Origin of the sequence: Natronomonas salina (genome assembly GCF_013391105.1) — an archaeon.
GTDB lineage: Archaea > Halobacteriota > Halobacteria > Halobacteriales > Haloarculaceae > Natronomonas > Natronomonas salina.
In genome coordinates this window covers 2811386-2921490 of the sequence record NZ_CP058335.1, presented here as the reverse complement: position 1 = coordinate 2921490, position 110105 = coordinate 2811386, and the positions used below count along the sequence as shown (strand labels likewise).

The following is a 110105-nucleotide window of genomic DNA, read 5'->3' as shown; positions in this document are numbered from 1 at the left end:
CCGGCCGCCGGAGGTCGTAGGCGTCGGCGAACCGGCCCAGGGAGAGGTCGCGGGCGACCTCGGCGACGGCCGTCCTCGCGCGCTCGACGTCGTCGCCGGCGGCCTCGACGTCGCCCTCCAGGTCGGCGCGCACCGCCGCGGCCCGCTCGTCGACCGCCTCGTCGAGCGACCGCCGGAGCGTCCGCAGCGTCTCGTCGACGAACCCGGTCGCGTCGACGGCCTCCGTAGCCATCGCCTCGCGGATGCGTGCCGAGTCGATCGCCGTCTCGCTGCGGAGGTGCTCGACGAGCGCCTCCTGGAACGCCGCGGTGTCGCGGACGCCGTTCGAGCGGAACTCCTCGACCAGCGAGGACGCGTTCGCCGACATCGTGTCCACGGTCTCGCGAGCCTCCCGCAGCCGTTCGAGTTCCTCGTCCGCGCCGGATCCCACGTGACCGCCGCCGAGGGCCCGGAGCGCGACGGCTGCGTCCTCGAGTGCTTCGCCGTCGAGTTCGAGGATGGGCTCGAAGGCCGGCCCCGAGGCGCCCGTCTCCTGGATCGCGACGGCGGTCTCGACGGCGGCGAGTTCCCCGCCGCCGACGTCGTCGTACGCCTCGAACGCTTCGAGAACTGCTTCCCGGGTCCCGTCGTCCAGTCCGGCCCACGTCTCGCGTGCGCGCTCGACCGAGTCCTGTCGCTCGGCGATGCGGTCCAGGTCGGTCAGCGGCGTCAGCGTCCGGATGCGTCCCGCGGCCTCCCGGTTGACGGCGTGCTCGGCGGCCAGCTCGATGATGTCGCGGTAGACCGAGCGGGCGTCCCGCGTCGCCAGCATGTCCATCCCCTCCGCGCTCTGGGCGCGCCGCAGGACCTGCGTCGCCCGGCTCGGCTCCAGGCCCGCGTCGACCAGCGTCCGGACGTCGCCGGACTCGATGGCCGCGATGGCGGCCTCGGTGCCGATGGACCCCTCCAGCGTGGCCCGCGTCTTCGGGCCGACTCCCCAGTACTCCTCCAGTTCCATGCCGGGCACATCGGCGACTGGCCGGATTAGTCTCGCGGTTGCCCGCGACGCTCGACCGCTGTGGCGCGCGTGAACTTCGCCCGTGGTGACCGACGCTCGCGGCTTCGGTCGTGCGGAGTCGAGAATTCGAAGGACAGCGACCGGTCAGCGTCTCGAAGTCACTGACAGCTGTCACTTCTCGGCAGTAGAGATTCCGCCCTTTATCTGAAGGAAGGGCTCTGACGCCTGGATAGGGTCAGAAGTGGCGTTTGCGGCAATATCAGCTATTTCGGGCCGCGATACGGCCGGAATCCTTACCTACACGATTGATATACATGTCTTAAATCTTAAGGTAGTTTTATTTACTGATGCGTCCAAGCGGTGATGTCATGTCAGCAAACGACAGCTCGGTCAAGGCCCTGCTCGCAGAACACCCGAAGATGACTGGCGTCCTGTTCACGATGCTGCTGCTGCTCTCGCAGACCGGCGTGGCGGCAGCTAACGGTGCCTGCTACATGGGCCCGTAAGAACGATCGTACTGCGTCAAGCTGTTCGGCCTATTTTGAACCTAGGAGAGACGCCTCATCACCGAGGAACCACTCGTAGCACTTGCAAACCAGCGTAGTGCTACAGAAGACTGAACGGTTTTCTCCCTTGAGATATCGTATCAGTTGTAGGAGCGAAGTTGTTCGCGTAGATCTTCTGCGGTAATCTCGTCTGACCAGTAGAGATTACCACAGCCGATAATTGGGAACGTTGAGATGTTGAGGAACTCGTCTAGTGCCGGGTCCCCGACTCGCCAGGTGTCGAGCTCCCCAGGTACGACGTAGTGGCAGTCACACCGGTCAAGGTACGGACGGTACATCGAGCCAGTATCGTAGTTCCAACTGGCGAAAGTCTCGACCGTGACGTCGAACTTGCCATCCTTTCTTAGTTCTACGCGGACGACGTTCGGGATGGCAACGTTGGACTGAGCCAATGCAGCGTTCGAGTCGCCTACGACTACGTAGTTCGAGCCCGTGAATATCGTCTCTTGGATCAGTGAGGTGGCGCTTCCGATGGGGAATCCGAAGTTCAGCAGCCTCGCTACGGTCTTCCCCACCTTCGTCGCCAACGAGTTGATAACGTCCTCCAGCGTAACCACCCCGGCTATCGCGCCGTTGTCGACCAAGAGTTGACCCTGTTCGTACGACGCGCAAGCGTTTAATACGAAGGTGTCAGCACAGACGGTCTCGAGCTGATCGGCGTGGAGATATCCGTCGTGACAGTCGAAACCTTCCGGGTCGACGTGCCCGATGTAATGGATGAAATCGGTCTCACTCTCGAACACGTCGGCGAGGTCGTCTGTAGAGAGGTCGTGATGGAGGTCGATGTCGAATTCCAGGTGGTCGCGAGTCCCGTATATCTCCGACACCGTTGCCTCGTCGGCCATCTCGGCGTCGTTCACGACGACGTCGATGTTTATTCCCGATGCATCCTCAGCGTGTTGTTCGAGCCGCTGGAGGTACGACTGCGTGCTCGCCTTCGCGGCACCGATAGCGAATCCGTCCCCGATCCATGCCTGGGACATACTATCGGTCTCCGGGAGTCCGATTATACGCTCGCCGGCCCGAGACGACTGTGACGAATTCGACGTGAAGGAGGATCTGTATGCTACCTCCGCCCCTGTATTGGCGACCGACCCCACGTCCGGTGAGGGTGATCTGGCAAAGACGTCCTCCATCCCTTCGGTCACCGTCTCGCTCGTCTGATCGAGCTTCGACGACGTCGGACAGCGGACGACCGCCAGATCACGGGCCAAGAACGGCAGCGACGTGGCGCGGTTCGGATCGGGCTGTACGTCTGCAGTGAGCCGCCAATCGGGTCGGCCGATTCGGCCTGCCATCTCCTCGAAGGAGATATCCAATTCGAGATACGTCCGAAGCCTACCTGCGATCGGCATTTCGTATAATCTCTCGAAGTCAAGCGGGAGACCGACGGCTTCGACACGCCGTCGAGCATCTAGTTCGGCATCGTAGAATCCCTCTGTTCTGGCTGCACAGTCCAGTATGAAACTGAATTGGAGTACGTCCTGGAGGTGCTTTTCAAAGGCCTCTCGCTCTGTCTCTCCCGCATAGCCCGCTCCGTCACCCAGGACATACGTTTTTCCATCGACCTGTAATTCAGGGTCGCCTGGTCTGATAGTCGCACCAAGCCAGTAGGCCAGCGGTGCGACTGGATAGACCCACGCGTGCTTCGGTGGGACCGAAATCTCGATAGCAGTCTCCGGCGGAGTGAGGCCGTCCGGAATATCGGGTTCGGTGTCAAGTTCGATAAGGGGAGGGTGCCCCCGGAGGGATGGCCACGTTCGTTCAGGCGACCAGGTCTTCATCGCGTTCCCGAACAGCGAGACGGCCTCCATCAGGTCCTCGGGTTTGCTCGTGGTCTTGAGTGTCCGGGCGGGCTGGAAGTGTGTCGATCGTGCCCCAATCTTCAGAGCCGTTTCTTGGTTGAACTGGATATCTATCCCGTCCTCCCCTGGTTCGATGTGGAAACCGCATCCGTCTACCTTGGCGTACATCTTCATCCCCATACCCGCGAACTCGATCAGATAGTCAGCGTCGCGGACGTCCGTGCCAGGATTCTCGGGGCTAATTTTTTCGATGATGTCCCCTTCCCTGTTACGCACCAGTATATCGATGAGGAACGGTGTTCGAATTCTGGACACATAGAAGCGAGTAGCGCTGTCGACGGGGTAGACGAATCCATCAGGAGAAGCAGGTTCCGGATCGACCTGCCGGTCGGTGAACAGCATCGCCTGAACATCCTCAACCGGGTCGTGGACGTGGACTCCCGATCGCCCGACCAGCGACTCGAACCGGGGAACGACTGATTTCGAGGAGTTATCATCCGTCATCGCCGCATCATCTCCTTCAATCTGGTAAGATGATTCGAGTTGGCCTGTCGGAGCCCTGTAGCCCCAATACGGGCCCAGAGAACTCTGGTGAATCCGCAGATTGGGGCCGACAGGCCTGTCATGGTTTCTGAGTAATCTACTGCTCCGACCAAAAACCTTCGCCGAATTACAGGGAAGATGAGGCTCGCAAGCGGCCAAATACATCACACAATCTCAACCGATAATTTATATCACCAGAGAGTAGGACTGATAGTATGGGCCAGGGGAACTGCATCAACTGCGGGGAGGGAGACGCGAAGTCGTACGACTTGCAGGTCAGAAACACGAACCACACTAGCGTGTCCCTGTGTGGGACCTGCCGCGCTGCTATCGAACGCGAACTCGACGGTCCAGGAGGTCAGTAGGGATTCCGAGAACGCGACCGGTACCGGTGAAGCCCAGCTTACGGCTCCCTTAGCAATTCGATAACGATAGCAGAGCATAGTGTACCGGGGACCGATGGATAGACGAAGCTTTCTCGCCGCAGGCGTCGGGGTCGCCGCAGCCAGCGCTGTGGGTACCGCGGCGGGATGGGCAGCCGTCCGTCCGGTGGAGCGGTCGGCGCCCGAGCCGGGCGAGGCGATGAGCGCGACGACCACGGCGATCATGGAGGGGACCGACCGCGAGACGACGGTCTACGAGCTCGACTCCGGCACCGAGGGGCCGACGGTGATGGTCGTCGGCGGGATGCACGGCAACGAGGTCAGCGGCTACCGCGCTGCCGAGGAGATCGCCGGCTGGACGATCGACCGGGGGACGCTGGTCGTCGTCCCGTGGGCCAACGTCCTCGCGATCGACGACCACCAGCGCAGCGGTCCCGAGGGCGACCTGAACCGCAAGTTCCCGACGGGCCAGGAGCCGACGACGGACCTCGCGCGAGCGCTCTGGGAGACGGTGACGGAGCACGACCCGGACGTCGTCTTCGACCTCCATCGCTCCCGCGGCATCCTCGGGACGCACGCCGAGTGGGTCGGCCAGGCGGTGTTCCCCACCGCACAGGCCGAGGAGCACGCTCGGGCGGTCATCGAGGCGGTCAACGACGAGGTCGTGCCGACGACGATGCCGTACCACGAGTTCGCCGTCTCCGGCCCGCTGTCGGGCGGCGCCCCCCTGCTGATGCACAAGGTCGCCGGCGAGCTCCAGCGGCCGGGGTACATCATCGAGACCACCGGCGTCCTGGTCTCCCTCGGGACGCAGATCGACTGGACGCTGGAGATCGTAGAGCGACTGCTCGAGCGCCACGGCGTCGAGCGGGTGGAGTCATGACGGTGTTCCGCAACCTGCCGCTGGCCCGCCCCGTGACGGCGGCCGTCTTCGGGTTGCTGGTCCTGCCGGTCATCGCCGGTACCGTCGACGGCCGGCTGTGGACGCCCCTGGCCGCCCCGGGGTACTTCCTCATGATGTTCATGACCATCGTCGGCAGCGTGGTCGCCCAGAACTACGAGTTCTGGGTGTACTGGCCGCCGTTCGTCGTCGTCAGCTACGTCATCGCGGTCGCCGTCGCGACCGTCTACTACGGGCTCCGCGGGAACTGAACTCGAACCGGTTGTCCGCCGGTCGGCAGGTTCGCGGACGGTTCTCTCGTCGCTTCCCTGCCGGTTGCTGAACCCTTTAGGGCGTCTCGGTCGTGGCCTCGTGTAGCATGACCGACCTGGAAGACGTCGACCTGGAGTTCGTCCAGTTGGGGGAGACGGGCCTGCAGACCAGCGAACTCCAGTTCGGCACCTGGCGGTTCGGCAAGGAGACCGAGGCGGGGAACGTCGAGATCGACGAGGAGCGCGGCCACGAGCTGCTGGACGCCTACGAGGCCGCGGGCGGCCGCTTCATCGACACCGCCGACGTCTACGGGAACGGCAAGGCCGAACGCTGGATCGGCGACTGGCTCGCCGACCGCGACCGCGAGCGGTACACGATCGCCTCGAAGGTCTACTGGCAGATCCGCGAGGACGACCCCAACAGCCGCGGGACGAATCGCAAGAACGTCCGCCACCGCGTCGAGCGCATCCTCGACCGGCTGGACACCGACTACCTCGACCTGCTGTACATCCACCGCTGGGACGACCAGACCTCGGCCAGAGAGCTGATGAAGACACTGAATGGGCTCGTCGAGTCAGGGAAGGTCCACTACCTCGGCGCGTCGACGCTGCGGCCGAACGCCTGGAAGGTCGCGAAGGCCAACGAGATCGCCCGCAGCGAGGGCTGGGAGCCGTTCTCGGTCGTCCAGCCGCGGTACAACCTCGTCGACCGCGAGATCGAGGGCGACTACCTCGAGATGGCCCGCCACTACGGACTCGCGGTCTGCCCGTGGAGCCCGCTCGGCCAGGGCTTCCTGACCGGGAAGTACGACCGCGAGGACGGGCTGACGGGGCAGTCCCGCGCCGCCGAGTCCAGCCGCTTCGAGGAGGCGTACCTCACCGAGGAGAACTTCGACCTCCACGACGAGCTCGACGCGGTCGCCGACGAGGTGGACGCCACGCCGGCTCAGACCGCCCTCGCGTGGCTGGTGCACCGGGACGGCGTCACCGCGCCGATCGTCGGCGCCCGCACCGTCGACCAGCTCGAGGAGAACCTGGCCGCCGCGACGATCGACCTCTCGGACGACCAGGTCGACCGGCTCACCGAGGCCAAGCAGGGCCCCTACCCCGGGCTCTGAGACCGAGAGCTCCGAACCGGGGCTTACTGCCGCGACTCGTTCGCGCCGACCGCCTGTGCGACGTGGGTGGTCGCGACCAGGCCGATGCCTCCGACGAGGTTCCCGGCCGTGACGAAGAGCGCGACGCCGGCCAGGCTGGCGAGACCGATCGGCGCGCCGGCGAGGACGCCGAAGGAGAGGTGCAGCAGCGTGACGATGACGTGGTCGAACGGGCCGAGCGCGAGCAGGAACCCCACGACGTAGGCCATCCCAGCCCGGCTACCGACACTGTCGACGGCGACGAGGAGGAACGACAGCAGCGAGACGAGCGTCCCGCCCGCGATGCCGCTGGCGAACCTGGCCACGGGGCTGCGGTGGGCCACCTCCTGGGCGGTCGTCCGGAGCGCCTCGCCGGTGCCGTGCGGCAGCACCCCTGGAACGGAGAGTACGGCCACGAGGATGACCCCGCCGAGGAGGTTGAAGAGGAACGTCAGCGCCCACAACCGGAGTATCGAGGGGAGAACGTCGCCGACGCTGCGGTCGGTCACCACCGCGGCCGGGTCGAAGAAGTTCTCGTTGAACAGTTCCGCGCGGCCGACGATGAGGAACACCATCCCGACGCCGAACGCGAGCGCGCCGAAGACCCGCGCGACCGAGCCGAACTCCGGTGCGAAGCTGGCGTGGACGATGACCTGCCCGACGATGCCGAAGACGATGGTGAATCCGGCGATGAAGCTCGTCGAGACGAGCTCCAGGAGCGACTGGTCGAGGCGTCGTTCGCCCTCGTCGACCGCCCGGTCGAATATCTCGCCCAGATTCGGCGCGGTGGACATACCGTTTACTGCATCTGTCGCGGCAAAAACGCTGGTTGTCGGTTGGCTTGAGCGGCGGCGGGTACTTACTCGGCCGGGTCGGCCTCCTCGCCGAGGGGGGACCGACGGTCAGGCCACGCCCCACCGCGTCGGCGCACGCTCGACGGCGAGGGCGCCGACGTCCCGCTCGAGCCGGTCGGCGTACCGGAGGCGAAGCGCCCGCGATCGCGACCGGGACAGGTGAACGACGTCGTCGAGTTCCGCCGAGATGGGAGCGTAGCTGGCAGGGTCGAACCCCATCGACGCCAGGTACCGCCCGACCGGGGCCGATTCGAGCCCGTGATCCATGGCCGTATCGACCTGCTGCTGTAGCCAGTCGAAGGCCGGCAGCGACACGCTGGACGACGTGATTCCGGCGCGCCCCCCGATCTCCACGCGCCGGTCCTCGACGAGTGCCAGGACGTCCCGGACGTCCTCGACGAGTCGCAGGATCTGTCCCGGCAGTGCGGTGTCTGGCGCGCGCCACTCGACCGTGCCGTACTTCTCGCGCAACCGGACGGGCGCCCAGATCGAGTCCTCGGGAGCGAAGTGCTCGTCGAACGCCTCCGGGTCGACGCCGCTGGACAGCGCCTGCCGACGGAAGCGATCGAACGTCTCGTCGATCCGTTCCTCCCACTCGTCGACGTCCTCGACATAGGGCCACAGCCGGCCGAGTCGGGGGTGGTCCGCGTAACACGTCCGCCGGTAGACGTGGCTACGCGCGCAGGCAGCCACGGGGTGCCCCCGGTGAAACGGGGAACTCGCGACGAGCGCGAACGCCGGATCGAGCGCGGTCAACAGGTTCAACTGGTCGGCCTCGGCGCCGTCGATCTGATCGACGTGCAGGTGCGTCCCGGCACAGCGGGTCGCGTAGTCGAACGTCTCGCCGAGGACCCGACGCTGGATCTCCGTCCGCGGGCCGTCGTTCGTGGCGATCGGCCCGGCGTTGAGCGGCGTACCGAGCGGGACGATCCGACGTCCCTCCTCGCGAGCGACTTCGAGGACCTCCCGGAGTCTGGCGGCCACTTCCGCCCGGAGTTCGGGTACGTCGGCACAGGGATCGGTGACGACCTCGAGCATGGGGTCGGCACTCTCGGCGTGTAGCGTATCGACGCGGTCGAGCACCGGCTTTGCGGATGCCAGCGCACCCGTATCGTCCACCGTCCAGTATTCGAGTTCGAGACTGAGTTGCATGGTAGGGTTGGGTGTTTTCCACCTTGGTTTCGCATCACCGCGGAGCGACGCGGGAGCCGTCCCGAAAATCGTCGTTGTACCGTACCCTACCGGAGTCGGTTGAAGGGGAAAACCCGACCTCCAACGTGCTTAGGTCCGGCGTCGTCGCCCCGTGGTGCGGTTCGGCCGTCTAGTCCGGCGTCGAGCCGCGTGCTGTAGCCTCGGACGGATCCCGGTGAGGTGTGGTCCGTTCAGTCGTCGCCCAGCTGCTCGCCGCAGTGGGGACACCGGTCGTAGCGGAGTTCGGCGCTGGCCTCGCGGACCTCCTGCATCGCGGTCCGGACGCGCTCCTCGGTGGTGAGTTCGTCCTCCAGGGAGACGTCCGCGCCCTCGACCTCCAGGAGGAACTTGGCGGTCTCGACGGCCTCGTACATCAGGTCGTCCAGTTCGTCGGCGGTGACGAACTCGGAGTAAGCGCCGTAGAGGAACGTCGCGCCGGCGATCCGGACCTTCTCCTCGAAGTCCCGTCTGGCCTGGTAGACGGCCTGGCGGCTGTAGGGCTCCGACATGAAGGGGACGAGCTCCGGCAGGTGCTCGCCGATCTTCGTCATCTCGACGCCGGTGCCGGTCCGGAAGTCCGCACAGAGCCGGGCGATGGCCCACTCGCGGGGCGTGAAGGAGACGCGATTGTTCAGGAACTCGTCGACGCGGTCGTAGTCGGCGCTCTCGACGGCGAGTTCCGCGAAACGGTCGTACTCGTGACTCTCGGGAGTCGCGTGCGTGTTCTCGGGCATGGTGGGTTTGCTGCGGTTGCCCGCGTCGGAACGCGGCACTGGAGGGGGATAACCCTGTTGCCGCGCCCGGATTCGCCGCCGCCCGGACCGCCGCCCCCGTGCCGGATGCAGGCAAGAACCTGCACAATCGACAACGCTTAACACGGCGCACTGGATACGGAGGCCATGGACGATATCTTCGTCGCCCGACTCATGTCGTCGGGGATCTACACCGTGAGTCCCGATACGCTCGTCGAGGACGCCGCGCACGTGATGCTGGACAACGAGATCGGGTCCGTGGTCGTCGTCGACGAGACGAACGCCCTCCAGGGCATCCTCACGTCGACGGACTTCGTGAAGATCGTCGCCGAACAGAAGCCGAAGGACCAGACGTCCGTCTCGAAGTACATGTCGACCGACGTGGAGACGGCGACGGCCCAGGAACCCATCCAGGACGCGGCCGACCGGATGATCGAGTGCGGCTTCCACCACCTCCCAGTCGTCGACGAGACGGAGGGCGTCATCGGCATGATCTCGACGACGGACCTGACGGCGTACGTCTCGAAGGTCGAGTCGCCGACCCCGGCGTAGGGTCCGGCCGCGTCCGCGACCCCGGTCCAGCGTCGGTTTTTCGGTCCGTCGGTCCCACGCTCCGCGCATGGACCTGACCGAGTTCGTCGACGATATCGTCCACGAACCGACCCAGACCGATGGCCGGGGCCTCGACCTCACCGTCGCCGGTATCTCGCGCGTCGCCGAACCCGGACGGGTCGACTTCGGCGGCGGCGAACTGACGGCCGCAGAACTCGAGGCGGTCGAGACCGAACGGCGGAACCCGGACGACGACTACGGCTGGTGGAACCTCGAGAGCGGCCGATACCTCATCGAGTACAACGAGTCGCTCACGGTTCCGAGCGACGAGCGCTTCCTCCTGCAGACCCGGGACGAACTCCTGGCGCGGGGGGCCTTCCACCCGACGCTGCACGTCGAGTCGCTGGACCGGGTCCCGCTGGTCGTCGGCGGGGCCGGGCTCCGTCTGAAGGAGAACGCGCGGGTGTCGACGCTGCTGTCGGAGTGAGCCGCGGTTACCCCTCGATAACCTCGTGTCGACACCACCGGCAGGCCCGCCCGCTCCGTTCGCTCCCGTCCTCCCGGACCTCCAGCAAGCGGTCCTCGAGCGCGTCCGCCGGAAGCGGGAGGAGGCGGTCCACCTCGTGGCTGCATCGCGGACACTTGACCATGGTACCTATTGGCACGGAGCCGGAAGAGAGTGTCGGAGGGCGCTCCGAGCCCTGATGGACGGCCAGCGCTTACGACCCGGGCCCGGCGACAACGATATGGCGTCGAACGCGTAGCCTGCAGTATGGCGACGAGCTACACCTGCGACGGGTGCGGGGCGACGCTGGGCTCCGGCGACGAGCTGATACGGGAGTCGCGACACACGGGGCGGTCGTGGTACTGCCAGTACTGCCGGACGCCGGTGCCGGCCGCCATCGCCGAGCGGCTGAGCCACCGCGAGGACGGCTCGCCGACCGACCGGCGGCCCTGACCCGACGGACCGCTGCGCCGTCGCCGGCTCAGACGGCCGTCACGACGAGTAACTGGACCCAGCCGGCGACGAACCCCAGTGCCGCACCAACAGCGATGAGCAACCACTCGTCCTCCTTGAACGCTGCCCGGAGCATCGTCGCGAAGTCCGCGGCCGGCATCTCCTTCATCCGGCGGGCCATCAGCTCCCGGATCGCCCCGCTGCGCCGCTCGTTGATCGTCCGGTCCTGCATCGGCTCGACGGCGTAGTCGACGCCGCGGTCCGCGATCTCCTGGCGGATGGACTCGTACTGCGAGGCCCCGGCGGTCATGCGGACGATGGGGCCCGCGAGGCCGGCCGACCGGTCGATGGCCTCCGCGAGTTCCTCCTTGATCATCCGGCGCGTCCGGTCGGCGTTCGGCCCGGACAGCAGGTTCTCGGCGATGTTCTCGAGGGTGAGGATCTCCTCGGAGACGATCTCCGCGTACGTCTCGGCGGCCTCGTCCTGCCGGCTCAGGAAGATGCCCTGGAACGTGAAGGGGCCGACGTCGATGGGGTGCATCGGCCGGAAGATCATCTTCAGCGCCAGCCAGTTGGTCGCGTACCCGACGAAGACGCCCGCGACCGGCAGCACCCACCACCGGTCGATGAAGACGAAGAGGGGGACTGAGATGCAGCCGAGCAGCGTGCCGAAGTAGAAGCCCGACCGGACGAGGAACGTGAACTCCCGGTCCCCGGTCTCAAGGAAGATGCGGTTGAGCAGCTCGGGGTTCTCGCCGAGGTCCTCGATGACCATCATCTTGATGTCCAGGAGGTCGTCGACGTTCTCGCCGATCCGGTGGGTGATACGCCGGGTGACCGAGGGGAGCTGGTCGCTGATGCGGGCGTGCATCAGCTGCCGGACGAGCGTCGACGAGTTCACCCACAGCTCGGGGTTCTGCTCGCGGACGATCTCCTCGACGAGGTCGTGGATCGCCTCCTCGGAGGTCGAGACGATGTGCTCGGCGATGATCTCGGGGTCGAACGTCTCGTAGAACTCCCGCTGGCTGGCGATGCGGGTGATGCCGGTGTCGACGGAGATGCTGCCCATCTTCCGGGCTCGCGAGGGGATGATCCCCTGCCAGCCGAGTTTTCCCTCCATCATCCCCGGGATCTGCCGGATCCGGTAGGGGAGGTTGGCCGTGAGCTGCTCCATCCCCGGCACGTCGACCCCCCGGAATCCGAGGGGGTAGAACAGCATCCGGATGGCGACCCAGTTGGTGAGGTAGCCGATGATGCCGGTGATCGGCGGGATCAACAGCAGCCGCCACTCGAACCAGGGGACGTAGTCGGTGACGATCGACGAGAGCCGGACCCCCCACTCGCCGGCGAACGCGAGTCCCGTCGCGAGGACGAACAGTGGGGTCATGCTGTGTTGGGGCGCGCCAGTGAGCCGCCGCAGCCCGGCCGTCGACCGGCGGTCACCGAAGTGGTATCTGTTGTTTCCCGAGAGAACTGATTTAACTTTTTACAGACAGGCGAGATTCTCCCGCCGTCGAGCCCGCTGGCGGATTTCCGGGGTGGTCGCCGGTCGACCGGAGAGCTGCGATCGCCGAACGGAGCACCCCGGTAGCCGGGGTCGACGAACCGGGGACCGACGACGACGACGATGGGCAGAGAAAGTGAGGCGTGGTGACGCTGAGAGTCGATGGCCGGTCACCCTCCGGCATCGCAGCGGTGAGCGGGACTCAGACCGCGTTGACGACGAGCAGCTGGATCCAGCCGGCGACGAACCCGAGGGCCGCTCCCATCGCGATGAGCAGCCACTCGTCCTCCTTGAACGCCGACCGCAGCATCACCGTGTACTGGGCGGGGGGGAGCTCCTTCATCCGACCGGCGAGGAGGTTCTGGATGGCCCCGCGTCGCTCCTCGTGGATCTCGTCGTCCTGCATCGGCTCGACGGCGTACTCGACGCTGTCCTCGGCGATCCGGTCGCGGATGTCCTCGTACTCCTCGGTGCCGCCCATCATCCGGACGACGGGCGAGCCGGGGCCGAACATGTCGTCGATGGAGTCCTTGAGGTCCTCCTTGATCATCTTCTTCGTCCGGTCCGACTTGGGACCGTTCATCAGGTTGTCGGCGATGTTCTCGAGGGTCAGGACGCGGTTGGCGACGATACGCGCGTACGTCTCGGCGGCCTTGTCCTGCCGTCGCAGGAAGATCCCGTGGAGCGTAAATGGCCCGATCTCGCGGCGCTGCTTCGGCCGGAAGATCATCTTCAGCGCCAGCCAGTTGGTCGCGTAGCCGACGAAGACACCGAAGATAGGGAGGACCCACCACGTACCGATGAAGACGTACATCGGGATGGCGAAGATGCCCAGGAGCGTCCCGACGTAGAATCCGGAGTTGATGATGAAGTCGAACTCCTTGTCGCCGGTCTCCAGGAAGATCGCGTTCATGTCGCCGGGGTTCTCCTCGAAGTGGTCGATGACCATCATCTTGATGTCGAGGAGTTCGTCGACGTTCTCGCCGATTCGCTGGGTGATGTGCCGGATGATCTCCGGGAGCTGGTCGTCGACGCGCTGTCGGATCACCTCGCGGGCCTGCTCGGGGGCGTTGTCCCACAGCTCGGGGTTCTGCTCGCGGATCGTCTCGATGACCATCCCCCGGATCTCCTCGCCGGAGTTCTCGTGGATGTACTCGGCGAGGCGGTCGGGGTCGAACTCCTCGTAGACCTCCTCCTGGGTGGCGAGCTGTGAGAGCGCGCTGTCGACGTTGATGCTGCCCATCTTGCGGGCCTTCGAGGGGATGATCCCCTGCCAGCCGGCCCGGCCCTGCAGCATCCCGGGGATCTGCCGGATGCGGTACGGCGAGTTCGCCGTAATGTGCTCCATCCCCGGCACGTCGACGCCCTTGAAGCGCAGCGGGTGGAACAGCATGTAGATGGCGGCGTAGTTGGTGATGTACCCGATGATGCCGGTGATCGGCGGGATCAACAGCAGACTCCACTCCCACCAGCTCAGGAGGCCACCGGTGGCAGCGACGGTTTCGGGGAGCGACTCGACGACGTGGGTCAACGAGGCGACGATGACGAACGCGGAATTCATCTGAACATGAGGGTGTTCTGGGGGTCGGTTCGGGACGCGGAACGGCCCGGGACGACACGACGGGTCCTGTGTACACGTATCACATAATCCGATTTAACTTTTTACAGCCATCCAGGAGTTATACGGCGCCTAGGCACTTGCATTTGCAAGCTCCATCGGCTAGCGTCGAGGTGACGCGACGCCGCGGGTCACACCGTGGTCACGACGAGCAACTGGATCCAGCCGGCGACGAACCCCAGCGCGGCCCCGCAGGCGATGAGCAGCCACTCGTCCTCCTTGAACGCCGACCGCAGCATGTGCGCGAACTCGTCCGGCGGGAGCTCCTTCATCCGACTGGCGAGCAACCGCTCGATGGCGCTCCGCCGCGCCTCGTTTATCTCGGGCTCCTGGAGCGGCGAGACCGCGTACTCGACGCCGTTCTCCGCGACTTCGTCCCGGACGGCCTCGTACTCCTCGGTGCCGCCGAGGACCCGGACGACCGGCGAGTCCGCCCCGAACATGTCGTCGATTGACTCGCGGAGGTCCTCCCTGATCAGCTGTCGGGTGCGGTCGGAATTCGGCCCGTACATGAGGTTGTCGGCGATGTTCTCGAGGGTGATGATCTCCCGGGCGACGATCTCGGCGTACGTCTCGCTGGCGACGTCCTGCCGTCGCAGGAAGATGCCCTGCAGCGTGAACGGCCCGATATCGTGACGCTGCAGCGGCCGGAAGATCATCTTCAGCGCCAGCCAGTTGGTCGTATAGCCGACGAAGACGCCGAACAGCGGCAGGACCCACCAGGAACCGATGATGACGTACGCGGGGATGGAGAAGATGCCGAGCAGCGTGCCGAAGTAGAACCCAGAGTTGACGATGAAGTCGAACTCCTTGTCGCCGGTCTCCAGGAAGATCTCGTTGACGTGTTCGGGGTGCTCGTCGAGGTGCTCGATGACCATCATCTTCGTGTCGAACAGCTCGTCGACGTGCTCGCCGATGTGCTCGGTGATGTGCTGGATGATCTCCGGGAGCTGGTCGTCCACCTGCGAGCGGACCGCGTCGTGGACCTGCTCGGGGGCGTCGTCCCACAGCTCGGGGTTCTGCTCGCGGATCGTCTCGACGACCATCTCCTTGATGTCGTCGCCCGCGGACTCGTAGATGTGGTCGGCCAGGAGGTCGGGGTCGAGTTCCTGGAAGATCTCGGTCTGCGTGGTGATCTTCCCGATCGCCGTGTCGACGTTGATGCTGCCCATCTTACGGGCCTTCGAGGGGATGATACCCTGCCAGCCGACGCGGCCCTCCAGCATTCCCGGTATCTGCCGGATGCGGTACGGCGAGTTCACGGTCAGCTTCTCCATGCCGGGGACGTCGAACCCCTTGAACCGCAGCGGGTGGAACAGCATGTAGATGGCGACGTAGTTGGTGATGTACCCGATGATGCCGGTGATCGGCGGGATCAACAGCAGTCGCCACTCCCACCAGCCGAAGAGGTCGCCGCCGATGGCCGCGACCGCGGGGAGTGCTCGAAGCGTCGACGCGACGCCGATCGCTGCGGCCGTCTCGACGAGCAGGGCGAAAGCGATGTTCATCTCGTGTGGAGGTGCGGGGAGTTCGGTCGGAGACGATACGCCGTGGGTCGTGCAAACACATCACTCGGTTCAGGTTTAACTTTTTGCAGCTTACCGGCCACAGATCGACGGTAGCCGACGCGAAACCCTCAGAATAGAGGCTCGGTGGCGGAGCGCCGCGGTCCGTCCATCCCCTGGACTGAAACCTTCGCCCGCCGAAACGACCCCGCATGGAGCGGTTCGCCGAACTGATCACCGCCGGCGGCCTCGCCCTGGTCGCGGGGCTGTGGCTGACGGCGCTGGTCGCGACCGGGTCGCTACCCTGGCTGGCCGGCGCCGCCCTCGCACTGGCCGGAGCGGTCGGTCTCGGCGCCGGCATCTGGACCGAACTCGACGTCGACGTCCGGGAGGCCTGACGGAAGGACCGGGCTGACGGCTGTCCGCACGCCGACGGCGGCGTCCCCCACTGATTTGGGGGTCCGGGGAGTTACCCGCGGACATGGAGCTACCCTGGGCCGAGAGCTACTGGCTCGCCCGCTTCGCCTTCCAGCGGGGGCTCGCGCTCATCTACCTCCTGGGGTTCCTCGTCGCGGCGACGCAGTTCCGCCCGCTGGCCGGCGAGGACGGGCTGCTGCCGATCGAGAACTACCGCGAGCGGTGGGACTTCCGGGAGCGACCCAGCCTCTTCCACCTCGTCCCCGACGACCGCGCGGTCGCCGTCACCGCCTGGACCGGCGTCGGCCTCTCGGCGCTGGCCGTCCTCGCGGTCCCCTACTGGTTGCCCGACGCGCTCGCCGTCCCCGCCTCGATGGCCCTGTGGGCGCTGCTGTGGCTGCTCTACCTCTCGTTCGTCAACGCCGGCCAGACGTTCTACGGCTACGGCTGGGAGTCGATGCTGCTGGAGACCGGCTTCCTCGCGGTGTTCCTCGGCGCCGGCGACGCCGGCCCGCCGTTCGTCGTGATCCTCCTGTTGAAGTGGGTGCTGTTCCGCAACATGTTCGGCGCGGGGCTCATCAAGCTCCGCGGCGACGACTGCTGGCGCGAGCTGACGTGCATGGACTACCACTACGAGACCCAGCCGATCCCGAACCCGCTGTCGTGGCACGCCCACCACCTCCCCGACCGGTTCCACCGCGTCGAGACGCTGGGCAACCACGTCGTCGAGCTGGCGGTGCCGTTCCTCTACTTCGCGCCGCAGCCCTGGGCCGCCGCGGCGGGGCTCGCGACGGTCGGCTTCCAGCTGTGGCTGATGCTCACCGGGAACTTCTCGTGGCTGAACGCGCTGACGCTCGTCCTCGCCATTCCGACGTTCGGCGACGGCGTGGTCCAGTCGGTGCTCCCGGCGACGACGCCCGCGGTCGCGCCGACGCCGACGTACCTCCAGGCGCTCGCGCTGCTGGTCGCTGCCGTTGTCGTCTACAAGAGTGTCGAGCCCACCCGCAACATGCTCTCGACCTCGCAGGTGATGAACACCTCCTTCGACCCGCTGCACCTCGTCAACAGCTACGGCGCCTTCGGCCGCGTCACCCGCGAGCGCTACGAGGTCGTGATCCAGGGCACCCGCGACGACCCCGAGGACGACCCCGAGTGGGAGACCTACACCTTCCCGGGGAAGCCGACCGACCCCGGGCGCCGGCCGCCGCAGCTGGCGCCGTACCACCTCCGGCTGGACTGGCAGCTGTGGTTCGCCGCCATGTCCTCGACGCCGCACCGCCACCCGTGGTTCTCGCGGCTGCTCGAGAAGCTGCTGGAAGGTGACGAGGCGGTGCGGTCGCTGCTGAAGGACGACCCGTTCCCCGAGGAGCCCCCGACGCACGTCCGGGCGGTGCGGTACCGCTACCGGTACACGACGCCCGAGGAGCGACGCGAGACTGGGCGGTGGTGGCACCGCGAGCGGTCCGGGCCGTACGTCCGGCCGGTCTCCCTCGAGGAGCTCCGGTCGGGGTCGACGGCGCGGCGCCGCCGGTTCTGACCCCGGTCGCCGATTGCGGCGCCCGAACGGGGACCGACCCGGACGGAGTTCAGAGGTCGGGTTGCTCCTGGCCGACGACCGCGTTCGTGTCCTCGGTGTCCGGGATGGGCACGAAGGACTCGCCGTCCTCGGCGATGGCCTCCGCGGGCCCGAAGCCGTACTGGCCGGTCTCCGAGGGGGCCTCGACGATGTAGCCGAAGGTCGTCTCGCCCTCGCCATGGTAGTCGACGTCGAAGTAGACGTACTTGGCGTCGAACACCTCGACGACCTCCGCGTGGTCCCCGGCGACCACCTCCCAGCTCGCCGGGATCGCGTCGCGGACCCGCGAGAGCCGGTGGGTGGCGTCGGTGAGCGTGAACTCGACGTGGTTCACCTGGCCGGCCGTGAAGACGGAGCCGTCGTCGGCCCGGTTGCCCTGCACGTCGGGGACGGCGACGCCGCGACCGTGGTCGCAGAGGTCGACGGCGTTCCACAGCTGGGGGTGGTCGGACTTCGTCTCGTCGTCACCCCGGGAACCGGCCCGTCGGCCGAGTTCCCGGGCGCGTTCGACGGCGGCCGCCGCGTCGACGAAGCCGGCGCCCATGTTCGCCTCGGTGTGGCCGGCCAGTTCCTCGCCGGTGCCGCCCTCGGCCGTCGCCTCGACGATGTTGAGGACGTCGATTGGTTTCGGGAAGTGCCCCGCCTCGCGGCGGTACGCCGCGTTCACGAGCGTACAGATGCCCGACGTCACGGGACACGACATCGAGGTGCCGGACAGCGAGCCGTACCAGGGGTCGGTGCCGTCGTCGCCCCCGTAGGTCGGACCGGTGTACTTCAGGACGTCCGTGTGGGTCTCCGTGGACATGACGGCGTTTCCGGGAGCGCCGACGCCGACCCGGTAGATGCCGAACGGTCCCTCCGGCGCCGACGGCTCCGTCTCGAGGGCCGTCAGCTCCATCGTGAACTGCGACTGGACGTTGTACTCACCGACGACCTCGAAGACGTAGGTCCGGTCGCCGTCGATGGGGGCATCGAAGGTGAACTCACCGTCGTTGACGAGTTCGCTGCCGGTGGCGATCACCGTGCCCTCCTCGCTATCCCTGTGGACCTTCACCTGGATGGCCTGGCCCTGCGGCTGCCACGTGACCGTCGCCTCCAGGTAGCCGGCGCCGGGCGGCGACTGCCACTCGAAGTAGTTGGGGTCCTGGATCGGGTCCTCGTAGGCGGGGTCGACGCCGTAGCTGACGGTCCCGCTGATGGAGGTCTCGTAGTCGGCATCGACCTCCGCGACGTCGCCCTGCCCGGAGCGGTGGAACCGCCGGACGTTGCGCAGCGCCCGCCGCCGGTCGTAGTGGGCGCCCTCGTTGTCGTCGTAAGCGGTCTCGTAGTCGGCGGCGTAGCCCGCGCCCCGCTCGTCGGCCGGCGGGCGACCGCGCGAGGAGAAGTCGGTCGGCCGCTTCGCGGGGCCGAAGTCGCCGTCGAAGGTGGCGGCGACGCCGAGGACGTACGGCGCCTTCGCCGCGTAGTTGAGCGTCCCGTGGTCGGGGCCGGAGTTGCTGGCCGAGAACACCGGGAGGATGCCCGAGGCGAAGGCCTCCCACATCGCGAGGTTGCTGGCGCTGACCGGGTTGAAGTCGTGGTCGTTGTCGAGCCCGTAGGAGTTCGAGACGACCTGGACGTCCAACTCGCCGTTCCGCTTGCGCGCGATCATGTCGTCGACCGCACCCGCGATCTTCAGGATGTAGACGGTCAGCCCGGCCGAGTAGACCGTGAGATCGGCGTCGGGGGCCATCCCGGCGTACTGGCCGTCGGACTGCTGGCCGATGCCGGCGACCGACCCCGAGCAGTGCGTCCCGTGGCCGATGTCGTCGGAGTCGCCGGCGCCGACGTCGACCCACATCGTGTCCTCGGCGTCCGACAGCGGGTTGACGTACCGGAAGTTGTTCCGGAGGTTCGGCTGCAGGTCGGGGTGGTAGCCGTCGACGCCGGAGTCGATGACGACCGTGTGGGCGCCCGCGCCGGTCTCGACGAGGTCCTCCTGGGCCGCCGCGGCGCCTGTCAGCTCCCGGGCGTCGTCGTTGTGGTACTCCAGTTCGCGGTTCTTCTCGACGTACCGGACCGAGTCCAGCGCGGCGATGCGCTCGATCTGGTCGCCGGTCGCCCTGGTGTAGCCGAAGGGCAGCACCTGGAACCGGTAGTAGCCGTCGGCGAGGTCGAACCGTTCGAGGACGTCGACATCGTCGTTGTCCTCGAAGACGACGATGACCTCCTGGAGTCCTCCGTCGGTGTCGATGCCGTCGTCGATGAGCCCCGCGGCCGTCCCGGGCGTCAGCGCCGCCCCGGCGGCCACGCCCGCACCCTTCACGAACGTTCGTCGGTCGAGTCGCATGGGTCGGCGGAAGCACGCCCCCGAAATACCGGTTCTGACAAAACCGTCCAACAGTCGCGCGACGGCCCGGACCGCGCGTCCCCGTGGATAAACCGTCGGGAGGCGGCCGCGACTGCCGGGCGACCGCTCTTTTTGTGGCTCCTGACCCTATCAGTAGGTATGACGTCAGCACTGTTCGTCGTCAGCGAGGAGGGGTACTGGGCCGAGGAGTGTATCGAGCCGCTCACGACGCTCGAGAGCGAGGGCGTCGACGTGACGGTGGCGACGCCGAGCGGCGGCGAGCCGGTCGTCGACGAGCGCTCGCTGGACCCCGACGACGTCGGCGAGGAGACCGTCGAGGAGTTCCGCGAGACCATCGAGTCGCACCCGGAACTCAACGACCCGATCCCGGTGGCCGAGGCCGACGCGGACGACCACGACGCCGTCGTCTTCCCGGGCGGCCACGGCACCGAGTGGGACGTCAATCAGGACCGCCACGCCCGACAGCTACTCGGTCAGTCGGTCGCCGGCGACGACGGCGTCGCGCTCGTCGTCTGCCACGCCGTCGGCATCCTCGCGTTCACCCGCGAGGCCGACGGGTCGGCGCTCGTCGACGGCCGCGACGTCACCGGCTTCCCGAACGAGTGGGAGGAGGGCATCGTCGACGAGGCCGACCGGATGCCGGACGGCCGGAAGCTCCCCTACTACGTCGAGGACGAGGTCTCGGCGGTGGGCGGCAACTGGGACGCCGAACTCGACGCCGACGAGAGCGTCACGGTCGACGGCGACCTGATCACGGCGCGGGGCCCGGAGTCCTCCAGCGCCGCCGCGACGACGCTCCTCGAGGAGCTCGGGGAGTAATCCGGCCCCTGGTGGCCGTGTGGGTTGGGGCCGGTCGGGTCCCGTCAGTCGGCGGCGCCACTAAGGAGTATTATTTTCGTAGCGGTGGTACCCTATCATCCGCTTCCAACCGGGCACAGTTTTCGTTTTTCTCAATCATCTGGTTGTAGTAGTCAGTCTTCGCCATCTGATAGCGCGAGCGTTGCAAAAAACACATCATAGATGGCCGCTACGGGACGCGCATGGAACTGGACGATACGGACAAGGGGGTCCTCTATCTGCTCCAGCAGGACGCGCGTGGAATCACCACCCAGGAGATGGCCGAACGGGTGGGCGTCTCGGCCAGCACGGTGCGAAACCGCATCGAGCGCCTCGAGGACGTGGGCGTCATCCGGGGCTACCACCCGGACATCGACTACGACGAGGCGGGGCTGCAGCTGCACGTCGAGATCATCTGTTCGGCGCCGAACCCGGACCGCGCGACGTTCGCCGAGGCCGCCCAATCGGTCGACGGCGTCGTCGCCATCCGCGAGGTGCTCAACGGCAAGGAGAACGTCCAGATCGACGCCGTCGGCACCGACTCCGACGACGTCGCCCGCATCACCGACGAGATCAGCGACATCGGGCTGGACGTCGTCAACACGAAGATCATCAAGGACACCCACGTCCAGCCGTTCAACCACTTCGGCCAGCACCTGGTGGAGGGGGAGTGAGATGACCGCCGAACCGTCGGACGACGAAGACGTCACGGTCTCCCGGGATCCGGAGACGGACACCTACCGGGCTACCTTCGACAGCGCGACCGTCGAGCCGACCGTCGCCGTCGTCCGGGCGATGGCCGCCGCCGAGGCGGCGGACCCCTCCGACCTCGACCCCCTCCACGAGGCCGTCGACCCGGATAGCCTCGACCGGATCTGCAGCGAGGACGCTCCGCCGCGGCGCGACGGCAACCGCACCGTCGAGTTCACCTACCAGGGCCGCCGGGTGACCGTCGAGAGCCTCGGCTTCGTCGAGATCCACCCCCTCGACGACGAGACCTGAGCGGCGCCGTCGCCGACAACTCACCGGCCTGTCGCTCCGTCACGACCGCCTTCTTCCGTCTTCGGCCCCCAGGTGGAACTACGATGACCGGCCCACACCAGGAGCAGGAGCTGCACACCGCAGGGACGCCGCTGGCCGACGCGACTGCCGCCGTCGTCGCCGTCCACGGCCGAGGCGCGACCGCCAGTAGCATCGCTCAGATGGCCGGAGAGGTCCACAGGGAGGGTATCGCCATCCTCGCGCCGCAGGCCGCGCGCAACACGTGGTATCCGAACTCATTCCTCGCGCCCGTCGAGCAGAACGAACCCGGGCGGTCGTCCGGCCTGCGAGCGGTCGGCGACGCCGTCGAGAGGGCGACGGACGCCGGCGTCGCGACCGAGAAGGTACTCGTGATGGGTTTCTCGCAGGGCGCCTGTCTGGCCAGCGAGTACGTCGCCCGGAACCCCCGGAGATACGGCGGCCTGGCCGTCCTGAGCGGCGGCCTCATCGGCGAGTCGATCGACCGCGACGACTACGAGGGGAGCCTCGATGGGACGCCGGCGTTCCTGGGTTGCAGCGACGTCGACCCGCACATCCCCGAGGAGCGCGTCCACGCCACCGCCGAGGTCTTCGAGCGCCTGGACGCCGACGTCACAACGCGCATCTACGAGGGGATGGCCCACGGCGTCAACGAGGACGAACTCGAGTTCGTCGACGGGATGGCCGGTCGACTGCTGGAGTGAGCCGGCGACGTTCGGCGCCCGATTCTTGTCCCGGGGGCGCCTAGCGACGGTATGAGCGACTGGGACGAACGCTTCCGCGCGGGCGAGTACCCGCGGGCGCCGGAGCCCTCGGCGGTCCTCGAACGGTACGTCGACGCGCTGCCGGAGGGGCGGGCCCTCGACGTCGCGACCGGCACCGGCCGCAACGCCGTCTTCCTCGCCGAGGCCGGCCACGAGGTCGACGCCATCGACCAGTCGCGGGAGGGACTGCGGATCGCCCGGGAACGGGCCGCGGAGCGCGGCGTCGCCGACCGGCTGCATCCCATCCAGGCCGACGTGCCGAGCTACGCGTTCCCGACGGGTTGCTACGACCTGATAACGGTCAGCTTCTACCGCGCGGTCGACCGGTTCCCCGACGTCAAGGAGGCGCTGCGGCCGGGCGGCGTGCTGTTCGTCCAGCACCACCTCCGGACGACGGACGACGTCGACCTCGGGCCGGGCGGCGACCGCTACCGGTTCGCGGCCAACGAGCTACTGCACGCGTGTCTGGATCTGACGGTGCTGCACTACGAGGAAGGACTGGAGACGCGAGCGGACGGCGAACGCGGCGCGACGGCGCAGGTGGTGGCCCGGAACTCCGCGGGTCCGAGGCAGTCGTACCGACCCGACGTCCTCACCGACCGGTGAGTTGCTCGACGACCTCGACGGTGCTGCCCGCGGGGGCCGGCTCGACGACCGCCGTCGCGGCGTCGTACTCGAGGAGGCCCACGGCGTCGAGCTTCGGCAGGTGGACGTGGTGGAGGTCGACGCGGAGCTCCTCGGCCCGCCGGGACAGCGGCGCGGCCGCGGCGCGGGCGAGGTCGTCCCGCGAGATGGGCTCGGCGCGGTCGTCGAGCACCTCGAGGACGGCGCGCCGGCACTCGTCGGCGAGACAGTCGACGAGGTCCTCGAGTTCGGCGTCGGACTCGAGGAACCGCCGGAAGTCGGCGTCGTCGTAGAGGGGGTGGTCGCTCGTGGCGACCGTCCCGGCGGCCCGGTCGCGCTCGAGGAGGCCGACCGACTCGAGGATCGGAACGTGGACGTGGTAGAGGTCGGCGGCGACCCGGTCGACCGCGTCGGGGTCCGGCGTCGGGGTGTCGGCGTCGGCAGCGGCGAGTCGCTCGGCCAGCGTCGGCACGCGAACGGGGCCGTCGTCGAGGAGGCGGGCGAGGATCGCGCGGCGACGATCCGTAAGCCGCTCCAGAACCGGAGTAAGCGGAGGGTTCGCGGCGAGGTCGTCGGGGATGGCCACCCCCTGGTACAGGTCGCTTGAACTCATGCAGGCGGTTCTTCGGGGCCAGCGGGGAAGTGGGCACTCCCAAAATGCTTTGGAACCGGCCTGCGGCGCCTCCGACCGGTAACGTCCTCTTACGTGGTCTGGAGCCCCGGTCGACCCGATAGGCGTCCGTCACCCCCTGGCAGTAACCACCGGCCGGCCACGGCGAAAGCTAAACCAACCCCATCGCAATCTGCGAGTACCCTTTTCGATGGCGAACGGTTGTACTCCCACGAATGGCCGGACACGCCGGACCGACGGGATCGTTCCCCCTCGATACCGTCGGCGACACGTCCGCTCCCGAACGGTACCGGGCCCTGCTCGAGTCGACCCAGGACGGGCTCTACCAACTCGACGCGGGCGGCCGTATCGCGGCCGTCAGCGACGGGTTCGCCGAACTGGCGGGCTACGAACGCGAGGAACTGCTCGGAGCGCACGTCGAGACGCTGCTCGAGGCCGACGACGTCTCGACGGCCGAATCGACGATCCGGGCGATGCTGGCGAACGACCTCGAGACCGCGACCCTGGAGGTGGCGCTGCGCAGGTCGGACGGCACGGTGCTGCCCTGTCGCGTCCGGCTGACGCCGATCTTCGACGATGGCGAGTTCCGGGGGACCGTCGGCGTCGTCCGCGACCGCTCGGCCGGGCGGCCCGCAACCGACGACGCGGCGTCGACGGATCGTGCGCTCGAACGGGAACTCGAGGAGGTGTTCGAGCGGGTCGACGACGCCTTCTACGCCCTCGACGAGGAGTTCCGGTTCACCTACGTCAACGAACGGGCCGAGGAACTGCTGGAGACCGCCGAGGCCGACCTGCTCGGCGAGCGCCTCGATGAGCAGTTCCCGGCGGCGACCGAGACGGCGGCCTGGGCGGCGTTCCACGAGGCCCTCGAGACCCAGGAGCAGGTCGACCTGGAGTTCTACTTCGACCCGCTCGAACTCCACGTCGACGCGAGCGTCTACCCCTCCGAGAGCGGGCTGTCGGTGTACTTCCGCGACAGCTCGGAGCGCAAGGAGCGCGAGCGCGCCCTCGAGGAGTCCGAGCAGCGCTACCGGACGCTCGCCGAGCAGTTCCCCAACGGTGCGGTCACCATGTTCGACGAGGACTACCGGTACACGCTCGCCGCCGGGCGAGGGTTCGAGCAGATCGACGTCGTCCCGGAGGAGCTGCAGGGCCAGCGGTTCGACGACGTCTGGGACGAGGAGACGGCAGCCGCACTCGAGCCGGTCTACCGCGCAGCGCTCGACGGCCGGACGGCCTCGACGGAGCTCGCCTACGGGGGCCGGGAGTGGGTCGTCCACGGCGTCCCGATCACGGACGACGACGGCGAGGTGTTCGCCGGCCTGGCGATGACCCAGGAGATCACCGACCGCAAGCGGCTCCAGGAACAACTCCAGGGGCACAACCGGGCGCTGCAGCGGCTCTACGAGATCAGCGCCAGCGGCGACCGGTCCTTCGACGAGCGGGTCCGCGAGGTCCTCGAGGTCGGCCGGGAGTACCTCGACCTCGAGACCGGCTTCCTCGCGGCCATCGACCGGCCGGACGGCCGGTTCGAGGTCCGGTACGCCGCCGGCGACGACGACCGGTTCCAATCGGGGATCGAGTCGGCGCTGTCGGAGACGTACTGCCGGCGGACGATCGGCTCCGAGGGGTTGCTCTGCGTGAAGGACGCGCCCGAGGAGGGCTGGTCGCAGGACCCGGCGTACGACCGGTGGGCCCTCGACGCCTACGTCGGCGGGACGGTGACCGTCGACGGCGAACCCTACGGGACGCTCTGCTTCGCCGACTCGGGGCCGCGACCGGCGTTCACCGACGCCGAGAAGCGGTTCGTCGAGCTGGCGACACAGTGGGTGAGCCACGAACTGGAGCGGCAGCGTCGCGAGCGGGAGCTCAGCGAGTACCGCGAGTACACCGACGACATCCTCGACGCCATCGACGACGTCTTCTACACGCTCGACGAGGCCGGCGACGTCCAGCGGTGGAACGAGACCCTCCTGGCGGTGACGGGCTACGACGACGAGACCATGGCGTCGATGAACGCGCTGGATCTCTTCGCGCCGTCCGACCGCGAAGCCGTCAGCAGGGCCATCCAGAATGCCTTCGAGACCGGGAGCGCGCGGCTCGAGCTGCCGTTCCTGACGAAGGAGAGCGAGCAGATCCCCCACGAGTTCGTCGCCTCGCGGGTGACGGCGCCGGATGGCTCGTCGCGGGTGGCCGGCATCGGCCGGAACATCACCGAGCGCCTCGAACACGAGGCCGAACTCCAGCGGCACCAGCGCCAGCAGCAGGTCGTCGCCGAACTCGGACAGCTCGCCCTCGAGACCGACGACCTCGACGAGCTGATGTGCGAGGCGACGACGCTGGTCGCCGAGACGCTCGGGACGGACTACGCCGCGCTCCTCGAGCTCGATACCTCCGGCGACGAACTCGAACTCAGGGAGGTCGCCGGCACGGACGCCGACCTCGTCGGGCGGCGCGTCGGCGCCGATGGGAACTCCCAGTCCGGCTACACGCTGGGGCGGGAGGAACCGGTCGTCGTCGAGGACCTCGAGACTGAGACGCGGTTCGACCCGCCGGAGCTGCTCGAACGCGGGGACGTCACCAGCGGTCTCAGCACGGTCGTCGGCTCCGTGGCGGCGCCGTGGGGCGTCCTGACGGCCCACGACACCGACCGGCGGGAGTTCACGGACGAGGACGTCAGCTTCGTCCAGAGCGTCGCGAACGTGCTGGCGACGGCCATCGACCGGCTGGCCCACGAGCGACAGCTCGCCCAGCAGCGCGAGCGCCTCGAGGCGCTCAACAGCCTCCACGAGGTCATCCAGGGGATCACCGACGCCGTGATCGAGCACTCGACGCGCGAGGAGATCGAGCAGGCCGTCTGCGACCGTCTGGCCGCCTCCGACTCCTACCGGTTCGCGTGGATCGGCGAGGTCGACACGCGGAACCAGTCGGTGCTCCCGCAGGCCAGCGCCGCCACCGACGGCTACCTCGAGGAGATCGAGATCTCCATCGATCCCGACGACCCCCGGAGCAACGGCCCCGCGGGGCAGGCGTACCTCACCGGCGAGGTCCAGACGAGCCAGAACGTCCAGACCGACGCCCGGTTCGACCCCTGGCGGGAGCACGCCGAGCACTACGGCTTCCAGTCGTCGGCGTCGATCCCCATCGTCCACGAGGACACCGTCTTCGGCGTGCTGAACGTCTACGCCGAGCGGCCCTACGCCTTCGCCGAGGAGGAGCGGGCGATAATCGAGCAGGTCGGCGAGATCGTCGGCCACGCCATCGCCGCCGTCGAGCGGAAACGGGCGCTGATGAGCGACGAGGTCCTCGAGGTCGAGTTCCGCATTCCGTCGGTCTTCGAGGCCCTCGACGTCCCGCCCACCGACGGGTGGATCGCCATCGACCGCGCCGTCCCCGTCGGCGACGGCGAGTTCATCCTCTACGGCCGGGTGAGCGCGGGCGCCCACGACAGCCTCCGGGCCATCGCCGACCGCCACCACAACTGGGAGTCGATGGAGATCCGCGGCGACGCCGACACCGAGAGCCGCTTCGAGATCCGCGCCTCCCACTCGCCGCTCATCGAGATGATCGCCGAGAGCGGCGGCGTCGTCGAGAGCGCGGTCTTCGAGAACGGCGACCTCAACGGGACGGTCCACCTGCCGCAGGGGACCGACGTCCGGCAGGTCGTCGACCGGGTGGAGTCGGAGTACCCCAGCGTGGAGCTGCTGGCGCGCCGGCAGGTCGAGCGCCCGTCGGGCTCCGCCCGCGAGACGACGCTAGCGCTGACCGCCGAACTCACCGACCGCCAGCAGACCGCCCTGGAGACGGCCTTCCACGGCGGGTTTTTCGAGTGGCCCCGCGACAGCACCGGCGAGGAGATCGCCGAACAGCTCGACATCGCGCCGGCGACGTTCACCCAACACCTCCGGACCGCCGAGCGGAAGCTGCTGGAGGCCATGTTCGAGGAGCTCCCCGCAACCGGGTGACCGGAGGCCGTCGGTGGCATCGCGGACCGACGCGCCCGCCGCGTTTATCCGGGCCGCCTCGGAAGGGAGACCATGTCGGAGTTCGACATCACTGCGGACCAGCGTGTCGACAGCAACCTCTTCATCACGGTCTCGGGGCCGTCGGGCGCCGGCCTCACGACGCTCTGCGAGGGGCTCTCGGAGGCCCTCGACTGCGGGCACGTCTCCGGCGGCGAGGTGTTCCGCGACATCGCCGAGGAGCGCGACGAGACCATCACGCAGCTCGTCGCGGCAGCCAGCGAGTCCGGCGATATCGACCGCGAGATCGACCGCCGGCTCAAGACCATCGCCGAGAAGTGGGGCGCCGCGAACAAGGCGTTCGTCCTCGAGTCCCGGCTGGCCGGCTGGCTCGCCGGTAACCGCGCCGACCTCCGCATCTGGGTGGACGCCCCCGAGGAGGTCCGGGTCGCCCGCACCGCCGACCGCGAGGAGATGGGCGCCGAGATGCGCGTCCGTGACGTCATCGACGTCAAGCGGTTCGAGGGCTACTACGACGTCGACCTCTCGGACCGGTCCATCTACGACCTCGTTCTCAACACCGCCCGCTGGAGCCCCGAGCGGACCCTGGGTATCGTCCTCGACGCCATCCGGGCGTACGACCCCGAGACCGACGAGGGGGCCGTCGACGTCCCGGAACTCGACATCTGAGCCGGAGTTCGACATCGGTGCTCCCGAGACCGGTACCTATCCGCTCCGCGAGCCTCGATTCTCGCTACGGCCGGGCGTTTGCTGGCTGTGAGAATCCGCGAGCGATTTATGGGGGTCTCCGTCTTCAGGGGTGGCAGGGATGGGGCAAGTCGCGTTCGAGGCGCTCGAGGGACCGCCTCGGTTACACGTCGCGGATACGGTCGGGAACGAACAGTACACGCTCTACACGGGCGAGCCGGTGTCGCCGGAGCCGGTCTCGACCGACGGGTTCGAATACCCGGTGAGCGACGCGGTTCGGGTCGAGACGTCGGGATTTCAACTAGGCACTCTCGTCACGATGCACCTCTGGAGCGACGAGGGTGAATTGCTCCACATTACTGACCGAGATACCGACCTAAACGTGTCGTCTGGTGACTACTACCTCGAGATCTGCCACCCGGTGAAGACGTATATTCGTTTCAGTGGATCGGTGGCTGTCACCTCGGTCGACGAACGGCTGCAGATTCAGTTCGATGGGTCGACAGCTATTTCGATCGGCGCGAGATCACCACGGAAGCAACCAGCAGGCACCATCACCACGACGAACAACCCGGCTGACATCATGAGCGCCTTTTCGTATCTCGGCGAGGGGCTGATGACGACGAAGCCCTTGAGGTCTTATCCCAACCTCCGGGGATATCCTCCAGAGGTACGGTTGGGGGACGAACTCGATGTCCCTAGCGACCTGAAGACCGGAGAGCAACCCGTGACGATGGCCCTGCCCGAGGAAGTGTCGTTTCTCTATGAAGCTGCACCGCTCATCTACTATCTCAGCGCGGACGTTCGACCGAATTCGGAACCCGAATTACGTGTCGATGGCGACTCCGTCTACCAGTTCGACTCCGGCTCATTCGGGTCGGGCGTATCCGAGCTATTGCAGCACACCTTCGGTCTCGACTGTGCCGTCCGGACCGCAGGGTCGTACCCGGTAGAAACAGTCGAAACGAACCGTCTCTCTGACGTCATCCCGTTCGACCTCCTCGAACTGTACGAGGCCGATCAGGAGACCAGACTCAGAAAGTACCTCGACGTGCCGTTCCAGCCCGTTCGTGCCCAGGTTCCCGATTGGCCGGCCACGGCATACGTCGAACCGTTTGCCACGAATATCGAAGCGATTCCACATCTCGTCGCGCAGCTCGTACCGGTGCGGGCGGTGTCACCGGCCCGAATCTCGGGGATCGAAGCGCGGCGTTCAGCGCTCCGCGCCTTCACCACCGGTGGCTCGACGCGTGCCGCGTCGGAAGTGTTCAACGGCGAAGCGTCGTTCGTCGAGATAGAATCGAGCGAGAACAGCCACGATATCTGGGTCGGGGACGACATCCCGATCTCGACGAACAAGCTCGTCGTAGAAGGGTTCCGAAACAGGTTCAAACGAGGTTCGTCCGAAAGGAATTCGATCGATGTCACGATCGTCTGTAACGAATCGTGGATGAACGCAGAGGCGACTACGGTCCGAGACTATTACGCTGACGCCAGGGAGTTACCGTTCAACGTGACGATCCACGAGAACCTCGATCGGGCGTCACTCGTGAGCTTGCTCGAACAGAAGACGGACTTCCTTCACTACATCGGTCACGCTACGGCTGACGGGCTCCAGTGTAACGACGGCTACCTCGATATCGCTTCGGTCGAATCGGTCGGGGTCGAGGCGTTCTTCCTCAACGCCTGCCAATCCTACAGGCAGGCGATCAAGCTCGTCGAGGGGGGCGCGATCGGCGGCATCGCGACACTCAGCGACGTCACCGACGATCAGGCGACCATCGTCGGCCGGACGGCCACACGGCTACTGAACATCGGATACCCGTTGCGAATGGCACTCGAAATCGCTCGTTCCCGATCGATCATCGGCGGTCAGTATCTGGCTGTTGGCGACGACAGTGCCACTCTCGTATCCACGCAAGGAATCCCGAACAGATGCACCGTAGAATCCACGGACGACGGATACGAATTAACTATCTCCACCTATCAAACGTTCCGCCTAGGCGCTGGAGGGATCTACCAGCCCTGGCTGAGCTCCGAAGAGGGAAGTTTCCTTGCAGGAAGATCTATCGGGCCGTTCGAGCTTCGAGCGACGGAACTCAGTGAATTCCTCGAGTTCACGAACGTCCCCGTCCAGTTCGACGGCGAGTTCCGCTGGGCGTTCGACCTCGCCGAGGAGCTCGACTAGTCGGGGAGGACGCTCCGCGCGGCGCTGGTCAGTTCGAGCGCGTCCATCTCCTCGAGTTCGTCGCCGAGGACGAGCCGCTGTCGCGGCCGGCCGACGTCGGTCGGGACCTTCTCGGTGTCGATGAGGCCGTGCTCCTCGAGGGCCTGCTTCTCACGGGAGAACTTCGCTCGACTGGCGACGCCCTCGGATTCGCCCCAGAGGCCGAGTTCGTAGAACTGGACCCGGTTCTTCGCGCCCATCAGCAGGCTGAGCCGGACCGGCTTGATCGCCCGGGCGTCACCCCGGACGGCCGTGGCCTCCTCGAAGACCTGTTCGACGTCCGCCCGCATCGACTCGCCCAGCCGGTCGTCGAGGGTATCGAGCATCACGGAGTAGGCCGGCGTCCGGGCGACGAACTGCTCGGCGTCGGCCCAGACGTCGTCGAACTCCTCCCGGATGGCTCCGACCGCCGCGTCGTCGGAGTCCGATCGCAGTTCCGTGACCGCCGAGCCGGCGATCGAGGCGATGCACCGAACGTCGTCGCTCCCGGCCAACAGGGTGGAGAACGGCGTCTCGGGGGACGCGATGCGGACCTCGAGGATACCTTCGTCGACCAGGTCGACGACACGCGACGACAGGAGGAACGAGTCCCTGACGATCTTCGCGGTCGGTTCGTCGACGAGGAGGCGCACCTCGTCGTCGGTGTTCGATTCGAGCGCGGTCACGAGACCGGCGACGTCGTCGGAGGTCGACGTCGTCACCAGCACGGTTCCGGATAGCTCCTCCAGCAGGCTCTCGAAGCGATCCTGGCGAACCCCTTCGACCGTTTCGTTAGCCATATGCAATTTTCACCCACACTAAGAATAAAGCCATCGAATACCTCGGAATAAACCGGATAATGAAGTCATCTCTAGGTCGTGTATAATTTTACACTAGGTAACTAGAATATTACATGCCGTTGGTAAGTTCGGCTGTGCCGGGACCTGCTCTCTAGGTGGTGATTATCGAGGGGAAACGAGTCCGTACGCGGCGCTGAGCGACCGGGGCGACCCGCGCCGCCTCCGGCGCTCGACTCGGGGCATCGTTCCGGACCTCCTTTCGCCTGCCGATACAGGTACTAAAGATATATGCGTGGTGGTGAAATCGTCCTCGTAGAGTACCAATGCCGACCCACTTCTCCGATACGGTTCCGGGGGGTACCGTCTCGGGTACAAGGGCTGTCGAACGGCAGGGAGAGGGCCTGGTCGTCGAGTACGCCCTCGAGTCCACCGGCGACGAGTCGGTCACGGTGCGTCTCGTCGACGGACTGCCGACCGCGAACCTCGCCGAGTACGGCTTCCACGAGGAGTACGAACCGTCGGACTGGCGGGTCGTCGACGGCGAACTCCACGCGGAGGTGACCCTCGACCCTGGGGTCGAGCAGACCTACGTGCTGGGGATGGTCGCGTCGAAAGGCGGAGAGCTGGCGTTTGGCTCCGCCGAGCCCGAACTGCAGGTCGCCAGTGAGAACCGTACAGACGTGTCGGCGAGCGGCGACGAAGTCGTTCCCGATCAGGGAACCAGCGCCGACGACAGCGCCGACCAGAAGCGGGTCGACGCCGACGGCGGTGTCGTGAACCCCGAAACGGAACCCGGTAGCGTCGCGTCGGCGCTGATCGCCGAACTGGAGTCGGGGACCGTCCCGGAGTCCCAGCGGGCGAAGCTCAGAGACCACCTCGGCGTCGAGAACTCGGAGTCCGAGGCGGTGCGGCTGGAGTACGTCCAGAAGCGCCTCGCCGACTTCGACGCCTCCGTCGACGCGCTGGAGGATCTGCTGTCCGTCCACGGCGAGGGCGACGACGCCATCACGGAGTTCGACGAACGGCTCGACCGACTCGAGGAGTTCGTCGACGACGTCGAGACGGTCCGGCAGCGCCAGGACGAGCTGGCCGAGCGGCTGGACGAACTCTCCGCCGGACTCGACGCGCAGGCGGAGACCATCGAGTCACTCCAGGTCGCCCACCAGGAGGACGTCGACGACGTCCGGACGGAGATCCGCCGCCGCGCGGAGGTGATGTGCGAGGAGTTCAACGACCTCGAGCAGTCCATCTCCGAGGACGTCGCGGCGCTCGAGGCTGAGGTCGAGGCCTTCGAGTCCATCCGGCGGACGCTCGTCGACGGCCTGCAGCGACCGGACGACACGCCTCCGGGCACGACCGTCGAGGGAGCGGACCTCGACGCCGTCGACGACACCGAGGCGGTCACCGTCGTCGACTCGTCCGACGACGAGCCCTCTGCCGGTGAGGATACCTCCGACGCAGGCGAGGTCTCCGTCGACGAAGGAGATGCAAACGATGCCGACGACGTTGACGACGGAACCTCCGAATCCGACGACGGCACCTCAGAGGAAGGCCCGACGACCGACGTCTATCTCCAGGATAGCCTCGAAACCGCGGAGGCGACGCACTTCTCGGTGTCGTCCGGTTCGGAGCAGACCGACTCGAACGGGGCCGACGCCGACGGGGCGACGGAACTGGAACACGCGGACGACGCGTTCGTCTCCCCGGATTCGGTGCCGACGGCCGACGAAGCGGACGAGGAGCCCGACCCGGAGGATGGGCCCGATTCCGTCAGCCTCGCCTTCGAATCCAGCAGTACGGACCTCGACGACGGACCGGGCCTCGACGACGACTCCGAGATGGCCGACGGACCCGCCGATGGAACAGGGATAGACGGAGACGTGGAACCGGTCGACGGAACAGGCCACGACCCCGACGAAGGGCGCGACGAGGTCGACGACGGTGCCGATCACGAAGCCGAAGAGGAGGACGACGAAGAGGCCGACGAGTCTCCGAAGCGGGCGAGCTCCATCTTCGAGATCGGCGACGTCGACACCAAGAAGTCCGGCGACGACGAGATGCCGACGATCGACTTCGAGGATTCGTAACCGAACGGTCCGGACTGTTTTCCGGTGCCGCCCCGCTCAGAACCGCAGGTGCGACGACGAGCCCGGTGTGTCGTCCTCGTCGCTGCCGCCCTCGTGGCTGAACTCCAGGTCGTCGTCCGTGAGGTACACCTGTCCGTGGCGGACGGTGACGTCGACCTCCTCCAGCGTGGAGCCGGCGGCCGGGCCGTTGCCGCAGTAGCCCGATCCGACGTCGAACGCCGAGCCGTGCTTCGGGCAGATGATCTGGTCGTCGCGGCGCGCCACGCCCTCGCCGAGGTCGAGCCGCTGGTCGGTCTCGTGCTGGCAGAAGTTCTTCCACGCCGAGACGCCGTCCTCGAGCCGGACCAGGATGACCTCCTCCGTCTCGCCGTCGGCGGCCTCGACGGTGAACAGGTACGACCCGTCCTCGGGGATGTCGTCGACCGACGTGACGAGCGTCGCCATCGGTTGCGCTTGCGCTGGCGGTCGGTTAATTCTCACGCTCGATGGTCGGACACCGGCGACGACGCAGCGGGGGATGGACGACCGTCCAGGTCTGGAGGGCGATCAGAGGAGGCTATCGTCGCCGTCTTCGTCGCCGTCCAGCGTGTCGGAGATGCCGTCCGTGAGCGAGCCGTCGTCCGGGGTCGCGGTCGCCGTCGGTTCGGGCGTCGCCGTCGGTTCCGCGGTCGGCGTGGGAGACGGCGTCGGCGTCTCGGTGGCCGTCGGCGTCGCCGTTGGAGTCGGCGTCGGTTCGGCCGTCGGGGTCGGCGTCGCCGTGGGCTCCGGCGTGGACGTTGCAGTGGCGGTCGCTCCCTGATCGCCGTCTGCGTCCGCCGCTGCGGCAGCGTCCGGCGTGGGTGTCGTCGTCTCTGGCACGTCGGCACCGCCGTTTCCGGGGCCGTCGGTACCGATCGGAAGCGGCATCGCCGCCGCGAGGAAGCTCAACAGCACCAGCATGACGACCACGCCGACGACGGTCGCCGTCGTCCGCTGGTAGAGCGCGTACTTCACCGGACGGTCGCCCGGTTCGTTCGACGGCCCCGGCTCCGATGCACCTACATCCGTACTGGTTTCACTGACGTCTTTTCCGACCGACCGCCCGCTGTCTGTCGGGGTGTCGTGTACCTCGCTCGCATCGGCTTCGTCGTCCCCGCCTGACGTTTCGACGGTCGACGCGGGCTCGTCATCTGTAGCGTCGGCCGCTACTCCCGCGTCGTCCAGGCCCGACTCTCGCGGGTCGACGAGGTCGATCTCCTCGACCGCCTCGTCGGCCTCCTCGGTGTCGACGGATTCGGACGGCTCCGCCGCCGGTTCCCTTCCCGTCTCGGGTTCTGTGGGGTCGCCGTCCGTCGCTTCCTGATCGGAGTCCGGATCCTCGGCGACGTACTCGAACGGATCGTCGGCGTCCCCGCCTGACTCGGCGCCCGCTCCGCCCGAGCGGTCGGGTCCAGTCGTCGCTTCGCTCGCCGATGTCGATTCCTCGACCTGCGAGCCGTACCCCAGGTCGGCGGCGCCGACGCGGCTGTCGAATAGCGAGGACAGCACGTTCAGCACCTGCGGCTCGTGGGCGCCGGGCGTGATGTGGAAGTGCGCGAGCGCCTCGGCCCGCTCGAACTTCGAGGTGATCTCGTTACAGAACTGGAAGACGCGGTTGGCGTCGACGTACTGCAGCAGTGCGGTCAGCGACTCGACGCAGACGACGGTCCGGTTGCCGGTGTCACGCCAGGCGGAGAGGAACTCCGAGATGGCGATGCCGACGCCGGTGAGGTCGCTCGGGTCGGAGATGCGCCGCACCGCGGGCCCGTCCTCGCCGCCGGCCCGTGCGGTGCCGCCGGAGCCGCCGACCTGGACGCTCACGACGCCGACGTTGGCCGGCGGCGCGTCCGCGTGCCGCTTCAGGGCGTCCAGCCGTTCGCGCGCCGACTTCGTGACGGTCACGAAGAGGACGTCCGCCGCCGCGGGGTCCTCGACGCCGAGGAGGTCCATACAGGCCGACTCGTCGCAGTCGTCGTGGTCGCCCGTCTGCAGGAGGACGTTCTCCGGCGCGGCGGGGCGGCTGGGTGGTGTTCCGGTCATGGAAGATCGCTCGTGGGGACGCCGCTGGTATGTTCGTCCACCGGCGGCTCCTCCTTCCAGAGCGATTGGGACACCGTGACGTAGTAGGTCAGAGGATTTTCGGCCGCGGTAACCGACCGAACATTGATAACCGGTAACAAAAACCGGGGCGAGCGGTCGCCGTTACGACCCCTCTGGAATGGGGTCGTCGACGCCGCCGAAGTACCGGTCGGCGACCGCCTCGGCCGTCCGCAGCGCCAGCGCCTGCCCGGTGTGCGTCGGGTTCGCGCCGCCGACGCCGTTGGCCAGCGCCGAGTGGTCGGCGACGAACAGCCGGTCGACGTCGTAGGCCTCGCAGCCCTCGTCGACGACCTTCCCCATGGCCATCGAGGACTGCAGGTGCAGCAGGATGGGGGCGGCGTCGGCGCGGTGGACGTGGTCGGCGCCGGCCTCCCGCAGCACCTCGGTCGCGCGACGCGCCAGTTCGTCCCGGCGGGCGTCGTCCTCCGGATGCGGTTCCCACTCGACGAGCGCGACGGGGCCGTGCTCGTCCTCCGTCGCGGGGTCGACCGAGACGCCGTTCTCCTGGCGCGGCCGGTCGTCGGTGTGGCAGATGAGCGTCAGCGTCCGGCGGTAGTCGGCCATCTGCTCCTTCAGGTCACGGCCGGCGAGGCGGCCCGCGGAGTCCCACGGCTCGCCGGCCGTGTCGCGGTCGAAGTGGAAGTCCCCCTGGCCGGCGGCATACATCGCCATCGCGGTGATGCCGGGCGCGAACGTGTTCACGGCGATGCCGCCGGTCCCGGGGACGTCCAGCCGGGAGCCCGCCGCCTGCCCCTGGTGGGGCTCGACGGCCGGCTGGCCGATGCGGTCCTCCAGGGTCTCGGGGTCGAAGGTGCCGGCGACGAAGTCGAACCAGTGGGTGGTGAGCCCCCGGCCGACCCAGCCGTTGTCCGGCAGTCCGGAGTTGAGCCACAGCCGCGGCGTCTCGACGCAGCCCGCCGCCAGCACGACGGTATCGGCGTAGACGCGCTCGGTCGTCCCGGCCCAGGTGTCGCGGAACTCGACGCCGGTCGCCTCGACGGAGCCGGGGCCGCCTTCCGTGAGCACCTCGGTCGCGAAGGCGTTCGGCCGGATCTCGACGTTGCCGGTGTCCAGCGCCCGCGGGACCAGGGAGACGTTCGAGGCGCGCTTGGCCCGCTCGCGGACGGGCGCGCCGCGGGGCTGCGGGCCGCCCTGGTGTTCGTGCATCGCGAGCGTGTCGCCCTCGAAGTCGGGGTAGCGGTACTGCTCGTTCACTCGACCGCCCGTGGCGGGGTCGGACCCGTCGGGGTCGGTCGTGCCCCCGTCCTGCGCGACGGGCTCGTCTTCTTCGGTCTCCTCGGCGTCGCGCCGCAGGCGCTCGTCCGGCTGGGTGATGGCGTTCGGGAACGGGCGATAGCCAGCGTCGGTCACGTTGTAGCCGTCGTTCAGGTCGTAGCCCGCACGACGAGCGCCCTCGAAGAACGCCTCGCCCTTCGGCGTCGTCGGCGCCGGCTCAATGGGGTGGGCGTCCTCCAGGTGCTGGTAGTAGGGGACGAGGTCGGCGTAGTCGATGGGCCAGTGCGGCTGCTCGTCGATCGAGGGGACGAACGCCCGCGGGTGGTTCGCGTAGTAGTGCTGGGTCGTCCCGCCGACGCCCGACAGCTGCGAGATGAGCGCCTGCTGGGGAACGGTGCGCTGCCAGGGCGGCCGGTCGGAGTCGGCCGGCCCCCACCGGAGCTTCCCGGAGACGGGGTCGTTCATGTCGCCCTCCCGCGAGGTGAACTGCTCGTCGAGCAACTCGCCGGAGAGGTCCGAGGGATCCGTCGTGGACTCGCCGCCAGGGGCGTCGTTCGGCGCCTCCCACCGCTCGTTGCCGTAGAACGGGCCGGCCTCCAGGACCGTCACGTCGACGCCGAGTTGGCCGAGCCGCCACGCCAGCGCCGGCCCGTCGCCGCCCGCGCCGACCACGACGACGTCGGTGGTACGTTCGCGCATGTCAGTAGTCGTTCTCCTCGAATTCCTCGACCTCGTAGCCGAGCATCACCGGATAGCCGTCCGACGGGCCGGGGTAGTCGGCCTGCCGCCAGCCGAGGGACCGGGCGGTCGGCGGAGCCGACCGCCTCTCGTCGTGGCGGCCGTCGGCCGCCACGCGCTCCCCCTCTCCGGCACAGATCTCCGAGTAGTAGACGAACTCGACGAGGATGGGCATCGCGCCGGCGAGGAACTGTACGGCGCCGAGGCTCGCGGCGTCGAAGCGATCCGCCAGTCGGGCGATCACCCCCTCCTCCTCGAGCAGTCTGAGCGCCCGGAGGCGGTCCTCCCTGGACAGCCGCGAGAACGTGCCCCGGGAGAACTGCTCGTCGGGCGACTGCAGCCCCGATTCTGCGCGGCGGCGGACGAGCAACTCGACGGCGGCGACGTCGAGCAGCGTCGCGACGGCCGGCGCCAGCGGTACCGCATCGGTCACCTGCGAAGCCAGCCCGCGCGTCTCCAGGAAGTTGTTCACGCGCGTGACGACGGCGTCGACCAGCCCAGCCTGCAGGCCGCCGGGGACGTGTTCCTCGCCTCGGGCTTCGAGTTCGGGCGTCTCGGGAATGAGCGCGTCGACGAGCGCCGCGAAGGTGCCCCGCGTGTGGCTCACGGTCGGAACACCCCCTCCGTGCGTGTGACTGCCATACAGGCGGGTACGGAGGCAGCCACCTCAACGTTCCCCCGGCTATGCCGGGAACAACGACCCCCCGGTCGGCGGCTGAAGATGGTCGAGGGCAGGGTCGCTTCGCTCCCTGTTCGCCGTTCGGCATCACGGCGATTCTCGTTCGCTTCGCTCACTCCGAATCGCCCTACTTCCCTTCGAACTCCGGCTCCCGGTCCTGCATGAAGGCGGTGATGCCCTCCATGAGGTCCTCGGTGCCGAGCAGGTACCCGAAGGCGTGGGACTCCAGTTCGAGGCCGGCGTCGAGGTTCTCGTAGCCCTCCCGCATCGCGCGCTTGGTGTACCGCTGGGCGATCGGCGGGCCGCGGGCGATCCCGTCGGCGAACTCGACGACCCGGTCGTCGAACGCCTCGTCGTCGTAGACCTCGGTCAGGTAGCCGAACTCGTACATCCGGTCGGCGTCGAACCGGTCGGCGGTGAAGACGATCTGCTTGGCGGCGCTCTGCCCGATGAGCTGCTGGAGGCGCTGGGTGCCGCCCCAGCCCGGCAGCAGCCCGCGGTTGTGCTCGGGCAGGCCGAACTCCGCGGCGTCGCTGGCCACCCGGAGGTCGGCGCACATCGAGAGTTCGAAGCCGCCGCCCAGGCAGTAGCCGTCGATGCCGGCGACGACCGGCAGGTCGAGTTCGCGGAACCGCCCGAAGACCGTCTTCCCGCGGCGGGAGTGCTCGACGGCCTCGCGGGGGTCCATCGCCCCGCCGCCGAGGTCCGCGCCCGCCGAGAACGCCTTCTCGCCGGCGCCGGTGAGCAGGACCGCGCGGGCCTCGTCGACGTCGGCGTCCTCGAGGTCGTCGACGAGGTCGTCGAGGTCGTCGAGCATCCCGTCGCTGACCGTGTTGAGGTCGTCGGGCCGGTTGAGGACGACGTGGGCGAGGTGGTCGGTCGGCGATTCGACGCGGATCGTCTCGTACTCGGCCTCGTAGAGGCTCATGGCAGGGTGGCCGCCCGCCAGCCTAAAAGCCGTTGCACGCCGGTTATGAGGGGGTTTAACAAGGCACGTCGGCGAGGGGCTTCGCTTCGGGCGTTCGGTCAGTCCAGTTCCGACATCGCCGCCCCGGCGCCGGCGGCGACGAGCGCGCCGACCGCGACGAACAGCAGGCCCGGCGTGAACGAGCCGGTGGCGTCCCGCAGCGCGCCGATGACGACCGGCCCGAGGAAGCCGCCGATCTCGCCGACGGCGAAGATCATCCCCACCGCCGTTCCGGTGAGGCCGGGGCCGATCCCGTCCAGTTCGACCGGGATGGCCCGGATGAGCGGCGAGAGGCCGCCCATCCCGAACCCGACGAGCACGACGGGGACGACTAGCAGCAAGACCACCGCGGGCTCGGCGAGCAGCCCGACCGCGCCGAGGCTCGAGAGCACGCCGCAGACGACGAGCGACTCGCGCTTGCGGTCGAGCCGCTCGGCGACGACCGGGACCGCCAGGACGCCGGCGGTCTGGCCGACGACGAGCAGGCTGGTGACCGAGCCCGCGAGGCCGGGGTCGACGCCCCGCCGCTCGAGGATCGTGACGAGCCAGCCCTGGGTCCCGTGGAGGACGAACAGGTACATCGTCCCCAGGAGGACGAGCAGCCGGAGGTCGCGGTGCCCGAGGACCGCCCGGAGGTCGTCGGTCAGCGAGGCCAGCGAGAAGGTCCCCTGGTCGTCCGTCTCGTGGCTCCCGGGCGGGACGTGCCACGCGGCGGCGGCCCAGACGGCGGCGACCCCGAGCGTCCCGAGGCCGCTCGCGAGGAAGAGGGGCCGCCAGCCGCCAAGCGCCGGCACGAGGATCGACCGCCCGGTCGCGAAGACGCTCGCGCTGCCGGCGTAGGAACCGATCAGGTAGACCGACGCCGCTCGCCCGACCCGGTCGGAGGGGTACAGTTCGGAGGCGAGCTTCGGCATCCCGAATGTGATGCCCGTCGCGCCGACGCCCAGTACCAGCGTGAGCGCGAGCATCGAGGCGAACCCGGGGGCGTAGGCGCGGCCGACCTGTGCGACGCCCGCGAGCGCGACGCCCGCGCCGACGCCGACCCGCGCGCCGAGGCGGTCGACGACCAGGCCGCTGGCCAGGCCGATGGGGATGTACGTCAGCGGGACCGCGCCGGCCAGGATGCCGGCCTGCGTCCCCGTCAGCCCGAGTTCGTCGATGATGGGCTGGAGCGACGCGGGCAGCGCGAACCAGACGAACAGCAGCGCTCCGTATCCCAGCCCGCCGAGCGAGAGGAGGGCGGCGTTCTCGACCCGAGTCGGCGGCCGGACCATTCGTTCGTGGATGACAGTGGCTCACAGTAGAAGCCACCGGAACCGGCGGGTATGCGCGATTAAAAGTCTCCTAACCCAGTTACCCGCCGCAATACGAATTACCTCCGAATCGTGGGCCTCTACGAGAGCCGACTATGGTCCACCGTGAACTCCTCGCCGTCCTCCTCGTCTGCTGTCTCGGCGTGTCGCTGGTCGGCGCCCAGCCGGCGCTGGCCGGCGACGGATCGGGAACGACGTTCCACGGAGCCGACTCGGACGGACTAATCCAGGAGAACCTGACGGACGGGCTGATTCAACAGGACTCCGACGATGGAAGCGATACGCGCGAGGGGACCGAAACCGAAACGGCCGACGGGGAGACTGGCGAAGACGGAGCTGATTCGGACGACGGGGACGGGGAGAGCGACGACAACGAGTCGGACGACGAGGACGGATGGGGTGGCCACAGCGACAACGAATCGGACGACGATGGGTGGGGCGACGATTCCGACGACGACCATCGCTGGGGCGAGCAGCGCGAGAACGAATCAGATAACGAGAGTTCGGACTCCGACGGGGAGGTGTGGAACTCCGAAGGTCGCAACGAGAGCGACACGGAATCCGACGGCGAGAACTCGAGCGACAACGACAGTGATGCGGACGCCGGCGAGGGATGGGTCAACGGGTCATCGGACGGGGAGGAGAACGGAACCGACGCCGGTAACGAGACAGGAAACTCGACGACCAGCGTCAACGGGACGCTAGACGAGTTCCTCCTCGACGACGTGACCGACATCGTCCTCGGCGTGGGCGACGTGACGACGAACGTCACGGCGGACCTGACCGGCAACGCCACCAACGACACGGGCCTGACGAGGGGCGAGATGAACGATTGGACGACTGATCGCGACGTCGACGACGATGCCGAGACACGTCCGTCGTCGGGCCTCGAGCGGATCGTAGACGACGGGCTGGATGGGACGCTCGAAGCCGAGCGGTTCGACGAACTGTCGGCGTTCGTCGACGGGGACGGCGACCGTAGCGCCACCGCCGGGATCGAGCGGCTGGTCACATCGCTGGAGTCGGAGAGCGTCGTCGTCTCGAAAGTCGTGTCCATAATCGCGGGCTCCCCGGTCGAAGACGACGACCAACAGCCATCGACCGCCACTGGAAACGAGGGGGCTGCGGAGAAGAAGACCGGCAGCAACGAGGACCAGACGGGCGCGCGCGACAGTTCGATTCCGCTCGCTGCGAGCGACGACGGCGACGACGAGCGATCCGACGAAAACGATACGGCCGGTGCCGACTCGGGCGACGACGGCGGGGAAGCGCCCGCAGGTGGTCCCGGCGAGGGAGCCGCGCTGCTGGTGCTCGTCGGTTACCTCGGCGGCGGTCGAGTGGCGATGAACCAGACGGCCATGCTGGCCTCGATGGGGCAGCCGGGACTGCTGGGGACGCTCAAGCACTCGATCGCCTCGCACGTCGGCGGGCTGTCCGACCGGATCCTCCCGCCGGTGTTCGGGTACAGTCGACACGATAGCTCGGACCCGCTGGAGAACGATACGCGGGCGCAGATCTTCGAGCTGGTCGAGGAATCGCCGGGGATCTACTACGCGCAACTGGCGGAGGAGACCGACGTCACCGTCGAGACGGTCCGGTATCACTGCCGCATCCTGGCCGACGAGGGGCTCCTCGAGCGCCGCAAGCTTCGCGGCCGCCAGCGGCTCTACCCCGTGTCGATGGACGACGACGACCCCGAGCTCGCGGCGGCGATGGCCGACTCCGCGGCGTCGGACGTCCTCTCGGCCATCGAGCGCCGGGAACCGACGACGCTCTCGGCCGTGGCCGACGCCGTCGGCTGCGCCCCGAGCACCGTCTCCTACCACCTCGACCGCCTGGAGGAGGACGGCCTCGTCTCGCGGGAACGCGACGGCGGCTCGGTCCGCATCCGCCTGCGGCGCGCCACCAAGTCCGCGCTCCAGGGCAGCGTCGCCGACGACTGACGCTTCTGGCAGCTGTAATCTAACAGTAGCCATGCCCGTTATCGGACGGCGGGCGAGAGAGTTTTTCGAGAGAACCTAGAGAAATCACTTTTGTCAGATATACGCAGAATCGAATGGACTATCTCCCACATGAACCAACGACAAGGCCTACTGGTACTCGCGATTGCAGCGGCCACGGTCATCGGGATGCTGGCAGCCCCGGTGACAGGAATCGGCATCGCACTGACGGAAGACACGAACGAATCGGGCGACGAACAGCTCGAAGATGACGGCGGCGCATCCAGCACCGCCGCCACGGCTGGCACGGCCGGAGACGGCGATTGCGAGTGCGACGACGGCAGCAACGATAGCGACGACGGTACCGGTGACGGCGACGACGGTACCGGCGATCAGGACGGCGAGAAGGACAAGGACGGTGACGGCGACGGTGACGACGGTACCGGTGACGGCGACGACGGCACCGGCGATGATGGAACTGGTGACGACGGTGACGACGGCACCGGCGATAACGGCGACGGCGACGGTGACGACGGTACCGGTGACGGCGACGACGGCTCCGGCGATAACGGCGACGGTGACGGTGACGACGGTACCGGTGACAACGGCGACGGTGACGACGGCACCGGTGACAACGGTGACGGCGACAAGGGTGACGGCGACAACGGTGGCGACGACGTCACCCAGTCGAACTCCCAGGAGAACCTGGACGACGATCCCGTCGACCCGAACCTCCTCTCCGGGAACTCCGTGACCGTCGCGCTCGGTAGCGAGAACCTGACCCTCGAGTCACCCACCATCGACGGTAACCAGTCGAACACCGACTCCGAGAGCGGCTCGGGCGGTGACTCCAACCAGCAGAACCAGCAGTCCAACAGCGACAACGACGCCGCAGACCTCGACGCGATCAACGGTAACTCGATCCTCGTCGGCGTCGGCGCCAGCGGTTCTAACGGCGGCGACGGTGGCGACTCCGGCAACCAGGAGAACAGCAACGAGCAGTCCAGCGGCAACAGCGGCGACTCCAACCAGCAGAGCCAGCAGTCCAACAGCGACAACGACGTCGTGAACGGTGACCTGCTGAACGGCAACGCCCTGGCTGTCACGGTCCTCAGCGACAACGTCTCCACGGGCGACGGTGGCGACACCGGTAACCAGGAGAACTCGAACAGCCAGTCCAGCGACGGCAGCGGCGACTCCAACCAGCAGAGCCAGCAGTCCAACAGCGACAACGACGTCGTCGAGGCCGCCGCGGCTAACGGCAACTCCGGCAACATCGCCATCGGCAGCAGCGACACGTCTTCCGGTGACGGTGGCGACACGGACACCCAGTCCAACAGCAACGAGCAGTCCAGCGGCGGTGACGGCGACGCCAACCAGCAGAGTCAGCAGTCCAACGTCAACACGGACGTCGTCCGCGCGAGCCTGCTGAACGGTGACAGCGCCGCGATCGGACTCGGCGGCGAGAACAACACCGCCGGCGACGGTGGCGACACCAACACCCAGTCCAACAGCAACGAGCAGTCCGGCGGCGACGACACCAACTCGCAGAGCCAGGACCAGGACAGCGACGACACTGTCGTGCCCGTCGAGGCACTCAACGACCAGGAGGTCGAAGGCGGTTCCGGCTCCGCAGGCGACGGCGGCGACAGCAACGTCCAGAACAACACCAACGAACAGTCCATCGGGAACTGATCCCGACGGGCGGTCCGGTCCTTCGGACCACCAGATCACCCGTCGACAGTCGACGGGCACCGACGACTTCACAGCGGCTTTCGCGGTTCCTTCTTTCGACCGAGCCGAAACGGTCGAGCGCCTGCATCTGGATCCGTAGCCCCGTGTCTACCCAGCGCTCCGATGAGACGATTAGCGCTGGGACGCAAGTGATTCCACCTGCTGAAGTCCGTTCCGGGCCGCTCCGCCGCGCTTCGCTCTTGCTCCGAGATCAGTTCGATCGGGTTTCGAGAGAACCTAGATAACCCCTTTTTGATGGGATAACCGATAAGCTGGTGGATACTTGCCACATGAACAACAAACGTAACGTACTGGTAATCGCAGTCACGGTGTTCACCATCGTCGGCGTCCTCGCGACGCCGGTGGCGGGCGTCGGGCTGACCGATACCGACGGCGAGGAACAGGACGCGCAACTGGACGATGCGTCGCTCGAGGACGCGACGACGTCGGGTAGCGAGACCCTCGGGACGACGGGCGACGACTCGGCCGGCGATCAGGACGGGTCGAAGGACAAGGACGGCGACGACGGTGCCGACCAGTCCAACACCCAGGAGAACGTCGAGGACGACCCGGTCGACCCCAACGTCGGCTCCGGGAACTCAGTGACCATCGGCCTCGGCGACCAGAACCTGACGCTCGAGTCGCCCACCGTCGACGACAACCGGACGAACGACGAGGACGACGTCGACGGCAGCGAGGAGGGCGACTCCAACCAGCAGAGCCAGCAGTCCAACAGCGACAACGACGCCGTCGACGCCGACGCGCTCAACGGCAACTCGGTCGTCATCGCCGTCGGCGGGAACGGGACCCACGGCGACGACGGCGGCGACTCCGGGAACCAGGAGAACGACAACGGCCAGTACAACCAGCGCGAGGGCGACTCCAACCAGCAGAGCCAGCAGTCCAACAGCGACAACGACGTCGCCGACGTCGACCTGCTGAACGGCAACTCGCTGGCCGTCGCGCTCCTGAGCGAGGACACGTACGCCGGCGACGGCGGCGACACCGGCAACCAGGAGAACGACAACGCGCAGGGCAGCGAGTGTTCGGACAGCGACGCCAACCAGCAGAGCCAGCAGTCCAATAGCGACAACGACGTCGTCGACGCCGCCGCGGGCAACGGCAACTCCGGTGCCCTCGCCATCGGCAGCAGCGACACCCACGCCGGCGACGGCGGCGACACCGGCACCCAGTACAACGAGAACTGGCAGACCAACGGCGGCGACTGCGGCGGGCAGTCGAGCCAGCAGAGCCAGCAGTCCAACGGCGACAGCGACGTCGTCTCCGCGCTGCTGCTGAACGGTCACTCGCTCGCCGGCTCGCTCGGCAGCGACAACACCACCGCCGGCGACGGCGGCGACACGAACAGCCAGCGCAACCAGGACGTCAAGAAGGGCGGCAACGGCGAAGATAGCGACACCAACCGCCAGCACCAGGCGGACAGCAACAACTCGGCGGTCGTCCCCGTCGAGGGCGGCAACGACATGTCGAACTCCGGCGGTGGCGGCGACTCCGGGACGTCCGCCGGCGAGGGCGGCGACACGGACAGCCAGGAGAACTACAGCAACCAGTTCACCACCGGCCCCGGCTGCTACGTGGTCTGATCTGACGTGAATTGAAACCCAGTTGGACCGTTGAACGGGTTTCGACGGTCTCTCCTGGTAAGCAACGTTTACCCTTTTTCGCCGGGACGTACGGACGATGACGAATCTCGTCACGGATATCGGAGAGACCGCCGCGGCGTCGCCCGACGCGACGGCGATCGGCTACCGCGGTCGGGAGATAACCTACGAGGAGTTCTGGTCGCAGGCGGGCCGCTTCGCGCAGGCGCTCGCGGACGCCGGCGTCGAACCCGGCGACCGCGTCGGGATCTACCTGCCGAACCTCCCGCAGTACGTCGTCGCGTTCCACGGCATCCTGCGGGCGGGCGGCATCGTGGTCCCGATGAACCCCCAGTACAAGTCCCGGGAGATCGAGCACCTGCTCGGCGACTCCGGCGCCGTCGCGGTCGTCGCGCTGGCCGACCTCGTCCCGCAGGTCCGGGAGGTCCAGGACGACACGGACGTCCACACCGTCGTCAGCGTCGGCGACGCCGAGGGCGCCACCGAGTTCGACGACTTCCTCGCCGACGGCGAACTCGACGTCGTCGACCGTGACGACGACGACGTCGCCTGCCAGCCGTACACCTCGGGGACGACCGGCACGCCGAAGGGCGTCCTCCTCACGCACGGCAACCTCGCCTTCGAGGCGCGGGCCTCCCCGAAGATCCACGACGGCATGAACCGCGAGGACAAGGTCCTCGGCGTCCTCCCGCTGTTCCACATCTACGGGATGACGGTGACGATGCTGGCGACCCTCTACGAGGGCGGGAGCTTCTGGCCGCTGCCCGAGTGGGACGCCACGGAGGCCCTCGAGCTCATCGAGTCGGAGGGCATGACCATCGTCCACGGCGTCCCCGCGATGTTCAACGACGTCGTCAACCAGCCGGACGCCGACGAGTACAGCCTCGAGACGGTCCGGTTCGCCAACGCCGGCGGGTCGAGTCTGCCGCTGGAGGTCATGCGGCGCTTCGAGGAGCTCTACGAGCCGAAGCTGCTGGAGGGGTACGGCCTCACGGAGACGGCGCCGGTCACCCACGCGAACCGCCCCGACGACCGCCGGGCGGGCTCGATCGGCAAGCCGCTGCCCGGCGTCGAGTCGAAGGTCGTCGACCACAACTTCGAGGAGGTCGAACCGGTCCCGGAGGGCCCCGTCGACGACGAGACCGAACTCGACGAGGTCGTCGGCGAGATCGTCATCCACGGCCCGAACGTGATGAAGGAGTACTACGAGCGCCCGGAGGCCAACGAGGAGTCGTTCACGTACGAGGACCGCGAGGCGCAAGGCGCCTCGGACGGGTCGAGCGAGGAGCGGAGCGACTCGAGAGACGGCAAGCGCTGGTTCCACTCCGGCGACCTCGGCTACTACGACGAGGACGGCTTCTTCTACATCGTCGACCGCGAGAAGCACATGATCGTCAGCGGCGGCTACAACATCTACCCCCGCGAGGTCGAGGAGCTGCTCTTCGAGCACCCCGACGTCGCCGACGCCGCCGTCGTGGGCGTCCCCGACGAGCGCCGCGGCGAGACCGTCACCGCCTTCGTCGTCACCCAGCCCGACGTCGACGTGACCGAAGAGGAGATCAAGCAGTACTGCCTCGACAACCTCGCGGCGTACAAGCACCCCCGGACGGTGAACTTCGTCGACGAACTGCCGCGGACGACGACCGGCAAGGTCCAGAAGTTCGAGCTGGAGGACTTCGAGTGACCGGGTCGCCGTCGGACGGGACGTAGACGCCTCTTACTCGCCTCCCGGCCGGCAACGAATTACAAAATTGATAAGCCGTCGTTGACATCTCCCCCACGAGAAGGCAGATGACGGGCTACCTCACCCGGGCCGCCGAGTACGGCGGGTACTGCACCGCCACTGTCGGGCTACTCGCCTTCGGCTTCGTCACCGGTCAGAACGTCCAGTCGGTTACACTCGATCTATTGGTGGCGACGGTGCGGATCGTCCTGCTGGAGGCCGTCTCGTCGGCCATCGGCTTCGCGGTCTTCGGGACCGTCACCGGACTTCTGCTCCTCCGCGAGGTACGGACCGAACCGGAGGAACCGAGCCACGAGGGGCCGCCCGTGACCGCCATCGTCCCCGTCTACCGCGACGCGAACGTGCTGGCCAACAGCGTCGAGAGCCTCGCGGCCGCCGCCTACGAGGACCTCCGCGTGGTCGTCGTCGGCGAACACGACGACGCGGCGAGCCGCCGGGAGGCCCTGCGGCTGGCCGACGAGTACGACCGCGTCGAGTGGCTCGAGAACGGCTACGCGGGGTCGAAAGCCGGCGCCATCAACTACGCCGTCGAGCGCGCCGAGACCGACCACTTCGTGGTGTTCGACGCCGACGAGGTCGTCGACGAGGCGTTCGTCTCCGCGGCGATGGAGCGGCTCGTCGGCGACTACGAGGTCTTCCAGGGGCGCCGCGTCCCCCAGCCGACCGGCCCCATCGAGACGGTCGCCTACTGCGAGCGCGTCCTCTTCCAGGCCGGCTACAAGCTGGTCGAGCTGATCGGCTTCCGGAACTGCCGCAGCTCCTCGACGGCGTTCACCCGCGAGGCCTTCGAGACCGTCGGCGGCTACGACGACGTCCTCACCGAGGACCTGGACTTCTCCCACAAGATCTACCGCGCCGGCGTCCCCGTCGCCCGGGCGCGGTACCGCACCAACGAGATGGAGGCGCCGCACACCCTCCGGGACCTCTGGGGGCAGCGGAAGCGCTGGCGGATCGGCCAGGTCGAGGTGCTCCACCGCACGCTCCGCGAGCTGGTCCGGTCGCCGAGGAACCCCCGGGCTTACGTCTCGACGATCCGCATCGTCTCCAGCCTGCTGGGGAGCATCTTCCTGCTGACGCTCGTCTCGAAGTTCGTCCTCCTGCTCCTGCTGGACCTCGAGCTGTTCAACCTGCTGCCGCTGGCGGCCATCCTGGGGACTGTCGCCGCGGTCGCCGCCGTCGATCGCCGGAACGGCGACATCGACGGCCTCTCGGTCAGCTGGTTCGCCACGCCGCTGGTCTACCCCTTCTTCGGACTGATGACGATCAAGTCCGTCCTCGAGTACCTGTTCAGCTGGGAGGGCGAGTGGTACCACGTCGAGAAGCTGGGCCAGTAGCGCCCCCGCCGGGCGTCACTCCCGGAGCCTGACCGAGACGCCGGCGAACCCGCAGTGCTCGCAGGAGAGGGTCGTCCGGCCGCCCAGCGAGTACGCCGCCAGCGACGACGCACACCGGGGGCAGGGGTCGCCGGGCGCCGCGCGGACGTTCGCGACGCTGGCGACGACGAGTCGCACCCGGACGGTCTCGGCGAGGTCGTCGTCGACGCCGCCGCCCCAGATGACGTGGGCGTCGGGGCCGACGCGGCCCCGGACGGCGGTGACCGCGTCGCTGACGTCCTCGACGCTCATCGCGGGGCCGCCGAGCAGGTCCACGAGGACGCCGTCGGCGGGGTCGGTCTCGACGCCCGCCGGCAGCGACGCGAACGCCGCGGCGGCGGCGTCCTCCGGCGCACCCTCCTCGCTCGAGCCGACGCCGAGGGCGGCGAGGTCGACGGGGCGGAGCAGCGTCCGGGCGTCGGCGAGGTCGAGGTTGACGAAGCCGGGGTCGCGGACGACGGAGACGAGCGTGCCGACGGCGTCGGTCAGCGCCGCGGCGTCGTCGCCGGGCGCGAGCACGACGCTGTCGACGCGCTCGGCGAGCGCCGCCAGCAGGTCGCGCTCGCCGGGGTCGGGCCGGTGCGGCAGCGCGACGACGGCGACGACGAGCGGGGCCTCCGGGACCGACTCCGGGAGCGCCTCCGGCGGGGTCGCCCCGTCGACCGCGAGGACGACCGCGTCCGGCGTCGCGGCGTCGTCGGTGGCGGGGACGTCCGCTTCGGCCACCGCCGTCGCGGCGGCCTCGCCAGCGTCGCCGCAGCCGAGGACGAGTACCGACTCGCCCAGCGCGTCGGCGGCGACACGGAGCTCCTCGTCGGTCGTCATGGGGTCGGGGAGCCTACCGACGCCGGGGCCAATACCTTTTGCCCCGAATCCTCGAGTGAGGCAGTCGGCGGGACGACCTCAGTCGTCGGCGACGCCGGCCTCGGGGCGGTACGCCCGGCTCACGCGCTTCCACTTCCCGCTGTCGAACCGGTAGTAGTTGAGCGCCGCCGGTACCGACGTCTCCGCGAGGAACGCCAGGTAGAGCCCGTAGATGCCGAGCGGCGTCGTCGCCCCGAGGAAGGTGAGGGGGATGGAGCAGCCGAACATGCCGACGGCCTGGCTGACGAACGGCCACCGGGTGTCCCCGGCGGCGTCGAGCGGGCCGGCCGCGCCGCCGGAGACCCCCTGGAAGACGATGGCCGCGCAGGCGACCCGGACGAGGTCGACGGCCAGCGGGATCTCCGGGGCGGTCGGGTCGTCGACGAACAGCGTCACGATGGGGTCGGCGAAGACGAAGACGATCGCGCCGAAGACGAGGTAGACGGCCACGGAGAAGCGGATGATCTCGCGGCCGAAGGCCTCGGCGGTCGCCTCGTCGCCGGTGCCGAGTTCCTGGCCGACGAGGCTCGAGGAGGCGAGGCCGAACCCCCAGCCGGGGGTGTTCATCAGCCCCCAGACGCGGCGGGCGATGACGAACGCCGAGACGACGTCCTGGCCGAAGACGTCGAGGATGGCGAACATGGGGAACTCGGCGACGGTCCAGGCGAGGTTCCGGCCCATCACCGGCAGGCCGATGGCGACCAGGTCGGAGATCGTCCCGGGGTCGACGTAGTCACCGAACGGGTCGACGGTGACGGGGAAGGCGCCCGCCCCCGGGAACCGCCCGGCGGTGAGACCGATGGCGAAGGCCGCCGTGACGACGACGTTCGAGAGGACGGTCCCCATCGCGGCGCCGACGACGCCAATCCCGAGCCCGAAGATGAGGAGGGCGTTGATGCCGACGTTGGCGACCGCGCCGCCCGCCCGCAGCACCATCGCCGTGTAGGCGTCGTCGGAGCCGACGAGGACGCGGCTGCCGACGAGGTTCAGGCCCGCGAACGGGACGCCGAGGCCGACCACCTGCAGGTAGTCGCCCCCGAGGCGGACCACCTCGGGGTCGCTGCTCAGCAGGCCGATGAGTTCGGTCGAGAACGTCCAGAAGACGGCGGCGACCGGGAGGCTGGCGGCGACGACGAGGAAGACGCTGGAGCGGACCGCCAGCCCCAGGTCCTCGTGGGCGTCGGCGCCGAACCGCTGGCTGACGAGCGCGATGGTCCCGCCGGCGACGCCGCCGCCGATGGAGAAGGCGAGCCCCCAGAACGGCCCGGCGATGCCGACCCCCGCGATGGCCGCCGAACCGACGGCGACCCCGACCATCGCCACGTCGACGGCGTTCTTCGACATCCGGGCGAGGCCGGTGACGATGCGCGGCCACGCCAGGTCCGTCGTCCGGCGGGCCCGCGACTCGGTGATCAGGCCCGCCCGCGCCAGGGCGAGGCCGATCGCGAGGATGGCCAGCCGGAAGGGGTTCGGATACCGGGACACGACCCTAACTGACCGGTCAGTCAGTCAAATGTCTTGCCTTCCCGGCCGGCCGCGTCGCTGGTCGGCACGGCGCGAGAGAACGCTCCGAACTCAGTCCCGGGGTCGCTCGGCGTTCGCGGGGTCGGTCTGGCCGCCGTCGGTGGCGGCCTCGCTGTCGGCGGTCGCATCCGGGGCCGCCGCAGCGGCGGGGTCGACGCCGCCGGGGAGCCGCCGGACGAGCCGCTCGAAGTTGCGCTCGAGGAAGCCGACCTCGCCGGAGCGTCGGCGGTACTCGACGGTCAGCCGGTAGCCCAGGAAGTAGGCGATGACGGTGAAGACGACCGCCAAAATGAAGTTGCCGACCAGGAGGCGGCTGACGATCTGCGGGCCGGCCGACAGCGAGATCTCGGTGACGCTGATGCCGGAGACGGGCCCGAGGATCTCGCTGCCGAGCCAGAAGCTCGCGCCGTAGACGCCCCACTTCACGACCGGGTTGAGGACGATGACCGAGGCGAACAGCGCGATGCGGGAGGCGTTCTCGAAGAGGTAGGCGATGAGGAAGAACAGCAGGACGCCGGTGCCGAGCGTCGGCAGCGCGGTGATGAAGATGCCGAGGGCGAAGCTCGCGGCGACCTGTCTGGGGGTGTGGGTCTCCTGGAGCGCGTCGTGTATCTCTCGCCGGGTCTTCGCGAGGATTCGTCGCGCGCGCCTGCGGAGCATCTATCCCCCTATACCAGGCCGAGCCGAATGAAGCTAACGACTATCCCTCGATCTGGAGCGTCAGCCGGTAGTCCTCGCCCGCACGTCGCGCGTCCGCCCGGACCGTCTCGCGGCGGCCGGCCAGATCGATCCCGAGGTGGGCCTCGAGCCGCTCGCCGACCTCCCGCAGCCCGTCGGAGGGGCCGGGGTCGGCGTCCCAGACGACGCAGCGCTCGACGTGCTCGCCGTCGACGGCCGTCTCCACGACCGCGTCGGCGGCCGTCGACAGCGAATCGGCCTCCAGGGAGAGCGGGTCGTCGACCGATTCGGTCGGCGCCAGCGAGAGGCGCCACGTCGCGCCCCGGCAGCTCCGCCCCGGGTCGGTGATGCAGCCGGCCAGCCCCGCGGCGACGGCCCCGAGCAACAGACGTCGACGCGCCATGCCCGTCGCTGGGCGCCAGCGCTCGAAGGGGCTTGCGGTCCCGACCGGACGGGTCACTTCCCGCCCGGGAGGTCTATCCCCAGGTCGACGTCCGCCCGCGTTCGGGCGTAGCCGTACGACGCGGCCAGCAGGACGGCCCCCAGCACGAGGAACGACAGCGTCCGCGCGACGGTGTCGAGTCCCCGGGTGTCGAAGAGGAACACCTTGGCGGTCGCCAGTCCGAGGACGCCGACGCCGAGCAGGCGGACGCCGCGGCGGTCGCCGGCGAGGCCGACGGCCAGCAGCGCGACGCCGAACAGCGCCCACGCGACCGAGATGCCGACCCCGGAGAGCTCCAGGCCGAGTCCGACGACCGCGATCACCGTCGCCGCGGCGGCGTACGGCGCGCTCACGGTGATCTTCCGGCTCCGCTCGGCGTCGTGCAGCGAGCCCTCGCGGACCGCGAACCACCGGGCGAGGCCGTAGAACACGGCGACGCCGAGCGCGAAGGCGACGGGACGGCCGGTCAACGCCGCGAGCGGCTCGGCGGCGTCGAACCCGGCCAGGTCGCCGGCGTCGAAGACGAGAATCTTGCCCGCGACGCCGACGGCGACGACGTGGGCGCCGGTGCGGAAGGCGGGCGCGTCGTCGACCGCCGAGAGACCGACGGCGAGGCAGACGACCGCGAGGCCGGCGACCGTCGTCCAGAACGGCCCCAGGGCCTGCCCGAGGCCGACCGCCAGCAGCACGACCGACGTCGCCGCGGCGGTCCCGTCGCGCCTGCCCGGTACGCCAGCGTGGCGGTGGAGGACCGACGGGCGATCCGTGAGGGCGTAGAACACCGCCAGCGCGAGGCCGACGAGGACCGTCCCCGCGCCCTCGACGAGCGGCTCCGCGAACAGTCCGAGGAGCGATATCTCGAGGAGGAGCGCCGCAAAGAGGCCGTTCGAGACGGTGAGCGCGACCAGACCGCCCCGGAACAGCGGGTCGTCGAACCGGTCGTACCGCCGGAGTGCGTAGCTGCCCGCGAGGTACAGCAGGAACGTCGCGCCGGTGACGACGGCGACGCCCCACGACGGCGGGTCGAGGTCGAGCAGCCAGAATCCGACGACGGCGTAGGTCGCGAACACGCTGGCAACCACCAGGCCGCTCCAGGACCGGACGGCGGCGATGGCGACCAGTCCGCCCGCCAGCAGCAGCGCGTACGTCGGCGTCAGCACCAGCGTGGTCGCCTCGGTGCTCAGGTAGGCGGTGACGTAGCCGAAGAGGAACGCCTCGCCGGCGACCAGCGGCGCCCGGTCGCGGATGGAGACGGCGGCGGTCGCGCCGACCAGCAACGTCATCGCGGCCAGCGCCGCCCACAGCGGGGTTCCGATGGCCTCCCGGTAGCTCGCGAAGCCGTAGGCGGCGTAGATGCTGAAGTACGCGACCGCGAGGCCGGCGCCCGACGCGATGCGGCCCCAGCGGACGTACCCGCGTCGGGTCGCGGCGTACCGCCCGACCGCGAGCAACGCGAGTCCGCCGACCGTCCCCGCGGCGACGCGACCGAGCGGGCCGAGCATCCCCCGCTCGATGGCCAGCCGGACGAAGAAGACGACGCCGACGACGAGCGCGAGCGCGCCGAGGAGTCCGAGCCACCTGACGCCGACGGCCAGCTCCCAGTCGCGACCGCTCTCCTGGGTATCGCCCACCTGGGTCCAGCCCCCCGCGGTCGATTCGGGCGTCGCCGTCGATTCGTCTCCAGGGGGCCCCGTCGGTCGAGCCGCCTCGGCATCCGTCGGCGGCGGGGCATCCGTCGACGGTCCGGTCTCGGCTTCGCTGGCGACGGGGTCCGAGGGCCGGTCGGTCGGTTCGCGGTCGGTCGCTTCCTCGAGCGCGTCGAGGCGACGGTGGAGGGCGTCGACCTCCGATTCGAGGCGCCGCACCGCCTCGCGGAGGTCCGCGTCGTCGCTCATGGCGTTCGGCACTCGTCCGCCGCTCCCATAAATGGCCGGGCGCGGCCGGACGAGAATCAACACCTTTCAGGGAGGGCATCCGAGGGGCAATCATGGGACCGACCCCGCTCTTCGTCGGTGGCGGCGATCCGGCGGTGACAGTGCTGTTCGCACGGCTGCTGGCCTACGGCGTCATCGCGGTCGCGGCCGGCGTGCTGCTCGTCTACCTCGTGCAGTACGTCCGGCGGGTGCTCGCAGAGGGGTTCGACTACGAGTGGGGGTACCTCGCGGTCGGCGTCGGGGCGGCGGCCGTCTATGGCGTCGCCGGCGTCGCCGCACAGCTCACCGACCTGCCGTGGGTCAACGTCTTCGTCGAGGGCGCCGTCCTCTTCTTCATCCTCTTTCTCGGCCTGGGCATCCGCGCGATGTACCACGCCGAGCGCACCGTCGAGAGCCCCTCCCGACTGCTGCCCGTTTGGGTGGACTACGTCGTCGTCGCGGCGTTCATTGTCGCCTGGTGGGCGGGCTTTCTCGTCGCCAGCGAGTGGGTCCGACCCGTCGTCGCCGTCGGCTGGGTGGCCGCGTCCGTCTGGGCGGTCTTCTACGCCGTCCAGACCGTCCGGGTCTACGAGGGCACGACCCTCGCGGCGCTGACCCGCCACCTGCTGCCGGCCATCCTCGGGACCGTCGTCATCGTGATGACCGACCTCGCGGCCGGCATCGTCGGCTTCGACCCCGGCATCGTCGACGCCGTCTGGCTTGTCGGCACCGTCCTGGTCGCCGCGTTCCTGTTCAACACCGCGGTCACCATCCGCCAGCAGGAGGGGGAGGTCGAACGGCTGTACGACCAGACGACGTGGCGACAGCAGACGATGGAAGACTAGCGCGGTTCGGAGCGAGCGCGAGACGTGAACGAAGTGAGCGTCTCGTTCGGCGAGCGGGGAGTGGAACGACCCGCGAGCAAAGCGAGCGAGAACCGCGAAACACGAGCGGCGAACGGAGTGAGCCGCGAGTCGTCCACGACGACCTCGAGTGACGAGCGGGGAGTGGAACGACCCGCGAGCAGCGGGTTCGTGTGACGTATCCTCGCGTCCGAACCACTTTTCCGGTCGACGTCCAACGGGGGGTATGGAAGACCCGACCCGACGTCGATTCCTCGCGGCTGCGACCGGCCTGGCTGCCGGCCTCGCGGGCTGTCCGACCGGGTTCCAGGAGTCGGCGGAACCGGTCTCGAGGTCGTCCGCCCCGGCGAACCGGACCGGTCGGTACACCGAGGTGTACGAGGGGACCGTCGGTTCGGTCACCTACGTCGGCGACGCCCGCGGCGGCGGCTCCGGGTTCGTCTACGAGGACTACGTCGTCACGAACCAGCACGTCGTCGCCGACGCGGACTCCCTGGACGTCAGGTTCGCCGACGGCGAGTGGCGCGAGGCGGCGGTCAACGCCAGCGACGTCTACGCCGACCTCGCGGTGCTGGCGACGGACGTCCCGGACGACGCGCCGCCGCTGTCGTTCGTCGACAGCGTCCCGCCGGTCGGGACGGAGGTGCTGGCGCTCGGCAGCCCCTTCGGCCTGGAGTCGTCGGTGTCGACCGGCATCATCAGCGGGAAGAACCGGTCGTTGCCGGGACCCACCGGATACTCTATCCCGAACACGGTCCAGACCGACGCCGGGCTCGACCCCGGCAACAGCGGCGGTCCGCTGGTCACCATGGACGGCGAGGTGACCGGCATCGCGGTCGCCGGCGCGGGGACGAGCGTCGGCTTCGCCGTCTCGCCGCTGCTGGCCCAGCGGGTGCTTCCGGAGCTGATCCAGACGGGGAGCTACGACCACCCGTACCTCGGGATCAGCCTGCTCCCGGTGACGCCGACGCTCGCCGAGGCGAACGACCTCGAGGCAGCCCGCGGCATCTTCGTCCTCGAGTTGCGCGACGACGGCCCCGAGGGCCAGACGCTGCGCGGCGCCGACGGCGAGACGGTCGTCGACGGCCAGCGCGTCCCCACGGGCGGCGACGTGCTGGTCGAGCTCGCGGGCAACCGCATCGACTCGAACGCCGACCTGGGGACGACGCTGGCCCTTGAGCTCTCGCCGGGCCAGCGCGTCGACGCGGTCGTGATCCGCGACGGCGAGCGCCAGGAGGTCACGGTCCCCATCGGCGCCAGGCCCGACCCGGAGGCGTAGGCCCCGACCGACGAACGGCCTCCGGGCTTTATGTGTTACGGCACGGTAGCAAACCACATGCACGTCCTCGTGCCGGTCGACGGCTCCGATCCGTCCGTGGCGGCGCTGGCCCACGCCTTCGAGCAGTTCGGCGACGACGACATCACGGCGCTGTACGTGATGGACCCCGTCGACGGGGCGACCACGTGGGGGCCCGGAAGCGCCGGCGACTGGCTCTCGAGCGCCGAAGAGGGAGCCGAGACCGTGCTCGGCGACGCGGAGGAACGGGCGGTCGCTGCAGGCGTCGACATCGTCACGGACTCGGTGGTCGGCCGGCCCGCCCGCGCCATCGTCCAGTACGCCGAGGACGAGGGCGTCGACCACGTCGTCATCGGGAGTCACGGCCGCGACGGCATCAGCCGCGTCCTCCTCGGGAGCGTCGCCGAGACGGTCATCCGGCGATCGCCGGTGCCCGTGACGGTCGTCCGGGACCGGGACTGACGGCCGCCGCGCGGAGCGACGGGCCACGCCCGCCGGGGACCGCGTCGAGGGGCGGCGCTGGTCGACGTCCGGCTTTATCCAGTCCGCCCGCCTACCCCCGCGCATGTACGACACCATCCTGGTGGCCACCGACGGCAGCGAGGACTCGGCGGCGGCCACCGACCACGCGATGGCGCTGGCGGCCCCGACCGGGGCGCGGGTCCACGCGGTCGCCGTCGTGGAGACGCGGACGGCCTACGACAACGCCATCGTCGACCCCGACGAGGTCCGGGAGAACCTCCGGGCGGACGCCAGGGAGGCCGTGGACGCGGTCGCCCGCGTCGCCGAGTCGGCCGGCGTCGACTGCGAGACGACGGTCGACGAGGGGCCGCCGCCGGAGCGGCTGCTGGAACAGGTCGAGGAGAGCGGCGCCGACGTCGTCGTCCTCGGGGCGACCGGTCGGTCGGGGTTCAAGCGGCTCGTCCTCGGCAGCACCACCGAGCAGTTGCTCTCGCAGTCGCCGGTGCCGGTCGTGGTGGTCGGCCGCGGGAACGAGTCTAGTCGGGGTGCCTGACGATGTGGACGTCGTAGCGGGGGTCGTTCGAGACCGGCGCGCCGATGCTCGAGAGCGGCTGTGAGACGCTGGCGGCGTTCTCGCTGCCGAGGAAGACGATCTCGGCGTCGAGCTCGCCGGCGACCTGCCGGATGGTCCGGACGATGTTCATCGTCGTGGAGGCGTACGGCTCGTCCTCGGGGTCGGTCGCACGCTCGCTCCGGAACGTCGCGTCGGGGGCGATCTTCTCGGCCTCGTCGCGGAGCTCGAGGGCGAAGAGCTCGGAGTCGTACTCCTCGCCCTCGTCGACGAGGCCGCGTTCGCGGACGTAGTCCTCGTCCGTGGGGACCACGACCAGGACGACGACCTCCTGGTCGAACGCCTCGCCGAACTGCGTGGCGCGTTGCAGGGCCGCTTCCGAGAGCTCCGAACCGTCGTACGGGACGAGCAGCGTCATGTCGTGTCAGAGGGTGGCAATCCCCTTTGTTCTTCCCACGCCGACGCATCGGACGCGACCCCGCCGGCACTGCCCGGCCGCGTTCGAGAGCGACCGCGCGACCCTCGCCGTCGTTCCGGTAGACCGAAACCCATAAAGTCGAAACCGTCCCACGTCCGAGTGAGCCGAGGTAGCCTAGCCCGGCCAAGGCGGTTGCTTCGAGAGCAACTGTCCTCACGGACTCAGGAGTTCAAATCTCCTCCTCGGCGTTCTCCAACTCGAAGCGTACCCGTAGCGCAATCGCCGGCCAGGGGCCGATCAATTCGTAACCCCGCTGCAGGCGTGCTAGTCCCCACCAGTACCCGCAAATATCGCCACCTTCTTGCTCGCCCCCGTCGGGGTTCGGCCATGGAGATCGTCGAGAACAGCCTCGGGCCCAGCCTCGAGGCGTTCCTCTCGCGGCCGCTGTTCGGCCACCTGGCGACGCGGGCCCCCGAGGGACCCCGGGAGTCGCCGGTCTGGTACCTCTGGGAGGACGAGGCGGCCTGGATCCTCGGGGACGCCGCGACGGACACGTTCCCGTCCCGCATCGAACGCGAACCGGCCTGCGCGCTCGGCGTCGTCGACTTCGACGCCGAGCGCGGCCTCGTCCAGCACGTCGGCATCCGCGGGGCGGGCAGCGTCGAGCCCTTCGACCCGACGCTGGCCGAGCGCCTGCTGGCGCGCTACCTCGGGCCCGACCGCGAGGACTGGGACCCGCGGTTCTCGGAGTACGTCGCCCAGCCGACCGACACCGCGCTGCTGGTCCGCGTCGAACCGGAGACGGTCGTCGCCCGCGACCAGTCGTACGCGCCGGCGCCGGTCCGCTAGACGCCGCCCTCGTAGTCGCCGCCCCCGGCGCGGTCCTCGGCGAAGCCGCCGCGGACGGCGATCCACCCGATGACGCAGATGAAGAGGATCGGCGGCAACAGCAGGAACCCCCACAGCGGGTCCATCCCCCACCACATGATGAGCAGCAGGTTCCCGATCCCGAGGAGGACGAACGGCGCGATGATGATGGTCGCGTCCTTCCGTCCCTTGCGGAACCCGCCGTCGTCCGTCCGCGCTGGGTCGCTCATTGGCGGTCCTTCGGCGCCCGGCGAGAAAAACGCCTGGGTTCCGGGACGCCGACGGCGTTATTTACGCTTGCAAAGAGTTAATAATATCGAGTCGAAAGGGCCGGTGCGCCGGGTCGATCACACCTATCCCCCCATCCCCACCATCCCCGACGTGGACCCGATGGCCCGGCGCTCCTGCCGTTCTCCGGGCGACGATCGAGGAGCGTCAGCGAGGGCTGACCGTCGGCTGAGAGCGAAATCGAACGCGGAGAAGAACGCTACTGGCCGTCAGAACAAGCCGAGCTTCGAGGCGATCTCATAGCCGAGCTTCGTGGCCTCGACCTTCACGGTGTTCGTGACCCCGACGCCCTCGACGTCGACGCGCTCGGACCGGTAGGCGTCCATCGCGGCGCTCTGGGGGTTCTCAGACTGGGCGACGTCGCGGATGGTCGCCTCGTCCGTCGTCACCCGCATCGTGGGGTCGTGGGTGCCCTCCTCGAAGGAGACGACCTGGCCCTCGTCGTCGGTGACCGCGGTGTAGACTTCGTCGGACTGCCCGTCGCGCTCGACGGTCAGGGTGACGCGCTCGTCGGCGAACCGGTCGCGGACGACGTCGGGCACCTGATCGACGTTCTGGTTGTAGAACTCGACGACCTCCTGGGCGTCTGCCTCGCTCGTCTGCTCTGCCGCGGCCACCGGTGCGGCTGCCAGACCGACCGACAGCAGCACGGCGAGCGCGACGGCGAGTGCTCGGAGTCGCATACGACAACATTCTGACGAGCATGTAATAGGTTTCTGGCCATATCGGTCGACGAAACCGCGGAGCGGGCTCGGCGGGGTGATCCCGCCTCCGCGCGGGTCACTCCCCGCGGAACTCCGGGTCGCGCTCCTCGATGCGGGCCTCGAAGCCCTCGCGGTAGTCGCGGGTGTCGTCCAGTTCGCGACCGAGCGACCGCTCGTACTCGAGACCCTGCTGCAGCGGCGTCTCGAGGGCCGTGTTCAGCGCCTGCTTGGCGTTCCGGAGGCCGAGCGGCGCGTTCTCGCAGAGGCGGTCGGCGAACGCCCGCGCCCGGTCGTCGACCTCGTCGGGGTCGCAGACCTCGTGGACGAGCCCGCAGTCCAGCGCCTCCTCGGGGTCGATGAACTCGCCGGTGAGGACCAGCTCCTTGGCCTTCGAGAGGCCGACGAGCCGCGGGAGCCGCTGGGTCGCGCCGCCGTGGGGGAACGTCCCCAGCTTCACCTCGATGACGCCGTAGGTCGCGTCGCTGCCGATGACCCGGAAGTCGCAGGGCAGCGTCAGCTCGAAGGCGCCGGCGGGGGCGGCGGTCTTGATGCCCGCGACGACCGGCTGTCGGGCGGTCTCGATGGCCTCGAGCAGTCCGGGGAAGACGTCGCGGTCGATCTCGGAGTCCTCCTCGACGCGGTTCCGCATCATGTGGAGGTCCATCCCCGCACAGAAGACGGGCCCCTCGCCGAGCAGCGCCACCGCGCGGACGTCCTCGTCCGCGCTGACGGTCTCGAAGGCCTCCGTGAGGTCCCGCATCAGGTCCTCGGTCATCGCGTTGCGCTTCTCGGGGCGCGAGAGGTAGACGTCCGCCCGCGGGCCGTCGCGGTCGATGCCGGCCAGTCCCGTGCCAACTGATTCCATACTCTCGGAGAGCGCGGCGACCCGCTTAAAATTCGGGGACGGACCCCTACAGCTCCGTGAATGCCACCTGGTCGCCCGGCAGCTCCTCCTCGTTGCCGCGCAGGCGGCTCCGGCGGGCCAGGAGGTAGCCGTCGGCCGGCCCCTCGTCGAGCGGGTGGGCGTCCTGGACCCACAGCGTCCGGCCCTGCGGGCTCACCTCGCGGGCCCACTGGCGGGCCAGCGCCTTCGAGTCGAAGCGGCGGAAGCGACCCTCGTCGGCGACCCACTCGCCGGCCGCGCCGCTGACCCGGCGGGCCGACGGTTTCACGGCGACGACGTAGGGGTCGCCCATACCCGGACGTCGTCGCTGGGGGCGAAAAGCTTTGGTGCAGCTTCCACCAGTGTTACGTGATGACACACGAGGCGGACGTCCGCGGTCTCGGGATCAGCGTCGACGAAGGTGGCGACGAGGGCGCCCCAGTCGTCGTCCTCAACGCCCGCGACGAGGCGGTCCCCATCTTCATCAGCGCCGACCAGGCGAAGTCCATCTCCCACGCGCTCGAGAGCCGCCCCTTCGAGCGGCCGCTGACCCACGACCTGTTCGTCGAGATGCTCACGGAGTTCGGCGGCGCCATCGACCGCGTCCGCATCGACGGCCTCTCGGAGAACACGTTCCTCGCGAAGATCGACGCGGAGCGCTACGCCGACGGCGAGCGCGAGAAGGTCGTCTTCGACGCCCGGCCCAGCGACGCCATCGCCGTCGCCCTCCGGGTGGACTGCCCCATCCTCGTCAGCGACGACGTCCTCGACGAGGCCGGCCAGCCGCCGGACGCCTTCGACCTCGAGTGAGCGGCGTCACCCCTCCCGGCCGTCGCCGTCGCCGAACCGGTCGGCCGCGGTCTCGAAGCCGAACTCCTCGTGCTCCTTCGAGCGGCGCCCCTCGGCCTCGGCGATGGCCTCGGGGTCCGGCGCCACGTCGTCGTCGAGCCGCGCCCACGACTGGTGGATCTTCGCGTGACACCACCGGCAGATGTACACCGTGATCTCGTGGGCGAGCTCCTTCCGGTGGTCCGCTTGCGGGTCGCTCTGCTCCCCGCTCGCGTCCGAGGCGCGTCGCGCCTCGCTGTCCGGATACTTCAGGTGGTGCTCCTCCAGCAGCGGCCGCTCGTTCTCGTGGGCGACGCGGCGCTCCTCGAGCCCGCAGCGGACGCACTCCTTCGAGCGCTGCCGCGCCCGGAAGTGGGGGCAGTCGCTCCAGTCCCACTCCCCTTCAGGGTCGGCCGCGGGACACCGCAGGTCGTCCTCGTGGCGCTCGCGGGCGAACTCGGGGTCGTGGTGGCCGTGCTCGGCGGCGTAGCGGCAGCGGCCGTCGTCGGTGAGGTGGTCGCAGCGGTCGACGGTCGCGTAGGGGTCGTCCACTCCGACCGACGTCCCCCGCGGCGTCTTCTCCATGCCCACGCGTCCGTCGTCGCCGGATTTCAACCTTCCGTCCGGGTCGGTTCCCGGGCCGGAACCGTTATCGGGCGCGGGGGTGGTGAGTCGGGCATGAACCAGTTCGTCGGCCTGGTGGCCTTCTCCATCGGGCTGGGGCTGTTCGTCTTCCCGCAGGGCGTCGCGGCGGGGGTCGGCGAGCGGTTCGGCCGGACGGCCGGCCACTGGGAGACGGTCGCCGTCCGCGCGGTCGGGGGCCTGGGGATGGCCGTCGGGTTCTGGCTGCTGGTGGTCTGAGAGCGAGGGCAGAGGCCGAATAGCGGCGACGCGCCGCCGAGGTCAATCGAACCGGGCAACTATCGCGTCGAAGAGGTCCCCCTTGACGCTGTCGCCGTACTTCGCGGCGGTCTTGGCGACGTAGGACTGCGAGGGGTCCCGCCCGTCCTCGGCGAACTCTTCGACGAACCGCCGCAGTTCGTCGGCCGCGTTGCGGCTGAGGAACCAGTCCAGTTCCAGCCGGTGGTCGACCCCCCTGTCGAGTTCCTCGAATCCCCCGGGATCGAGGACTCGAAGCTCGTCGACGTCGCCCGACGACCCGGACGACGCGACGACGTACCGCGCTGTCCGGGTGCCGTTCCGGTCGGCGAACCGGACCGCTACCACCCGGTCGCCGGGATCGGCGCGGTCGTTCACGTACCGTCGGAGCGTCGCCGCGTGCTCGTCGACCGCCGCGCCGAACGCGTCGGCGTACCGGCCGGCGTCGCCAGGCTCGGTGCTGGATTCGGCCATCTTCCGCGAGACGCCGCCGGTCGCCTCGACGAGATGTCCGACCGTGTCGGTGTTGAAGAGCGCCATCAGTATCGGATAAGGAAAGGCGACACGGCGCCAAGTGTTCGGGGCTGTCATTCGCAAGCCCGCACCGGGTCGGGGCATCGCGTCGACCGGTGCTACGGCCAGACCGCAATCTGGCAGCCGAGCGCGAACAGCGTCCCCAGCCCCAGCAGCGCCGCGTTGGCCCGGGGGTTCTTCGCCGGCGTCAGGTCGAAGCTGTGGTGCCACCCCGAGAGCGGCGCGAACGGCCGGATGCCCATCGGCGTGATGACGTCGGCCAGCAGGTGCGAGGCCAGCGAGACGAGGGCCGCGCTGCCGGCGGTGGTCGCCAGCGCCGCGGGCCGACCGGCGAGGAGTCCGACGAGCGCGCCGCTGGCCGCCAGGACCGCCGCCACTCCGAGGACGAACCAGACGGTGTGGGTCGGCCCGCGGTGGTCGGCCGGGACGACCTCGAACTGGTCGGCGTCGGGGAGCGTCGAGAGCGCGACGGCGACCCCGGTGCCGAAGAGCGCCAGCGCCGGCTCGCCGCTGCGGGTCAGCGCCGCCGCGACCGGCGCGTAGCAGAACAGCGCCGCGCCGACGTGTCCGGGGCCGTACACGTCGGAACTTGCGGCTCCGCGAGTATGAATCGCTCGCGTCGGCCCGGGTTCGTAACAATTAGGGCGGGACGCCCTGAAGGCGGAGCCATGAGCGACAACGGCGAGGAGGAGGAAGACGAGCCGGTCGTCGAACTCGGCGAGGGCGACGAGGTCGAGGGCGCGCCGGTCTCCCGGGTGACCTCGCGGCTGTTCTTCCCGATCGAGAAGAGCGAGGTCGTCCGCCGGGAGGGCGGGACGACCCTCAGGACGCCGGACGGCCCCCAGTCGGTCAAGGACGTCCTCGGTAGCAGCGACGAGGTCTACTTCGAGACCAGCCAGGACTTCGTCGGCACCGTCCGGTCGGTCGTCGGCACCGGCCCCGTCCCGACGACGGGCGACGGCGGGTCGAGCGGTTCGAGCAGCGCCGGCGACGCCGCCGCGGACGAGGACGCCGACGACGGCGAGTTCGAGTTCGACGACGAGGCGTAGCGACGGCCAGGGTGAACTCTTTTGCGGTCGCGCGCCCATCCGTAGCCATGAGCCTGACCTTCGACCCCGCAGACGTCGACCCGGAGGACATCGGGGAGCGACAGACGACACTGGAGATGGACCACGAGGAAGCCGTCGAACACGTCCGGGAGGTTGCCCTCGATACCGGCTTCGGCATCCCAGTGGAGTTCTCGCCCTCGGACCTGCTCAACGAGAAAGTTGACGCCGACCGCGACCCCTACTACGTGCTGGGCGCCTGCAACCCGGAGATGGCCGACCGCGCGCTCGACGTAACGCTGCAGCAGGGCGCGCTGTTCCCCTGTAACTTCGTCGTCTGGGAGGAGGAGCCCGGCCTCCAGCGTGTCTACCACGTCTCCATCATGAAGATCGCGCGGCTGGTCGGCATCGCTCCCGACAACGAGGCCTGGGAGGGTATCGTCGAGGACACCGGCGCCCTCGTCGACGACTTCTTCGAGCAGGTCTGACGGGGCGCTACCAGCGGCGGATAGCTGGCGGCGGTCAGCGCCGCCGCTACCGCCGTCGGTCGACGATGGCGATGTCGGTCTCGATGTCGTCGATGCGCTCGAAGGTCGGCGGCGAGAGCAGCCTGGAGGCGCGGCTCCGGTCGCGGCTGGCGCCGACGATGACGAGGTCGTTCGTCCGCGCGAGGCGGCGGACGAACGCCTCGATGGGGGCCTTGTCCACCCGCGTCTCGATGCGACCGTCGGCGGTCTCCACGAGGTTGGCCAGCATCTCGGTGGCCTGCCGGCGCTCCCGGTCCGAGTCGATACAGCGGGCGACGCTGACGCGGCCCTCCGATCCGACGAGCCGGAGCGCGAAGTCGATCATCGCGTGGGCGGTGTCGCTGGCCCGGCGGACGGGGACCACGACCCGTCGCCACTCCGTCCGGCCACCGTGGGACTTGTGGACGAGGACGTCCATCCGCGCGTCCAGCAACTGCGTGACGAACCGCGTCAGGTCGCCGTCGGCGTCGGTCTCGTAGGGCGTGGCGATGAGGTCGCAGTTGGTCTCCCGGGCCGTCTGCCGGACCGTCGAGGCGACCGAGCCGTCCGTCGCCGCGACGACGACCTGACAGGGGACATCCAGGGTCGCCTCGACGCGAGCGGCGAGCGTCTCGAGGTCCGACGCGGTCGCCGCGACCGTCTCGTCGGTCGGCACCGTCGACGCCGCCTCGACGGTGTCGGCTTCCACGTCGGACTCGGACAGGGCGTCGGCCTCGTCGTCCTCGACGACGTCCAGCAGGACGACCTTCCCGGCGTCGTGGGCGGCGGCCAGGCGGCCGCCGAGCATCGCCGTCGCCTCGGACGTCTCGCCGCGCATCGGCACGAGCACGTGGTCGTCGCCGCGGATCGACTGGTAGAGGTACCGCGCCCGCTGCTCGTAGAAGAGCTCCCGCCAGACGGTGAAGACCCCGGCGACGATGCTGGAGGCGAGGACGACGCTGACGACGAAGGACAGCTGGTCGCCGGGGTCGACGAGCAGCCCGAGCAGCGCCATCGAGAACGCCGCAGCCTCCTCGACGTCCAGCGCCCAGGTGACGGCGCCGGTGAGGAACACCGCGAACGCTGCGCCGGGCGCGTCCACCTCGATGGCCGACGGCGGCAACCCCGGGTAGACGAACCGGACGGCGATCGCCATCGCGATCCACGCGCAGACCGCGCCCGCGGTCAGGCCGGCGACGAACCGCGTCGGCGAGGCGTACTCGCTCTCGGGGTTCGCGAACAGCGCGTAGGTCCCGGCCGCCAGCGGCGGGAACAGGAAGAAAGAGAGCTGGTCGATCCGGGCAGAGAGGTACGTCAGCAGCGCGACCATGAACGGCACGAACAGCAGGATGGAGACGTGGACGATGGTCCGGGTCTCCTCGAGGCGCCGGCGGAGCCCCCGGGGGAGGCGTCTCGGGGTCCGGCGGAGCCCCCGCAGCCGACGACGGAGCCGGCGCATCGTCCGATCGAACCGGTCGCGCAGGCCCAGCCGGTCTCGCATACACGTCGTGACCGGGAGCGGCGGCTTAAACCCTCGGCGGGCGAGCGGTACCACGCCCCTCGGCCGCGGTCACTCCCGGCCCAGGGTTCGCTCGAAGACGCCCCGTTCGCGGAGCGCCATGTAGAGGTACAGACAGGGGAACACGAGGAAGGCGACCGCGAGCAACGCGACGAACAGCGCCGGCCCGGAGAGCAGGTCCGCCGAGAGCAGGAGCATATCCGAGGGAAGCGGCGAGGCGGCCTTAGTCGCTTCGAGAGCCGCCGGCGCCGCCGCCGAACGCCGAGAGGTCCGACTGGATGCCCGCGGCCATCGTCGACTTCCGGCGGAGGTCGGTCAGCGAGACCGGGAGCTGCGGGACGAGCTGGCGGACGGCCTGGTGGAGCGTCTCGGCGACCGCGGGCTCGGCGTCGAAGGCGTTCCGGATCGACTCGCGGATCTGCCAGACGCCGACCGGCGCCCAGTACTCGTTGGTGGCGTGGCGGATGACGAGCACCTTCGCCTGCCGGTCGCGGTCGGCGAGCTCCTCGAGGACGCCCAGCCGGGAGGCGTAGTAGGCCCCGGAGGTCTCGTCGACGTACTCGGTGCGGCCCTCGAACCCCTCGCTGTCGGCGGCCATGTAGAGCTGGCCGTCGGGGTCCGGATTCCAGATGGAGCCCGGCGCCTTCAGCTCGACGAGCTCGAACTCCCAGTCGCCGGGCGTCGCGATCACCCAGTAGTCGTTGCCGACGTAGCTGTTGTGCCAGACCATCGTCCGGTCGATGGTCGAGGCGTTGCGGATGGTGCCGCGGAGGTACTTCCCGACGGTGTCGTCGACGGCGGTGATCGACCACCGCGTCGGGACCAGCCGGCGGTTCTCGCCCTGCCCGAGCGCGCCGACCGAGAGCACGTTGTTGATGTCGTAGACGTCGAAGCCGCGGCGGTAGAGGTAGGTCATCGCGCCCTCGGCGCGCCAGTCGTCGTCCGAGAGCGTCTTCTCGATGGCGCGGGGAACGTGGGGGTTCTCGGTCACCTGCGCGCGCTCGGCGCTGGCGCGGGGGCCCCGCGGCGCGGCGATATCTTCGAGGGAGCCGTCGAGGCCGAAGCCCGGCCTGTCGTCGAGGCCGAGCTCGACGTCGACGGGGCGGTCGGCGATGGCGACCTCCCGCTGGGTGCCGACGAAGCCGTCCCAGACGTCCTCGACGTCGACGTTCGACCGACGCGTGGAGTTCAGCAGGCCGGTCCGCTTCTGGAAGACGTCGTCGATGTCGAAGCCCTGCCGGTACCAGTCGCCGCTGGTGACGTACCCCTCGGCGTCGTCCTCGTCGCCGACGGGCGCCAGCAGGCCGGCGGAGACCCGCGGGTACGAGGAGCGACCGACGAACACCGAGGGCGCCGTGGAGCCGACGAGCGTGTCGTCCGAGAGCGTCTCGTCGAAGCGCGTCCGGGCGTCGTCGATGTAGTCCGTGACGGCGTAGGACTTCTCCTCGGCGAGCTTCCGCAGTTCGACCGACTCGTCGCGGTCGAGGTCGTCAACGTACTCGTCGAGGCGCATTCGTCCCTCCTACTCCCCGCGTGGCCTTCAACCGTTCGACGGCGCGGTGAAAGTGGACCTTCGACGCCGGCTCGAGAGCGCTGGACGCCGGCTACACCGCGTCGAGCAGCATGTTCGACCGCCAGTCCTCGACCAGCTTCGAGGCCGGGTCGAACGAGACCAGGCCGGCGTCGTCGAGCCTCGGGAGGTGGACGTGGTAGAGTTCGATCGCGATACGCTGTCGGCGGTCCCCCGCGACCGCCCCCGTCCGAGGGGTCGCTCTCCTCCGACGTCCTCCCGTCCGTGGCCGGCTCGCCGACGAAGCCGTCGTCCGACTCCGCCTCGTCGACGGCCGCGGCGAGCTCATGAAGCGGCACCGGCGGCTCGCGGTCGGCCAACGCGGATAGCGTCTCTCGGCGGCGCTGGTGGGCGAACGCACCGATCGCGTCACCGGGTTCGTTACTGTGGTCCCTCATTGTAGGTGAGCTGAGGGGTCGAGCCGACCTCAACGCGAGCCCTGATTACTCTGGGTCGGGCGTCCGGCGCGCCAGCCCGTCCTCGACGAACCGGTCGACGACCTTCGCCTCGGCGCGCCGCAGATGCTCGTGGAACGTCTGCGGCGCGACGTCCATGGCCGCCGCCAGCTCCTCGGCGTTGCTGTCCCGACTGGGCCACTCGTAGTAACCGCCACGGTGGGCGGCGACGAGCGCGTCGCGCTGCCGGTCGGTGAGGCCGGCGTCGATCGCCGCCTCGCCACCTCGCGGGCCGTCGTCCGCCGTGCTCCGACCGCGCTTCCCGACGAGGTCGGCGTCGCCCGCGACGGCGTCGACGACGGCGCGCATCGTCGCCGCGTCGTCGACCTCTGCGACGAGGAGGCCGCCGTCGGCCGCGACGGTGCAGGACCGGACCGCGCCCCCGGCCGCGACGACGTCGTGGACCGGCGACGGCGGCCGGTACCGGAACTCCAGCCGCCCCGGCGCCTCGTCGCCCCCGGCGTCGATCACGCGGACGGATTCGACGGCGTCGTGGTCGGCCGCCCGCGACTCGACCGCCGCGGCCGGGACGCCGCCGACGCTGGCGTACACGACCACGGCGCCGTCGCCTCCGGGGACGACGTCGCTGAACTCGACCTCGGCGTCCTCCCCGGCGCCGAGGGAGGAGAAGAACGGCAGGGCGTCCTCGCGGAGCCGGAAGCGGAGTTCGAGCGTCTCGTCGGCGTGGAGGAACCGCTCGGTCTCGACGGCATGGACGGCGAAGCCGGCGCTCTCCCCGAGGACGTCGAAGGCGGCGGCCTCGCGCTCGTCGAAGGCGTCCGGACGGCGGCCCGTCACGGCGAGGACGCCGTAGACGGCCTCGCGGTGTCGGAGCGGCACGGCCGCGACGGCGGGGTCGCGGTCGTCGTCGGTCGAGGCCGGCGCTGACCGCTCGCGGTCGACGCGCGTCTCGCCGGCGTCGAGGGCGGCCCGGACGACCGCCGCGGTCCGCTCGTCCACGTGGGCGGCGGCGGGCGGGTCGCCGGCGTCGGCCGCGACTGACCGCTCCCTGACGGTGAACCCGTCGTCGGTCGGCGTGGGGTCGACGACCGCTGCGGCCGCGTAGGCGCCGTCGGTGGTCAACCGCTCGCAGACGCTCCGCTCGACCTCCGCGCGGGTCGTCGCGCGGCCGAGCGAGGCGACGATCTCGCGGACGAGTTCGCCGATGCGGTTGACCGCCTGGAGCTCGGCGTTGCGCCGCTCGACGGCGAGCTCCGAGAGCTTCCGGGCGGTGACGTCCAGGTGGACCACGACCGCGTAGCGCTCGCCGTCGCGGTCGAAGCCGCGGGCCCACATGACGAACCAGCGGAGCTCGTCGGGGCCGTGGCAGGGGTACTCCATCGAGAACGGGCCGCCGTCGCCCTCCAGGACGGACCGGATGCCCGCGGCGGCGCGGTCGGCGTGCTCGTCGTCGCTGCCGTCGCAGACCTCGAGGTAGTTGACGCCGACCGTGTCGACCGGGCCCTCCAGGTCGTTGGCCTCGCCGAAGGCGGCCCAGGTCCGGTTGGTGTGGCGGATGGTGCCCTCGCCGTCGAGCACCGCGACCTGCGTCGGCAGGAGGTCGAAGGCCGTCCGGACGAGGGCGTCCAGCGAGTCGCCGGACTCGTCGGGAGGCTCCGCCGAGCTCGCCTCCGCGTCGTTCGCCGGCTCGGGCTCTCCGGCGGGAACCCAGCCGGCAGGGTGGCCGTTCACCTCGCCCGGGGTACCCTCGCCGGATTCCTGGGAGTCGCCCATCGACTGTGGTATCGGTTCGCAGGCTGAAAGTCCCCTCGGCTGCGGAAGTCTGGCGTCGAGAGCAGGTCGATCCGAGCGGTCACTGCTCGGGGAGACCGATTCGAAGAGGATCGGGGCGGCCTAGGAGTGGATCCCCATCGCCTCGATCTGCTCCTGGTAGCGGTTGCGGATGGTGACCTCGGTCACCTGCGCGACGTCCGCGACTTCGCGCTGGGTCTTCTTCTCGTTGCAGAGCAGCGACGCGGCGTAGATGGCCGCGGCGGCGTAGCCGGTCGGCGACTTCCCGGAGAGCAGCCCCTTCTCGGCGGTCGTCTCGATGATCTCGTGGGCTTTCGACTGGACCTCCTCGGAGAGTTCGAGCTCCGAGCAGAACCGCGGGACGTACTTCTTGGGGTCGACGGGCTCCATCTCGAGGCCGAGCTCCTGGGAGATGTAGCGGTAGGTGCGGCCGATCTCCTTGCGTTCGACCCGGGAGACCTCGCTGATCTCCTCGAGGGAGCGCGGGATGCCCTCCTTGCGACAGGCGGCGTACAGCGCGGCGGTGGCGACGCCCTCGATGGAGCGCCCGCGGATGAGGTCGTCGTCGAGGGCGCGGCGGTAGATGACCGAGGAGACCTCCCGCACCGAGCGCGGCACGCCCAGCGCGGAGGCCATGCGGTCGATCTCCGAGAGGGCGAACTGGAGGTTGCGCTCGCCGGCGTCCTTCGTCCGGATCCGCTCCTGCCACTTCCGGAGGCGGTGCATCTGCGAGCGCTTCTTCGAAGAGATCGAGCGGCCGTAGGCGTCCTTGTCCTTCCAGTCGATGGTCGTCGTCAGTCCCTTGTCGTGCATCGTCTGGGTCGTGGGGGCCCCGACGCGGGACTTCTCCTGTCGCTCGGAGTGGTTGAAGGCGCGCCACTCCGGGCCGGGGTCGATGTGGTCCTCCTCGACGACGAGCCCACAGTCGTCGCAGACCATCTCACCCCTGTCGGCGTCCTTGACGATGTTGTCTGACGAGCACTCCGGACAGACCGTCTCCTGGGATCCGGTCTCCTCCTCGGAGGTCTCGCCCTCGTCGTGGCGTGTGCGCTCCCGTTGGCGGGTGGGCCGTGTCATCGCATTTTTATAGTCAGTCCTCCGGAGTCCTTAAAATCTCGGCAACACCTAATGGTACCTTACACGAATCGCCGGAGGGCAGCGGGGTGAAAGCCAGGGTTACCTGAGGAAAGGGCCGGATACCGGAACAGCTAAAACCGGGTAGGCGGGACGGACGAACGATGCCGGTCATCGACTGCGACCCCGAGCGCGCACGCGAGCGGCTTGAAGCGGCCGGAATCGACGTACTCCCCGGCAACACCGACCACGAACTGTGGCGGGCGAGCCACGCGGACGCGACGGCGGTCGCCTACGACGACAAGGTCGTCGTCCAGGGGGGCCAGCCCGCGCGGCTGGTCGGCCTGCTGCAGGGGGGCGGCGGCCGCGCGCACGTCTACTTCGACGGGGCCTGCCGCGGCAACCCCGGCCCCTCGGCGGTCGGGTGGGTCATCGTCACCGGCGACGGCATCGCCGCCGAGGGCGGCGAGACCATCGGCCGGGCGACGAACAACCAGGCCGAGTACGAGGCGCTGACCCGCGCCCTGGAGGCCGCCGCCGACTTCGGCTTCGACGAGGTGGTCGTGAAGGGCGACTCCCAGCTCATCGTCAAGCAGGTCCGAGGCGAGTGGGACGCCAACGACCCCGAACTCCGGGAGAAACGCGTCCGGGTCCGCGAACTGCTCGAGCGCTTCGACGACTGGTCCCTCGACCACGTTCCGCGGGAGATAAACGAGCGCGCGGACGAACTGGCGAACGAAGCACTCGATGAGTGACGCACCGAACGACACCGACGAACCCGACGACAGCGACGAGGCGACGCTCCCCGACACCGTCGTCGACCGCGCGGCCACGCTGACCCACCGCGCACGCGAGGCGGTCGACGAGAACGAGCGGGCGGCCTATCTCGCGGAGCGGGCGGAGATCCTGGCCGAGCACGGCTACACCGCCCGCGTCCGCGAGGAGGACACCAACGAGACGCTCGTCCTCCACCCCGAGGCGTGGCTCGAGGACGGCGTCGTCCAGGTCGAGCGCATCGACGACACCGACCGCGCGGTCGAGGTGACGCTCTCGGGGACCGGCAGCGGCGACGACTGGGACGCCGTCGAGGCGCACAACCGCGCCGTCGCCGAGACCGTCGCCGCCGAGCACGGCGACGTCCACGGCGAGACCGCCCACGACTTCGCGGACTTCATGAGCAACCACTACGCCAAGCCCATCGAGGCCGCCACCCCCGCCGAGCGCGCGGAGTTCCGGGAGGAGTACTTCCCGCGGAACGCCTGGCCGAGCGACGAGCAGCGCGAGGTCCTGGAGCGGTCGCTCGAGTTGATCGTCGAAACCGCCGAGAACCGCTGAGCGGTCAGTTGAACTGGTCGACGAGGTCGTGGAGTTCGCCGGCGCGACCGTCGTCGGTCACGACCTTCGAGAACGTCCACGACAGCTGGTCGAGGACCGCCTCGAAGCCCTCGTCGGTGAGGCCGTACTCGTTGGTCCGCTTGTCGAGTTCGCTCTTCTCGACGAGCCCCATCTCGACGAGGTCGTCGAGGTTGGGGTAGAGCCGACCGTGGTTCACTTCGTCGCCGTAGTAGGCCTCGAGTTCGCGCTTGATGGCGAGGCCGTACCGCGGTTCCTCGGCGAGGATGGTGAGGATGTTCTGCTGGAACGCCGTGAGCTCCCTGGACACTCCCGGGTCGGGGCTGGCTGTCTGCGCCTCTGACATACCCGTCAACATGTCGGGAACCCACTTAACATTTATCAAACATCTATGAATACGGGAGGAAGACGCCGCTGCCAACCGATTTCGGCCGAATACGTGGGCGTCAGAGGGTCAGAATCCCCCTCGGGCGCGCGGCGGCGGCGACCGCGTGTCGAAAGCTCTTTGCGGCGGTCAGACGCACGTCCAGATATGGCTGGAGCGAACCTGTGGGAAGACCTGGAGACGGGACCGAACCCGCCCGAAGAGATCTACGCGGTCGTCGAGTGCCTGAAGGGCGAGCGCAACAAGTACGAGTACGACAAGGACATCCCCGGTGTCGTCCTCGACCGGGTGCTCCACTCGAACGTCCACTACCCCTCCGACTACGGCTTCATCCCGCAGTCGTACTACGACGACGAGGACCCCTTCGACGTGCTCGTCCTCGTCGAGGACCAGACGTTCCCCGGCTGCGTCGTCGAGGCCCGCCCGGTCGCGCTGATGAAGATGGACGACGACGGCGAGCAGGACGACAAGGTCATCGCCGTCCCGACCGAGGACCCCCGCTACGACCACATCGAGGACCTCGAGGACATCACCCAGCAGCAACTCGACGAGATCGAGGAGTTCTTCGAGACCTACAAGAACCTCGAGGAGGGCAAGGAGGTCGAGACGCAGGGCTGGGAGGACCGGCAGGCCGCCTACGACGCCATCGAGCACTCCCAGGACCTCTACGAAGAGCACTTCCAGTAACGCGACCGACCACACCCCTTCTCCGCGATATTCGCACGGCCCGAGACCGGACGACGGCAGCAGTGGCGCTCGAGAAGTAGTTTACTCGGCTGCTGTCGGCCGTTCGCAGGTGTTCCGTCCCAGCGCCTCGTTCAGCAGGCAGCGCTGCGTCGCGGCGGTCGTCAGTAACACGACCGCGGCCAGCAGGACGGCGGCCCCGTAGTACAGCGGTAGCGGCCCCGCCAGCAGCAACGAGAACCCGACGACCGCGAGGATGGCGCCGACGCCGACCCGGGCGATGCGATCGAGACCGCCGACGTTGGGCTCGGTCATGCCATCTAATAGCACACCGATGCGGAAAACGCTCCAGACGATATCGAGTCTCGAAACCCGAGTATGATTACCTGAATGCATACAACATCGAAGTCGATTGGTTCGAATAATACGGCAAGGAGCAGTCCCCTACACCGACTCTACCGGCCCCGAATGTCCGGAAGGCATACTCTATATGCGCGGGATACATCGTGGCTATGGAACGATATATGGGTCCGCGAGCCCACGTCGTAGACATGAGCGCCGACCGACGAACCACGATGGGCGTCAAGCACCTGACCGTCGTTCCGGAGAACTTCGATGCCGGGTCGACCGGCGAGGACGAGGACGCCGACGCCGAGGAGTCGTAGTCGGCGAGGGGTTTGCCGCTTTCGCGGAGTGGCGTCGCGTTTGCCGGGAGAAACGAAAGTTCTTGTAGCCGACGGCCCACCACGGCGATATGGGACTCTTCGATCGGCTTCGCGGCGGTGAAGGGCCGCGGGTCGCCTTCTTCGGGATCGACGGCGTGCCGTACTCGCTGGTCGCCGACAACGAGGAGACGTTTCCGAACCTCAACGCGATGGGCAGCGAGGGCGCCGGCGGCACCATCGACTCCATCGTGCCGCCGGAGTCGTCGGCCTGCTGGCCCGCGCTGACCACGGGCGTCAACCCCGGCGAGACCGGCGTCTACGGCTTCCAGGACCGCGAGGTCGGCAGCTACGACACGTACGTCCCGATGGGCCGGGACGTCCAGGCGACGCGGCTGTGGACCCGCGTCAGCGACGCCGGCCGCGAGGCGACGGTGATGAACGTGCCCGTCACGTTCCCGCCGGACCGCGACGTCCAGCGGATGGTCAGCGGCTTCCTCTCGCCCGGCGTCGAGAAGGCCGCCTACCCCGACGAACTGCGCGAGACCCTCGAGGGCCTCGACTACAAGATCGACGTCAACGCCAAGCTCGGCCACGCCGACGACAAGTCCGACTTCATCGAGGACGCCCACGAGACGCTGGACGCCCGCTTCGAGGCGTTCAAACACTACATCGAGGAGGACGACTGGAACCTCTTCTTCGGCGTCTTCATGACGACCGACCGGGTCAACCACTTCCTGTTCAAGGACTACGTCCAGGACGGCGAGTACAAGGAGGAGTTCCTCGAGTTCTACCGGAAGGTCGACCGCTACCTCGGGGAGCTCCGGGACCTGCTCGACGACGAGACGACGATGGTCGTCGCCTCCGACCACGGGTTCACGCAGCTCGACCACGAGGTCAAGTGCAACGTCTGGCTCGAGGAGAACGGCTGGCTCTCCTACGAGGACGACGACCACGACAGCCTCGGCGACATCAGCGACGACACGCGCGCGTACTCGCTCATCCCCGGCCGCTTCTACGTCAACCTCGAGGGCCGCGAACCCCGTGGGTCCGTCCCCGAGGAGGAGTACGAGGAGGTCCGCGCCGAACTCAAGGCCGAACTCGAGGCGATGGAGGGGCCCGACGGCCGGAAGGTCGCCGACCGCGTCGTCACGAAGGAGGACGCGTTCCGCGGCGACCACGACGACATCGCGCCGGACCTCGTCGTCATCCCGAACCACGGCTTCGACCTCAAGTCCGGCTTCAAGGGCGGCGACGAGGTGTTCGCCAAGGGCCCCCGCAACGGGATGCACAGCTTCGACAACGCCTGCCTGTTCGTCGACGACGACGACGCGTCGATCTCCGACGCCGACCTCTACGACATCGCGCCGACCGTCCTCGATCTGCTGGAGATCGAGACCGACCGCAGCGACTTCGACGGCGCGAGCCTAGTGTAGAGCCCGGCCGACGCCGCCACTGGCGATCTGTACCGCGTTTCTGCAGCCGGCGTACCGACGCCTCCAGCGGCGCCTCCGACCTGCGAGGGTGCGTCGACGGCTGACAGGGACGACGGGGACGGAGCCGGAATCGACGACCGATGGGTACTAGCCGGCGGGGACGAGCGACTCGATCTCGCCGTCGTCGACCGCTACGGCCGCACAGTCGCCGCAGAGGTACGTGATCATCGCGGCCCCGCTGTCGTACCGTATCTCCATCCGTTCGGCGCCGTCGCCACCGCAGTGGTTGCACTTCATGCTGCACCTACGTCGTGCGAGGTATTAACGCAGTAGGTGTGGTGCCCGGTTCGGGCCGGGGTGCGGCACCGATCGACGCGCCACCCTGCAAGCTAATGCACGTCTCGACAGGCGCTCGCCGACCGAAGTCGTGACGTCGAACGGGTAGCTGGACGGGGGGTAGCGGTGGTCAGAATGAATGCCGAGGAAGTTCGCGGGCGGGACTCAGGCGGGCTGTCGTTCGCGCTCGGTCGCTCCGGGGGCGTGGATTCGCTCGCGGATGAAGCCGTTCGGCAACGCGGCCTCGCGTCCGTCCCGTAGCCGGACGTCGAGCCACGCTTCGTGGGTCTCGTAGACGCGGGCGGTCGTCACCGGAGCGTAGGGGTCCGCCTCGAAGCGGACCATCGTGCCGGGGGCGTCCGACGGGTCGTCCGTGACGACGCCCTCGAGGTTGTACGTCTGTTTCCGGGTGTGGTAGGCGACTCGAACGACGGTACCGGGCTCGAGGTCGTGGGGTCGTGGCTGTGTTGACATCGGTGGTCACCGGTCGCGACTTCCTGACTCGCTGCTGGTTCGAAACGACGCAGCCCGTCTGTCGGGCGCGGACGCCTGCACACTCGCGGTCGTACTCTCGCTCGCGGACTCCACCTCGTGGCAGTCGCCGACCCGACGGCCCGACACCGGCGGCACGCGCGGCGCAACTCGGTCTGGTTCGTGGACGGTGGGCGCCTGGCGTGGATTGGTTGTACCTTGGAGTGCCACCCGGAGAAGGGTGGGGCTTGCGTGTACCGGGTCGGTTCGCCGTCGGGGGCAGGCGTCCGGACCCCGCGGGGATCTGAGGGGTGGCGACCGATTCGCCTACCGCTCGACGACGACGAACTCCTGTCCCGTCTCCATCCGCGTCGTCATCTCCGGGGAGACGGGCGGCTCGCCGTCCGGGTCGTTCTCGCCGAGCCAGTAGAGGTCGTACTCGCGGCCGATGGTCGCCAGCGCCAGCTTCGCCTCCAGCAGCGCGAACTCCCGGCCGATGCAGATCCGCGGCCCGCCGCCGAACGGCGCGTACGCGAAGTCGTGGAGCTCACCGCGGAGGTCGCCGTCCCAGCGCTCGGGCCGGAAGACGTCGGGATCGTCGAAGAACCGGGCGTCCCGCTGGATGGCGCGGATCGGCAGGATGACCCGGCTCTCCGCCGGCACGCGGTACCCGTCGAAGACCGTCGTCTTCGTCGAGCGCCGCGGCAGCGAGTAGACCGGCGGGAACATGCGGAGCGTCTCGGTGATCACCCGCTCGGTCACCGGGAGCTCGTCGACGTCGTCGAGCGTCGGCGGACCGTCGAGGGCGTCGACCTCGGCGTGGAACCGCTCGCGGACCTCGGGGTCGTTCGCCAGCGCCCAGAAGGCGAACGTCAGCGACGTCGTGGTGGTGTCGTGGCCCGCGAAGATGATCGTCACCATCTGGTCGCGGAGCCGCTCGTCGGAGAGCATCCCCGAGTCGGTGACGCCGGCCTCGCGGAGCCCCACGAGCAACGAGAGGAGGTCCTCGGCCTCGGCGGGGTCGGTCGGCGCGTCACCCGCCTTCTCCTCCAGGAGGCGCTGGGCCTCACGCTGGAGGGTCGCCTTCCCGGCCCGGAACCGGCGGCGGGCGGGCGTCGGCACCCACCGCGGCAGCAGGTACGAGGTCGGGACGAACCAGTCGTGGAGGCGCTCGGCGGCCCGGCGGATTCGGTGGTCGCCGTCGAGTGCCAGCTCCCGGCCGAGGACCGTCGCGAACAGCACGTCCAGGGTCATGTCGGTGAGTTCGGCCTGCAGGTCGAATCGGTCGCCGTCGCTCCAGCGGTCGCTCCGCCGGCGGATCTGGGCGACCATCCCGTCGGCGTAGTCCATCACGCTGTCGCGGGCGAACAGCGGCTGGAGGAGGTCGCGCTGTTGGCGCCACTCCTCGCCCTCGACGGTCAGCAGGCCCTCGCCGAAGGCGATGGAGAAGTCGTCGGACTTCTCGAAGGCCTCCCGCTGGGTCAACAGCACCCGCTTGGCGTGCTCCGGGTGGGCGAGCGTGTAGACGTCGCCCTCGCCGGGGAGGCGCGTCCGGATTACGTCGCGGGTCAGCAGCGCCTTCTCGCCGAAGTCGTAGACGTCACGCATCTGGTGGAGGAAGTGCAGCCGCGGGTGGCCGAGGTTCGGCGGATAGGGCGGCAGCGGCAGCGTCTCGTCGACGGCCGACTCCCCGTCCGTCGCCGTGCGGTCGGGCGTGGACGGTGGGTCGTCCCCGCCGACCGGGCGGCTACGTGGTTTGCCATCCTGGCTCATGGTTCCCGAGAGTGGCCCCATCCTATTAGGCCCGCCGCCGGCTATCCGGGAGCCGTTTATTCCGACCGCGGCCGGACCCGCTCGGCTGGCGAGAGAATCGACAGGTACGGACCCAACAGGTGGCAACTACGCACTTACGAGATGCGCGGCTAGGTCGACCGGACATGTCTCAGAACATCTCGCTGTGCCCGGAGTGCGGCTGGACCGGATCGGATTCCGACCTCGAGGTATCGGGGAGCGAACTGCGGTGTCCGAGCTGCGAGTGCGTGATGCGTCGGGACTGAGCCGGTCGGAACCGAGGGAGCTGATGGCAACCAGGGGGATGCGGCGTAGCGCCCCGAAGTGGCCTCCTGGTGGTGGTACCGTGCGCTCGCTGCCTCGGACCGCGGCCGTCAACTGACGCTTTTTCTGCGGCGACGAGTGACCCGAAAAAGCCGTTCTGGACCGTGTGAACGCCCATCACAGCCGCCTAAGTAACTGGCCAGAAGGGACTAACGAGGGAACTGCCAACCGGCCTAGTAGAATGCCACGCTCCAGCGAGATGGTCCACCGCGGCGTCGACGCGACGCGGATCGGCCCCGACCCGGCGGACCCGTCCGCGTCGATCTCCCTTCCGGACGGCGACCTGGGGGCCGGCTGCTACGTCGAGGGGACGGACCCGGGGCTGCAGGGGGCGCTGCTGGACTCCTGGTGCGTGCAGTGGGCCGAGGCGGGCTACGGGTTCTGCTACGTCCACCCGGGCGGGACGGCGCCGCGGGAACTCCTGGCGCGGCTGCCGGCCGACCGCCTCGACGACGTCGTCTGGATCGACGTCGACCGCTCGCGGGTCGCGAGGGACCTCGTCGTCCCCGAGGACCGGCGGGTCACGATCGACGCCTTCGACGCGCCGGTGCCGGACCCCGCGACCTTCGAGCTGGACCCCGTGAACGCGCGGGTCAACGCCTACCTCGACGCCTTCTCCGAGGCGCCGGAGTTCGACTGGAACGTCGCCCGCGTGCTCTCCTCGGTCCTCCCGGCGGTCTTCCTCCGCGACGACGTCGGGTACGCCGACGTGGGCAAGGCCCTGGAGTCGAAGGGGCTCGACGACCTGGCCGTCGCCCTCGAGGACGCCGACGAGCGCGGCCGGCAGGCGCTGGCGGTCGCCAAGCACGCCATGGACGGCCCCCTCGACCGCGCGAGGGACCCCTCGATCGACGCCGCCTGGCTGCTCGAACAGCTCGGCGACGCCCACCCCGAGGACCTGCTCGTCGGCGACGGCTCCTACGACATCGGCCGGGCGCTGCTGGAGAACGACATCGTGATCGTCACCGGCGAAGCGCTCGAACCGACGGGCGAGGACCGGCCACCCGCCAGGAAGACCGACCGGACGGCGCAGTTGCGGACGCACGTCCTCGTCGCGGCGCTGTGCTGTCGCCTCCAGGAGGTCGCCGCCTTCGCCCCGCCGGCCTCCTCGATGTTCCCGCTCGTCCTGGACGGCTTCGACGACCTGCTGGCCGGCGAGGGCGACCTCTTCCAGCGGCTGCTTCGGACGAGCGGCGACCTGCCGCTGGCGCCGATCTTCAGCGGCCCGCCGCCGTCCGAACTCCCGGAGGCGATTCGCCTCGCGATCGCCGACCACGTCGCCACGCGGGTCCTCGTCACCGACGAGGAGACCCGCCACCCAGCCGCCGAGTTCGATTCGGCGACCGACTCCTACCAGACCGCGGCGCTCGGCCCCGGGTCGATGGAGGCCGTCGAGCGGTACGTCCAGCGGGAGGGCCTCGATTCGATGCCCGAGGCGCCGCTCTGCTGGTGTCGCGTCGACGCGACCGCCCGGGCGGCCGGCGTGGACGCGGTCCACGGCGCCATCCAGCCGGCGGTGGTCCCGAAGCGGCCGGAGCGACGCCACCCGCCCGAGGAGGTCGCGGCGACCATCGCCCGCAGCATCGACCGCCACGGCATCGGCCCGACGTAGCCCCACTCAGTTCGTGTTGCGCGTGTCCGGCGTCTCGGAGGGCCGTCCGAACGCCGCGAGCCGACGCTCGAGCCACGTCAGGGCGACCGCGAACAGATAGTAGGCGACGAGCGGCCCGCCGACGAACAGCAGCCGTATCACGGGACCGTCCGGCGCGAGGAACGGTTCCAGCGGGTCGACGAGCGCGTAGGCGACGACCATCAGGCTGCAGGGCTGTTTACGAGAGCTGTCGTCCGCTGTGCCACCCGTTGTCCGACCGGCCACCCCTCCGGGGGATACCGAGGTTGGCAGTCGTCACCCCCCGGAGCCGAGGTCGAACGGCAGCGACAGTGGCGGGTCGACCGGTTCGGACGCGTCGCGGTACTGCTCGAACAGCCCCTCTCCCCACCGGTAGAACGCGGGAACAGTCGACTCGATGCAGGCCTGCAGCCGCCCCTCGGCGTCGTAGGCGCCCAGCAGGACGCGGTCGGCGCCGAGCGTGAGTCCGAAAGGCGACGTCGTCGGGGTGGCGGTAGAGGTCGAGGACGCCGACGCTGACGACGATCTCGAACTCGGTGGGGTTCAGCTCCCGCGCGCGGTCGATCGTCGCCGCCGACAACACCAGTTCCGTGTGAGTCCCCTCCAGCGCCAGGTCGGCGTGGACGTCGTGGAACAGCCGACTCAACACGGGCGAGATCATCCGGACCCGGTCGGTCTCGAAGTCGCGGACGCTGTCGAGGTAGCTGTGGACCGGCGCCTGCGGGGCCTCGGTCGACGCACGGGTGACGGTCGCGTCGTCGAGCCACCGGGGGTCGGGGGCGTGGTCGGCGTCCGGGAGGTGGCGATAGACGTCGCCGTGGTCGTCGATCCCCTGGAGCGCCTCGAGGTAGGCCGTGTGCTCGGCGACGACGAGTTCGCCGGTCGTGGTCAGGTGGTAGGCGCCGTCGCGCTTGGCGACCCAGTCGCGGTCGGCGAACTGGCCGAGGTGCCGCTGGACGCTCCGCCGGGAGAGCGGCAGCGCCGACGCCAGTTCCGCGGGCGTCCCCGGCTCGTCGGCGAGGCGCGTCAGCACCCGCCGGCGGTCGGGGGAATCGGCGAGGAACCGCGCGACGTCGTCGTCCGTCATACCTCCTGGTTCGCCCCGTTCGACATAAATCTCGGTCTCCGAACTGGCAGTAGCTCGAGGTGGACAGCCCACAGCACCCCAGTCACCGGGTGTCGTCGGCGACGGGCGCTATCGTAAACCCGCCCGTCGCCCTCGATCCACGTATGACAGCGTCCTCCCGGCGGTCCATGGTCTCGGCGTCAGTGGTCGCGCTGGCACTGCTGCTCGTGTGGTGGGGCGGCGTCCAGTACCTCGACGGCGCGCTCGCGGCCGAACTACCCTACCGCCGCTACGAGACCGTCGCGCTGCTGTACCCGGACGTCTACTACCCGGGGCTGCCGGGCTGGTACCTCGCGGCGGTCCAGCCGTTCTCCGTGGGCGTCTGGGCGGCGCTGTTCGGCTGGCTGCTCGTCCTCTCGGTCGCGATCGGCGCCGGCGCGGTGCGGTACGCGACCGCCCGCGGCCGGTCGCCGTCCGTAATCGCGACCGCCGCCGTCGTCGCGCTGTTCGTCGTGACCACGGTCGTCGAGGCGGCCGTAATCGTCGCGACGTAGCGGGTTCGGGGTCGCTAGCGGGAGAACGAGGGCCGATCGACCCCGTCGTCGTCAAAACCTCGTCGTTCCAAAGTGACTTACCGCTGGTTCACCTGTCATCGAGTATATGGGCTCCTCTGCAGCGACGGGTGCGTCGGTCGCCGGTGGTACCCGTCTGCGAGAGGTCAGCGCGAACGGACGTCGGTGGGTGTCCCGTATCGAAACCGGAGGGCGAGCCGCGACCGGACCACCGGTCGGTGATCGGGATGAGTAATAGGCGGGGCGAGCCCGCGGACGTCCTGCTCGTCGAGGACAACCCCGGCGACGTCCGGCTCACCCAGGAGGCGTTCCGCGAGGGGCGCATCCAGACGACGATCCACGTCGCCACCGACGGCGTCGAGGCGATGAAGTTCCTTGAGCAGACCGGCGAGTACGCCGACGCGCCGCGGCCGGACATCGTCCTCCTCGATCTGAACCTCCCGCGGAAGAACGGCGACGAGGTCCTCGAGGAGATGAAAGCGGACCCCGAACTCGACCACATCCCGGTCATCGTCCTCACGAGTTCGGCCGCCGAGGAGGACGTCGCGAAGCTCTACGACTGCAACGCGAACGCCTACCTCACGAAGCCGGTCGACCCCGACGAGTTCATCGAGACGGTCCGCACCCTCGAGGAGTTCTGGCTCTCCGTCGTCCGCCTTCCCCAGCACGACGCGTAGGCGCCCGGAAACGTTTACTCGAGGTCGCTGCTCAGCACCTTGACAGCGGTGAGCACAGGGTCCCAGACCTGGCCGAACGGCGGCGAGTAGCCGAAGTCGAGGTCGTCGGCCTCGTCGACGGTCATCCCGGCGTGCAGCGCCGTCGCGACGGCGTTGATGCGGTGCCACCAACAACCCGGTATTGACCCGTTAATGACCAGTTAAGTAAGGAATAACTAGCCGATCGAACGCCTGGCCGACGATTAGCGGGCCGCTCGTCGAATCCGTGCCGAGTTCCCTAGAATCGACCCCATACCGCCTGGAACGGTGCTTAACCAATTGATAATAAAGACGCCAGGAAGTGACGACCCAGTTACTATGACGGGGCAGAACCGCCGTCGATTCCTGAAAGGTGCAGGCACAACCGGACTCGCGCTCGGTCTCGCGGGGTGTGTGGGCGATCTCGACCGCTACCTCGGAACCGGAGACGAGAACCCGGACGACGGGAACGACACGGTCCCACAGACCGACGAGCCGACGCCGACGGACGACGGCGAGGAGGGTGAGGATGGAGAGCTACTGATCGACTTCGAAGACGGCGTCGACGACTGGTACGACCTCGACACGTACGGGTCCTTCGAAGCGACGAACGACGTCAAGAACGGCGAGGGAGGTATCCGGCTGCTCGCCGACGAGGCGGAACCCTACGTCGGGGCCGTCAAAGCGTTCTCGGAACCGGTCGACCTCCGCGGGAAGACCCTCTCGGTGTCGTTCCGGGCGAAGAACCCCCAGATCCATCGCCTAGAGGTCCAGCCGGTCGCGCCCGACCAGGGGAACGTCCTCCGGCTCAACCGGACGCACACCGGGCCGACGAACCACTGGATGACCCTCGACATGGGGGCGACCGGCGAGCGCGGGGATCCGGACCTCGGCGAGGTCTACGAGCTTCGTCTGATCGGTCGCCAGCGCAGCCAGGGGCAGGCCATCGACATGGCCATCGACGAGATTCGCGTCCACGACGCCCCCGATACGGGCAAGGTCATGCTCACCTGGGACGACTGCCACCACACGCATACCCGCGCCTTCGACATCATGGAGGAGTTCGGGTTCCCGGGCGTCGACGGGGTCATCACCCACGCCGTCGGCGCGAGTTCCCGACTCGACGTCAGCGAACTGCGCGAGATGAACTCCAGCGGCTGGGACATCGTCTCCCACCCGCACCCGGAGAACAACGGCAGCGCGGTGCTGACCGAGGAGAACTGGACCGAGACGGAACAGCGCGACATCATCGAGAAATCGATAAACTGGCTGGAGACCCGCGGCTTCGAAGACGGTGCGAAGTACCACATCGCCCCAGGGAACATCCGCGACGCGACGAACATGGAGCTCCTCCGGGAGTACCACGCGGGATCGATCAGCTACGGCGGCGGCAACGTCGGCCTCCCGGTGAACGACCCCCACGCGGTCGGTCGCATCGACGGCACGAGCGTCGAGGCCGTCAAGAACTCCGTGGACCTCGCCGAGAAGTACAACCAGCTGGTCGCCCCGATGTGGCACTCCATCGGCGACAACGGCGAGGACTTCGACATCTCCGAAGACGACTACCGCGAGCTGCTGGAGTACATCGACGACGCCGACGTCGACGTCGTGACGATGTCCGACCTCGTGGACTGACCGGCGCGGTCTGGACGTCTCTGTTTTAGCAGCGACGTCAGCAACTCGCTCGACGGGACTGCTTCCCGGGCCGGGGTTTATATCGTATCCCGCGGCCACCCCAAGCCGTGCCTCCCAGCGACCTCGACCCCGACCGCGACTCCCTCGAACGGCGGCTGGCGGCCGTCGAGCGGGCACTGGCCGACGAGGAGCCCCTGGAGCGAGCCGACCGGATTCTGGCTTCCACCCCGGTTTTGCTAGGGTCGAGGATACATTCTTAGCGGGCTGAAAGGGCGAGCGGGCTCGCGTTCATCTAGTGGCCTCGGCGACCCCTCTCCGATCTAAGAGGATATATCGCCGAGCGACCTGAGGGCTTTAGAGGTGGTATTGTCCAAATCGACGTGGAAGTATTTACCTCAGTCACACGGTGACTGAGAAAGAAGTTGATTTGAGGAGGCTGCAGCTCTGACGGGGTGTCGTCGCGTGGTAATAATCAGCTCACACTCAGGGCATTCGTAGTCAGTTGAATTGCCATTCTCTCTGAGGATCCAATCTCCTTCGATAGGGTTTTCGTGGCCACAATCAGCGCAGAAGAGCGTTGATTTCCGACGCGGAGATTGGGTAGAGGGATGCTTAGAGACGTCCATATCTCCTGTTCTAATCCGATCACTGATAACCCCGAGGTCTCCCTCAGCAATTTAGTCCGCTAGTACCAGCTCTGCATCCGCTCTGTCGGCACAGCGTCTACCATTCTCACAGATGGAATCAGACGAGGAACCCTCTCCAAACAGCACTCTCTGAGACGCGACAACTGTCGACAGTTGTTGGGTAGCCGTCAAGAGATGCCCGTAGATAGTGGTCCTAATCTATTGGGGAAGCGATTCAATACCATAGATAGTGTTATTCGATACCATGAATCATTATCCGGCTGAACAACCGGGCTGTTATTACGAGCGGCCAGTCGATTGCTGCCCAGTTTGCTACACCAGGATGCTCTATGGGCGTCTGAAGCCCTGGAGCTAAGCGCAGAGGTGGTAATTCGAGACCACTATCAGTTTTCGAGGACCGTACTGAGATCGATATTTAACAAGCCATCCATCGAATCCTCGAATGTAGTCGTCGAGTGGTTGGCTTTGATCCCTTTGGTCGGGAAGGCTCGTCGGCTACACCCCACCCCCTGCAGTTTCGATTTCTCACCGAGGTGGTATGAGCGCGTCTCGGTCGGTGGATCTACGTCAAATCGGTGGATAGAACAGCTGAAGAGCGATCCAGAGGAACAACTGAATCCCGATCGGGACACCGATGGTGATCGTTGCTGCGCGACGCGTCAGGCCACGTCCGTGCTTGAGCGCGTACACCCAGATATACGCGGTCCAGAGAGTCACCAGGAGACTGACGGCTTGGATCATTCGGATGATAAGCGTTAGCCGCTCGGTGAACGCCTCGATGAAGAATCGATCCTCTGCGACCGAGATGACCCCCTCCGGGAAGACGACGAGCAACGGAATCCCGACGACGAGCAAACCAAGCAGGTATGGGGCCCACATCCAACCGAAATACGCGACCACCCGCCTGAATGTCCCCGAACCATCGAACCAGAGGGAGACCAGATAGAAGAACCCGGCGACGCCGATCCAATACAGAGGGTATACCACCAATCCAGCGACCAAGATGGCACCGAAGCTCACTAGCACTACACCGGGGAATACGAACAACAACTCAAGTGAACCTCGTAAGCCAATTAGGATACCCTCGTGCAGGATGGCCTGTACAATCGACACGACCACGAGGAGTATTGCAGGGGCCTGGAGCGATGGGTCAGGATGCTCTCGAAAGAATCCGTCGGGGTCGATCAGGGGCGTTCTGGGCACTGACTCGAACGACTCCTGGACACCACTTCGTTAGACATCCAGTACACGGTTTCTAGACTGAGTTGGTCCCGCTCCCACTGATCGATGTCGGCTTTGCATCAATCGGTTTGTAGAGGATAGCATTCGACCGAACACTGTGAGTTCCTTCTGGTTGAAAATTTGAAGTAACTGGGCGTCGCGCAGACGGCCATGGAGAATCTGAGTCCTGGCCAGCAAGTTGCGGCAGTCGTTCTATACGTGCTCGGATCTGTCGCAATCGTGTTCATCGCCTTGGAGTGGCTCGGCCTGGGACTGCGGCGAGCGGTCGACCTGCTTATCCTGGTTATCCTGGCACTTGCAATGCTGAGGGCAATATTCTGGCTCATTCAGCACCGCACTCGGCCGAAGACGGCTATCCGGGGCTTCATCGTCGCGGGCGAATACCGTGGTGTCGCACTGTTCGTGTACGTTTTTCATATCTTCGTTCAGTACTCGTTCTCGTTCTACGGCTATGAGCGGAACCTGATGGGCGGTTTCACGTTCGGTCTCGCGATGCTCACCTTCGGTATCTTGCTTGCACACCACGCCGCCGAGAACTGGAGCTGGTCAGAGCAACGAATCGATGGCTAAGCAAGCTGGTTCACCTGACTTCTTCAGTGAGATTGGAATGAAATCTTCCATCTGAATTGGTAGATATAGGAACAGCACCTTCCAGTTGGAGTTGAGGGTGGTCCGTTGCTGGCTTGTCACACCTCGGCAGCCGCGTACTCGTACGAAACGAGTGTCGAATTAATGGTGGGGCCGTCCCACTGAAGGACGACGATAGTGTTTTGATTGGCTGGTGCAGCCACGTGGAGTGAATCACCACGACTAACGGTTTCGTCGCTGAATGGATGGATAACTCGTGGGTGGTCAGCACTCGCGAGATTGGTTATCCGCTCGTCCACGCTGTCACTATCTCTGATGACTACAACGAGGGCATCTCGAGGCACGTCTTCACCGCCTTGGTGAATGAGCTGGATTCCACCTTCGTCCGTTTCAGCGTCCCATTCTACATCCGGCTGTTCCGTGTCGGATGGATCGTCAATGTATGTCCCGACAAGTGCTGTAACGACAATCAATAGCAGGCCGAGAATGAGTCTGGAGGGCGGCATAGAAACGGTGTAGGGGATATATCCATTAACGATTCCGCTGGAATCGAAGGTCTATAAGCACGCTCAGTCGTCATTCCATCTTCAGACTGATAGCGCCGATCCGAATGATTACGAATTTGCCATCGCATTCTAATTTCTCCTCACTCGATTTGGTTGGGTGGTAACTGGCCCCCAAGCAGCAAGCAGGGTTACATACTAATTGTGCAGGCCCGCTCTTGGTCCTACTTCTTCTCCATATCAATGGTATATCTTATTGGGGATTGTATTCACCTGCACAGTGAGCTCTTTCGGAATCCACTCCCTGAGCTACATCTATTCTCTCGCGCACTCGGCAGGTATGAAGCAAGAAGCCCTCAAGAAACTCCCCCCGTCCGCGACGACCTCGAAGCCTGCGTCCTCGATATGCTCGAGGACGAACCGGAGGGTGTCCGTACCCGGAAACTTCAGCTCCGACTCTATAATTACCCTGAGTGTGACTTCGAGCCGATGCCGCACCTCTACATCTGGATGTCGCAGCTCAAGCAAGACGGCGTCGTCATGATCGACTGGCCGAACAAAGGCTACCTCCTCCCGAAGCAAACCGACAAGGACCCGGAGGCGTATCGCCAGCAGTACAAGTGGCCACCGGAGGGCATCGGTAGCAGCGGCGAGTAGCGGTTACTCGAACTCGAGGGTCCACTCACCGTCCGCCTCGACTGAGATCCAGACCACGCCGTCGTAGCGGGCGAGCGTCTCGCCCTCGAACTGCCCAATCTCGTTGAAGATGAGTTCCTGCTCGTTATTGAACATCGCGAGCTCGTCGACCGCGCGCACGATGAAGTTCGACTCGCCGTCGTGCGTCCCCGAGACCACGGTGTTACCCTCCAGCCGAATCGGGCCGACGACGTCCGGCCCCGATCCCGAGGCTTCAGCGGGGAGTTGCTCGATGTCCTCTTCCTGCGGGAGTGGCTCGGCGACCTCGACCGACCATGCGCCGTCGGCATCGATGTTGAGTCGGTACTGGTCGCTGCTACCGGCAGGGATGGCTATCGCACCGCTGGTCTCGCCGATCTTATTCACGAGGACATCTTCGGTCTCGCCGGTCTCAGCGTTCACGAGCTCGACGATGAAGTTACTCGAGCCGTCGTGATCGAACACGACGACCATCGCGGGTCCGCCATGCGAGAACGTGTCCGTCACGGTCTGGCCGGTCCCAGAGAACTGTTGGCGGCCGTCGTCGTAGCGGTTGTCGACGCTCCGGATGGATTGTAGCGTCGTGACTGACGGTTCTGGTGTCGCCGTTGCCGTCGGCGCCGCAGTCGGGGATGTAGTCGGTTCGTCAGTAGGAGCATCCGTCGCGGGTGCGGCGTCTGTCGCAGTCCCGCCATCCGTCACTGGGGGTTCTGTGGCTGCGGGTGAACTCGTGGCCTGAGTCTCGGTAGTGGACTCGCCGTCATCACTCCCGGGCCCAGTGTCGTTGAGAGCGCTGGGGTCGCCTGTTGTGTCGGTTTCAGGGAGGGCGGCGCCGACAACGCCGAGGAGGACGATCGCGATAACGAAGACGGTGATGCCAGCTTGCCAGCCACCGGCCTCAATGGTTGGAATTGCGCCGAGTGGTGAGTCGGCGAGCGTGTCGGCGAGCCCGTTCCGATTTGTGCCGACGGCGTACAGGAGGAAGAATGGGATGGCGATGATGATGAAGGGAAATATGACGAAATAGAGGAGGATGACGAGTACGTTTCGGACGGTTGCGCCGGGCTGCATGAGCGGGACGCGTTCGGTGAGGGCCATAGTGTCGCGACTCAGGCAACTAATATAAAGTCCCGGTGGAGGGAGGAGAGATGTCCGAAGTTCTGAAAACACTCGGTGTCGCTTAACCCTGGCGTGCTGGGGTATAAACGAGGCATCCACTTCTTCGATGTCAAATACATTAATTACGAACAAGGGTCAATGGGTTTCGACCACCGTTTCGAAGGTATTCAAGCGATACACTTTCCGAGAATGCACTGAGAGTCGAACAACGGTAATTACTCAGGCTCAGTCTATCGTCCGATTCAGTCCTGTCGTTCCGGAATCATCCTTCTCCCATTCGGTCGATGTAGAGAATGAAAGAAGCAAGTAGAGGAGGTCAGATAGGGATACCCTGTTCCGAAAGCGTATCTCTGTCATCGAAAGCGCCTGAGTATGGTCCTCCAGGGACCACCGCTTCTACGTACAGTAATTTCCCCTATCGGAATTCAGCGCGTCCGGCCCACACAGCGGAGTGGAATTCCACACCCCTGTCTTCGCGAGCGCTCAGCGCGGAGGCACCATAGCGGCCGTAATCGGCCATCCACAGGGCTGTCACGGACCCCGAAAGGATGGGGGGTTTCAGGGGGTGTGGAAACTGGTGATCTACTCAACTGCTGAATCAGGAGAAGCCCCAATCGAATACCGAGAAGCATGGCCACCATCGTTTCCGGTGGAATCAACCTACTTGAGGACTGTTCGATGAGATCCATACTCGTTCGACACCCGGCGTCGAAGCAACGTAATTCCGAGTCGAACCCGGATGGCTAGAATCCTGAAACCCCGTCACACCCCCTACAATCAGGGGGTGTTCCGGCCGATCTCGGTTTTCAGGGTGCGCCCAGATAGTGCCTGCCAAATGGGCGACAGCGCACTTCGGGATTCAGGTATTGCGAATTACGTCGTTCTTCCACCGATTAACGAGGGGGTGGCCCGGCCTGCGCGACTTGGAAATGACTCGATAGGAGGCCGCCGAACACACGGCTGAAAGGTCACATCTTTTCGGGCATTCCACAGGGATGTCACACCCGAGTTTCGCCATGGATAAACTTTCTACCGGCCGATTTGGAGTCAAGATGGCTGTGGTTTCGGCTGGGCTGACATTCAAGTAGGATAGTGGGACAAGGGACCCGTGCCCGGCCTGACACCGCTGTTAACGCACACTGCTCCCTACGACTCTCCACACCTTGCCTGTGTGTGGAGTTCCCGAAGGAGCGTGAATCCCCTAAACTGGATATTTCGCCATAGAGAGCGTTTGAGGTTCCAGTTTACAAATCTGCTGTGTGGGCCGGGCAAGAGAAACGCAATCCGAACGTGAAGAACTCCACTCTGCAAGAGAAAATGAAGCTAGATCACGACGTCTACGTTCGCATCCAGACCGACTTGCTGGTGGTCGGTGACTATATCATGACCGACCGCCACCACGCGTCGAACGGGAACTACGATGCCGACGACCCACAGAATCAGGTCGGAGGCATCATCCCGGCCTTCCCGCTGTCCGGTTGGCTCCGACACGGGATGGAACAGGTCGTCCAGCGATACGGCGTAACGGTCTGTCACCCTGGGGAGTCCAATGCGGACTTCAGGAAACAGGCCGTCTACGAGCGCGATCTCGACGACGGGTATCACGAGAAAGGTGCGTGTGCCGAGGAGATGGACGTCGACGACATCTGCGTCATTCTCGACCTCTTCGGTGGCTTCGAGAACCGCCCGGGGAAGTTCATGCGTCGACCGATCCAGTTCAGTCCGGTCCGCTCGAGCGTCGACTACACGCGCGGGCAGGCCGAAGGGCACTACCGCCGACTCAATCGAAACGTCGTCAGCCGTAACCGGGACGACAATCGGGAACCGCTACGGAACACCGAGCTTGACGCTGTCGCCAATCTCGACGGCTGCTGGCATCTCTCTTTCCGAGAACTGAAACCGGAGTTCGTCGGCCTGCTCGCCGAAGCGATCGAGTACCTCGACGACCATCAGACGGACTTCATGCACCAGCTGGGCGGCGCTCGAAACTTCGGCGCTGGTATCGTCGACTGTGACCTCGTTAACCCCCTGTACGAGGAACACGAACTGAAGCGCGTATTCGACCGTGGGAAGGACACCACGACGGCGATGGACGAGAAAGACGCGACGTGGGCCGACGAGTATCGGCCCACCTACGTCGAGGCTCTTCAGCAACGTCTCGAGGGGTGGTCATAGATGGACCAGCAGCCATCGATCGATTACACTGCGGAAGACGGTGATACCGGGATCCTGACGGAGGCCTATCGGCACGATGTCCACAAGTTCCTCGGGACACCACACGACGACGCGCCCAAGTTGTTCGCAGGCGTTCCGGCAAACCAGCCGGTCCCGTTCGGTGCTGACAGTGATGCAGCGAGCCTCTCACGGCCCGATGGCAACCCCTCGCCGACCGTCGACAATCACGAGACCCACTATCGGTTGTCGCTCGTCGACGGCGAGAGTCGGTGCGACTCCGACCGGTTCGGCAGAGAGCGCATTGAGCAGGCTGTGCAGAGCCTCGTCACTGAATCCGATGCCGAAGCCCTCCACGAGGCATGGCTAACCAGCGACGTGGCCTCGGCGTTCAACGAGAGCGTGTACTACCCCTACACGTCGCTCAAGTACCACACGTTACTCGTCGCCGCTCTCGTGGACAATTACCGACGTGGCTACGAGTTCGACGACCTCTCGCTGGTCGTCGATCCCCCCGACGCGATCGTTCAGTATCGAACTATCTACCGGGGTGAGCGATTCGCTCTACGAATCACCGCTTCACCTGGGAGGAGACCGTCCGCTCGACTCGGGTCGCGGCCGTGGCGGTCGTGGGCAACGACGTGGTCTCGATTGACTGCCCACCCGCTGGAGGTTGCGCACAGTAGGTACGACAGAGTGCTTGATTCGAACCTGCGGCGAATCGGCGCGTGGTCGACTGCGCTGCAGTATATCGAGGACTTCCAGGGGGCATACGACCAGTGACCTGCATCCAACAGATTCACTGGGAACTCGAGATGGACTACATCGGGCATCCGTACTACGTGAGTGGGAACGCCATCCTGCACGCCCTCGGGCAACAGCTCCCCCGTGATGTCCATCAGCATCTCCATGCGAGCCACGGGATGTTCGTCCCCGGCCAGTTCGGGACATTCCCTGCGGACCACTCTCAGAGTGGCACTCGGCCGTACCTCGGAACAGGACTCCCAGCGGTCGAATCCTATGACGACCTATTCCTGTTCCGGCGGCCCTCTCACCCGTGGCTTCTGGACTCTCGCCCGCGAGATGCATTGAACACACACGACGTCCGTGTGCAGAGCGGCCATCCCGCGCTGACTCACGAGACGGTCATGGGGAAACCGCCGGAGGCCAGACAACAGCAAGAGACGACGACGTGGTACATCAGCGCCTATCTCCACGCAGATGAGGAGGACGTTCTCCCGGTTGACGAAGCTGCTTTAGATGGTCTCCAGTTCGGCGGGAAACGGAACTATGGCTACGGGGTTACGCGGTTGAAGGAGAGCCAGATGGTCGATCTCGACGAACTGGATTATTCGCGACTCGACGGCCATTCGACCTTCCTGCTAGAACTGACCACTCCGTTCGTGCTGGAGTCCGAGTATCCGGACGCGGACAACCAGCCGGTCCCCTGGTGGTGGAACGGATCACGTGATAATCTTCGGGAGCGTGAAGAGAAGGTCCTCGAACAACGGGAGGTCTATCGGTTACAGACCGTCGATCATGGACAGGTCGTGCGATACGAAGGCGATCGACCTGTGGAGACGGCGAAGAAGGGCATCCTCCGAGTCGGAACCCACTCGAAATACGGATTCGGTGAACTCTATGTGAAACCAGTCGACTGATGCTGACGACCGTGCATCCGACTCTTTTTACCTGAAAGCGTGCAATCTCCAGGTATCAGAGTCGCATCGGTGCGGAGAAACGACGCGGATTGCGGATTCAAGAAATCGGATTCATACTAAAAAATGTTCCACGAGGTCGCCGACGAACCCGGCGAGCACACGCCGGCGGAGCTGTACGAGCGCTACGAGGCGGAGCTGGTCGAGGCAATCGAGGCCCGCGGCGTCGACGAGGTCGCTGCATCGTCGGCGGTCGACGAGGCGACGCTGCAGGCGCTGCTGGACGGTGAGGAACCGGAACTCGAACTGGAGGAGGCGGCGTCGATCCTGGCCGTCCAGGAGGGCATGCCGTCCGCGGACGACATCGCGACGCTGTCCCGCGACGCGCTGCTGATGGGGATGACGAACGCGGTGCTGGACGTGGAAGCCGTCGAGTCGGGGATCGAGGGTGAACTGGAGGCCCGCGAGATCCAGTCGAAGGTGGAGGGGCGGTTCCCGATGACGCTCCGGGAGTTCGCGCTGCTGCACCAGTTCATCGAGTCGAAGAAGTGACCATGCGGGTCGCCATCCTGGGCTGCGGCTACGTCGGACTGGAGCTCGCCCGCCAGCTCGCCGACGACCACGAGGTGGTCGGCGTGCGGCGCTCCGCGGACGGAATCGCAGCCGTCGAGGAGACGGGCGCCGAGGCCGTGCAGGCGGACGTGACGGACTCCGCCGACCTGGAGGGCGTTCCGGACGTCGACGCGCTGGTGTTCGCGGCGTCGTCGGGCGGCCGCGGCGCCGAGGCGGCCCGGCGGGTCTACGTCGAGGGGCTCCGGACGGTACTCGAGACGTTCGGCGCGCGGGAGGACCCGCCGGAGCGACTCGTCTACACCTCGAGTACCGGCGTCTACGGCGACCACGACGGCGACTGGGTCGACGAGTCGACGCCGCTGGACCCGACGACGGAGAAGACGCGGGTCCTGGCCGAGGCCGAGCGCGTCGCCCGCGAGGAGGCGCCGGAGCACGGCATCGACGGCGCGGTCGCGCGGTTCGCCGGGCTGTACGGTCCCGACCGCTACCGGCTGGAGCGGTACCTCGAGGGGCCGGTCACCGAGGGGTACCTGAACATGATCCACCGCGAGGACGCCGCCGGCGTGGTGCGGTTCATGCTCGAGTCGACCGACGAGGACCTGCTGCTCGCCGTCGACGACGAACCGGTCGAGAAGTGGGCGTTCGCGGACTGGCTGGCCGACGAGTGCGGGGTCGAGCGACCGCCGAAGCGGACGAAGGACGAGCGCCTCGAGGACGACCTCTCCGAGGCGGCGCGACGGCGCATCCTGACGAGCAAGCGCTGTTCGAACGATCGCCTGCGGGAACTGGGCTACGAGTTCCGCTACCCCACGTATCGGGCGGGATACGGGGCCGCCGTCGAGGCCTTCCGGGACCGGGACGACTGAGCCGGTAGTCGACGTCCGAAGGTTCTTACCTTGGCCCGCGAACAGGACACGGTATGAACGAGGCCGTCGGGAAAGCGGCGGCTGTGGGCGAGCGCGCCATCGGCGGGGCCAGCGAGCAACTCCCGCTGATCATCGTCCTGCTCCTACTGGGGCTGGTCGTGGCGCTCGTCGTGGGCGTCATCTGGCGGTACATCCGCACGACGCCCGCCGACCGGTTCGTCACCGCGCTGGCCGACCGCGACCGGGTCGCCGTGCTGATGCACCCGAACCCCGACCCCGACGCGATGGCGTCGGCGATGGCCGTCGAGGCGCTCGCCGACACCGTCGACACCGAGGCGGTCGTCCAGTACCCCGGCCAGATCCGGCACCCGGAGAACCGTGCGTTCCAGACGGTGCTGGACTGCGACTTCGAGAACATCGAGCGGGCCAGCGAGCTCGCGGCCAGCCAGGTGGTCCTCGTCGACCACAACGAGCCCCGCGGCTTCCCCGGCGCCGACGAGATCGTCCCGTACGCGGTCGTCGACCACCACCCGGGCGACGGCGATGGGACGGCGTTCACCGACGTCCGGCCCACCAGGGGTTCGTGTTCGGGCATCTTCGCGGAGTACCTCCAGCAGCGCGGCTGGGGCAAGGCGCGCGGGAAGGACAAGCGGATGCCGTCGACGCTCGCGACGGCGCTGCTGTACGGCATCCAGTCGGACACGACGTCCTTCACCCGCGGGTGTACAGACGCGGAGTTCGCGGCGGCGGCGTACCTGTTCCCGTACGCCGACTCCGACTCCCTCGAGCGGATCGCGAACCCGCAGGTCGACAGCGAGACGCTGGACGTGAAGGCGCGGGCCATCTCCGAGCGCGAGGTGGACCGGTCGTTCCTCGTCAGCCACGTCGGCGAGATCTCGAACCGGGACGCGCTGCCGGCGGCCGCCGACGAGCTGGTCCGCCTCGAGGGCGTCACGGTCGCCGTCGTCACCGGCGAACGCGACGGGTTGCTCCACCTCTCGGGGCGCTCCCAGGACGACCGGGTCCACATGGGGCGGACGCTGTCGGCGGCCCTGGAGTCGATCCCGGAGGCCAGCGGCGGCGGCCACGCACGCATGGGCGCCGGACAGGCGCCGCTGTCGGCGGCGTCGACCAGCGGCTCCCACCCCGAACTGCAGTCGCAGCTCTTCGCGGCGATGAACGGCGAACTGTAGCGAGCCCGGCGCTTTTGTGTCCCAGCCGCGTAGCCGACCGACATGGCGACCCAACGGGCGACACGGGCCTACCGCGACCGCTTCCACGAGTCCTTCGCGCGGACCTACTTCCGGCGGTTCGCCGACTGCCTGGTCTCCTCGGTCGGCGTCGGGACCTACCTGGGCGACGCCACGGACGAGGCCGACGACCGGTACCACGACGCCGTCGTCGAGGCCCTCGAGAGCGGCGTCAACGTCGTCGACACCGCCGTCAACTACCGCCACCAGCGCTCCGAGCGGACCGTGGGTCGAGCGATCGACGACGCCGACGTCGACCGCGAGGCCGTCCTGGTCGCCACGAAGGGCGGGTTCGTCCCGTTCGACGGCGAGCGGCCGGCCGACGCCGCGGCGTACGTCGAGGAGGAGTTCGTCGAGTCGGGACTCCTCGACCCCGAGGACCTCGTGATGGGCAACTCGCTGGCGCCGGACTTCCTGGAGTGGAGCCTCGACCGCTCGCTGTCGAACCTCGACCTCGAGACCGTCGACCTCTACTACGTCCACAACCCGGAGGCCCAGCTCGCGCGGTTCGACCGCGAGACCGTCTACGACAAGCTGGAGGACACCTTCACGGCGCTTGAGGAGCGCGCCGCGGCGGGCGACCTCCGCCACTACGGCGTCGCGACCTGGGAGGCCTTCCGCGTCCGGCCGGACCACGACAAACACCTCTCGCTGTCCGAGGTCGTCTCTCGCGCCCGCGCGGCGTCGGACCGCGCCGGCACGACGGCGACGCACTTCCGGGCGGTCCAGTTACCGTTCAACGTCCACATGGCCGACGCGTTCACCCTCGACGTCCACGAGGGGGCCGACGGCCCGCAGAGCGCGCTGTCGTTCGCCCGCGAGGCCGGCCTGGACGTGTTCACCTCGGCGTCGATCCTGCAGGGCGACCTCGCGGAAACCGGCGAGATTCCCGAAGCCGTCGAGGCGAAACTGGCCGGCGACACGCCCGCCCAGCGTGCCATAAACTTCGCGCGCAGCGCGCCCGGCGTCACCTGCGCGCTCGTCGGCACCGGCTCGCCCGACCACGTCGCGGAGAACGTCGCAGCCGGGACGTTCTCGCCGATGGGGGCCGAGGCGTTCGACAGCGTCTTCGAGTAGCGAGGTCGCCGGACGCGGTCTAAACGTAGGCTGACGCCCCATCCCCGTTCGGGCCCTACCTGTCTGACGATAACGCATACCAAACTCTTTACCCCACGTCTACAACTCTCGTAGGGCCGTATCCCGGGTCGATGATAGTGACGTTCGAGGACGCGGACGGCCGGACGGGTCGGGTGACCGACGAGATGGACCTCGAGTACGACGGCGAGTGGGAGGCGCAGATCCGCGAGCGCGTCAACGACGTGGCCGAGCGCTACCGGAACGGCGACCAGTTGCTCGGCGAGGAGGCGCTGAGCACGCTGGTGACCGAACTGCCCCAGGAGCCGCGCGTGGTCGAGGCCGAACGGAAGCACGAGTAGCGCGATTCGGAGCGAGCGTGAGACTCCGAGCGTAGCGAGGAGTCTCGGGTGGTCGAGCGGTGGACGGAGTGAACCGCGAGACGAGCATTTCGCGAGAAGAACGACGGGAGTGATGCGGGCCGCGCCGAGTTCGATTCGTTCAAACCGGGGGCCCGCGAACGGCCGGCGTGTCCCGCCGGGAACTGTTCGGGTCGCTCTGCGTGATGGTGGCGCTGGTCAACCTCGCGCGGGTGGTCTTCGCGCCGCTGGTCCAGCCCGTCGCCGCCGACCTCGGGGTCGCGCCGGCGGCCCTAGGGGTCGTCCCGACGGCCGCGTGGCTCGGCAGCGCGGCGCCGCGGCTGCCGACCGGCTACCTGCTGACCCGCGTCCCCCGCCACTACGTCGTCACCGCGACCGGGTTGCTGCTCGTCGCGACGTCGGCGGGGACGGCGTTCGCGCCGTCGCTGTGGTGGCTCACCGTCGGCGCGTTCCTGATGGGCGTCTCCAGCGGGATGTACTTCATCGCCGCGAACCCGCTGGTCACCGAGCTGTACCCCGAGCGGGTCGGGTGGGCCGTCGGCTTCCACGGGATGGCCAGCCAGGTCGCCGCCGTGGGGGCGCCGCTGGGGGTCAGCGCGGTGCTGCTGGTCGGCGACTGGCGGACGACGTTCCTCGCGCTGTCGGCGGTCGCGCTCGCGACGACGGTCGTGATGGTCGTCGCGGCGCGGCGGACGCCGCTGCCAGACGCCGGTGCCGCCGACAGGAGCCTGCTGGTGGCGCTGCGCGCGCAGTGGCGGATCATCCTCACGGGCGTCGTCATCGTCGGCGTCTCCGGCTTCCTCTGGAACGGGCTGTTCAACCTCTACGGGCCCTACCTGGCGGCCGAGAAGGGCATCGACGAGTCGACGGGCCGGTCGCTGCTGTCGCTGATGTTCGCCGCCGGCGTCCCGGCCTTCCTCGTCTCGGGCCGACTGGCCGACCGCGTGCCGAACGTCCCGCTGCTGCTGTCGATCATCGGCGGGTTCGCGGCGTCGGTCGTCGCGCTGACGCTCGTCGAGGGGCTGCTCGCGGTCGCGGCGCTCAGCGTCGTCGTCGGCTACGTCATCCACGCGCTGTTCCCGGTCATCGACACCTACATGCTCGCGTCGATCCCCGACGAGAACCGCGCCAGCGCCTACGCGCTGTTCTCGGCGGCGATGATGCTGGCGCAGGCGCTCGGCAGCGGCGGCGTCGGCTGGGTGGTCGCCGCCGGCGTCAGCTACACCGCCGCCTACCGGGGGCTGGCCGCCATCGTGGGTCTCACCACGGTCGGCCTGTACGTCCTCCACCGCGCCGGGCGACTGCCGACCGGCGGCCAACCCGGCGAGACGCCCTCCTGATCACGTCGACGCCTGCGAGCGCAACCGCCGGAGCGTCCGCCGGCCGACGAACCGCGGGACGCGCTCGGCGTAGCGCTCGTAGGCCTCGCCGAACTCCGCGCGGAGGTGCGGCTCCTCCGCACGCGGCAGCAACAGCACCCAGGCGACGTGGGCGGCGGCGAGGCCGGCGACGTACCGGGAGTCGACGAGCAGCGCGAACCCCGCGATACCGACGATCATCCCGACGTACTGGGGGTTGCGGCTGTAGGCGTACGGGCCGTCGGTGTAGAGGTCGCCGGTCACGCCCATCGTCTCCGCGGAGTCCATCACGCCCGCGCTCCGGACGAAGATCGCGGCGCCGACCCCGGCGAGGACTGCACCGGCGACGAACGACGACGGGCGCGGCAGCACCCACTCGTTCCAGTCCAGATACGCCGTCGCGACCAGCGCGCCGTTGAAGATCCAGACGAGCGACCAGTGGCCGTAGTAGGCGGCCGACCGCTCGCCCGGCGGCCACAGTCGCCGGTCGGTCGCGAGCGTCACGACCAGCATCGCGACGATCCCCGTCGCGGCGAGCACGCCGATGCCGAACGCTGTCAGGGTGAGGCTCATCGCGTCGATAGAGGTGGCGGCGGGCGGAAACGCTGCTCCCTCACTCGTCAGGGTGGTTTATACGGACCGCACGCGCTGCCGGAACGACGGCCTTTTTCGAGGGGAGTCCTCTCTATGGGGGTAGATGGAGTACGTACAGGAGGGGGTGACCACGCTGCACGACTTCGGCGAGGCGGCGCCGCCGGCGCCGACCGACCGGGCGGCCGTGGTCGTGCCGATGACCGAGCGGGAGCACGCGAGCCCCGCCGCAGAGGGGGTGCTCTCGGCGCTGGAGGCCGTCGACCCCGGGCGGGTCGTCGTCCCGCTCAGCGCCTCGCCGGAGCGGGTCGGGGAGGTGGCGGCGTGGCTCGACGGCTTCGACCTGCCGCTGGAGGTGCTGTGGTGTGACGGCCCCGAACTCGCGCGGCTGCTCTCGAGGGCGGGGATCGACGGCCGGCGGGGGAAGGGCCGGGACGTCTGGCTGGCGCTCGGCGTCGCGAGCGACAGCGACTACGTCGTCGTCCACGACGCCGACGCGAAGACCTACGACGAGCGGCACGTCCCGAAGCTCCTCTTCCCGCTGGCTCACGGCCACGCGTTCTCGAAGGGGTACTACGCCCGCGTCGAGAACGACCGGCTCTACGGGCGGCTGTTCCGGCTGTTCTACCGGCCGCTCGTCGAGGCGCTGTCGGCGGGCGACCACGTGGCCGTCGTCGACTACCTCGGCGCGTTCCGCTACGCCCTCGCCGGGGAGTTCGCGACGACCGGGGCGCTGGCCCGCCGACTGCGTGTTCAACGCGGCTGGGGGCTGGAGGTCGGCACGCTCGGGGAGGCCTACCGGCTGGTCGGCGCCGACGGCACCGCGCAGGTCGACCTGGGCGTCCACGAGCACGACCACCGGACGGTGACCGGCCCGAGCGGGCTCTCCGACATGTCCGAGCAGGTCGCCGCGGCGCTGTTCCGCGCCGTCGAGGACAACGGCGGCGCCCCGGACTACGATGGGCTGGCGGAGCGCTACCGGACGGCCGCCGCGCGGCTCGTCGACGCCTACGAACTCGACGCGGCGTTCAACGACCTGACCTACGACCGCGTCGACGAGCTGCGGCAGGTCGACGCCTACGCCGGTACCATCGAGCCGCCGGGCGCGGACACCCGGCTGCCACCGTGGCAGTCGGCGGACCTCACCGCGGAGGCGGTCGTCGACGCCGCGACAGCGGACCTGGAGGCGGCGACGGCCGGCCGGCTCGACGTCGCGACCGACGGTCGATAGGCGGTCCGGCTCGTCGGCTCCGGAACCAAAACCCCCAACCCCGTCCGCGACCTACCCCCGCGAGATGACCCGCCGGTACGCACCGACCCGACGTGGGTTCCTGAAGGCCGCCGTGGCGACCGGCGGCGCCGCCGCCCTCTCGGCGTGCCTGGAGATGAGCGACGACGAGGAGCCTGTCCCCTCGGGCGTCGACGACCCCGCCGACCTCCCCGGCCGCCAGCACGCCTGGAACGAGACGCTGGCGACCGACGACCACGGCAACCACATCCTCCCGAAGCACCACTCGCTGCTCTACCTCGACCTCGACGCGGACGGGGAGCCGACCGGGGACGACCGCCAGCGGGTCGCGGACGCGCTCGCGGTCCTGGACCGCGCCTACGAGCGCTCGCCGGCCGGCCTCCTGTACTCGATCGGCTACTCGCCGGCGTACTTCCAGCGGTACGGCGCCGCGCCCGAGGGCGTCGACCTCCCGTCACCGCGCCGGCTCTCGGACTTCGAGGACCCCGACCTCGACGAGCAGGACGCCCTGCTGCACCTCGCCTCCGACCGCGCCGACGTCGTCCTCGAGGCCGAGGAGGCGCTGTTCGGAGAGCGCGAGACGGCCAACGGCGTCGAGGCCGCGGCCCTCCCGGCGACCGTCGCCGACCGCCGCTCGGGGTTCATCGGCCGCGGCCAGCCCGCCGAGAAGCAAGACGAGGTCGACGGCATCCCGGACGACGCGGAGGTGCCCGAGGCGGCGAAGCTGTTCATGGGCTTCGACGCCGGCTTCCGGGGCAACCAGGCCACAGAGGAACGCGTGACGCTGCAGGACGGCCCCTTCGCCGGCGGGACGACCAAGCACGTCTCCGCCCTCCAGCAGCGGCTCGACCGCTGGTACGGCGAGAACGACCACGACGACATGGTCAAGAAACTGTTCGGCACCGACAGCGTCGGCGCCGTCGAGGGCGTCGGCGACAACGTCGGCAGCCACAGCGGCGTCGCCCCGACCTCCCGAGAAGCCCTCGTGGAGGCGGCTCGTTCCAGCGGCGCCATCGGCCACGCCCAGAAGATGGCCGAGGCCAACCGCGACGACGAGGGCAACGCCCTCACGCTCCGCCGGCACGTCGAGTCGACGGATTCGGGCGTCGCCAGCCTCCACTTCCCGAGCCTCCAGCGGGAGATCTCGACGTTCGAGGCCGTCCGCGAGGCGATGAACGCCGCCGACGTCGTCTCGGAGACGCCGGCGATCCGCCAGCGCGTCAACAACGGCATCCTGCGGTACATCTTCGTGAAGCACCGCGGCAACTGGCTCGTCCCGCCGCGGGAGCTGCGCGCGTTACCGAGGCCCGACGGCGAGGCGCTATAGCCCCGTCTCCCGCCCCGCGGCGCGCCTGATCGCGACGCCCATCGCCGCCCCGCCGGCGCCGAGCAGCGCGTGCAGCGGGACGACGAGGACCGCGACGAGGAAGGACTGGACGCCGATGTACAGCACGGAGAGGTCGCCGCCGACCACCGTCTGGACGGAGCCGACGACGAGGAACAGCGCGAACCCGGCGCCGCCGCCGTAGGCGCCCGCCCGTGCGCCCGCGCCGACGTGCCCGCCGGACCGCGAGAGCAGTCCGGTGACGAGCCCGCCGGCCATCCCCGCGAGCAGGACGGCCACGACGAGGTCGCCGTCGGTGGCGAAGTTCGCGACCGCGCCCGCGACGACGACCAGCAGCGTCGCGGCGGCACCGGCGATGACCCGTCGTTCCATACGCCGGACTCGCGGGGCCGCGCGAAAACGTTGGCGCTGCGTCACCGGACGCGGCCAGAGAGCAGGCCGACGAGCCCCAGCGCGAACGTCTCGTGGCGACGCTCGACCGCCCGGTCGGCGAGCGCCTCGCGCGAGGCGTCGACCCGCCGGGTGAGCGAGTCGTCGTCGCTCCCGAACGGCGCGCGGAGGACGTCGACGGGACCGGCGCCCGGCGACCCGGCGGCGACGAACGCCCTGAACAGCGGGTTCAACGGTCGGCCCGCGGCCTCCCCGGTCGCCGTCGCGTCCAGCAGCGCGACGCGGCCGCCGCTGCCGACGAGGTCGCACCAGTCGTCGACGGCGCCGCCGGGGTCCTCGAGGAGGCCGCAGAGGAACGTCGCGAGGACGGCGTCGGCCGACTCGACCGGCGGCCGGGTCGCGTCGCCCTCCACGACGGCGACGTTGTCGAACTCGCGGGTCCGGGCGCGGGCGCGCGCCAGCAGCGGCCGGGTGACGTCGACGCCGACGACCCGGCCCGCCGGACCGACCCGCTCGCGGAGGAACGGGAGATTCGCGCCGCTCCCGCAGCCCATCTCGACGACCGTATCGCCGGGACCGGCGACCCGCTCGGCGGCGGCGCGGCGCCAGCGGGCGACGCCGGGCGCGGTCGCGATGCGGTCGTAGAGGCCGGCCCAGCGGCCGTAGAAGTCGGCGACGTCGGCCATCAGACGACGTCCCGGACGGTGCCGACGACGGCGGAGGCGTCGGCGCCGAGCAGGTAGACGATCGGCTCGATCCCGAAGCCGCCCGTCTGGTAGATGACGTCGGCGTCGGGGCGGCCGTCGAGGGCCTCGGCGACGGCCGACTCGAGGTCCGCCTCGGCGTCGAACTCGACGGTCTCGTAGCCCGCGGCGTCGAGCTTCTCGACGACGTCGTCGGTGTAGCGGACGTTCAGCGCCGCGTGGGCGTCGCTGCCCGCGGCGCGGGCGGCCAGCAGCACCGAGGCGACGTGCTCGGAGACGCCGAACTCCGGGTCGCCCGGCACGGTCGCCTGGCCCTTCACGTCGAGGATGCGGCCCGGGACGGCGGCGACGTCGTCGATGGTGCTCGCCTCGGGCAGCGCCTCGACGAGGTTGGAGCCGACCGCGGGGACCAGCGCCGCGAAGCCGCTGGTGTTCTCCAGGGTCCGGACGCCGCGGCGGACCGACGACCGGACGCGCTCGGTCATCCGGAGTTCGCCCTCCGGGTCGTGGATGTCGAGCGGCCCCTCGTAGTCGGCCAGCGGTGGGAACGCCGCCTCGTGGAGGTGCGCGAGCAGGTCGCCGCGCTCGAGCTTCCGGACGAGGACCTCGGCCTCGACGAGCGCCTGCACACGGCTCATCTCGCCGCTGGCGAGCCCCGTCGGCGAGCCGCTCGACCAGCTCCCGGACGCGGTCGTCTTCGGCGATCTCGTCGTTGACGTCGACGTCGCCGTGGGCGTACTTCGAGACGGCGCTCTGGCTGATGCCGAGCAGCTCGGCCACCTCGCTCTGCGTGAGGTTGCGGTCGCGGAGCTCCCCCGCCAGCATCGAGCGGAAGGTCGGGAGGAACTCGTCGACGACGACCTCTTCGACGAACTTCATCGGTCCAGCTGCTCGCCCCCGAACTCGTCGTCGGACTGGATGCGCGATGCCTGTGGGCCGCGCTGGCCCTGGTACTTCGAGCCGCGCTCGGCGCCGTAGGGGCGTTCGGCGGGGCTCTTCAGCTCGGTGAACGTGAGCTGGGAGATGCGCATCTCGGGCGTCAGCGCGACGGGCGCGGTGCCGAGGTTCGAGAGCTCGAGGGTGATCTGGCCCTCGTAGCCGGGGTCGCACAGCCCCGCGGTGGCGTGGACCACGACCGCCAGCCGTCCCAGCGACGACCGGCCCTCGACGTGGGCGATGATGTCGTTTGGAATCTCGACGCGCTCCTTGGTCGTCCCGAGGACGAAGTCGCCGGGGTGGAGGATGAAGTCGTCGCCCTCCTCGACGTAGGTCTCGTCGACGTACTCGTCGACCTCCTGCTCGCTGTTGGGGTGGATGCAGGGGATGTTGGTCCGCTGGAACTCGAGGAACTCCCGGCCGAGCCGCAGGTCGATGCTGGCGGGCTGGATCTGCAACTCGGGGTCGTCGAGCGGCTCGACGACGAGGTCGCCGTCCGTCAGGCGGCGACGGATGTCCGCGTCGGAGAGTATCATATGCCGATACAGGCCGACGAGGGCTTAAAGGGCAACGGTCAGAGCGCCGCGAACAGCGAGACGGGGAGGAGGACGGCCGCGGCTGCGAGGGCGGCGTGGACCACAGAGATATCCTGGGTTTCGCTCAGTCCGTAGCCGACGACGACTATCTGCCAGGCGCCGACGAGCAGCGGGAGGGGGTTGAACTCAGGGACCGCGGCCGCCATCGCCTCCACCTCCGCCAGGAGTTCCGCCTCCGTCTCCGCGGTGACGGTCCTGCCGGCGGTCAGCCAGGCGACGAACCCGAGCGCGACGAACGCCTGCAGGAGGTCGACCAGCATCGCCCACCCCCAGACCACGAGGGTGTCGCTCCACCGGACGCCGGCACCCATGAGCCGACCCATGCCGAATAGCAGTGACCCCACGAGGAGCCAGGCGGCGTACGTCCCGAGGAAGACGTGGGGGATGTATTGCACCCACATCTCGAGCAGGAGGTCGCCGGCGTCCCGTTCGATCTCGGCGGGGCGTTGGCAGTCCTCCTCGTTCATCTCGAGCGTCGGCGTCTCGCAGGCCCACTCGGGCGGGCGTTCGGGGTTGTCGACGGTGACGGTCGCGTCGAGGCTGGACGCGAACAGGAGGCCCATCCCTCCGTAGGAGGCCGTCGCGATGAGCGCGATCACGGAGACGACGACCAGCGCGTTCCAGGCGTCCCGCCTGTGCTCGGACTCGGCGAAGAACCGCTTCGGCGTCAGGAGCGCGGCGAGGGGCGCGGGGAGCCGCATCAACGGACCACCGGCGGGTACGAGAGGGCGTGGAGGAGCATGTATCCGTTCTTCGAGAGGTGAAATATAAATCGCTCGACCGGCTCGAGACGTCGGTCGCCGTCGAGGTGCTCTTTTAACCGGCCGCGCCCACCACCCGGTATGAAGCAGGCCATCGTCGCGCGCACCGACATCGGCATGGGCCAGGGGAAGCTGGCCGCCCAGGTCGCCCACGCGTCGCTGCAGGCGTACGAGAACGCGGGCTCGTCGGCGCAGAACGACTGGAAGTCCGGCGGCCAGAAGAAGGTCGTCCTCAAGGGCTCCGGCGAGAAGGAGCTCCAGCGGCTGGCCGACGAGGCCCGCCGCGAGGGGCTGCCCTACGCGCTGATCCGCGACGCCGGCCACACGCAACTGGAGCCCGGGACGGTGACGGCGCTGGCCGTCGGCCCGGGATCGGAGAACATCGTCGACAAGGTGACCGGCGACCTGAGCCTGTACTAGTCGAACCCGCGGGTGTACTGCCGGGGGACGGGCGCCTCCTGGCCCAGTTCCCGCGCCGCCCGGATCGCGAAGTAGGGGTCCCGGAGGTGTTCGCGTCCCACGACCGCGAGGTCCGCGCGGCCGTTCCGGATCACGGCGTCGGCGCCCTGGGGGGTCGTGATGCCGCCGACGGCGCCGACCGGGACGCCGCTCTCGCCGACGCGCTCGGCGTACGGCACCTGGTAGTGCGGGCCGGTGTCGGGGACCTGCTGGTCGGGGTGGACCGCGCCCGCGCTGACGTCGATCAGGTCGACGCCGAGGGGTCCGAGGTCGCCAGCGAGGCGCGCGGAGTCCTCGACGGTCCAGGAGTCCCGGTCGGGGAGCCAGTCGGTCGCGGAGATGCGGACGAACACCGGCGTCCCCTCGGGGACGGTCGCCCGGACCGCGTCGACGACCTCGCGGAGGAAGCGCGACCGGTTCTCGAAGCTGCCGCCGTACTCGTCCTCGCGGGTGTTCGTGACCGGCGAGAGGAACTCGTGGAGCAGGTAGCCGTGGGCGGCGTGAATCTCGACGATCTCGAAGCCGGCGTCGACGGCGCGCCGGGCGGCGGTGGCCCACTCCTCGACCAGGGCGGCGATGGCGTCGGTGGTGAGCCGCTCGGTCTCCAGGGGCGGCTCGTCGGCGTAGGGCCACGGTTCCGCGGTCGGACCGACCGGGTTCCACCCGCGGTCGCCGTGGATGGGCCCGTGGCCGTCCGAGGGGCGCCGGGTCGAGGCCTTCCGACCGGCGTGGGCCAGCTGGATGGCCGGCGTGGCGCCCTGCTCGCGGGCGAACTCGGCGATCGGCGCGAGCGCGTCGGCGTGGTCGTCGCTCCAGATGCCGAGGTCCTCCGGCGAGATGCGGCCACGCGGTGTGACCGCGGTCGCCTCGGTCATGACGATGCCGGCGCCGCCGGTCGCGCGGCTGCCCAGGTGGACGCGGTGCCACTCCGTGGCGAGTCCGTCCTCGGCCTCGCAGGAGTACTGGCACATCGGGGAGACCATCACGCGGTTCCGGGCGGTCACCTCGCGGCACTCGAAGGGGGTGAACAGGTGCACGGGCGGCGTTCGGTCGGGCTCGCCAAGACGCTTTGCGTAGCGGTACGGGCCGCGAGAAGTGACGGCCGAGGAGACGAATGGGACCGCAAGCGACCGAACGGACGAACCGCCATCCAGCCGACCACAACGGCTTAGTATTCGTGCGATATACTACCTAGTGGTATGACCGAGTTCGACCAGTTCAGCGACGTGGGCGAGGCGGAGGTAACGCGGGCGATCGGCCAGGAGTGGACCGAGGAGTTCATGGACTTCTCGGATTCGGACGTCATCGTCGTCGGGGGCGGCCCCTCCGGACTGATGGCCGCCAAGGAGCTCTCCGAGCGCGGCGTCCAGACGATGGTCGTCGAGAAGAACAACTACCTCGGCGGGGGCTTCTGGCTCGGCGGCTTCCTGATGAACAAGGTCACCGTCCGGGACCCGGCCCAGGAGGTCCTCGAGGACCTCGACGTCGACTTCAAGCAGTCCCAGGACAGCGAGGGGCTGTACGTCGCCAACGGGCCGGAGGCCTGCTCGGGGCTCATCAAGGCCGCCTGCGACGCCGGCGCGAAGATGCAGAACATGACCGAGTTCACGGACATCGTCATCCGCGAGGACCACCGCGTCGGCGGCATCGTGATGAACTGGACGCCGGTGCACGCGCTGCCGCGGGAGATCACCTGCGTCGACCCCATCGCCGTCGAGGCCGACCTCGTCATCGACGCGACGGGCCACGACGCCGTCGCCGTCTCGAAGCTCCAGGAGCGCGGCGTCCTGTCCGCCCCCGGCATCGAGCACGCCGAGGAGCACAACACGGGCATGGACAACACGGGCGACGACTCCTACGGCGCCCCCGGTCACGACTCGCCGGGCCACGACTCGATGTGGGTCGGCCAGAGCGAGGACGCCGTCGTCGAGCACACCGGCCTCGCCCACGACGGCCTCGTCGTGACGGGGATGGCGACCGCTACGACGTACGGCCTCCCGCGGATGGGCCCGACCTTCGGCGCGATGCTGCTCTCCGGGAAGCGCGCCGCCCAGGTCGCCATCGACGAACTCGGCGTCGACGCGCCCGACGTCGAGATGACGACCCGCGCCGAGCCGGCCGACGACTGAGGGACCGTTCGGCGGTCGGCCCGACCGAACCGCCGACCGTTCGGAATCGGCGTCCGACAACCGACGCGTCCCGCCACCGGCGCGCGACCCACATTCTTGCGACACGGTTTCCCCTCGGCGTCCCGTAGTCCTGGCACTCGCGTGCCACCATGAACCCCACAGTCCACATCGACCGGAACCCGAGCGTCACCGTGACCGACGAGGTCGTCGAGGCCCGACCGCCCGACCGGATCGCCTTCGAGGCCGAGGGGGTGATCAGGCCGTCCGAGTCGCTGCTGGCCCGCTTCGAGGGGTCGAGCCTCCGGCCGGTCCGCGTCGAGCTCGCGCTGGGCGGGGGCGAGACCGTCGCGGTGGACCTCGCCGAGTCGGGGGCGCTGCGGCTGGAGTCCGTGGACGTCGGCGTGGCCACGCCCGACCTGGACGACGTCCGGAAGGGGATCGACACGGTCCGCTCGTCCGGCGGTATCGGGGATGGAGACGGTGGGGTCGACGAGGCCAGCGGGAGCGGGGCTGCCGACGCGCCGACCGGGGCCATCGCGTTCACCGTCGAGGGCACGGTCCGCGACCTCCCGCCGGGGACCGTCGAGTCCGTGGTCGGCGAGTCGCCGACGCTGGCGTCGGTCACGTTCAGCGTCGCCGAGTCCGCGAGGGCCGACGGCGGGTCGCCGCCGGACGTGCTGCTGGAGGTGGGGCTGCTCGGATACGGCGTCGTCGTCCGCCGCGACGGCACCATCGAGGTGACGAGAGGCGGGGTCGCCCCCGACCTCGGCCTCGACATCTCCTGACCCGGTCCATCACCGGTCTCGGACCACTCCGCCGCTGCCGCCGGCGCCGGCGGGGTCGCGGTAACGACCGGTCGGGAGAGAAACCTTTTCGCCGCCCACCGCGCTAGCCCCGGTCGTGGAGTCCCCGTTCGAGGTGCTCGGCGTCGAGCCAGACGCGGACGAGGAGGCCATCGAGCACGCCTACCGAAGCCGGGTCAAGGAGAGCCACCCCGACCACGGCGGCTCGCCAGAGGAGTTCAAGCGGGTCCGCGCGGCGTACGAGGCGATCGTCGCCGGCGACGTCGACCGGGAGCAGGGCGCGCAACTGGACCGCCCGGACGGGGCGACGGCGCCCGACCCGAACCGCTGGTACACCGGGAGCGGGACCGCAGAATCCGAAGCCGAGGCCGAGCCGGAACCCGAGCGCTCGCGCGTCGAGTACCTCAACTTCGAGTGCCTCGAGGACCACGGCTGGAGCCTCGAAGACGACGACCTCTTCGAGAAGGCCGCCGACGCCGACCTCGCGACCGACGACTACGGCCGGTTCCTCGTCGAACCCGACGAGACGCTGCTGGAGGCCGCCGAGAACCGCGGGTTCGCGTGGCCGTTCGCCTGCCGGGGCGGCGCCTGCGCGAACTGCGCCGTCGCCGTCACCGAGGGGGAGCTCTCCCAGCCCGTCGACCACATCCTCCCCGAGGAGATGACCGACCGCGGCCTGCGGCTCTCCTGCGTCGGCCGGCCGACCTCAGAGCGGCTCAAGGTCGTCTACAACGTCAAGTACCTGCCCGACCTCGACGAGCTCCGGTTGCCCCCGCGGCCCTTCGACCAGGCGCAGGCCGACTGACCACGTCGCGGCCCGACACTCACACGTCCCCGGAGTCCTCGCCGAAGATCCGTTCGGCCAGCGGCGGCAGCCGGCGGCGGACGGCGACGAACAGCCCCGAGCCCAGGACCACCGAGAGGAGCCCCCACCGGAGGCGGCCGCTCGTCACCGCGAGCACCGGCGCGGCGAAGGCCGCCCCCAGGACGAAGTCCTCGGGGGCGCCCGCGTACCGGACCCACCGGCGCGGCCTGAGCCAGCGCCCGTTGAGGTGGTCGTAGACGCCCCGATCCGAGGTGGCCTTCCAGGGCCGGTGCTCCAGCCCGCCGCCGAGGACGTCCATCAGGCAGTGGGCGGTCGCGGCGAGGCAGAGGATCGCGAGGAACGTCGCCAGCGGCGTCCCGACGAGCAGCGCGAGCGCCGACGCCGGCGCGGCGACCAAGCCCGCGTACACCGGGAAGTGCGTCGACCGGCGGTGGGCGGCCAGCAGGTCGACGTCGGGCAGCGCGCCGCCGACGAACCCGACCACGACGGCGCCCGGGGTCGCGACCGGCGCGAACGGGGCCGTCGCCGCCCCGAGGAACGCCCCGAACAGCGCGTGCGTCGTGGTCATCATGACGTCCGTTACTTGGGGCCAGCCACACTCAATCCTGACGGCTCCAGCGGTCGGTGCCGCGAGTTTCAGACCCTTTTTACGCACCGACCGGATAGGGACCGCCAATGACGCGAATCGTCGTGGTGGACAACCACGGGCAGTTCACGCACCTCGAACACCGCACGCTCCGGGACCTCGGCGTGGACGTCGAGACCGTCGACAACGACACGCCGCCCGGGGACGTCGACGCCGACGGCGTCGTCCTCTCCGGCGGCCCCGATATGGACCGGATCGGCCGCTCCGCGGAGTACCTCGACGCCGACCGCCCCGTGCTGGGCATCTGTCTCGGCATGCAGCTCATCGCGGAAGAACTCGGCGGCACGGTCGGGTCGGGCGACTACGGCGGCTACGCTGACGTCACCGTCGATATCGATTCCGACGACGACCCCCTCGTCGGCTCGCTGGCCCCCGAGACGCGGGTGTGGGCCAGCCACGCCGACGAGGTCAAGGAGGTCCCGGAGGGGTTCGCGCGGACGGCCTCCAGCGACGTCTGCGACGTCGAGGCGATGAGCGACGCCGACCGCGACCTCTACGGCGTCCAGTGGCACCCCGAGGTCGCCCACACCGAGGAGGGCGAGGCCGTCTTCGAGAACTTCCTCGACATCTGCGAGAACCGGCAGTGAGCCGCCGGTAGTCTCCGGAACTCGCTGGAACCGTGCGCG

The 110105-nt window shown here is 68.5% G+C and carries 114 protein-coding genes, 1 tRNA gene and 3 pseudogenes (1 of these 118 cut by a window edge); 61 read left to right on the top strand and 57 right to left on the bottom strand.

Annotated elements, in window-relative coordinates:
• Window positions 1–997, bottom strand: the 5' portion of a protein-coding gene (locus HWV07_RS15110; RefSeq protein WP_178335110.1) for a MutS-related protein. 764 nt of this gene lie to the left of the window's left edge; the window shows 997 of its 1761 coding nt (coding positions 1–997); its start codon is at window positions 995–997; its stop codon lies off the left edge, out of view.
• 368 nt (window positions 998–1365) lie between these two features.
• On the opposite strand from HWV07_RS15110, the gene HWV07_RS15105 reads away from it, so the two are divergent.
• On the top strand, window positions 1366–1503 hold the full coding sequence (locus HWV07_RS15105) for a DUF7503 family protein (RefSeq protein WP_178335109.1): 138 nt from the start codon (window positions 1366–1368) through the stop codon (window positions 1501–1503).
• A gap of 140 nt (window positions 1504–1643) precedes the next feature.
• Here HWV07_RS15105 and HWV07_RS15100 read toward each other — a convergent pair whose 3' ends face one another.
• Window positions 1644–3872, bottom strand: a complete 2229-nt coding sequence (locus HWV07_RS15100) for a hypothetical protein (RefSeq protein ID WP_178335108.1) — start codon at window positions 3870–3872, stop codon at window positions 1644–1646.
• A 621-nt stretch (window positions 3873–4493) separates the two neighbouring features.
• Between HWV07_RS15100 and HWV07_RS15095 the strand changes: the two genes are divergently transcribed.
• The 3 genes from HWV07_RS15095 (at window position 4494) to HWV07_RS15085 (ending at window position 6564) form a co-directional block, all read left to right on the top strand.
• Window positions 4494–5177 (top strand): M14 family metallopeptidase, encoded by a 684-nt coding sequence (locus tag HWV07_RS15095; protein ID WP_178335107.1) that lies wholly within the window; start codon window positions 4494–4496, stop codon window positions 5175–5177.
• Window positions 5174–5446: a hypothetical protein gene (locus HWV07_RS15090; RefSeq protein ID WP_178335106.1), complete on the top strand. Its 273-nt coding sequence runs from the start codon at window positions 5174–5176 to the stop codon at window positions 5444–5446. The genes HWV07_RS15095 and HWV07_RS15090 overlap by 4 nt, the downstream gene beginning before the upstream one ends.
• A 107-nt stretch (window positions 5447–5553) precedes the next feature.
• Window positions 5554–6564 carry an aldo/keto reductase gene (locus HWV07_RS15085; protein WP_178335105.1) on the top strand — a complete coding sequence of 337 codons (1011 nt, stop codon included), beginning with the start codon at window positions 5554–5556 and terminating at the stop codon, window positions 6562–6564.
• A gap of 23 nt (window positions 6565–6587) precedes the next feature.
• Here HWV07_RS15085 and HWV07_RS15080 read toward each other — a convergent pair whose 3' ends face one another.
• From HWV07_RS15080 to HWV07_RS15070, 3 genes are all read right to left on the bottom strand, one after another.
• Window positions 6588–7376, bottom strand: coding sequence for a formate/nitrite transporter family protein (locus HWV07_RS15080; RefSeq protein WP_178335104.1), 789 nt, complete (start codon window positions 7374–7376; stop codon window positions 6588–6590).
• A 108-nt stretch (window positions 7377–7484) separates the two neighbouring features.
• Window positions 7485–8588, bottom strand: a complete 1104-nt coding sequence (locus HWV07_RS15075) for a glutamate-cysteine ligase family protein (RefSeq protein WP_178335103.1) — start codon at window positions 8586–8588, stop codon at window positions 7485–7487.
• A gap of 230 nt (window positions 8589–8818) precedes the next feature.
• Window positions 8819–9361 (bottom strand): DUF5806 family protein, encoded by a 543-nt coding sequence (locus HWV07_RS15070; protein WP_178335102.1) that lies wholly within the window; start codon window positions 9359–9361, stop codon window positions 8819–8821.
• Window positions 9362–9526: 165 nt separating this feature from the next.
• Between HWV07_RS15070 and HWV07_RS15065 the strand changes: the two genes are divergently transcribed.
• Both HWV07_RS15065 and HWV07_RS15060 read left to right on the top strand, forming a co-directional pair.
• Window positions 9527–9931, top strand: coding sequence for a CBS domain-containing protein (locus HWV07_RS15065; RefSeq protein WP_178335101.1), 405 nt, complete (start codon window positions 9527–9529; stop codon window positions 9929–9931).
• Between the two features lie 67 nt (window positions 9932–9998).
• Window positions 9999–10418 (top strand): dCTP deaminase/dUTPase family protein, encoded by a 420-nt coding sequence (locus HWV07_RS15060; RefSeq protein WP_178335100.1) that lies wholly within the window; start codon window positions 9999–10001, stop codon window positions 10416–10418.
• A gap of 7 nt (window positions 10419–10425) precedes the next feature.
• Here the strand turns inward: HWV07_RS15060 and HWV07_RS15055 are convergent, their stop codons facing one another.
• Entirely contained in the window at window positions 10426–10581 is a 156-nt protein-coding gene (locus tag HWV07_RS15055; protein ID WP_178335099.1) for a hypothetical protein, read from the bottom strand.
• A gap of 122 nt (window positions 10582–10703) precedes the next feature.
• Between HWV07_RS15055 and HWV07_RS15050 the strand changes: the two genes are divergently transcribed.
• Complete coding sequence (locus HWV07_RS15050) at window positions 10704–10889, top strand: hypothetical protein (protein ID WP_178335098.1); 186 nt, start codon at window positions 10704–10706, stop codon at window positions 10887–10889.
• A 28-nt stretch (window positions 10890–10917) separates the two neighbouring features.
• On the opposite strand, the gene HWV07_RS15045 is transcribed toward HWV07_RS15050, so the two are convergent.
• From HWV07_RS15045 to HWV07_RS15035, 3 genes are all read right to left on the bottom strand, one after another.
• The gene (locus HWV07_RS15045; RefSeq protein ID WP_178335097.1) at window positions 10918–12276 is read right to left on the bottom strand and encodes a DUF445 family protein; all 1359 of its coding nucleotides are present in this window, start codon (window positions 12274–12276) and stop codon (window positions 10918–10920) included.
• Between the two features lie 319 nt (window positions 12277–12595).
• Window positions 12596–13954: a DUF445 family protein gene (locus tag HWV07_RS15040; RefSeq protein ID WP_178335096.1), complete on the bottom strand. Its 1359-nt coding sequence runs from the start codon at window positions 13952–13954 to the stop codon at window positions 12596–12598.
• Between the two features lie 188 nt (window positions 13955–14142).
• Window positions 14143–15519: a DUF445 domain-containing protein gene (locus HWV07_RS15035; RefSeq protein ID WP_178335095.1), complete on the bottom strand. Its 1377-nt coding sequence runs from the start codon at window positions 15517–15519 to the stop codon at window positions 14143–14145.
• Window positions 15520–15728: 209 nt separating this feature from the next.
• Here HWV07_RS15035 and HWV07_RS15030 point away from each other — a divergent pair, with 209 nt between their 5' ends.
• Window positions 15729–15914 carry a hypothetical protein gene (locus HWV07_RS15030; protein WP_178335094.1) on the top strand — a complete coding sequence of 62 codons (186 nt, stop codon included), beginning with the start codon at window positions 15729–15731 and terminating at the stop codon, window positions 15912–15914.
• Between the two features lie 83 nt (window positions 15915–15997).
• Entirely contained in the window at window positions 15998–17470 is a 1473-nt protein-coding gene (locus tag HWV07_RS15025; RefSeq protein WP_178335093.1) for a lipase maturation factor family protein, read from the top strand.
• Between the two features lie 49 nt (window positions 17471–17519).
• Here HWV07_RS15025 and HWV07_RS15020 read toward each other — a convergent pair whose 3' ends face one another.
• The gene (locus tag HWV07_RS15020) at window positions 17520–19838 is read right to left on the bottom strand and encodes a S8 family peptidase (RefSeq protein ID WP_178335092.1); all 2319 of its coding nucleotides are present in this window, start codon (window positions 19836–19838) and stop codon (window positions 17520–17522) included.
• 159 nt (window positions 19839–19997) lie between these two features.
• Between HWV07_RS15020 and HWV07_RS15015 the strand changes: the two genes are divergently transcribed.
• The 5 genes from HWV07_RS15015 (at window position 19998) to HWV07_RS14995 (ending at window position 23086) form a co-directional block, all read left to right on the top strand.
• Window positions 19998–20678, top strand: a complete 681-nt coding sequence (locus HWV07_RS15015) for a DJ-1/PfpI family protein (protein ID WP_178335091.1) — start codon at window positions 19998–20000, stop codon at window positions 20676–20678.
• A gap of 221 nt (window positions 20679–20899) precedes the next feature.
• A complete protein-coding gene (locus HWV07_RS15010) occupies window positions 20900–21370 on the top strand; it encodes an Lrp/AsnC family transcriptional regulator (RefSeq protein WP_178335090.1) in 471 nt (156 codons plus the stop codon).
• 1 nt (window position 21371) lies between these two features.
• The gene (locus HWV07_RS15005) at window positions 21372–21698 is read left to right on the top strand and encodes a HalOD1 output domain-containing protein (protein WP_178335089.1); all 327 of its coding nucleotides are present in this window, start codon (window positions 21372–21374) and stop codon (window positions 21696–21698) included.
• An 83-nt stretch (window positions 21699–21781) separates the two neighbouring features.
• Window positions 21782–22420, top strand: coding sequence for an alpha/beta hydrolase (locus HWV07_RS15000; protein WP_178335088.1), 639 nt, complete (start codon window positions 21782–21784; stop codon window positions 22418–22420).
• A gap of 51 nt (window positions 22421–22471) precedes the next feature.
• On the top strand, window positions 22472–23086 hold the full coding sequence (locus tag HWV07_RS14995; RefSeq protein ID WP_178335087.1) for a class I SAM-dependent methyltransferase: 615 nt from the start codon (window positions 22472–22474) through the stop codon (window positions 23084–23086).
• Here the strand turns inward: HWV07_RS14995 and HWV07_RS14990 are convergent.
• The gene (locus HWV07_RS14990) at window positions 23073–23717 is read right to left on the bottom strand and encodes a DUF7344 domain-containing protein (RefSeq protein ID WP_178335086.1); all 645 of its coding nucleotides are present in this window, start codon (window positions 23715–23717) and stop codon (window positions 23073–23075) included. The two genes, HWV07_RS14995 and HWV07_RS14990, sit on opposite strands and share 14 nt — an antisense overlap.
• Window positions 23718–23950: 233 nt before the next feature.
• Between HWV07_RS14990 and HWV07_RS14985 the strand changes: the two genes are divergently transcribed.
• The 3 genes from HWV07_RS14985 to HWV07_RS14975 all read left to right on the top strand — a co-directional run bounded on the left by HWV07_RS14985 (window position 23951) and on the right by HWV07_RS14975 (window position 30593).
• Window positions 23951–27700: a PAS domain S-box protein gene (locus HWV07_RS14985; RefSeq protein WP_178335085.1), complete on the top strand. Its 3750-nt coding sequence runs from the start codon at window positions 23951–23953 to the stop codon at window positions 27698–27700.
• Between the two features lie 72 nt (window positions 27701–27772).
• Complete coding sequence (gene cmk / locus HWV07_RS14980; RefSeq protein WP_178335084.1) at window positions 27773–28387, top strand: (d)CMP kinase; 615 nt, start codon at window positions 27773–27775, stop codon at window positions 28385–28387.
• A 139-nt stretch (window positions 28388–28526) separates the two neighbouring features.
• Window positions 28527–30593 carry a CHAT domain-containing protein gene (locus tag HWV07_RS14975; RefSeq protein WP_178335083.1) on the top strand — a complete coding sequence of 689 codons (2067 nt, stop codon included), beginning with the start codon at window positions 28527–28529 and terminating at the stop codon, window positions 30591–30593.
• Here HWV07_RS14975 and HWV07_RS14970 read toward each other — a convergent pair.
• The gene (locus tag HWV07_RS14970; protein ID WP_178335082.1) at window positions 30590–31411 is read right to left on the bottom strand and encodes a transcriptional regulator TbsP domain-containing protein; all 822 of its coding nucleotides are present in this window, start codon (window positions 31409–31411) and stop codon (window positions 30590–30592) included. The genes HWV07_RS14975 and HWV07_RS14970 overlap by 4 nt on opposite strands.
• 323 nt (window positions 31412–31734) lie before the next feature.
• On the opposite strand from HWV07_RS14970, the gene HWV07_RS14965 reads away from it, so the two are divergent.
• Entirely contained in the window at window positions 31735–33498 is a 1764-nt protein-coding gene (locus tag HWV07_RS14965) for a midas domain-containing protein (RefSeq protein WP_178335081.1), read from the top strand.
• A 36-nt stretch (window positions 33499–33534) separates the two neighbouring features.
• Here HWV07_RS14965 and HWV07_RS14960 read toward each other — a convergent pair whose 3' ends face one another.
• From HWV07_RS14960 to HWV07_RS14935, 6 genes are all read right to left on the bottom strand, one after another.
• A complete protein-coding gene (locus tag HWV07_RS14960; protein ID WP_178335080.1) occupies window positions 33535–33942 on the bottom strand; it encodes a Rieske (2Fe-2S) protein in 408 nt (135 codons plus the stop codon).
• 102 nt (window positions 33943–34044) lie between these two features.
• Window positions 34045–35556 (bottom strand): DUF7504 family protein, encoded by a 1512-nt coding sequence (locus HWV07_RS14955; protein WP_178335079.1) that lies wholly within the window; start codon window positions 35554–35556, stop codon window positions 34045–34047.
• A gap of 162 nt (window positions 35557–35718) precedes the next feature.
• Complete coding sequence (locus tag HWV07_RS14950) at window positions 35719–37551, bottom strand: GMC family oxidoreductase N-terminal domain-containing protein (RefSeq protein WP_178335078.1); 1833 nt, start codon at window positions 37549–37551, stop codon at window positions 35719–35721.
• Between the two features lies 1 nt (window position 37552).
• Complete coding sequence (locus tag HWV07_RS14945; RefSeq protein ID WP_178335077.1) at window positions 37553–38197, bottom strand: hypothetical protein; 645 nt, start codon at window positions 38195–38197, stop codon at window positions 37553–37555.
• 199 nt (window positions 38198–38396) lie between these two features.
• Window positions 38397–39197, bottom strand: a complete 801-nt coding sequence (locus HWV07_RS14940; protein WP_178335076.1) for an enoyl-CoA hydratase/isomerase family protein — start codon at window positions 39195–39197, stop codon at window positions 38397–38399.
• 98 nt (window positions 39198–39295) lie between these two features.
• Window positions 39296–40510 (bottom strand): MFS transporter, encoded by a 1215-nt coding sequence (locus HWV07_RS14935; RefSeq protein WP_178335075.1) that lies wholly within the window; start codon window positions 40508–40510, stop codon window positions 39296–39298.
• Window positions 40511–40644: 134 nt separating this feature from the next.
• Here HWV07_RS14935 and HWV07_RS14930 point away from each other — a divergent pair, with 134 nt between their 5' ends.
• The 5 genes from HWV07_RS14930 to HWV07_RS14910 all read left to right on the top strand — a co-directional run bounded on the left by HWV07_RS14930 (window position 40645) and on the right by HWV07_RS14910 (window position 48923).
• Complete coding sequence (locus HWV07_RS14930; RefSeq protein WP_178335074.1) at window positions 40645–42492, top strand: helix-turn-helix domain-containing protein; 1848 nt, start codon at window positions 40645–40647, stop codon at window positions 42490–42492.
• Window positions 42493–42621: 129 nt separating this feature from the next.
• Window positions 42622–44184 carry a hypothetical protein gene (locus HWV07_RS14925; protein ID WP_178335073.1) on the top strand — a complete coding sequence of 521 codons (1563 nt, stop codon included), beginning with the start codon at window positions 42622–42624 and terminating at the stop codon, window positions 44182–44184.
• A 329-nt stretch (window positions 44185–44513) separates the two neighbouring features.
• Window positions 44514–45827: a hypothetical protein gene (locus tag HWV07_RS14920; RefSeq protein ID WP_178335072.1), complete on the top strand. Its 1314-nt coding sequence runs from the start codon at window positions 44514–44516 to the stop codon at window positions 45825–45827.
• A gap of 97 nt (window positions 45828–45924) precedes the next feature.
• Complete coding sequence (locus tag HWV07_RS14915; RefSeq protein WP_178335071.1) at window positions 45925–47529, top strand: class I adenylate-forming enzyme family protein; 1605 nt, start codon at window positions 45925–45927, stop codon at window positions 47527–47529.
• 107 nt (window positions 47530–47636) lie between these two features.
• Window positions 47637–48923: a glycosyltransferase family 2 protein gene (locus HWV07_RS14910; RefSeq protein ID WP_178335070.1), complete on the top strand. Its 1287-nt coding sequence runs from the start codon at window positions 47637–47639 to the stop codon at window positions 48921–48923.
• Between the two features lie 15 nt (window positions 48924–48938).
• On the opposite strand, the gene HWV07_RS14905 is transcribed toward HWV07_RS14910, so the two are convergent.
• From HWV07_RS14905 to HWV07_RS14885, 5 genes are all read right to left on the bottom strand, one after another.
• On the bottom strand, window positions 48939–49787 hold the full coding sequence (locus HWV07_RS14905; protein ID WP_178335069.1) for an FtsZ/tubulin family protein: 849 nt from the start codon (window positions 49785–49787) through the stop codon (window positions 48939–48941).
• Window positions 49788–49865: 78 nt separating this feature from the next.
• Window positions 49866–51311, bottom strand: coding sequence for an MATE family efflux transporter (locus tag HWV07_RS14900; protein ID WP_178335068.1), 1446 nt, complete (start codon window positions 51309–51311; stop codon window positions 49866–49868).
• A 90-nt stretch (window positions 51312–51401) separates the two neighbouring features.
• Window positions 51402–52010 (bottom strand): DUF2062 domain-containing protein, encoded by a 609-nt coding sequence (locus tag HWV07_RS14895; RefSeq protein WP_178335067.1) that lies wholly within the window; start codon window positions 52008–52010, stop codon window positions 51402–51404.
• A gap of 40 nt (window positions 52011–52050) precedes the next feature.
• Window positions 52051–52431, bottom strand: a complete 381-nt coding sequence (locus tag HWV07_RS14890) for a hypothetical protein (protein ID WP_178335066.1) — start codon at window positions 52429–52431, stop codon at window positions 52051–52053.
• 53 nt (window positions 52432–52484) lie between these two features.
• The gene (locus tag HWV07_RS14885) at window positions 52485–54365 is read right to left on the bottom strand and encodes a DUF2339 domain-containing protein (protein ID WP_178335065.1); all 1881 of its coding nucleotides are present in this window, start codon (window positions 54363–54365) and stop codon (window positions 52485–52487) included.
• A gap of 92 nt (window positions 54366–54457) precedes the next feature.
• On the opposite strand from HWV07_RS14885, the gene HWV07_RS14880 reads away from it, so the two are divergent.
• The 4 genes from HWV07_RS14880 (at window position 54458) to HWV07_RS14865 (ending at window position 57558) form a co-directional block, all read left to right on the top strand.
• A complete protein-coding gene (locus tag HWV07_RS14880; protein ID WP_178335064.1) occupies window positions 54458–55228 on the top strand; it encodes a hypothetical protein in 771 nt (256 codons plus the stop codon).
• A 244-nt stretch (window positions 55229–55472) separates the two neighbouring features.
• Entirely contained in the window at window positions 55473–56525 is a 1053-nt protein-coding gene (locus HWV07_RS14875; RefSeq protein ID WP_178335063.1) for a S1C family serine protease, read from the top strand.
• Between the two features lie 57 nt (window positions 56526–56582).
• Window positions 56583–57005, top strand: a complete 423-nt coding sequence (locus HWV07_RS14870) for a universal stress protein (protein WP_178335062.1) — start codon at window positions 56583–56585, stop codon at window positions 57003–57005.
• Window positions 57006–57108: 103 nt separating this feature from the next.
• Complete coding sequence (locus HWV07_RS14865) at window positions 57109–57558, top strand: universal stress protein (RefSeq protein ID WP_178335061.1); 450 nt, start codon at window positions 57109–57111, stop codon at window positions 57556–57558.
• On the opposite strand, the gene HWV07_RS14860 is transcribed toward HWV07_RS14865, so the two are convergent.
• Window positions 57542–57994, bottom strand: coding sequence for a universal stress protein (locus HWV07_RS14860; protein WP_178335060.1), 453 nt, complete (start codon window positions 57992–57994; stop codon window positions 57542–57544). The genes HWV07_RS14865 and HWV07_RS14860 overlap by 17 nt on opposite strands.
• A 163-nt stretch (window positions 57995–58157) precedes the next feature.
• On the opposite strand from HWV07_RS14860, the gene HWV07_RS14855 reads away from it, so the two are divergent.
• Together HWV07_RS14855 and HWV07_RS14850 are read left to right on the top strand one after the other, a co-directional pair.
• Window positions 58158–58242, top strand: a tRNA-Ser gene (locus tag HWV07_RS14855).
• Window positions 58243–58381: 139 nt separating this feature from the next.
• Window positions 58382–58843 carry a pyridoxamine 5'-phosphate oxidase family protein gene (locus HWV07_RS14850; protein ID WP_178335059.1) on the top strand — a complete coding sequence of 154 codons (462 nt, stop codon included), beginning with the start codon at window positions 58382–58384 and terminating at the stop codon, window positions 58841–58843.
• Here the strand turns inward: HWV07_RS14850 and HWV07_RS14845 are convergent.
• The 4 genes from HWV07_RS14845 to HWV07_RS14830 all read right to left on the bottom strand — a co-directional run bounded on the left by HWV07_RS14845 (window position 58840) and on the right by HWV07_RS14830 (window position 61049).
• A complete protein-coding gene (locus HWV07_RS14845; protein ID WP_178335058.1) occupies window positions 58840–59091 on the bottom strand; it encodes a DUF8142 family protein in 252 nt (83 codons plus the stop codon). The genes HWV07_RS14850 and HWV07_RS14845 overlap by 4 nt on opposite strands.
• A 267-nt stretch (window positions 59092–59358) precedes the next feature.
• Entirely contained in the window at window positions 59359–59832 is a 474-nt protein-coding gene (locus HWV07_RS14840) for a hypothetical protein (RefSeq protein ID WP_178335057.1), read from the bottom strand.
• Between the two features lie 97 nt (window positions 59833–59929).
• On the bottom strand, window positions 59930–60718 hold the full coding sequence (locus HWV07_RS14835) for an enoyl-CoA hydratase/isomerase family protein (protein ID WP_178335056.1): 789 nt from the start codon (window positions 60716–60718) through the stop codon (window positions 59930–59932).
• A gap of 46 nt (window positions 60719–60764) precedes the next feature.
• Window positions 60765–61049, bottom strand: coding sequence for a DUF8081 domain-containing protein (locus HWV07_RS14830; RefSeq protein WP_178335055.1), 285 nt, complete (start codon window positions 61047–61049; stop codon window positions 60765–60767).
• A gap of 59 nt (window positions 61050–61108) precedes the next feature.
• Between HWV07_RS14830 and HWV07_RS14825 the strand changes: the two genes are divergently transcribed.
• Complete coding sequence (locus HWV07_RS14825; RefSeq protein WP_178335054.1) at window positions 61109–61546, top strand: bifunctional nuclease family protein; 438 nt, start codon at window positions 61109–61111, stop codon at window positions 61544–61546.
• A 6-nt stretch (window positions 61547–61552) separates the two neighbouring features.
• Here HWV07_RS14825 and HWV07_RS14820 read toward each other — a convergent pair whose 3' ends face one another.
• Window positions 61553–62149: a DUF7097 family protein gene (locus HWV07_RS14820; RefSeq protein ID WP_178335053.1), complete on the bottom strand. Its 597-nt coding sequence runs from the start codon at window positions 62147–62149 to the stop codon at window positions 61553–61555.
• 93 nt (window positions 62150–62242) lie between these two features.
• Between HWV07_RS14820 and HWV07_RS14815 the strand changes: the two genes are divergently transcribed.
• Window positions 62243–62425 (top strand): hypothetical protein, encoded by a 183-nt coding sequence (locus HWV07_RS14815; RefSeq protein ID WP_178335052.1) that lies wholly within the window; start codon window positions 62243–62245, stop codon window positions 62423–62425.
• A 42-nt stretch (window positions 62426–62467) separates the two neighbouring features.
• Here the strand turns inward: HWV07_RS14815 and HWV07_RS14810 are convergent, their stop codons facing one another.
• Both HWV07_RS14810 and HWV07_RS14805 read right to left on the bottom strand, forming a co-directional pair.
• Window positions 62468–62983: a hypothetical protein gene (locus HWV07_RS14810; protein WP_178335051.1), complete on the bottom strand. Its 516-nt coding sequence runs from the start codon at window positions 62981–62983 to the stop codon at window positions 62468–62470.
• Window positions 62984–63075: 92 nt separating this feature from the next.
• Window positions 63076–63558, bottom strand: a complete 483-nt coding sequence (locus HWV07_RS14805) for a metal-dependent hydrolase (protein WP_178335050.1) — start codon at window positions 63556–63558, stop codon at window positions 63076–63078.
• 87 nt (window positions 63559–63645) lie between these two features.
• On the opposite strand from HWV07_RS14805, the gene HWV07_RS14800 reads away from it, so the two are divergent.
• Both HWV07_RS14800 and HWV07_RS14795 read left to right on the top strand, forming a co-directional pair.
• Entirely contained in the window at window positions 63646–64026 is a 381-nt protein-coding gene (locus HWV07_RS14800) for a DUF5789 family protein (RefSeq protein ID WP_246279776.1), read from the top strand.
• A gap of 47 nt (window positions 64027–64073) precedes the next feature.
• Window positions 64074–64511 (top strand): DUF302 domain-containing protein, encoded by a 438-nt coding sequence (locus tag HWV07_RS14795; protein WP_178335049.1) that lies wholly within the window; start codon window positions 64074–64076, stop codon window positions 64509–64511.
• Window positions 64512–64557: 46 nt separating this feature from the next.
• On the opposite strand, the gene HWV07_RS14790 is transcribed toward HWV07_RS14795, so the two are convergent.
• From HWV07_RS14790 to HWV07_RS14770, 6 genes are all read right to left on the bottom strand, one after another.
• Window positions 64558–66030: an HPP family protein gene (locus HWV07_RS14790; RefSeq protein ID WP_178335048.1), complete on the bottom strand. Its 1473-nt coding sequence runs from the start codon at window positions 66028–66030 to the stop codon at window positions 64558–64560.
• Window positions 66031–66099: 69 nt separating this feature from the next.
• The gene (locus HWV07_RS14785; RefSeq protein ID WP_178335047.1) at window positions 66100–66246 is read right to left on the bottom strand and encodes a hypothetical protein; all 147 of its coding nucleotides are present in this window, start codon (window positions 66244–66246) and stop codon (window positions 66100–66102) included.
• A gap of 25 nt (window positions 66247–66271) precedes the next feature.
• Window positions 66272–67561 (bottom strand): DNA repair protein NreA, encoded by a 1290-nt coding sequence (gene nreA, locus HWV07_RS14780; RefSeq protein ID WP_178335046.1) that lies wholly within the window; start codon window positions 67559–67561, stop codon window positions 66272–66274.
• Between the two features lie 91 nt (window positions 67562–67652).
• Entirely contained in the window at window positions 67653–67907 is a 255-nt protein-coding gene (locus tag HWV07_RS20155; protein ID WP_425487792.1) for a DUF7344 domain-containing protein, read from the bottom strand.
• A 154-nt stretch (window positions 67908–68061) separates the two neighbouring features.
• A complete protein-coding gene (locus HWV07_RS14775) occupies window positions 68062–69807 on the bottom strand; it encodes a bacterio-opsin activator domain-containing protein (RefSeq protein WP_178335045.1) in 1746 nt (581 codons plus the stop codon).
• A gap of 120 nt (window positions 69808–69927) precedes the next feature.
• A complete protein-coding gene (locus tag HWV07_RS14770; protein WP_178335044.1) occupies window positions 69928–70902 on the bottom strand; it encodes a transcription initiation factor IIB in 975 nt (324 codons plus the stop codon).
• A 161-nt stretch (window positions 70903–71063) separates the two neighbouring features.
• On the opposite strand from HWV07_RS14770, the gene rnhA reads away from it, so the two are divergent.
• Window positions 71064–71654: a ribonuclease HI gene (rnhA, locus tag HWV07_RS14765; protein ID WP_178335043.1), complete on the top strand. Its 591-nt coding sequence runs from the start codon at window positions 71064–71066 to the stop codon at window positions 71652–71654.
• Window positions 71647–72234 carry a DUF7108 family protein gene (locus HWV07_RS14760; RefSeq protein WP_178335042.1) on the top strand — a complete coding sequence of 196 codons (588 nt, stop codon included), beginning with the start codon at window positions 71647–71649 and terminating at the stop codon, window positions 72232–72234. Before rnhA ends, HWV07_RS14760 begins: the two co-directional genes overlap by 8 nt.
• A 4-nt stretch (window positions 72235–72238) precedes the next feature.
• Here HWV07_RS14760 and HWV07_RS14755 read toward each other — a convergent pair whose 3' ends face one another.
• Entirely contained in the window at window positions 72239–72598 is a 360-nt protein-coding gene (locus HWV07_RS14755) for a PadR family transcriptional regulator (RefSeq protein ID WP_178335041.1), read from the bottom strand.
• A gap of 186 nt (window positions 72599–72784) precedes the next feature.
• On the opposite strand from HWV07_RS14755, the gene HWV07_RS14750 reads away from it, so the two are divergent.
• A complete protein-coding gene (locus tag HWV07_RS14750; protein WP_178335040.1) occupies window positions 72785–73324 on the top strand; it encodes an inorganic diphosphatase in 540 nt (179 codons plus the stop codon).
• Between the two features lie 81 nt (window positions 73325–73405).
• Here the strand turns inward: HWV07_RS14750 and HWV07_RS14745 are convergent, their stop codons facing one another.
• Window positions 73406–73636 (bottom strand): YgaP family membrane protein, encoded by a 231-nt coding sequence (locus HWV07_RS14745; RefSeq protein WP_178335039.1) that lies wholly within the window; start codon window positions 73634–73636, stop codon window positions 73406–73408.
• A gap of 439 nt (window positions 73637–74075) precedes the next feature.
• Here HWV07_RS14745 and HWV07_RS14740 point away from each other — a divergent pair, with 439 nt between their 5' ends.
• Window positions 74076–75419, top strand: coding sequence for an alkaline phosphatase family protein (locus tag HWV07_RS14740; RefSeq protein WP_178335038.1), 1344 nt, complete (start codon window positions 74076–74078; stop codon window positions 75417–75419).
• Between the two features lie 147 nt (window positions 75420–75566).
• On the opposite strand, the gene HWV07_RS14735 is transcribed toward HWV07_RS14740, so the two are convergent.
• From HWV07_RS14735 to HWV07_RS14725, 3 genes are all read right to left on the bottom strand, one after another.
• Entirely contained in the window at window positions 75567–75716 is a 150-nt protein-coding gene (locus tag HWV07_RS14735; RefSeq protein WP_178335037.1) for a hypothetical protein, read from the bottom strand.
• 204 nt (window positions 75717–75920) lie between these two features.
• Window positions 75921–76229, bottom strand: coding sequence for a hypothetical protein (locus HWV07_RS14730; protein ID WP_178335036.1), 309 nt, complete (start codon window positions 76227–76229; stop codon window positions 75921–75923).
• Window positions 76230–76553: 324 nt separating this feature from the next.
• Window positions 76554–77999, bottom strand: a complete 1446-nt coding sequence (locus tag HWV07_RS14725; RefSeq protein WP_178335035.1) for a cytochrome P450 — start codon at window positions 77997–77999, stop codon at window positions 76554–76556.
• A 523-nt stretch (window positions 78000–78522) separates the two neighbouring features.
• On the opposite strand from HWV07_RS14725, the gene HWV07_RS14720 reads away from it, so the two are divergent.
• Window positions 78523–79953 carry a hypothetical protein gene (locus HWV07_RS14720; protein ID WP_178335034.1) on the top strand — a complete coding sequence of 477 codons (1431 nt, stop codon included), beginning with the start codon at window positions 78523–78525 and terminating at the stop codon, window positions 79951–79953.
• A 6-nt stretch (window positions 79954–79959) separates the two neighbouring features.
• Here the strand turns inward: HWV07_RS14720 and HWV07_RS14715 are convergent, their stop codons facing one another.
• The gene (locus HWV07_RS14715) at window positions 79960–80154 is read right to left on the bottom strand and encodes a hypothetical protein (protein ID WP_178335033.1); all 195 of its coding nucleotides are present in this window, start codon (window positions 80152–80154) and stop codon (window positions 79960–79962) included.
• A gap of 16 nt (window positions 80155–80170) precedes the next feature.
• Window positions 80171–81058, bottom strand: coding sequence for a helix-turn-helix transcriptional regulator (locus HWV07_RS14710; RefSeq protein WP_246279775.1), 888 nt, complete (start codon window positions 81056–81058; stop codon window positions 80171–80173).
• 143 nt (window positions 81059–81201) lie between these two features.
• Between HWV07_RS14710 and HWV07_RS14705 the strand changes: the two genes are divergently transcribed.
• The gene (locus tag HWV07_RS14705; RefSeq protein ID WP_178335032.1) at window positions 81202–81591 is read left to right on the top strand and encodes a hypothetical protein; all 390 of its coding nucleotides are present in this window, start codon (window positions 81202–81204) and stop codon (window positions 81589–81591) included.
• A 245-nt stretch (window positions 81592–81836) separates the two neighbouring features.
• Window positions 81837–82286 carry a response regulator gene (locus HWV07_RS14700; protein WP_178335031.1) on the top strand — a complete coding sequence of 150 codons (450 nt, stop codon included), beginning with the start codon at window positions 81837–81839 and terminating at the stop codon, window positions 82284–82286.
• A 14-nt stretch (window positions 82287–82300) separates the two neighbouring features.
• On the opposite strand, the pseudogene HWV07_RS20150 reads toward HWV07_RS14700, so the two are convergent.
• Window positions 82301–82447, bottom strand: a pseudogene (locus HWV07_RS20150) (FAD-dependent oxidoreductase); the annotation flags it as partial.
• A gap of 196 nt (window positions 82448–82643) precedes the next feature.
• On the opposite strand from HWV07_RS20150, the pseudogene HWV07_RS20145 reads away from it, so the two are divergent.
• From HWV07_RS20145 to HWV07_RS14685, 3 genes and pseudogenes are all read left to right on the top strand, one after another.
• A pseudogene (locus HWV07_RS20145) lies at window positions 82644–82688 on the top strand (hypothetical protein); the annotation flags it as partial.
• 30 nt (window positions 82689–82718) lie between these two features.
• The gene (locus HWV07_RS14690) at window positions 82719–83939 is read left to right on the top strand and encodes a polysaccharide deacetylase family protein (RefSeq protein ID WP_178332317.1); all 1221 of its coding nucleotides are present in this window, start codon (window positions 82719–82721) and stop codon (window positions 83937–83939) included.
• Between the two features lie 107 nt (window positions 83940–84046).
• Window positions 84047–84199 carry a hypothetical protein gene (locus HWV07_RS14685; RefSeq protein WP_178335030.1) on the top strand — a complete coding sequence of 51 codons (153 nt, stop codon included), beginning with the start codon at window positions 84047–84049 and terminating at the stop codon, window positions 84197–84199.
• 135 nt (window positions 84200–84334) lie between these two features.
• Here HWV07_RS14685 and HWV07_RS20205 read toward each other — a convergent pair whose 3' ends face one another.
• Together HWV07_RS20205 and HWV07_RS14680 are read right to left on the bottom strand one after the other, a co-directional pair.
• Complete coding sequence (locus HWV07_RS20205) at window positions 84335–84565, bottom strand: DUF8106 domain-containing protein (protein WP_484549444.1); 231 nt, start codon at window positions 84563–84565, stop codon at window positions 84335–84337.
• 588 nt (window positions 84566–85153) lie between these two features.
• Window positions 85154–85789 carry a YIP1 family protein gene (locus tag HWV07_RS14680; protein WP_178335029.1) on the bottom strand — a complete coding sequence of 212 codons (636 nt, stop codon included), beginning with the start codon at window positions 85787–85789 and terminating at the stop codon, window positions 85154–85156.
• Window positions 85790–85978: 189 nt separating this feature from the next.
• Here HWV07_RS14680 and HWV07_RS14675 point away from each other — a divergent pair, with 189 nt between their 5' ends.
• Window positions 85979–86398 (top strand): hypothetical protein, encoded by a 420-nt coding sequence (locus HWV07_RS14675; RefSeq protein ID WP_178335028.1) that lies wholly within the window; start codon window positions 85979–85981, stop codon window positions 86396–86398.
• Between the two features lie 116 nt (window positions 86399–86514).
• Here HWV07_RS14675 and HWV07_RS14670 read toward each other — a convergent pair whose 3' ends face one another.
• Window positions 86515–86922 carry a hypothetical protein gene (locus HWV07_RS14670; RefSeq protein ID WP_178335027.1) on the bottom strand — a complete coding sequence of 136 codons (408 nt, stop codon included), beginning with the start codon at window positions 86920–86922 and terminating at the stop codon, window positions 86515–86517.
• A 486-nt stretch (window positions 86923–87408) separates the two neighbouring features.
• On the opposite strand from HWV07_RS14670, the gene HWV07_RS14665 reads away from it, so the two are divergent.
• Complete coding sequence (locus HWV07_RS14665) at window positions 87409–87576, top strand: hypothetical protein (protein WP_178335026.1); 168 nt, start codon at window positions 87409–87411, stop codon at window positions 87574–87576.
• A gap of 3 nt (window positions 87577–87579) precedes the next feature.
• Here HWV07_RS14665 and HWV07_RS14660 read toward each other — a convergent pair whose 3' ends face one another.
• Entirely contained in the window at window positions 87580–88692 is a 1113-nt protein-coding gene (locus HWV07_RS14660) for a hypothetical protein (RefSeq protein ID WP_178335025.1), read from the bottom strand.
• Window positions 88693–90030: 1338 nt separating this feature from the next.
• Here HWV07_RS14660 and HWV07_RS14655 point away from each other — a divergent pair.
• The 9 genes from HWV07_RS14655 to HWV07_RS14615 all read left to right on the top strand — a co-directional run bounded on the left by HWV07_RS14655 (window position 90031) and on the right by HWV07_RS14615 (window position 98026).
• Entirely contained in the window at window positions 90031–90888 is an 858-nt protein-coding gene (locus HWV07_RS14655; RefSeq protein WP_178335024.1) for a hypothetical protein, read from the top strand.
• Window positions 90889–91668 carry a DUF8168 family protein gene (locus tag HWV07_RS14650; protein ID WP_178335023.1) on the top strand — a complete coding sequence of 260 codons (780 nt, stop codon included), beginning with the start codon at window positions 90889–90891 and terminating at the stop codon, window positions 91666–91668.
• The gene (locus HWV07_RS14645) at window positions 91665–92546 is read left to right on the top strand and encodes a hypothetical protein (RefSeq protein WP_178335022.1); all 882 of its coding nucleotides are present in this window, start codon (window positions 91665–91667) and stop codon (window positions 92544–92546) included. The genes HWV07_RS14650 and HWV07_RS14645 overlap by 4 nt, the downstream gene beginning before the upstream one ends.
• Window positions 92547–92669: 123 nt before the next feature.
• Window positions 92670–93095: a DUF5791 family protein gene (locus HWV07_RS14640; protein WP_178335021.1), complete on the top strand. Its 426-nt coding sequence runs from the start codon at window positions 92670–92672 to the stop codon at window positions 93093–93095.
• A 2-nt stretch (window positions 93096–93097) separates the two neighbouring features.
• A complete protein-coding gene (locus tag HWV07_RS14635) occupies window positions 93098–93982 on the top strand; it encodes an SDR family oxidoreductase (protein WP_178335020.1) in 885 nt (294 codons plus the stop codon).
• A gap of 53 nt (window positions 93983–94035) precedes the next feature.
• Window positions 94036–95175: a DHH family phosphoesterase gene (locus HWV07_RS14630; RefSeq protein WP_178335019.1), complete on the top strand. Its 1140-nt coding sequence runs from the start codon at window positions 94036–94038 to the stop codon at window positions 95173–95175.
• A 42-nt stretch (window positions 95176–95217) separates the two neighbouring features.
• On the top strand, window positions 95218–96309 hold the full coding sequence (locus HWV07_RS14625; protein ID WP_178335018.1) for an aldo/keto reductase: 1092 nt from the start codon (window positions 95218–95220) through the stop codon (window positions 96307–96309).
• Between the two features lie 131 nt (window positions 96310–96440).
• Window positions 96441–96668, top strand: a complete 228-nt coding sequence (locus tag HWV07_RS14620; protein WP_178335017.1) for a hypothetical protein — start codon at window positions 96441–96443, stop codon at window positions 96666–96668.
• Between the two features lie 167 nt (window positions 96669–96835).
• Window positions 96836–98026: an MFS transporter gene (locus tag HWV07_RS14615; RefSeq protein ID WP_178335016.1), complete on the top strand. Its 1191-nt coding sequence runs from the start codon at window positions 96836–96838 to the stop codon at window positions 98024–98026.
• On the opposite strand, the gene HWV07_RS14610 is transcribed toward HWV07_RS14615, so the two are convergent.
• Window positions 98027–98617 (bottom strand): methyltransferase family protein, encoded by a 591-nt coding sequence (locus HWV07_RS14610; RefSeq protein WP_178335015.1) that lies wholly within the window; start codon window positions 98615–98617, stop codon window positions 98027–98029. It abuts the gene before it with no gap.
• A 124-nt stretch (window positions 98618–98741) separates the two neighbouring features.
• Here HWV07_RS14610 and HWV07_RS14605 point away from each other — a divergent pair, with 124 nt between their 5' ends.
• The gene (locus HWV07_RS14605; RefSeq protein WP_178335014.1) at window positions 98742–99866 is read left to right on the top strand and encodes a glycosyltransferase family protein; all 1125 of its coding nucleotides are present in this window, start codon (window positions 98742–98744) and stop codon (window positions 99864–99866) included.
• A gap of 64 nt (window positions 99867–99930) precedes the next feature.
• Window positions 99931–101211 (top strand): DUF7405 family protein, encoded by a 1281-nt coding sequence (locus tag HWV07_RS14600; protein WP_178335013.1) that lies wholly within the window; start codon window positions 99931–99933, stop codon window positions 101209–101211.
• Here HWV07_RS14600 and HWV07_RS14595 read toward each other — a convergent pair.
• The 5 genes and pseudogenes from HWV07_RS14595 to HWV07_RS14575 form a co-directional block, all read right to left on the bottom strand.
• Window positions 101206–101601, bottom strand: a complete 396-nt coding sequence (locus HWV07_RS14595; protein ID WP_178335012.1) for a hypothetical protein — start codon at window positions 101599–101601, stop codon at window positions 101206–101208. The two genes, HWV07_RS14600 and HWV07_RS14595, sit on opposite strands and share 6 nt — an antisense overlap.
• Window positions 101602–101642: 41 nt before the next feature.
• Window positions 101643–102305: a class I SAM-dependent methyltransferase gene (locus HWV07_RS14590; RefSeq protein WP_178335011.1), complete on the bottom strand. Its 663-nt coding sequence runs from the start codon at window positions 102303–102305 to the stop codon at window positions 101643–101645.
• A pseudogene (locus HWV07_RS14585) lies at window positions 102305–103202 on the bottom strand (thiamine-phosphate synthase family protein). The gene HWV07_RS14590 and the pseudogene HWV07_RS14585 overlap by 1 nt, the downstream one beginning before the upstream one ends.
• Complete coding sequence (gene dcd / locus HWV07_RS14580; protein WP_178335010.1) at window positions 103199–103795, bottom strand: dCTP deaminase; 597 nt, start codon at window positions 103793–103795, stop codon at window positions 103199–103201. The pseudogene HWV07_RS14585 and the gene dcd overlap by 4 nt, the downstream one beginning before the upstream one ends.
• 38 nt (window positions 103796–103833) lie before the next feature.
• The gene (locus HWV07_RS14575; RefSeq protein WP_178335009.1) at window positions 103834–104556 is read right to left on the bottom strand and encodes a YIP1 family protein; all 723 of its coding nucleotides are present in this window, start codon (window positions 104554–104556) and stop codon (window positions 103834–103836) included.
• A 141-nt stretch (window positions 104557–104697) separates the two neighbouring features.
• Between HWV07_RS14575 and pth2 the strand changes: the two genes are divergently transcribed.
• Window positions 104698–105036, top strand: a complete 339-nt coding sequence (gene pth2, locus HWV07_RS14570; RefSeq protein ID WP_178335008.1) for a peptidyl-tRNA hydrolase Pth2 — start codon at window positions 104698–104700, stop codon at window positions 105034–105036.
• On the opposite strand, the gene HWV07_RS14565 is transcribed toward pth2, so the two are convergent.
• On the bottom strand, window positions 105033–106058 hold the full coding sequence (locus HWV07_RS14565) for an NADH:flavin oxidoreductase/NADH oxidase (protein WP_246279884.1): 1026 nt from the start codon (window positions 106056–106058) through the stop codon (window positions 105033–105035). The two genes, pth2 and HWV07_RS14565, sit on opposite strands and share 4 nt — an antisense overlap.
• Before the next feature lie 216 nt (window positions 106059–106274).
• On the opposite strand from HWV07_RS14565, the gene HWV07_RS14560 reads away from it, so the two are divergent.
• From HWV07_RS14560 to fer, 3 genes are all read left to right on the top strand, one after another.
• Window positions 106275–107204 (top strand): sulfide-dependent adenosine diphosphate thiazole synthase, encoded by a 930-nt coding sequence (locus tag HWV07_RS14560; protein ID WP_178335006.1) that lies wholly within the window; start codon window positions 106275–106277, stop codon window positions 107202–107204.
• A gap of 149 nt (window positions 107205–107353) precedes the next feature.
• Complete coding sequence (locus tag HWV07_RS14555) at window positions 107354–107989, top strand: hypothetical protein (RefSeq protein WP_178335005.1); 636 nt, start codon at window positions 107354–107356, stop codon at window positions 107987–107989.
• A 115-nt stretch (window positions 107990–108104) separates the two neighbouring features.
• Window positions 108105–108812 carry a ferredoxin Fer gene (gene fer, locus HWV07_RS14550; RefSeq protein ID WP_178335004.1) on the top strand — a complete coding sequence of 236 codons (708 nt, stop codon included), beginning with the start codon at window positions 108105–108107 and terminating at the stop codon, window positions 108810–108812.
• A gap of 19 nt (window positions 108813–108831) precedes the next feature.
• Here the strand turns inward: fer and HWV07_RS14545 are convergent, their stop codons facing one another.
• A complete protein-coding gene (locus tag HWV07_RS14545) occupies window positions 108832–109401 on the bottom strand; it encodes a metal-dependent hydrolase (protein ID WP_246279773.1) in 570 nt (189 codons plus the stop codon).
• A gap of 107 nt (window positions 109402–109508) precedes the next feature.
• On the opposite strand from HWV07_RS14545, the gene HWV07_RS14540 reads away from it, so the two are divergent.
• On the top strand, window positions 109509–110066 hold the full coding sequence (locus HWV07_RS14540; protein ID WP_178335002.1) for a GMP synthase subunit A: 558 nt from the start codon (window positions 109509–109511) through the stop codon (window positions 110064–110066).
• The last annotated feature ends 39 nt before the right edge of the window (window positions 110067–110105 follow it).

Coding starts and splice junctions, on each gene's coding strand:
- HWV07_RS15105 (WP_178335109.1), top strand. CDS start 1,366: ATGTCAGCAAACGACAGCTCGGTCAAGGCCCTGCTCGCAGAACACCCG.
- HWV07_RS15100 (WP_178335108.1), bottom strand. CDS start 3,872: ATGACGGATGATAACTCCTCGAAATCAGTCGTTCCCCGGTTCGAGTCG.
- HWV07_RS15095 (WP_178335107.1), top strand. CDS start 4,494: ATGAGCGCGACGACCACGGCGATCATGGAGGGGACCGACCGCGAGACG.
- HWV07_RS15090 (WP_178335106.1), top strand. CDS start 5,174: ATGACGGTGTTCCGCAACCTGCCGCTGGCCCGCCCCGTGACGGCGGCC.
- HWV07_RS15085 (WP_178335105.1), top strand. CDS start 5,554: ATGACCGACCTGGAAGACGTCGACCTGGAGTTCGTCCAGTTGGGGGAG.
- HWV07_RS15080 (WP_178335104.1), bottom strand. CDS start 7,376: ATGTCCACCGCGCCGAATCTGGGCGAGATATTCGACCGGGCGGTCGAC.
- HWV07_RS15075 (WP_178335103.1), bottom strand. CDS start 8,588: ATGCAACTCAGTCTCGAACTCGAATACTGGACGGTGGACGATACGGGT.
- HWV07_RS15070 (WP_178335102.1), bottom strand. CDS start 9,361: ATGCCCGAGAACACGCACGCGACTCCCGAGAGTCACGAGTACGACCGT.
- HWV07_RS15065 (WP_178335101.1), top strand. CDS start 9,527: ATGGACGATATCTTCGTCGCCCGACTCATGTCGTCGGGGATCTACACC.
- HWV07_RS15060 (WP_178335100.1), top strand. CDS start 9,999: ATGGACCTGACCGAGTTCGTCGACGATATCGTCCACGAACCGACCCAG.
- HWV07_RS15055 (WP_178335099.1), bottom strand. CDS start 10,581: ATGGTCAAGTGTCCGCGATGCAGCCACGAGGTGGACCGCCTCCTCCCG.
- HWV07_RS15050 (WP_178335098.1), top strand. CDS start 10,704: ATGGCGACGAGCTACACCTGCGACGGGTGCGGGGCGACGCTGGGCTCC.
- HWV07_RS15045 (WP_178335097.1), bottom strand. CDS start 12,276: ATGACCCCACTGTTCGTCCTCGCGACGGGACTCGCGTTCGCCGGCGAG.
- HWV07_RS15040 (WP_178335096.1), bottom strand. CDS start 13,954: ATGAATTCCGCGTTCGTCATCGTCGCCTCGTTGACCCACGTCGTCGAG.
- HWV07_RS15035 (WP_178335095.1), bottom strand. CDS start 15,519: ATGAACATCGCTTTCGCCCTGCTCGTCGAGACGGCCGCAGCGATCGGC.
- HWV07_RS15030 (WP_178335094.1), top strand. CDS start 15,729: ATGGAGCGGTTCGCCGAACTGATCACCGCCGGCGGCCTCGCCCTGGTC.
- HWV07_RS15025 (WP_178335093.1), top strand. CDS start 15,998: ATGGAGCTACCCTGGGCCGAGAGCTACTGGCTCGCCCGCTTCGCCTTC.
- HWV07_RS15020 (WP_178335092.1), bottom strand. CDS start 19,838: ATGCGACTCGACCGACGAACGTTCGTGAAGGGTGCGGGCGTGGCCGCC.
- HWV07_RS15015 (WP_178335091.1), top strand. CDS start 19,998: ATGACGTCAGCACTGTTCGTCGTCAGCGAGGAGGGGTACTGGGCCGAG.
- HWV07_RS15010 (WP_178335090.1), top strand. CDS start 20,900: ATGGAACTGGACGATACGGACAAGGGGGTCCTCTATCTGCTCCAGCAG.
- HWV07_RS15005 (WP_178335089.1), top strand. CDS start 21,372: ATGACCGCCGAACCGTCGGACGACGAAGACGTCACGGTCTCCCGGGAT.
- HWV07_RS15000 (WP_178335088.1), top strand. CDS start 21,782: ATGACCGGCCCACACCAGGAGCAGGAGCTGCACACCGCAGGGACGCCG.
- HWV07_RS14995 (WP_178335087.1), top strand. CDS start 22,472: ATGAGCGACTGGGACGAACGCTTCCGCGCGGGCGAGTACCCGCGGGCG.
- HWV07_RS14990 (WP_178335086.1), bottom strand. CDS start 23,717: ATGAGTTCAAGCGACCTGTACCAGGGGGTGGCCATCCCCGACGACCTC.
- HWV07_RS14985 (WP_178335085.1), top strand. CDS start 23,951: ATGGCCGGACACGCCGGACCGACGGGATCGTTCCCCCTCGATACCGTC.
- cmk (WP_178335084.1), top strand. CDS start 27,773: ATGTCGGAGTTCGACATCACTGCGGACCAGCGTGTCGACAGCAACCTC.
- HWV07_RS14975 (WP_178335083.1), top strand. CDS start 28,527: ATGGGGCAAGTCGCGTTCGAGGCGCTCGAGGGACCGCCTCGGTTACAC.
- HWV07_RS14970 (WP_178335082.1), bottom strand. CDS start 31,411: ATGGCTAACGAAACGGTCGAAGGGGTTCGCCAGGATCGCTTCGAGAGC.
- HWV07_RS14965 (WP_178335081.1), top strand. CDS start 31,735: ATGCCGACCCACTTCTCCGATACGGTTCCGGGGGGTACCGTCTCGGGT.
- HWV07_RS14960 (WP_178335080.1), bottom strand. CDS start 33,942: ATGGCGACGCTCGTCACGTCGGTCGACGACATCCCCGAGGACGGGTCG.
- HWV07_RS14955 (WP_178335079.1), bottom strand. CDS start 35,556: ATGACCGGAACACCACCCAGCCGCCCCGCCGCGCCGGAGAACGTCCTC.
- HWV07_RS14950 (WP_178335078.1), bottom strand. CDS start 37,551: ATGCGCGAACGTACCACCGACGTCGTCGTGGTCGGCGCGGGCGGCGAC.
- HWV07_RS14940 (WP_178335076.1), bottom strand. CDS start 39,197: ATGAGCCTCTACGAGGCCGAGTACGAGACGATCCGCGTCGAATCGCCG.
- HWV07_RS14935 (WP_178335075.1), bottom strand. CDS start 40,510: ATGGTCCGGCCGCCGACTCGGGTCGAGAACGCCGCCCTCCTCTCGCTC.
- HWV07_RS14930 (WP_178335074.1), top strand. CDS start 40,645: ATGGTCCACCGTGAACTCCTCGCCGTCCTCCTCGTCTGCTGTCTCGGC.
- HWV07_RS14925 (WP_178335073.1), top strand. CDS start 42,622: ATGAACCAACGACAAGGCCTACTGGTACTCGCGATTGCAGCGGCCACG.
- HWV07_RS14920 (WP_178335072.1), top strand. CDS start 44,514: ATGAACAACAAACGTAACGTACTGGTAATCGCAGTCACGGTGTTCACC.
- HWV07_RS14915 (WP_178335071.1), top strand. CDS start 45,925: ATGACGAATCTCGTCACGGATATCGGAGAGACCGCCGCGGCGTCGCCC.
- HWV07_RS14910 (WP_178335070.1), top strand. CDS start 47,637: ATGACGGGCTACCTCACCCGGGCCGCCGAGTACGGCGGGTACTGCACC.
- HWV07_RS14905 (WP_178335069.1), bottom strand. CDS start 49,787: ATGACGACCGACGAGGAGCTCCGTGTCGCCGCCGACGCGCTGGGCGAG.
- HWV07_RS14895 (WP_178335067.1), bottom strand. CDS start 52,010: ATGCTCCGCAGGCGCGCGCGACGAATCCTCGCGAAGACCCGGCGAGAG.
- HWV07_RS14890 (WP_178335066.1), bottom strand. CDS start 52,431: ATGGCGCGTCGACGTCTGTTGCTCGGGGCCGTCGCCGCGGGGCTGGCC.
- HWV07_RS14885 (WP_178335065.1), bottom strand. CDS start 54,365: ATGAGCGACGACGCGGACCTCCGCGAGGCGGTGCGGCGCCTCGAATCG.
- HWV07_RS14880 (WP_178335064.1), top strand. CDS start 54,458: ATGGGACCGACCCCGCTCTTCGTCGGTGGCGGCGATCCGGCGGTGACA.
- HWV07_RS14875 (WP_178335063.1), top strand. CDS start 55,473: ATGGAAGACCCGACCCGACGTCGATTCCTCGCGGCTGCGACCGGCCTG.
- HWV07_RS14870 (WP_178335062.1), top strand. CDS start 56,583: ATGCACGTCCTCGTGCCGGTCGACGGCTCCGATCCGTCCGTGGCGGCG.
- HWV07_RS14865 (WP_178335061.1), top strand. CDS start 57,109: ATGTACGACACCATCCTGGTGGCCACCGACGGCAGCGAGGACTCGGCG.
- HWV07_RS14860 (WP_178335060.1), bottom strand. CDS start 57,994: ATGACGCTGCTCGTCCCGTACGACGGTTCGGAGCTCTCGGAAGCGGCC.
- HWV07_RS14850 (WP_178335059.1), top strand. CDS start 58,382: ATGGAGATCGTCGAGAACAGCCTCGGGCCCAGCCTCGAGGCGTTCCTC.
- HWV07_RS14845 (WP_178335058.1), bottom strand. CDS start 59,091: ATGAGCGACCCAGCGCGGACGGACGACGGCGGGTTCCGCAAGGGACGG.
- HWV07_RS14840 (WP_178335057.1), bottom strand. CDS start 59,832: ATGCGACTCCGAGCACTCGCCGTCGCGCTCGCCGTGCTGCTGTCGGTC.
- HWV07_RS14835 (WP_178335056.1), bottom strand. CDS start 60,718: ATGGAATCAGTTGGCACGGGACTGGCCGGCATCGACCGCGACGGCCCG.
- HWV07_RS14830 (WP_178335055.1), bottom strand. CDS start 61,049: ATGGGCGACCCCTACGTCGTCGCCGTGAAACCGTCGGCCCGCCGGGTC.
- HWV07_RS14825 (WP_178335054.1), top strand. CDS start 61,109: ATGACACACGAGGCGGACGTCCGCGGTCTCGGGATCAGCGTCGACGAA.
- HWV07_RS14820 (WP_178335053.1), bottom strand. CDS start 62,149: ATGGAGAAGACGCCGCGGGGGACGTCGGTCGGAGTGGACGACCCCTAC.
- HWV07_RS14815 (WP_178335052.1), top strand. CDS start 62,243: ATGAACCAGTTCGTCGGCCTGGTGGCCTTCTCCATCGGGCTGGGGCTG.
- HWV07_RS14810 (WP_178335051.1), bottom strand. CDS start 62,983: ATGGCGCTCTTCAACACCGACACGGTCGGACATCTCGTCGAGGCGACC.
- HWV07_RS14800 (WP_246279776.1), top strand. CDS start 63,646: ATGAGCGACAACGGCGAGGAGGAGGAAGACGAGCCGGTCGTCGAACTC.
- HWV07_RS14795 (WP_178335049.1), top strand. CDS start 64,074: ATGAGCCTGACCTTCGACCCCGCAGACGTCGACCCGGAGGACATCGGG.
- HWV07_RS14790 (WP_178335048.1), bottom strand. CDS start 66,030: ATGCGAGACCGGCTGGGCCTGCGCGACCGGTTCGATCGGACGATGCGC.
- HWV07_RS14785 (WP_178335047.1), bottom strand. CDS start 66,246: ATGCTCCTGCTCTCGGCGGACCTGCTCTCCGGGCCGGCGCTGTTCGTC.
- nreA (WP_178335046.1), bottom strand. CDS start 67,561: ATGCGCCTCGACGAGTACGTTGACGACCTCGACCGCGACGAGTCGGTC.
- HWV07_RS20155 (WP_425487792.1), bottom strand. CDS start 67,907: ATGAGCTCGCCGCGGCCGTCGACGAGGCGGAGTCGGACGACGGCTTCG.
- HWV07_RS14775 (WP_178335045.1), bottom strand. CDS start 69,807: ATGGGCGACTCCCAGGAATCCGGCGAGGGTACCCCGGGCGAGGTGAAC.
- HWV07_RS14770 (WP_178335044.1), bottom strand. CDS start 70,902: ATGACACGGCCCACCCGCCAACGGGAGCGCACACGCCACGACGAGGGC.
- rnhA (WP_178335043.1), top strand. CDS start 71,064: ATGCCGGTCATCGACTGCGACCCCGAGCGCGCACGCGAGCGGCTTGAA.
- HWV07_RS14760 (WP_178335042.1), top strand. CDS start 71,647: ATGAGTGACGCACCGAACGACACCGACGAACCCGACGACAGCGACGAG.
- HWV07_RS14755 (WP_178335041.1), bottom strand. CDS start 72,598: ATGTCAGAGGCGCAGACAGCCAGCCCCGACCCGGGAGTGTCCAGGGAG.
- HWV07_RS14750 (WP_178335040.1), top strand. CDS start 72,785: ATGGCTGGAGCGAACCTGTGGGAAGACCTGGAGACGGGACCGAACCCG.
- HWV07_RS14745 (WP_178335039.1), bottom strand. CDS start 73,636: ATGACCGAGCCCAACGTCGGCGGTCTCGATCGCATCGCCCGGGTCGGC.
- HWV07_RS14740 (WP_178335038.1), top strand. CDS start 74,076: ATGGGACTCTTCGATCGGCTTCGCGGCGGTGAAGGGCCGCGGGTCGCC.
- HWV07_RS14735 (WP_178335037.1), bottom strand. CDS start 75,716: ATGAAGTGCAACCACTGCGGTGGCGACGGCGCCGAACGGATGGAGATA.
- HWV07_RS14730 (WP_178335036.1), bottom strand. CDS start 76,229: ATGTCAACACAGCCACGACCCCACGACCTCGAGCCCGGTACCGTCGTT.
- HWV07_RS14725 (WP_178335035.1), bottom strand. CDS start 77,999: ATGAGCCAGGATGGCAAACCACGTAGCCGCCCGGTCGGCGGGGACGAC.
- HWV07_RS14720 (WP_178335034.1), top strand. CDS start 78,523: ATGCCACGCTCCAGCGAGATGGTCCACCGCGGCGTCGACGCGACGCGG.
- HWV07_RS14715 (WP_178335033.1), bottom strand. CDS start 80,154: ATGGTCGTCGCCTACGCGCTCGTCGACCCGCTGGAACCGTTCCTCGCG.
- HWV07_RS14710 (WP_246279775.1), bottom strand. CDS start 81,058: ATGACGGACGACGACGTCGCGCGGTTCCTCGCCGATTCCCCCGACCGC.
- HWV07_RS14705 (WP_178335032.1), top strand. CDS start 81,202: ATGACAGCGTCCTCCCGGCGGTCCATGGTCTCGGCGTCAGTGGTCGCG.
- HWV07_RS14700 (WP_178335031.1), top strand. CDS start 81,837: ATGAGTAATAGGCGGGGCGAGCCCGCGGACGTCCTGCTCGTCGAGGAC.
- HWV07_RS20205 (WP_484549444.1), bottom strand. CDS start 84,565: ATGGACGTCTCTAAGCATCCCTCTACCCAATCTCCGCGTCGGAAATCA.
- HWV07_RS14675 (WP_178335028.1), top strand. CDS start 85,979: ATGGAGAATCTGAGTCCTGGCCAGCAAGTTGCGGCAGTCGTTCTATAC.
- HWV07_RS14670 (WP_178335027.1), bottom strand. CDS start 86,922: ATGCCGCCCTCCAGACTCATTCTCGGCCTGCTATTGATTGTCGTTACA.
- HWV07_RS14665 (WP_178335026.1), top strand. CDS start 87,409: ATGCCGCACCTCTACATCTGGATGTCGCAGCTCAAGCAAGACGGCGTC.
- HWV07_RS14660 (WP_178335025.1), bottom strand. CDS start 88,692: ATGGCCCTCACCGAACGCGTCCCGCTCATGCAGCCCGGCGCAACCGTC.
- HWV07_RS14655 (WP_178335024.1), top strand. CDS start 90,031: ATGAAGCTAGATCACGACGTCTACGTTCGCATCCAGACCGACTTGCTG.
- HWV07_RS14650 (WP_178335023.1), top strand. CDS start 90,889: ATGGACCAGCAGCCATCGATCGATTACACTGCGGAAGACGGTGATACC.
- HWV07_RS14640 (WP_178335021.1), top strand. CDS start 92,670: ATGTTCCACGAGGTCGCCGACGAACCCGGCGAGCACACGCCGGCGGAG.
- HWV07_RS14635 (WP_178335020.1), top strand. CDS start 93,098: ATGCGGGTCGCCATCCTGGGCTGCGGCTACGTCGGACTGGAGCTCGCC.
- HWV07_RS14630 (WP_178335019.1), top strand. CDS start 94,036: ATGAACGAGGCCGTCGGGAAAGCGGCGGCTGTGGGCGAGCGCGCCATC.
- HWV07_RS14625 (WP_178335018.1), top strand. CDS start 95,218: ATGGCGACCCAACGGGCGACACGGGCCTACCGCGACCGCTTCCACGAG.
- HWV07_RS14620 (WP_178335017.1), top strand. CDS start 96,441: ATGATAGTGACGTTCGAGGACGCGGACGGCCGGACGGGTCGGGTGACC.
- HWV07_RS14610 (WP_178335015.1), bottom strand. CDS start 98,617: ATGAGCCTCACCCTGACAGCGTTCGGCATCGGCGTGCTCGCCGCGACG.
- HWV07_RS14605 (WP_178335014.1), top strand. CDS start 98,742: ATGGAGTACGTACAGGAGGGGGTGACCACGCTGCACGACTTCGGCGAG.
- HWV07_RS14600 (WP_178335013.1), top strand. CDS start 99,931: ATGACCCGCCGGTACGCACCGACCCGACGTGGGTTCCTGAAGGCCGCC.
- HWV07_RS14595 (WP_178335012.1), bottom strand. CDS start 101,601: ATGGAACGACGGGTCATCGCCGGTGCCGCCGCGACGCTGCTGGTCGTC.
- HWV07_RS14590 (WP_178335011.1), bottom strand. CDS start 102,305: ATGGCCGACGTCGCCGACTTCTACGGCCGCTGGGCCGGCCTCTACGAC.
- dcd (WP_178335010.1), bottom strand. CDS start 103,795: ATGATACTCTCCGACGCGGACATCCGTCGCCGCCTGACGGACGGCGAC.
- HWV07_RS14575 (WP_178335009.1), bottom strand. CDS start 104,556: ATGCGGCTCCCCGCGCCCCTCGCCGCGCTCCTGACGCCGAAGCGGTTC.
- pth2 (WP_178335008.1), top strand. CDS start 104,698: ATGAAGCAGGCCATCGTCGCGCGCACCGACATCGGCATGGGCCAGGGG.
- HWV07_RS14565 (WP_246279884.1), bottom strand. CDS start 106,058: ATGGTCTCCCCGATGTGCCAGTACTCCTGCGAGGCCGAGGACGGACTC.
- HWV07_RS14560 (WP_178335006.1), top strand. CDS start 106,275: ATGACCGAGTTCGACCAGTTCAGCGACGTGGGCGAGGCGGAGGTAACG.
- HWV07_RS14555 (WP_178335005.1), top strand. CDS start 107,354: ATGAACCCCACAGTCCACATCGACCGGAACCCGAGCGTCACCGTGACC.
- HWV07_RS14545 (WP_246279773.1), bottom strand. CDS start 109,401: ATGACCACGACGCACGCGCTGTTCGGGGCGTTCCTCGGGGCGGCGACG.
- HWV07_RS14540 (WP_178335002.1), top strand. CDS start 109,509: ATGACGCGAATCGTCGTGGTGGACAACCACGGGCAGTTCACGCACCTC.